This is a genomic window from Actinomyces gaoshouyii (assembly GCF_002076915.1).
Classification (GTDB): Bacteria; Actinomycetota; Actinomycetes; order Actinomycetales; family Actinomycetaceae; genus Actinomyces; species Actinomyces gaoshouyii.
On the sequence record NZ_CP020468.1, the window covers coordinates 2121703 to 2231057 of the forward strand.

125 protein-coding genes and 1 tRNA gene (2 of these 126 only partly in view) are annotated in these 109355 nt (G+C 70.7%); 71 read left to right on the plus strand and 55 right to left on the minus strand.

Going from position 1 to position 109355, the window contains the following annotated elements; translation table 11 throughout:
* Positions 1-661, minus strand: the 5' end (the start) of a protein-coding gene (locus B6G06_RS08845) for a hypothetical protein (RefSeq protein ID WP_125898910.1). It extends 704 nt beyond the left edge of the window; only the first 661 of its 1365 coding nucleotides appear in the window; it begins with the start codon at positions 659-661; its stop codon lies beyond the left edge, outside the window.
* A gap of 413 nt (positions 662-1074) precedes the next feature.
* The gene (locus B6G06_RS08850) at positions 1075-2088 is read right to left on the minus strand and encodes a phosphatase PAP2 family protein (protein WP_081171906.1); all 1014 of its coding nucleotides are present in this window, start codon (positions 2086-2088) and stop codon (positions 1075-1077) included.
* Positions 2089-2383: 295 nt separating this feature from the next.
* Here B6G06_RS08850 and B6G06_RS08855 point away from each other — a divergent pair, with 295 nt between their 5' ends.
* Both B6G06_RS08855 and ahpD read left to right on the plus strand, forming a co-directional pair.
* A complete protein-coding gene (locus tag B6G06_RS08855; protein WP_080462206.1) occupies positions 2384-2965 on the plus strand; it encodes a peroxiredoxin in 582 nt (193 codons plus the stop codon).
* 60 nt (positions 2966-3025) lie between these two features.
* Positions 3026-3556 (plus strand): alkylhydroperoxidase, AhpD family, encoded by a 531-nt coding sequence (gene ahpD / locus B6G06_RS08860; RefSeq protein WP_081171907.1) that lies wholly within the window; start codon positions 3026-3028, stop codon positions 3554-3556.
* 124 nt (positions 3557-3680) lie between these two features.
* Here the strand turns inward: ahpD and B6G06_RS08865 are convergent, their stop codons facing one another.
* The 6 genes from B6G06_RS08865 to B6G06_RS08890 all read right to left on the minus strand — a co-directional run bounded on the left by B6G06_RS08865 (position 3681) and on the right by B6G06_RS08890 (position 10303).
* Complete coding sequence (locus B6G06_RS08865; RefSeq protein ID WP_080462208.1) at positions 3681-4193, minus strand: PH domain-containing protein; 513 nt, start codon at positions 4191-4193, stop codon at positions 3681-3683.
* A 120-nt stretch (positions 4194-4313) separates the two neighbouring features.
* Entirely contained in the window at positions 4314-5057 is a 744-nt protein-coding gene (locus B6G06_RS08870; RefSeq protein WP_081171908.1) for an HAD family hydrolase, read from the minus strand.
* Between the two features lie 18 nt (positions 5058-5075).
* Complete coding sequence (locus B6G06_RS08875) at positions 5076-6350, minus strand: hypothetical protein (RefSeq protein ID WP_081171909.1); 1275 nt, start codon at positions 6348-6350, stop codon at positions 5076-5078.
* Positions 6347-7576 carry a TadA family conjugal transfer-associated ATPase gene (locus B6G06_RS08880; RefSeq protein WP_080462210.1) on the minus strand — a complete coding sequence of 410 codons (1230 nt, stop codon included), beginning with the start codon at positions 7574-7576 and terminating at the stop codon, positions 6347-6349. The genes B6G06_RS08875 and B6G06_RS08880 overlap by 4 nt, the downstream gene beginning before the upstream one ends.
* On the minus strand, positions 7573-8943 hold the full coding sequence (locus B6G06_RS08885) for a nucleotide-binding protein (RefSeq protein ID WP_080462211.1): 1371 nt from the start codon (positions 8941-8943) through the stop codon (positions 7573-7575). The genes B6G06_RS08880 and B6G06_RS08885 overlap by 4 nt, the downstream gene beginning before the upstream one ends.
* Before the next feature lie 208 nt (positions 8944-9151).
* Positions 9152-10303, minus strand: coding sequence for a Fic family protein (locus B6G06_RS08890; protein WP_081171910.1), 1152 nt, complete (start codon positions 10301-10303; stop codon positions 9152-9154).
* A gap of 39 nt (positions 10304-10342) precedes the next feature.
* Between B6G06_RS08890 and B6G06_RS08895 the strand changes: the two genes are divergently transcribed.
* The 4 genes from B6G06_RS08895 to B6G06_RS08910 all read left to right on the plus strand — a co-directional run bounded on the left by B6G06_RS08895 (position 10343) and on the right by B6G06_RS08910 (position 14143).
* Positions 10343-11338: a hypothetical protein gene (locus tag B6G06_RS08895; protein WP_125898911.1), complete on the plus strand. Its 996-nt coding sequence runs from the start codon at positions 10343-10345 to the stop codon at positions 11336-11338.
* 113 nt (positions 11339-11451) lie between these two features.
* The gene (locus B6G06_RS08900) at positions 11452-13008 is read left to right on the plus strand and encodes a US12 family protein (RefSeq protein WP_081171912.1); all 1557 of its coding nucleotides are present in this window, start codon (positions 11452-11454) and stop codon (positions 13006-13008) included.
* Entirely contained in the window at positions 13005-13820 is an 816-nt protein-coding gene (locus tag B6G06_RS08905; protein WP_240494055.1) for an AzlC family ABC transporter permease, read from the plus strand. The genes B6G06_RS08900 and B6G06_RS08905 overlap by 4 nt, the downstream gene beginning before the upstream one ends.
* On the plus strand, positions 13820-14143 hold the full coding sequence (locus B6G06_RS08910; protein WP_164505214.1) for a branched-chain amino acid transporter permease: 324 nt from the start codon (positions 13820-13822) through the stop codon (positions 14141-14143). Before B6G06_RS08905 ends, B6G06_RS08910 begins: the two co-directional genes overlap by 1 nt.
* 15 nt (positions 14144-14158) lie before the next feature.
* On the opposite strand, the gene B6G06_RS08915 is transcribed toward B6G06_RS08910, so the two are convergent.
* Both B6G06_RS08915 and nth read right to left on the minus strand, forming a co-directional pair.
* The gene (locus B6G06_RS08915; protein WP_080462216.1) at positions 14159-15055 is read right to left on the minus strand and encodes an alpha/beta fold hydrolase; all 897 of its coding nucleotides are present in this window, start codon (positions 15053-15055) and stop codon (positions 14159-14161) included.
* A gap of 164 nt (positions 15056-15219) precedes the next feature.
* Positions 15220-15861, minus strand: coding sequence for an endonuclease III (gene nth / locus B6G06_RS08920; RefSeq protein ID WP_081171913.1), 642 nt, complete (start codon positions 15859-15861; stop codon positions 15220-15222).
* A gap of 198 nt (positions 15862-16059) precedes the next feature.
* Here nth and B6G06_RS08925 point away from each other — a divergent pair, with 198 nt between their 5' ends.
* On the plus strand, positions 16060-16737 hold the full coding sequence (locus tag B6G06_RS08925) for a Crp/Fnr family transcriptional regulator (RefSeq protein WP_080462217.1): 678 nt from the start codon (positions 16060-16062) through the stop codon (positions 16735-16737).
* 183 nt (positions 16738-16920) lie between these two features.
* On the opposite strand, the gene B6G06_RS10110 is transcribed toward B6G06_RS08925, so the two are convergent.
* Together B6G06_RS10110 and B6G06_RS08930 are read right to left on the minus strand one after the other, a co-directional pair.
* A complete protein-coding gene (locus B6G06_RS10110; protein WP_095532457.1) occupies positions 16921-17079 on the minus strand; it encodes a Sp36 family protein in 159 nt (52 codons plus the stop codon).
* 55 nt (positions 17080-17134) lie between these two features.
* Positions 17135-17461, minus strand: coding sequence for a WhiB family transcriptional regulator (locus B6G06_RS08930; RefSeq protein WP_080462379.1), 327 nt, complete (start codon positions 17459-17461; stop codon positions 17135-17137).
* A gap of 270 nt (positions 17462-17731) precedes the next feature.
* On the opposite strand from B6G06_RS08930, the gene B6G06_RS08935 reads away from it, so the two are divergent.
* Together B6G06_RS08935 and B6G06_RS08940 are read left to right on the plus strand one after the other, a co-directional pair.
* A complete protein-coding gene (locus tag B6G06_RS08935) occupies positions 17732-20104 on the plus strand; it encodes a transglycosylase domain-containing protein (RefSeq protein ID WP_081171914.1) in 2373 nt (790 codons plus the stop codon).
* Positions 20105-20141: 37 nt separating this feature from the next.
* Entirely contained in the window at positions 20142-21170 is a 1029-nt protein-coding gene (locus tag B6G06_RS08940) for a metallophosphoesterase (RefSeq protein WP_420807193.1), read from the plus strand.
* A gap of 61 nt (positions 21171-21231) precedes the next feature.
* Here B6G06_RS08940 and B6G06_RS08945 read toward each other — a convergent pair whose 3' ends face one another.
* The gene (locus B6G06_RS08945) at positions 21232-22104 is read right to left on the minus strand and encodes an SDR family oxidoreductase (RefSeq protein WP_081171916.1); all 873 of its coding nucleotides are present in this window, start codon (positions 22102-22104) and stop codon (positions 21232-21234) included.
* Between the two features lie 160 nt (positions 22105-22264).
* Between B6G06_RS08945 and B6G06_RS08950 the strand changes: the two genes are divergently transcribed.
* Positions 22265-22341 (plus strand) — tRNA-Pro (locus B6G06_RS08950).
* 125 nt (positions 22342-22466) lie between these two features.
* Here the strand turns inward: B6G06_RS08950 and B6G06_RS08955 are convergent.
* The 12 genes from B6G06_RS08955 to B6G06_RS09015 form a co-directional block, all read right to left on the minus strand.
* A complete protein-coding gene (locus B6G06_RS08955; protein ID WP_164505215.1) occupies positions 22467-23606 on the minus strand; it encodes a tyrosine-type recombinase/integrase in 1140 nt (379 codons plus the stop codon).
* A 38-nt stretch (positions 23607-23644) separates the two neighbouring features.
* A complete protein-coding gene (locus tag B6G06_RS08960) occupies positions 23645-23836 on the minus strand; it encodes a hypothetical protein (RefSeq protein ID WP_081171918.1) in 192 nt (63 codons plus the stop codon).
* Between the two features lie 49 nt (positions 23837-23885).
* Positions 23886-24071, minus strand: coding sequence for a hypothetical protein (locus tag B6G06_RS08965; RefSeq protein ID WP_081171919.1), 186 nt, complete (start codon positions 24069-24071; stop codon positions 23886-23888).
* A 32-nt stretch (positions 24072-24103) separates the two neighbouring features.
* Positions 24104-24499: a hypothetical protein gene (locus B6G06_RS08970; protein ID WP_081171920.1), complete on the minus strand. Its 396-nt coding sequence runs from the start codon at positions 24497-24499 to the stop codon at positions 24104-24106.
* A 17-nt stretch (positions 24500-24516) separates the two neighbouring features.
* Positions 24517-25374 carry a tyrosine-type recombinase/integrase gene (locus B6G06_RS08975; RefSeq protein ID WP_081171921.1) on the minus strand — a complete coding sequence of 286 codons (858 nt, stop codon included), beginning with the start codon at positions 25372-25374 and terminating at the stop codon, positions 24517-24519.
* Positions 25371-25616, minus strand: coding sequence for a helix-turn-helix transcriptional regulator (locus tag B6G06_RS08980; RefSeq protein WP_081171922.1), 246 nt, complete (start codon positions 25614-25616; stop codon positions 25371-25373). Before B6G06_RS08980 ends, B6G06_RS08975 begins: the two co-directional genes overlap by 4 nt.
* Before the next feature lie 2 nt (positions 25617-25618).
* Positions 25619-25774, minus strand: a complete 156-nt coding sequence (locus tag B6G06_RS10270) for a hypothetical protein (RefSeq protein ID WP_164505216.1) — start codon at positions 25772-25774, stop codon at positions 25619-25621.
* An 89-nt stretch (positions 25775-25863) separates the two neighbouring features.
* Positions 25864-26742, minus strand: coding sequence for a DNA adenine methylase (locus B6G06_RS08990; protein WP_081171924.1), 879 nt, complete (start codon positions 26740-26742; stop codon positions 25864-25866).
* Positions 26739-27566 (minus strand): hypothetical protein, encoded by an 828-nt coding sequence (locus B6G06_RS08995; RefSeq protein ID WP_081171925.1) that lies wholly within the window; start codon positions 27564-27566, stop codon positions 26739-26741. Before B6G06_RS08995 ends, B6G06_RS08990 begins: the two co-directional genes overlap by 4 nt.
* A gap of 322 nt (positions 27567-27888) precedes the next feature.
* Positions 27889-28749, minus strand: coding sequence for a hypothetical protein (locus B6G06_RS09005; RefSeq protein ID WP_081171927.1), 861 nt, complete (start codon positions 28747-28749; stop codon positions 27889-27891).
* The gene (locus B6G06_RS09010) at positions 28746-30107 is read right to left on the minus strand and encodes a CpaE/TadZ family protein (RefSeq protein ID WP_081171928.1); all 1362 of its coding nucleotides are present in this window, start codon (positions 30105-30107) and stop codon (positions 28746-28748) included. Before B6G06_RS09010 ends, B6G06_RS09005 begins: the two co-directional genes overlap by 4 nt.
* Positions 30108-30214: 107 nt before the next feature.
* Positions 30215-30808 carry a hypothetical protein gene (locus B6G06_RS09015; RefSeq protein WP_240494056.1) on the minus strand — a complete coding sequence of 198 codons (594 nt, stop codon included), beginning with the start codon at positions 30806-30808 and terminating at the stop codon, positions 30215-30217.
* A gap of 52 nt (positions 30809-30860) precedes the next feature.
* Between B6G06_RS09015 and B6G06_RS09020 the strand changes: the two genes are divergently transcribed.
* Positions 30861-31199, plus strand: a complete 339-nt coding sequence (locus tag B6G06_RS09020) for a hypothetical protein (protein WP_081171930.1) — start codon at positions 30861-30863, stop codon at positions 31197-31199.
* Positions 31200-31284: 85 nt separating this feature from the next.
* A complete protein-coding gene (locus B6G06_RS09025; RefSeq protein WP_081171931.1) occupies positions 31285-31482 on the plus strand; it encodes a hypothetical protein in 198 nt (65 codons plus the stop codon).
* Between the two features lie 446 nt (positions 31483-31928).
* Here B6G06_RS09025 and B6G06_RS09035 read toward each other — a convergent pair whose 3' ends face one another.
* Positions 31929-32165, minus strand: a complete 237-nt coding sequence (locus B6G06_RS09035) for a hypothetical protein (RefSeq protein WP_081171933.1) — start codon at positions 32163-32165, stop codon at positions 31929-31931.
* Between the two features lie 164 nt (positions 32166-32329).
* Between B6G06_RS09035 and B6G06_RS09040 the strand changes: the two genes are divergently transcribed.
* The 8 genes from B6G06_RS09040 (at position 32330) to B6G06_RS09075 (ending at position 35389) form a co-directional block, all read left to right on the plus strand.
* Positions 32330-32554: a hypothetical protein gene (locus B6G06_RS09040; RefSeq protein WP_125898912.1), complete on the plus strand. Its 225-nt coding sequence runs from the start codon at positions 32330-32332 to the stop codon at positions 32552-32554.
* Between the two features lie 124 nt (positions 32555-32678).
* Entirely contained in the window at positions 32679-33026 is a 348-nt protein-coding gene (locus B6G06_RS10115; protein ID WP_205635455.1) for a WhiB family transcriptional regulator, read from the plus strand.
* Complete coding sequence (locus tag B6G06_RS09050) at positions 33023-33325, plus strand: hypothetical protein (protein WP_081171935.1); 303 nt, start codon at positions 33023-33025, stop codon at positions 33323-33325. The genes B6G06_RS10115 and B6G06_RS09050 overlap by 4 nt, the downstream gene beginning before the upstream one ends.
* A gap of 17 nt (positions 33326-33342) precedes the next feature.
* The gene (locus B6G06_RS10745; protein ID WP_081171936.1) at positions 33343-33729 is read left to right on the plus strand and encodes a DUF6248 family natural product biosynthesis protein; all 387 of its coding nucleotides are present in this window, start codon (positions 33343-33345) and stop codon (positions 33727-33729) included.
* Positions 33730-33751: 22 nt separating this feature from the next.
* Positions 33752-34018 (plus strand): hypothetical protein, encoded by a 267-nt coding sequence (locus B6G06_RS09060; RefSeq protein WP_081171937.1) that lies wholly within the window; start codon positions 33752-33754, stop codon positions 34016-34018.
* Positions 33976-34293 (plus strand): glutaredoxin family protein, encoded by a 318-nt coding sequence (locus B6G06_RS09065; protein WP_081171938.1) that lies wholly within the window; start codon positions 33976-33978, stop codon positions 34291-34293. The genes B6G06_RS09060 and B6G06_RS09065 overlap by 43 nt, the downstream gene beginning before the upstream one ends.
* Entirely contained in the window at positions 34290-34793 is a 504-nt protein-coding gene (locus B6G06_RS09070) for a hypothetical protein (RefSeq protein ID WP_081171939.1), read from the plus strand. The genes B6G06_RS09065 and B6G06_RS09070 overlap by 4 nt, the downstream gene beginning before the upstream one ends.
* Before the next feature lie 209 nt (positions 34794-35002).
* Positions 35003-35389: a hypothetical protein gene (locus tag B6G06_RS09075; protein ID WP_081171940.1), complete on the plus strand. Its 387-nt coding sequence runs from the start codon at positions 35003-35005 to the stop codon at positions 35387-35389.
* Between the two features lie 314 nt (positions 35390-35703).
* Here the strand turns inward: B6G06_RS09075 and B6G06_RS09080 are convergent, their stop codons facing one another.
* The 5 genes from B6G06_RS09080 to B6G06_RS09100 all read right to left on the minus strand — a co-directional run bounded on the left by B6G06_RS09080 (position 35704) and on the right by B6G06_RS09100 (position 39014).
* Complete coding sequence (locus B6G06_RS09080; protein ID WP_081171941.1) at positions 35704-36660, minus strand: AcrVA2 family anti-CRISPR protein; 957 nt, start codon at positions 36658-36660, stop codon at positions 35704-35706.
* A gap of 161 nt (positions 36661-36821) precedes the next feature.
* Entirely contained in the window at positions 36822-37259 is a 438-nt protein-coding gene (locus tag B6G06_RS09085) for a hypothetical protein (RefSeq protein WP_081171942.1), read from the minus strand.
* Between the two features lie 76 nt (positions 37260-37335).
* Positions 37336-38088, minus strand: a complete 753-nt coding sequence (locus B6G06_RS09090) for a helix-turn-helix domain-containing protein (protein WP_164505217.1) — start codon at positions 38086-38088, stop codon at positions 37336-37338.
* Between the two features lie 35 nt (positions 38089-38123).
* Positions 38124-38693, minus strand: coding sequence for a hypothetical protein (locus tag B6G06_RS09095; protein WP_081171944.1), 570 nt, complete (start codon positions 38691-38693; stop codon positions 38124-38126).
* Between the two features lie 45 nt (positions 38694-38738).
* Positions 38739-39014 carry a hypothetical protein gene (locus tag B6G06_RS09100; RefSeq protein ID WP_081171945.1) on the minus strand — a complete coding sequence of 92 codons (276 nt, stop codon included), beginning with the start codon at positions 39012-39014 and terminating at the stop codon, positions 38739-38741.
* 240 nt (positions 39015-39254) lie between these two features.
* Between B6G06_RS09100 and B6G06_RS09105 the strand changes: the two genes are divergently transcribed.
* Positions 39255-39848 (plus strand): recombinase family protein, encoded by a 594-nt coding sequence (locus B6G06_RS09105; protein WP_081171946.1) that lies wholly within the window; start codon positions 39255-39257, stop codon positions 39846-39848.
* Between the two features lie 110 nt (positions 39849-39958).
* On the opposite strand, the gene B6G06_RS09110 is transcribed toward B6G06_RS09105, so the two are convergent.
* The 7 genes from B6G06_RS09110 to B6G06_RS09140 all read right to left on the minus strand — a co-directional run bounded on the left by B6G06_RS09110 (position 39959) and on the right by B6G06_RS09140 (position 45502).
* On the minus strand, positions 39959-40264 hold the full coding sequence (locus B6G06_RS09110) for a helix-turn-helix domain-containing protein (RefSeq protein WP_081171947.1): 306 nt from the start codon (positions 40262-40264) through the stop codon (positions 39959-39961).
* Positions 40261-40614, minus strand: a complete 354-nt coding sequence (locus tag B6G06_RS09115) for a type II toxin-antitoxin system RelE/ParE family toxin (protein WP_081171948.1) — start codon at positions 40612-40614, stop codon at positions 40261-40263. Before B6G06_RS09115 ends, B6G06_RS09110 begins: the two co-directional genes overlap by 4 nt.
* A gap of 217 nt (positions 40615-40831) precedes the next feature.
* Positions 40832-41233, minus strand: coding sequence for a hypothetical protein (locus B6G06_RS09120; RefSeq protein ID WP_081171949.1), 402 nt, complete (start codon positions 41231-41233; stop codon positions 40832-40834).
* A 126-nt stretch (positions 41234-41359) separates the two neighbouring features.
* On the minus strand, positions 41360-42097 hold the full coding sequence (locus B6G06_RS09125) for a hypothetical protein (RefSeq protein WP_125898915.1): 738 nt from the start codon (positions 42095-42097) through the stop codon (positions 41360-41362).
* Positions 42094-43095 carry a hypothetical protein gene (locus tag B6G06_RS09130; protein WP_081171951.1) on the minus strand — a complete coding sequence of 334 codons (1002 nt, stop codon included), beginning with the start codon at positions 43093-43095 and terminating at the stop codon, positions 42094-42096. The genes B6G06_RS09125 and B6G06_RS09130 overlap by 4 nt, the downstream gene beginning before the upstream one ends.
* A 51-nt stretch (positions 43096-43146) precedes the next feature.
* Complete coding sequence (locus B6G06_RS09135) at positions 43147-43656, minus strand: hypothetical protein (protein WP_081171952.1); 510 nt, start codon at positions 43654-43656, stop codon at positions 43147-43149.
* A 121-nt stretch (positions 43657-43777) separates the two neighbouring features.
* Positions 43778-45502 carry a hypothetical protein gene (locus B6G06_RS09140; RefSeq protein WP_081171953.1) on the minus strand — a complete coding sequence of 575 codons (1725 nt, stop codon included), beginning with the start codon at positions 45500-45502 and terminating at the stop codon, positions 43778-43780.
* Between the two features lie 102 nt (positions 45503-45604).
* Between B6G06_RS09140 and B6G06_RS09145 the strand changes: the two genes are divergently transcribed.
* The 17 genes from B6G06_RS09145 to B6G06_RS10650 all read left to right on the plus strand — a co-directional run bounded on the left by B6G06_RS09145 (position 45605) and on the right by B6G06_RS10650 (position 55158).
* Positions 45605-45832, plus strand: a complete 228-nt coding sequence (locus B6G06_RS09145; protein WP_081171954.1) for a hypothetical protein — start codon at positions 45605-45607, stop codon at positions 45830-45832.
* Positions 45829-46284, plus strand: coding sequence for a hypothetical protein (locus B6G06_RS09150; RefSeq protein WP_081171955.1), 456 nt, complete (start codon positions 45829-45831; stop codon positions 46282-46284). Before B6G06_RS09145 ends, B6G06_RS09150 begins: the two co-directional genes overlap by 4 nt.
* Positions 46281-47753, plus strand: a complete 1473-nt coding sequence (locus B6G06_RS09155) for a DNA cytosine methyltransferase (protein ID WP_081171956.1) — start codon at positions 46281-46283, stop codon at positions 47751-47753. The genes B6G06_RS09150 and B6G06_RS09155 overlap by 4 nt, the downstream gene beginning before the upstream one ends.
* 318 nt (positions 47754-48071) lie before the next feature.
* Positions 48072-48527 carry a hypothetical protein gene (locus tag B6G06_RS09160; protein WP_081171957.1) on the plus strand — a complete coding sequence of 152 codons (456 nt, stop codon included), beginning with the start codon at positions 48072-48074 and terminating at the stop codon, positions 48525-48527.
* Positions 48524-49735 carry a DNA-methyltransferase gene (locus B6G06_RS09165; protein ID WP_081171958.1) on the plus strand — a complete coding sequence of 404 codons (1212 nt, stop codon included), beginning with the start codon at positions 48524-48526 and terminating at the stop codon, positions 49733-49735. The genes B6G06_RS09160 and B6G06_RS09165 overlap by 4 nt, the downstream gene beginning before the upstream one ends.
* Positions 49736-49770: 35 nt before the next feature.
* Positions 49771-50115: a hypothetical protein gene (locus B6G06_RS09170; protein ID WP_081171959.1), complete on the plus strand. Its 345-nt coding sequence runs from the start codon at positions 49771-49773 to the stop codon at positions 50113-50115.
* Complete coding sequence (locus tag B6G06_RS09175) at positions 50112-50873, plus strand: hypothetical protein (RefSeq protein WP_081171960.1); 762 nt, start codon at positions 50112-50114, stop codon at positions 50871-50873. The genes B6G06_RS09170 and B6G06_RS09175 overlap by 4 nt, the downstream gene beginning before the upstream one ends.
* Positions 50870-51091: a DUF4326 domain-containing protein gene (locus B6G06_RS09180; RefSeq protein WP_081171961.1), complete on the plus strand. Its 222-nt coding sequence runs from the start codon at positions 50870-50872 to the stop codon at positions 51089-51091. Before B6G06_RS09175 ends, B6G06_RS09180 begins: the two co-directional genes overlap by 4 nt.
* Positions 51088-51927 carry a hypothetical protein gene (locus B6G06_RS09185; protein WP_081171962.1) on the plus strand — a complete coding sequence of 280 codons (840 nt, stop codon included), beginning with the start codon at positions 51088-51090 and terminating at the stop codon, positions 51925-51927. Before B6G06_RS09180 ends, B6G06_RS09185 begins: the two co-directional genes overlap by 4 nt.
* Before the next feature lie 2 nt (positions 51928-51929).
* The gene (locus B6G06_RS09190; RefSeq protein ID WP_081171963.1) at positions 51930-52553 is read left to right on the plus strand and encodes a hypothetical protein; all 624 of its coding nucleotides are present in this window, start codon (positions 51930-51932) and stop codon (positions 52551-52553) included.
* 191 nt (positions 52554-52744) lie between these two features.
* Positions 52745-53071 carry a cupredoxin domain-containing protein gene (locus B6G06_RS09195; protein ID WP_081171964.1) on the plus strand — a complete coding sequence of 109 codons (327 nt, stop codon included), beginning with the start codon at positions 52745-52747 and terminating at the stop codon, positions 53069-53071.
* Positions 53072-53111: 40 nt separating this feature from the next.
* On the plus strand, positions 53112-53615 hold the full coding sequence (locus tag B6G06_RS09200) for a single-stranded DNA-binding protein (protein WP_081171965.1): 504 nt from the start codon (positions 53112-53114) through the stop codon (positions 53613-53615).
* 47 nt (positions 53616-53662) lie between these two features.
* On the plus strand, positions 53663-54151 hold the full coding sequence (locus B6G06_RS09205) for a hypothetical protein (protein WP_081171966.1): 489 nt from the start codon (positions 53663-53665) through the stop codon (positions 54149-54151).
* 149 nt (positions 54152-54300) lie between these two features.
* A complete protein-coding gene (locus B6G06_RS09210) occupies positions 54301-54552 on the plus strand; it encodes a hypothetical protein (protein WP_081171967.1) in 252 nt (83 codons plus the stop codon).
* Positions 54549-54860 (plus strand): hypothetical protein, encoded by a 312-nt coding sequence (locus B6G06_RS09215; RefSeq protein ID WP_125898916.1) that lies wholly within the window; start codon positions 54549-54551, stop codon positions 54858-54860. Before B6G06_RS09210 ends, B6G06_RS09215 begins: the two co-directional genes overlap by 4 nt.
* Positions 54861-54872: 12 nt before the next feature.
* Positions 54873-55040, plus strand: coding sequence for a hypothetical protein (locus tag B6G06_RS10275; protein WP_164505218.1), 168 nt, complete (start codon positions 54873-54875; stop codon positions 55038-55040).
* Complete coding sequence (locus B6G06_RS10650; RefSeq protein ID WP_276205792.1) at positions 55024-55158, plus strand: hypothetical protein; 135 nt, start codon at positions 55024-55026, stop codon at positions 55156-55158. The genes B6G06_RS10275 and B6G06_RS10650 overlap by 17 nt, the downstream gene beginning before the upstream one ends.
* 212 nt (positions 55159-55370) lie before the next feature.
* Here the strand turns inward: B6G06_RS10650 and B6G06_RS09220 are convergent, their stop codons facing one another.
* Positions 55371-56264 carry an RNase H family protein gene (locus B6G06_RS09220; protein WP_081171969.1) on the minus strand — a complete coding sequence of 298 codons (894 nt, stop codon included), beginning with the start codon at positions 56262-56264 and terminating at the stop codon, positions 55371-55373.
* A gap of 45 nt (positions 56265-56309) precedes the next feature.
* Between B6G06_RS09220 and B6G06_RS10120 the strand changes: the two genes are divergently transcribed.
* The 8 genes from B6G06_RS10120 (at position 56310) to B6G06_RS09255 (ending at position 61366) form a co-directional block, all read left to right on the plus strand.
* Positions 56310-56561, plus strand: coding sequence for a hypothetical protein (locus B6G06_RS10120; RefSeq protein WP_125898917.1), 252 nt, complete (start codon positions 56310-56312; stop codon positions 56559-56561).
* A gap of 92 nt (positions 56562-56653) precedes the next feature.
* Complete coding sequence (locus B6G06_RS09225; protein ID WP_125898918.1) at positions 56654-57892, plus strand: AAA family ATPase; 1239 nt, start codon at positions 56654-56656, stop codon at positions 57890-57892.
* An 87-nt stretch (positions 57893-57979) separates the two neighbouring features.
* Positions 57980-58900, plus strand: coding sequence for a PD-(D/E)XK nuclease-like domain-containing protein (locus tag B6G06_RS09230; RefSeq protein WP_081171971.1), 921 nt, complete (start codon positions 57980-57982; stop codon positions 58898-58900).
* Positions 58897-59706, plus strand: coding sequence for a hypothetical protein (locus tag B6G06_RS09235; protein ID WP_081171972.1), 810 nt, complete (start codon positions 58897-58899; stop codon positions 59704-59706). Before B6G06_RS09230 ends, B6G06_RS09235 begins: the two co-directional genes overlap by 4 nt.
* The gene (locus tag B6G06_RS09240; protein ID WP_081171973.1) at positions 59703-59930 is read left to right on the plus strand and encodes a hypothetical protein; all 228 of its coding nucleotides are present in this window, start codon (positions 59703-59705) and stop codon (positions 59928-59930) included. Before B6G06_RS09235 ends, B6G06_RS09240 begins: the two co-directional genes overlap by 4 nt.
* A complete protein-coding gene (locus B6G06_RS09245; RefSeq protein WP_081171974.1) occupies positions 59927-60133 on the plus strand; it encodes a hypothetical protein in 207 nt (68 codons plus the stop codon). The genes B6G06_RS09240 and B6G06_RS09245 overlap by 4 nt, the downstream gene beginning before the upstream one ends.
* A 305-nt stretch (positions 60134-60438) precedes the next feature.
* Positions 60439-60900, plus strand: a complete 462-nt coding sequence (locus tag B6G06_RS10280; protein WP_164505219.1) for a hypothetical protein — start codon at positions 60439-60441, stop codon at positions 60898-60900.
* 43 nt (positions 60901-60943) lie between these two features.
* Positions 60944-61366: an ImmA/IrrE family metallo-endopeptidase gene (locus tag B6G06_RS09255; RefSeq protein ID WP_081171975.1), complete on the plus strand. Its 423-nt coding sequence runs from the start codon at positions 60944-60946 to the stop codon at positions 61364-61366.
* 111 nt (positions 61367-61477) lie between these two features.
* Here B6G06_RS09255 and B6G06_RS09260 read toward each other — a convergent pair whose 3' ends face one another.
* Both B6G06_RS09260 and B6G06_RS09265 read right to left on the minus strand, forming a co-directional pair.
* The gene (locus B6G06_RS09260) at positions 61478-61843 is read right to left on the minus strand and encodes a hypothetical protein (protein WP_081171976.1); all 366 of its coding nucleotides are present in this window, start codon (positions 61841-61843) and stop codon (positions 61478-61480) included.
* A complete protein-coding gene (locus B6G06_RS09265; RefSeq protein ID WP_125898919.1) occupies positions 61840-62313 on the minus strand; it encodes a Panacea domain-containing protein in 474 nt (157 codons plus the stop codon). Before B6G06_RS09265 ends, B6G06_RS09260 begins: the two co-directional genes overlap by 4 nt.
* 528 nt (positions 62314-62841) lie before the next feature.
* On the opposite strand from B6G06_RS09265, the gene B6G06_RS09270 reads away from it, so the two are divergent.
* The 12 genes from B6G06_RS09270 to B6G06_RS09320 all read left to right on the plus strand — a co-directional run bounded on the left by B6G06_RS09270 (position 62842) and on the right by B6G06_RS09320 (position 78526).
* Positions 62842-63735: a DNA-processing protein DprA gene (locus B6G06_RS09270; protein ID WP_081171978.1), complete on the plus strand. Its 894-nt coding sequence runs from the start codon at positions 62842-62844 to the stop codon at positions 63733-63735.
* Positions 63732-64463, plus strand: a complete 732-nt coding sequence (locus B6G06_RS09275; RefSeq protein ID WP_081171979.1) for a phosphoribosyltransferase — start codon at positions 63732-63734, stop codon at positions 64461-64463. Before B6G06_RS09270 ends, B6G06_RS09275 begins: the two co-directional genes overlap by 4 nt.
* 1569 nt (positions 64464-66032) lie before the next feature.
* Positions 66033-67343 carry a type IV secretory system conjugative DNA transfer family protein gene (locus B6G06_RS09280; protein WP_125898920.1) on the plus strand — a complete coding sequence of 437 codons (1311 nt, stop codon included), beginning with the start codon at positions 66033-66035 and terminating at the stop codon, positions 67341-67343.
* 59 nt (positions 67344-67402) lie between these two features.
* Positions 67403-68629 carry a hypothetical protein gene (locus tag B6G06_RS09285; protein WP_081171981.1) on the plus strand — a complete coding sequence of 409 codons (1227 nt, stop codon included), beginning with the start codon at positions 67403-67405 and terminating at the stop codon, positions 68627-68629.
* An 81-nt stretch (positions 68630-68710) separates the two neighbouring features.
* Positions 68711-68842 (plus strand): hypothetical protein, encoded by a 132-nt coding sequence (locus B6G06_RS10655; RefSeq protein ID WP_276205793.1) that lies wholly within the window; start codon positions 68711-68713, stop codon positions 68840-68842.
* A complete protein-coding gene (locus B6G06_RS09290; protein ID WP_081171982.1) occupies positions 68839-69423 on the plus strand; it encodes a nuclease-related domain-containing protein in 585 nt (194 codons plus the stop codon). The genes B6G06_RS10655 and B6G06_RS09290 overlap by 4 nt, the downstream gene beginning before the upstream one ends.
* Positions 69424-70160: 737 nt before the next feature.
* Complete coding sequence (locus B6G06_RS09295; RefSeq protein ID WP_125898921.1) at positions 70161-72974, plus strand: FtsK/SpoIIIE domain-containing protein; 2814 nt, start codon at positions 70161-70163, stop codon at positions 72972-72974.
* Between the two features lie 96 nt (positions 72975-73070).
* Positions 73071-73907: a hypothetical protein gene (locus B6G06_RS09300; protein WP_081171984.1), complete on the plus strand. Its 837-nt coding sequence runs from the start codon at positions 73071-73073 to the stop codon at positions 73905-73907.
* 257 nt (positions 73908-74164) lie between these two features.
* Positions 74165-75100: a hypothetical protein gene (locus B6G06_RS09305; protein WP_125898922.1), complete on the plus strand. Its 936-nt coding sequence runs from the start codon at positions 74165-74167 to the stop codon at positions 75098-75100.
* A gap of 33 nt (positions 75101-75133) precedes the next feature.
* Positions 75134-77626, plus strand: coding sequence for an NlpC/P60 family protein (locus B6G06_RS09310; RefSeq protein WP_081171986.1), 2493 nt, complete (start codon positions 75134-75136; stop codon positions 77624-77626).
* A 15-nt stretch (positions 77627-77641) separates the two neighbouring features.
* On the plus strand, positions 77642-78253 hold the full coding sequence (locus B6G06_RS09315) for a hypothetical protein (RefSeq protein WP_081171987.1): 612 nt from the start codon (positions 77642-77644) through the stop codon (positions 78251-78253).
* Positions 78254-78343: 90 nt separating this feature from the next.
* Positions 78344-78526 (plus strand): hypothetical protein, encoded by a 183-nt coding sequence (locus B6G06_RS09320; protein WP_081171988.1) that lies wholly within the window; start codon positions 78344-78346, stop codon positions 78524-78526.
* 85 nt (positions 78527-78611) lie between these two features.
* Here the strand turns inward: B6G06_RS09320 and B6G06_RS09325 are convergent, their stop codons facing one another.
* The gene (locus B6G06_RS09325) at positions 78612-79565 is read right to left on the minus strand and encodes a hypothetical protein (protein ID WP_081171989.1); all 954 of its coding nucleotides are present in this window, start codon (positions 79563-79565) and stop codon (positions 78612-78614) included.
* 306 nt (positions 79566-79871) lie between these two features.
* Complete coding sequence (locus B6G06_RS09330) at positions 79872-80150, minus strand: hypothetical protein (RefSeq protein WP_081171990.1); 279 nt, start codon at positions 80148-80150, stop codon at positions 79872-79874.
* A 253-nt stretch (positions 80151-80403) separates the two neighbouring features.
* Here B6G06_RS09330 and B6G06_RS10285 point away from each other — a divergent pair, with 253 nt between their 5' ends.
* A complete protein-coding gene (locus tag B6G06_RS10285) occupies positions 80404-81030 on the plus strand; it encodes a hypothetical protein (RefSeq protein ID WP_164505220.1) in 627 nt (208 codons plus the stop codon).
* Positions 81017-82144, plus strand: coding sequence for an XRE family transcriptional regulator (locus B6G06_RS09335; RefSeq protein WP_164505221.1), 1128 nt, complete (start codon positions 81017-81019; stop codon positions 82142-82144). Before B6G06_RS10285 ends, B6G06_RS09335 begins: the two co-directional genes overlap by 14 nt.
* Positions 82145-82171: 27 nt before the next feature.
* Here B6G06_RS09335 and B6G06_RS10130 read toward each other — a convergent pair whose 3' ends face one another.
* The 4 genes from B6G06_RS10130 to B6G06_RS09350 all read right to left on the minus strand — a co-directional run bounded on the left by B6G06_RS10130 (position 82172) and on the right by B6G06_RS09350 (position 86269).
* Complete coding sequence (locus B6G06_RS10130) at positions 82172-82690, minus strand: hypothetical protein (protein WP_125898923.1); 519 nt, start codon at positions 82688-82690, stop codon at positions 82172-82174.
* Positions 82691-82767: 77 nt separating this feature from the next.
* Positions 82768-85572 (minus strand): hypothetical protein, encoded by a 2805-nt coding sequence (locus B6G06_RS09340; protein WP_081171992.1) that lies wholly within the window; start codon positions 85570-85572, stop codon positions 82768-82770.
* Complete coding sequence (locus B6G06_RS09345; RefSeq protein ID WP_081171993.1) at positions 85569-85937, minus strand: hypothetical protein; 369 nt, start codon at positions 85935-85937, stop codon at positions 85569-85571. The genes B6G06_RS09340 and B6G06_RS09345 overlap by 4 nt, the downstream gene beginning before the upstream one ends.
* 8 nt (positions 85938-85945) lie before the next feature.
* Positions 85946-86269, minus strand: a complete 324-nt coding sequence (locus B6G06_RS09350; RefSeq protein ID WP_081171994.1) for a hypothetical protein — start codon at positions 86267-86269, stop codon at positions 85946-85948.
* A gap of 297 nt (positions 86270-86566) precedes the next feature.
* Here B6G06_RS09350 and B6G06_RS09355 point away from each other — a divergent pair, with 297 nt between their 5' ends.
* Genes B6G06_RS09355 through B6G06_RS09365 form a run of 3 tightly spaced genes read left to right on the plus strand, consistent with a single transcriptional unit; the run spans position 86567 to position 89457 of the window.
* Complete coding sequence (locus tag B6G06_RS09355; protein WP_081171995.1) at positions 86567-87955, plus strand: hypothetical protein; 1389 nt, start codon at positions 86567-86569, stop codon at positions 87953-87955.
* Positions 87956-87988: 33 nt separating this feature from the next.
* The gene (locus tag B6G06_RS09360) at positions 87989-88603 is read left to right on the plus strand and encodes a hypothetical protein (RefSeq protein ID WP_081171996.1); all 615 of its coding nucleotides are present in this window, start codon (positions 87989-87991) and stop codon (positions 88601-88603) included.
* Positions 88600-89457: a hypothetical protein gene (locus B6G06_RS09365; protein WP_125898924.1), complete on the plus strand. Its 858-nt coding sequence runs from the start codon at positions 88600-88602 to the stop codon at positions 89455-89457. Before B6G06_RS09360 ends, B6G06_RS09365 begins: the two co-directional genes overlap by 4 nt.
* On the opposite strand, the gene B6G06_RS09370 is transcribed toward B6G06_RS09365, so the two are convergent.
* From B6G06_RS09370 to B6G06_RS09390, 5 genes are all read right to left on the minus strand, one after another.
* Complete coding sequence (locus B6G06_RS09370) at positions 89444-91993, minus strand: ATP-binding protein (RefSeq protein WP_081171998.1); 2550 nt, start codon at positions 91991-91993, stop codon at positions 89444-89446. The genes B6G06_RS09365 and B6G06_RS09370 overlap by 14 nt on opposite strands.
* A gap of 11 nt (positions 91994-92004) precedes the next feature.
* Positions 92005-93057, minus strand: a complete 1053-nt coding sequence (locus B6G06_RS09375; RefSeq protein ID WP_081171999.1) for a hypothetical protein — start codon at positions 93055-93057, stop codon at positions 92005-92007.
* A gap of 300 nt (positions 93058-93357) precedes the next feature.
* On the minus strand, positions 93358-93903 hold the full coding sequence (locus B6G06_RS10290) for a hypothetical protein (protein ID WP_081172000.1): 546 nt from the start codon (positions 93901-93903) through the stop codon (positions 93358-93360).
* 54 nt (positions 93904-93957) lie between these two features.
* Positions 93958-94698, minus strand: coding sequence for a metal-dependent hydrolase (locus B6G06_RS09385; protein ID WP_081172001.1), 741 nt, complete (start codon positions 94696-94698; stop codon positions 93958-93960).
* 9 nt (positions 94699-94707) lie between these two features.
* Complete coding sequence (locus B6G06_RS09390; protein WP_081172002.1) at positions 94708-95178, minus strand: hypothetical protein; 471 nt, start codon at positions 95176-95178, stop codon at positions 94708-94710.
* Between the two features lie 771 nt (positions 95179-95949).
* Here B6G06_RS09390 and B6G06_RS09395 point away from each other — a divergent pair.
* The 7 genes from B6G06_RS09395 (at position 95950) to B6G06_RS09425 (ending at position 103524) form a co-directional block, all read left to right on the plus strand.
* Positions 95950-97578 (plus strand): diacylglycerol/lipid kinase family protein, encoded by a 1629-nt coding sequence (locus B6G06_RS09395; protein WP_080462221.1) that lies wholly within the window; start codon positions 95950-95952, stop codon positions 97576-97578.
* Positions 97579-97628: 50 nt separating this feature from the next.
* Positions 97629-98957, plus strand: a complete 1329-nt coding sequence (locus B6G06_RS09400; protein ID WP_081172003.1) for a Mur ligase family protein — start codon at positions 97629-97631, stop codon at positions 98955-98957.
* Entirely contained in the window at positions 98954-99733 is a 780-nt protein-coding gene (locus tag B6G06_RS09405) for a type 1 glutamine amidotransferase (RefSeq protein ID WP_081172004.1), read from the plus strand. The genes B6G06_RS09400 and B6G06_RS09405 overlap by 4 nt, the downstream gene beginning before the upstream one ends.
* 159 nt (positions 99734-99892) lie before the next feature.
* Positions 99893-100252 carry a FeoA family protein gene (locus B6G06_RS09410; protein WP_229657832.1) on the plus strand — a complete coding sequence of 120 codons (360 nt, stop codon included), beginning with the start codon at positions 99893-99895 and terminating at the stop codon, positions 100250-100252.
* Positions 100249-102333, plus strand: coding sequence for a ferrous iron transporter B (feoB, locus tag B6G06_RS09415; protein ID WP_081172005.1), 2085 nt, complete (start codon positions 100249-100251; stop codon positions 102331-102333). The genes B6G06_RS09410 and feoB overlap by 4 nt, the downstream gene beginning before the upstream one ends.
* Before the next feature lie 26 nt (positions 102334-102359).
* Complete coding sequence (locus B6G06_RS09420; RefSeq protein ID WP_229657831.1) at positions 102360-102884, plus strand: NifU family protein; 525 nt, start codon at positions 102360-102362, stop codon at positions 102882-102884.
* Between the two features lie 151 nt (positions 102885-103035).
* Positions 103036-103524 carry an NUDIX hydrolase gene (locus B6G06_RS09425; protein WP_081172006.1) on the plus strand — a complete coding sequence of 163 codons (489 nt, stop codon included), beginning with the start codon at positions 103036-103038 and terminating at the stop codon, positions 103522-103524.
* A 108-nt stretch (positions 103525-103632) separates the two neighbouring features.
* On the opposite strand, the gene B6G06_RS09430 is transcribed toward B6G06_RS09425, so the two are convergent.
* Positions 103633-104952, minus strand: coding sequence for an alpha-amylase family protein (locus B6G06_RS09430; protein ID WP_081172309.1), 1320 nt, complete (start codon positions 104950-104952; stop codon positions 103633-103635).
* Positions 104953-105170: 218 nt separating this feature from the next.
* On the opposite strand from B6G06_RS09430, the gene B6G06_RS09435 reads away from it, so the two are divergent.
* Positions 105171-106745: a hypothetical protein gene (locus B6G06_RS09435; protein ID WP_081172007.1), complete on the plus strand. Its 1575-nt coding sequence runs from the start codon at positions 105171-105173 to the stop codon at positions 106743-106745.
* 138 nt (positions 106746-106883) lie between these two features.
* Here the strand turns inward: B6G06_RS09435 and B6G06_RS09440 are convergent, their stop codons facing one another.
* Both B6G06_RS09440 and eccCa read right to left on the minus strand, forming a co-directional pair.
* Positions 106884-107336 carry a hypothetical protein gene (locus B6G06_RS09440; RefSeq protein ID WP_229657830.1) on the minus strand — a complete coding sequence of 151 codons (453 nt, stop codon included), beginning with the start codon at positions 107334-107336 and terminating at the stop codon, positions 106884-106886.
* Between the two features lie 130 nt (positions 107337-107466).
* Positions 107467-109355, minus strand: the final stretch of a protein-coding gene (eccCa, locus tag B6G06_RS09445) for a type VII secretion protein EccCa (protein WP_081172008.1). Its footprint extends 2122 nt past the window's final position; 1889 of the gene's 4011 nt are visible here — the last part of the coding sequence; its start codon lies beyond the right edge, outside the window; it ends in the stop codon at positions 107467-107469.

Here is a 109355-nt window from a genome sequence, read left to right on the forward strand (position 1 = left end):
GCCGGAGCGTGCGGTCGACCAGGCCCACCGAGTCGGACTGATCGAGGCGCTTGCCGTCCCTGCGCATGAGCGGCTTCTTGTCGGAGCCGTATGTGCAGCTCACCACCGTTAGCTTCCAGCCGGATGCCGTAGGGGTGTAGGCGGGGGACACCGCGTTCTCCCGGATCTTCGCGGCGCCGTTGGGGGCGAGCAGCTCATAAGTCCTGGGATCAGTGGCGGCGCTCGCCTCGGCGGTGAAGCGGTCCTCCAGCGCGGCTGTGGCCCCGTCCGGGGTCGCCTTGCAGGTGGCATTGGCGGCGTTAGCGGCAAAGCCCCGCAAGCGCAGCATGTACCTGATCCCGGTACTCGGGTCCGTCCAGGACGTCATCGAGCGGTCGGAGGCGATCACCAGCTGATCGACAGAGCAGTCTCGGCCCTTCTTGTCGTGGACGTCCTTGCCTCTGACGAACGCCGGGCCGCCGAGGATGATCTCCCCCTCCTCATCAAACTGCATACAGCACCGGGAGTTCGAGGTGTCGATCTCCTTCCAGGGGAAGCTCACGCGAATCTGCCCCTGCGCCATGGAGACGGACAGGTCGCCGCAGTAGGTGATCCCAGGACAATCCGACCCCATGCCGCCGGGGCAGGGGGACGAGAAGAACAGCTGAGCGCCTCCGGGCATGGCGTGCCGCGTGGACGGATCTGGGGAGCATGAAGAACCGTTCTGCTGGAGGACCGGGCGCCGCCGGGGATACGGCACCGCGATGACGTGCTCGAATGAGCCTAGGCAGCCCTACTCGCCCCCAGCATCAGAGTTTGCTGTATCGATACATCACAATGTCATCTCGTCATAGTCTCAAAACTCGCCGATCAATGCGATTTACCGGCCTTTTTCCAACGATCCGTCCGATCATATTGTGCCATTCGTTGCAGCAACGGACCCCTCGTCGAGGTCTCCCCCGCCGACGCCGGACGCCGACGAGCCCGGGAGCGCCACCGTCCTCTCCCCGCCGGCACGCAGTCCGGATCACCGCCGTCGCCGCCCAACGTCGCCCAGGGCGCCCCGACGACGATCGACCGGCCGCGAGCCGAGACCTAAGGGGTCTCCGGGGGCAGCGAAGCCCGGGCGTCGTCGTCGGGCACGAGCGCCACGAGCCCCGCCATGGACAGGCAGCTCGCCGCCACGAGGGCGACCGATCCGGTGGCGTAGGAGGCGAAGTACTCCCCTCGCCCCAGGGGCGAGCCCATGCGGGTCAGCACCCACAGGCCCAGGGCGAGGGAGATACCGGCGCAGAGCGCGCCGACGATCCACAGCGCCGTCAGTCTGGGCGCGGAACCGCTCCCACGGCCGTAGGGGCCCCTGCGCGTCTGCCGCCTCGACTCTCCGTCGTCCCGCTCCTCATGCGCGAGGCTGGGGACGAAGCCGGGTCTGGCGGGATCGGCGATGTCGTCGGGGGACGCATGGGAGGGGGACTCCCCGTCACTCCACGCGCCACCGGCGACCGCGAGGGCGCCCCAGCCCACCGCCAGCAGCACGGCGGCCACGACATCTGCCGGTCGGTGCCACTGGCGCACCAGCGTCGAATAGCCCATGGCCACCGTCATCGCCGCGCCGAGCCAGGCGGCGGGAACCCGCCAGCGGGCATCCACGAGGAGGATGAGCGCCACCGCAGCCGACGCCGCCATCGTGGTGTGCCCCGAGGGGAGCGTGTTGGCGTTGTCCCAGCGCGCGGTGATGCCGTGGTCAGGGCGGAAGAGGATCCAGTGCTTGAGGATCTGCGCGCTGGCGCTCGCCCCGATGACGGCGATAATGGCCCAGCTGGCGCGCCGGTGACTGCGTCGCAGGAGGCCGACCAGCAGGATGACAACGACGAGGAGCACCGCCGCCGGCATTGAGATGGCCGAGAGGACCACGCGCGCGTGCCCGTCCACCCGGTGCGAGCCGATCTCCGAGCCCGCCAGAGCGGCGGCCTCGAGGAACTGGCCCGGCAAGGTGTCCACGAAGGCCCACCACAGCACGAGGAGACCGGTGAAGCACGCGACCGCCAGGGCGAGACCCTTGGCGCGCGGGTGCGCCGGGGCGCTCTGGGCCGGTCGGGGGGATCGCATCCAACGATGCTAAATCCCGGCCGCACCGCGGTGGCGCTCGGGTATCGCGATTCGCCGTGGCGCACACCACCCCGCGCCCCATCCCCCCTCGCCGAGACCGGTCGATATCAGGAGCGAGACCGGTCCGCGGACCGGTCTCGCTCCTGATATCGACCGGTCTCGGACATAGGGGTGACCGACTAATGATCCGACATACAGGAGTTGCACTTATCGATTTGGGACTCTACCCTAGTTCTCGACAGAGGGCGTCTCCTCTGGTCGAGCAGCGTTTCACCACCACTCAGGAGGTTCTCCCATGGCCGTTCTCACCATCGGCGACCAGTTCCCCGCCTACGAGCTCACCGCCGTCATCCCCGGCAACCTCAAGGACGTCGAAGCCAGCAAGCCCGAGGACTACTTCACCACCGTCTCCTCCGCCGTCCCCGCCGGCACCTGGCGCATCGTCTTCTTCTGGCCCAAGGACTTCACCTTCGTGTGCCCCACCGAGATCTCCGCCTTCGGCGACCTCTACCAGGACTTCGAGGACCGCGACTGCCAGATCGTGGGCGTCTCGGTCGACAACGAGTACACCCACTACGCCTGGCGCCGCAGCCACGAGAAGCTCCAGAACCTGCCCTTCCCCATGGCCTCCGACCTGAAGCGCGAGCTGGCCGCCGCCACGGGTGTCCTCAACGCCGACGGCGTCGCCGACCGCGCCACCTTCATCATCGACCCCAACAACGTCATCCAGTCGGTGTCCATCACCTCCGAGTCCGTGGGCCGCAACACCGATGAGACCCTCCGCCAGCTCGACGCCCTGCAGTCCGACGAGCTGTGCGCCTGCAACTGGCAGGCCGGCGCCGCCACCATCGACGCCCTGGGCGAGATGACCCACTGAGACCGCATCGCATCACCGCGCAGACGAGCAGCGAACCACCGACGAGAAGAGAAAGCAGATATGAGCATCGACAACCTCCGCTCCGCCCTGCCCGCGTGGGCCAAGGACCTCTCCCTCAACCTGTCCACCCTGTCCCGCTCCTCCACGCTCACCGAGCAGCAGCAGTGGGGCACCTTCGTGGCCGCCGCCGCGGCGACCCGCAACGAGTCCGTCCTCGTGCAGGTCCTCGAGGACGCCCGCGCCCACCTGAGAGAGGAGGCCATCAGCGCCGCCCTGGGCGCGGCCTCCATCATGGCGATGAACAACATCGCCTATCGCACCCGCCACTTCCTGGGCGACGCCTATGAGAACGAGCGCATGGGCCTGCGCATGAACATCATCGGCTCCTCCGGCGGCGTCGAGAAGGTCGACTTCGAGCTGTGGAGCCTCGCCGTATCCACGATCAACGGCTGCGAGCGCTGCATCACCTCGCACGAGGCCACCGTCCGCGGCGAGGGTCTGAGCACCGAACAGGTCTGGGAGGCCGTGCGCATCGCCTCCACCCTGACCGGCGTGGCCCAGGCCGTCGCCGTCGTCGAGACCATCGGCTGAAGGCCTCCCGCTGCGCACCGGCCAGCGCGCGACGGGGCCCCTCGCACCAACTGCGGTACGAGGGGCCCCGTCGCACTCGACGCCTCGAGAGCCGCGGCGCGGACCGCTCAACGGCCCCGGTGGCTCAGTGCTCAGGATCGACGTCGATCGCTCCCTGGACGTCGTTGAACAGCAGGTTGGAGAGCTCGACCTGCACGGCGGCCACCGACGGCACGTCCTCCAGGATGAGGGGATCACCCGCGCTCGTCTCCAGGCGCAGGGTGCCGGCGCCGAAGATCCGGTCGGTCAGAGCCCGGTCCTGCTGGACATCGCTGATGCGCGACAGCGGCAGGTCATGACCGCGCTTGTTGAGAATGCCCGAGCGCGTGATGACGCGCTTGGAGGTGATTGTGTAGGTCGTCGTCGCCCAGGCTAGCCAGGGCAGGAGGAACACGGGCACCGAGACCGCCAGGACGATGATCCAGACGGCGAGGTGGCTCCACGGGGACCAGTCGCCGGGCAGGAGGACCGACGCCGCGATACCGACGGCGATGAGAACGACCTGCGCCATGATCCGCCACAGGAGGACCTTGGGGTGGGTATGCATGTGCCGGACGATGACCTCGTCCTGGCTCAACTGCTTCTTCGACAATGCCATGGCCCCATCGTGCCAGCAATCACGTCCAGGGGCGAGACGGCCGCGAGTGGCGCCGGGACGGCGGCGGGCGCTGAGCGGCGAGGAGCCGTGGCCGGGCCCGGTAGGCGGCGAGCCAAGACCTCAGAACTCGATCTCATCGAGGCTCGCGACGGTGGGCACCGCGCGCGACGGCCCCTGATCACCCCGCCGCAGGTGGACCACCGGCATCCCCACGGCCAAAGCGCCGTCGACGTCGGAGCCGACGTCGTCGCCGATCATGAGAGCCTCGGCCGGTGCCACTCCGAAGCGCGCGCATGCGGCGGAGAAGATCGCGGGATCGGGCTTCGTGGCGCCCATCTGGGCCGAGGCCAGCATCTCCCAGCCGGCCACGCGGGCGCCGGCGGCGGCGAGCTTCTCCTCCTGGCTGGGGGCGTCACCATTGGTGAGGTAGGCGACCACCAGCGGCGCGGCGGGCCCACCGGCGGCCGCCGCCCGCCCGCGGGCGGCGCGCAGGGCCTCCAGTCGGGCCAGAAAGGAGGGGACGTCGTCGTAGGCGCGCCACAGACGGCGGTAGATGGCGCGGTAGGCGGCCATATGGGCATCGGCCTCGGCGTCACTGAGAGCGCTCCCGCCGGGCACGAATTCGCGCACCCGCTCGCGCAGCTGGCCGCGGAAGTCGAGCTCGCCGGCCTGGTAGCGGGCGAAGTGGCGCCGGTCGATGGCCTCCCACAGCTCGGCGGTCTCCTGCGGGCCGAGCTCCCAGCCCTCCAGGCCACAGGCCCACAGGTAGGAGGCGCGGTCGGAGGCGTAGCGGTGGTCGACGAGGACGCCATCGATATCAACGAGCACGGCGCGAGTGGGCGCCGGCAGGCGGAAGGGACTCATGCGCCCAGTCTGCCCTGCTCATCCGGCCAGGATGTCCAATCCGGCACCCGCGACCACGGGGACGATGCCCAGCAGCACGAAGGCGGGCAGATGACACAGCCCCAGGGGGATGACGAGGCGGACGGCGAGGCGCTCAGCGGCCTCCTCATCGGCGGCGCGCCGCCCCGCCCGGATCGATGCGGCCGTGCAGCTCAGCAGCGACGATGGCGATGCTCCGTCCTCCCAGCCGGGCCGCAGGCAGCGCTCGAGGCGATCGCGCGAGGCCCGCCAAACGGCGTCCTCGGGCGCGTCCCAAGCCTCCTGCCAGCTCGCGCCGATGAGGAGGGCGCGGGAGACAACGCCGAGCTGATCCTCGCCAAGCGCCCGGCCGAGGGCGCCCAGGACCCCGGGCAGGGAAGCGCCCGCCCCGAGGGCGGCCGTGGCGAGGTCGAGAACGAGAGCCTCGTCGACCGGCTCACACAGCGCCGGATCCCGCCGGCCGCCTCGCCTCCATCGGCCCGACGCCGCAGGGCCGTGGATCGCTGCGCGCACGAGTCGGCGGGTGAGGAGATGCCCGACGGCCATGAGGCCGATCCCGGCCGAACCGAGGGCGCTCCCCCAGGACCCTCCCAGGAGAAGGTCCTCGGGATGAGCCCCGACGAGCGCCCCCAGGGCGAGCGCCACCAGCGGCAGGGCGGCCAGGAGGCGCGCGGTGGTGCGGGGCCCGGAGAGGGCGGACTGCCGCGAGGCCCGGGCCCGGCCCGCCTCGGAGACGCCTTCGGCGACGGACTCCAGCACTCCGGCCAATGGCGAGCCCAGGGCGCGGGTGAGGCGGCAGGCGGCGACAGCTCCGGGCACGGCGGCGCGCATGGCCTGATCCGCCGCGACAGCTCCTCCGAAAGGCGGCCGCCACGCCCAGCGCCCCGCGTCGCGCCGCGGCAGCCAGGAGGGCGCCGGGCCACCTGCCAGGGCGGTCAGAGCGGGTGGGACGCCGTCATCGGCAGGGGTGAGGCCCGCGTCCTGCGGGACTCCCGACCGGCCCAGGGCCCGGGACCAGGCCCGATCAGGGGTGGCCCCGGCCCGCAGCAGGGCCGCCACCTCGGTGAGGGTGAGCCCGATATCCGCTCCCCCAGCGCGGCCCCGGCGCTCTCGCGCACTGGCCCGGCCTCCTACCTCGCCGCCTGCGTCCCCCTCGCGCGAGCCCCCTGGCGGCGGGCGCATCCCGCGGCGGGCGGGCAGGAGCAGAACGGCCACCGACGTGGCGGCGAGGAGGGCCGTGAGGAGGGGTATCGAGCCGCCGACCGCGCCGCTCATGACTGCGCCCCCGCTCCACGCGCGCCACCCGCCAGGGCGGCCGCTCCCCCGGTGAGCGCGACTAGCCCCTCGTGGGCCGCTCCCGCCTCCATGGCGCCATCGGGTCGGACGCGCAGGCCCTCGCGGCAGACCAGCCGGCCATCCCGTTCACGGCAGAGCAGACCCAGGGAGGAGATGCGACGACGCACCCCGGATGAGCGGGCCTCGCGCCGCAGGTGGATGACGGCGTCGAGGGCGCTGCCGGCCTGCGCGGCCACCGCGATCTCATCGAGGCCCGCGAGCGCTCCCAGCGCGGTGAGGCGGGCGGGGACATCGGCCGGGGAGTTGGCGTGGAGGGTGGCCCACCCGCCCTCGTGGCCGGTGTTGAGAGCGGTGAGGACATCACGGACCTCGGAGCCGCGGCACTCCCCCAGGACGATGCGGTCGGGCCTCATGCGCAGGGCGGTGCGCACAAGGGCGGTCATGGGGACGGAGCCGACGCCCTGGACGTTGTCCCCGCGCTCCTGGAGATGGATGACATGGGGGTGGTCCGGGGCGAGCTCGCTGGCCTCCTCGATGCACACGATCCTCTCATCGGCGGGCACGAGCCCGAGGAGCGCGGCGAGGAGAGTGGTCTTGCCGGTCCCGGTTGCGCCGGTGATGAGGCAGGAGGCGCGCCGCTCCACGAGGGCGGCGAGGATCCGATCGAGACCGGGGGCGATCGTGCCGGCGTCGACGAGCTCGGGCAGGGTGAAGGCACGGCGGCGCTTCGTGCGCAGGCAGATGAGGGTGCCGTCGGCGCTGAGCGGTGGGAGGACGGCGTTGAGACGGGTGCCATCGGACAGAGTGGCGTCGACGATCGGGGCGGCGTCGTCGAGTCGGCGCCCGGCCGAGGCGGCCATGCGCACCGCCAGTGCCCGGGCCTCGGGCTCGTCCAGGCGCGCCTGCGGGACGGGCTCGAGGCCGCTGCCGCGGTCGATCCAGGTCATCCCGCCGCCGACGAGCACGTCGGTGACGCCCTCCGCCTCGAGGAGGGGCGTGAGGGCCGCCCCGGCGCCATCGACGTCGGCGTGGACGAGACGGGTGAGGGAGGCGATGCCCGTGGCGCCGGTGGTGGAGCCGGCCCCCTCGCTGAGCGCCCGCCCGAGACCCGCGCCCCGGGCGAGGGCGCCGCGAATGCGGACGAGGTCCGGGGCGATGCCGTGATCGGGGAGCTGGGCGCCGCGCGGGGCGGGCTCCGGGCTCATGACCGTCCCTCCTCCGGCTCGGCCTCCCAGGGGGCTCGCGAGAGGACGGCATCGTCGCCCTCCAGGAGCTGGGCGGCGAGCGAGCGGATGGCTCGGCGCAGGGGGCCGCGGCTGCGGGCGGGGTCGTCGCCCCGGGCGATGCGGGAGGCGATCGAGTGATCCGACGGCGCCCGCCCGAGTACCTTCGCACCGGTGAGCCCGGTGATCTCCTCGGGGGAGAGGTCCTCCCCGATCCGGCGCAGGACCAGGCCGAGGCATCGCGGCCCCTCAGCGCGCTCCTGTCCCAGGATCTCCGCCGCCGGGCGGTCGCCATCCTCCCGGCCCTGCCTGCCCCTGCCCAGACGGGCGACGATGGACTCGGCGGCCTCGGCGGAGCGGACATCGCATCCCATGACGATGACGACCTCGGCCCCCGGCGGCGGCTCGGCGCCCCGGGGGAGGTCCACCAGGACGACGTCGTGGCAGGCCCCGACCGCCGCGAGCGCGGCGGCGACCTGCGGGGCGCTCACCGGGCCGCCGCGGGGGTCGCCGGTCAGGAAGCGGATCCCCGACCATCGCGGCAGGGCCTCGGCAAGGCGCTCGGGGTGGTAGGCGCTCTCCTGCTCGGGCAGGTCCCTCCAGCGCAGTCCGGGCCGGGCCCCCTCACCCATCATGAGGTCGATGCCGCCTGCGGGGTCGAGGTCGACGATGGCTACACCGCGCCCCGCCGCGGCCATGGCGCGGGCCAGGAGCAGCAGGATCGTCGTGGTCCCCAGCCCTCCCCTGGCCCCTGTCAGGGCGATGACGCGGGCGCGCCCCGGGTGGCCGGTCGCGATGATGAGGGAGGCGAGCGCCCCGGACTGCGGGGCGTCGAGCGCCTCGTGGAGCGTGGCGGCGGAGATGTCCGGGCGGAGCGACAGGCTCTCCGCCAGGGCGGGGAGGTCGTCGGGCACGAGGATGAGGGCGTGGGTGGCGCCTGTGCGACGGCGCAGGGTTCTCGCGCGCTGGACGAGGTCGGAGGCCGCTCGGGGCGCCTCGGGATACGAGCAGACCAGCGCCTGGGGCTCCAGGCCCGTGCAGGCCAGGACGATATCGGCGGCCCATCCGGGCAGGGGTTCCTCAGGAGCCCCGTCCTGGTGGCCGGGGCGGAGCAGAACGGCGACGACGACGTCATCGGCGAGGGCATCCCCCGCGGATTCACCCGGCGCCCCGGATCCCCACTGCTCGCGCTCCCCCGGAGGCCAGTCACCGGGATCCTCCTCGCGGGGCCGCCCGCTCTCAAGGCCTCCCGCCCCTGCGGCGCTGCGGGCGCCGAGGGCGGGCGCTTCCGGACGTCCGCGCAGCGCTGGGAGGCCTGGATGGGTGGAGCGGGGTGCGGCATGTCGCATGGTGGACTCCTTCGCGGACGGATCGGCGGGGCGCGGTACCGCTCCAGGGTTGCCCACCCGGGATCACCCGGGGTGATGGCCTCCACATGAGGGGCCGGAGGCGGCGCGTCCGAGCGCATGTGGTTCCCGGCCGCCGCGGCCCGGCGCGACCCGCCGCGACCACGACCGGGCGCGGCGGGGCAGCGTCGGGCGCTTCGCCGTCGCCCGCTCACTCCGCCCGCCCCGCCTGGATCGCGCGGCACAGCTCGACGCCCTGGGTGATGCCCACGAGGATCGCCTCGGCCTGCCAGATCGTCCAGGCGATGACGCCCTCGGCGTCGCCTCGCGCATAGGCGGCCGCCGCGTCGCTGTAGGCCCCGGGGGCGCGGCGCGCGTAGGCGTCGGGGACGGCCACGCCCGTGGGCTCCAGTCCGTCGCGGGCGATGAGATGGCGCACGAGGAGGCGGCCGAGCGCCGCGTTAGCGGCCGTGAAGGGGCGCGCGGCGATCATCTCCCCATGGACGACGGCGGCGCGCACCAGCGCCGGGACACCGGGGGCGGCGATGATCGCCAGGAGCGCGTCGAGCCGCTCGGCCAGGGCCCGCCCCCGGGGGGCCGTGCCGGGCCCTCCCTCGCGCGGCACCGCCCCCAGTGCCACGGAGCCGACGGTCCCCCCGCTGCTCCGCGCGCCCGCGACGCCGTCGCCGCCCTTTGCCCCCTCGGTGCCGCCCCCGATGCCGCTCCCGCCCGGCGGGAGCGCGGTACGCGGCACGGCCACCTCGTCGAGCCCGATGGCCCCCGATGCCGCCAGGGGGCCCGCGAGATCGCGGTGCAGGCCGGCCAGGAGCGATCGTGGGGAGGGCTCGGCGGGCCGGGCCTGCCCGCGCAGGTCCGGCATGAATCCGGTCAATCGCACGCCCGCGCGCCAGATCCCGGCGACGGCGTCGAGCGAGGGGTCCCCACTCAGCGGCCGCTCCAGGCGGCCCGCAACCACATGCTCGCGCAGCGCGGACGCGCTCACCAGCGCCCCCTCGATCGCTCCCGAGGCGATGGCCCCCCGGATTACGGCCTCCGCCCGAGCCTCGCGCCAGCGCCGCCGCAGCGCCTCGTGCCAGCGCAGTTGCGCGCTGGCCTCGCGCACCGCCTCCTGTGCCTGGGAGACGCGAGCGTCCTGGGCGATGGCCGCCAGGGCGCTGACGAGAGCGCGATCGGCGCCTCCCGCCCCGGCACCGCTCACGCCGGCTCCTGGCGCGATTCGGGCGGGCGCGCCAGTGCCACCGGCGAGCCGCGCTCCACCGATCCCACCGGGAACCGCGGAGCCACCCGGGCGCCCACCCGAGGCGCCCGACGACCGACCGATACTCGCTCCCATGGTGATCACGGCGCCACTCTACGGGCCCGCTGGAACTACGCTGAGCACGTGACCTCCTCGGAATCCCTTCCCCAAGGCGCCCGTCCCAGCGCGGTGCCGCCACCAGGCAGTGGAACAGCCACCGGCGCTCCCCAGCCCAGTCCCGCCGGTGGCCCCGCACCGCGCGGGCGCCGCCACGACCACATCGCCGCAGCGGTACTGGGCGCCGCGGTGACGCCCCTCACCCTGACGTTGACCGGGCTCGCCGGCCAGGCCTCCTCGCAGGGCCACCTGCTCGTGGGGGCGGGGCTCCTCGTGGTGCTCGTCATCGCGAGCACGGTGGTGCAGGCGGCCTTCGGCCGGCGCTCCTCCCTGGGCGGTCTCATCGGCGGCCTCGTGGCGCTCGCCGCGCAAGCGGCGATCCTCGCCTCCAGCGAGTGCGCCGCCTCCGCGCCGCAGGCCTGGGCCCGCCAGCTCATCCCCACCGGCGCCGTGCTCATCCTGGCGGGCCTGCTCATCGGCGGTTCCCTCGGCCTGCGCCGGGCGCGTCGCGCCGGGCGCGCGTGGGCGCGCCTGTCCGCGCTCCTGGGGCGCTCCGACCAGGAGCAGGGCAGTACTCCAGCCGCCCCGCCGTCGCGCCGCAATGATCACCTCTTCTCCCTGGCGTGGGTGACCGTCTGCTCGCTCATCTCGGTCGCCCTGGCGGACCGCGCCTACTCCGCGATCGTCGCCAGCGGAGACGCGCCCGTCTCCCCGTGGGCGCTGGCCGGAATCCTCCTCACCTCGATCGGGGCGGGCGCCGGCGTCACGCGCTCCTCCCTGGGCGCCAGGGTGGCGGGCCCGATCGTGTTCATCGGGGCGCTCCCGGCCTTCCTGTCCGCGTCAGCCTCAGACCGGAGCGCGATGGTGCCCCATCTGACAACCGACCCCACGGCCAGCGCCGTCCTCATGCTGGGCGCAGTCGTGAGCGCGATCGGCTGGGGGGCTCATGTGGCGCGCCGCCAGGGCATCGCCGATGAGAAGGACTCCTGGGCCGATCAGCGCGCCGTCGCCCTGGAGACCTAGCCGGGCTCCGAGGAGGGGCTCACTCCCGCAAGCGCGCGAGGCACGGGCCACCGGCACGCCTCCCGGGCCCGGCGCCCGCCCGCCACTACGGTGGTCCCGAAGAAGGAGGCCCCGTGACCACCAATCGTCCTGACCAGCCCGATGAGCTCGGTAGCGCCAGCACTCCCGAGCAGACCATCGAGTCCCTCGATTCGGCCGGCGAGCCCGTTCCTTCCCTGGAAGCGCCGGCGCCCATCGTCGGCGACGACGGCGAGAGCATCACCACTGGCAGCTCCGCCCTTCCCGACGGGCTGCCCGGATCGATCCCCCCGGGTACCGGCGTGGTCCTCGCCGCACGGCGCGGCCAGGAGGCGCGGGACGCCGAGGGGGCTTCTCGCGACGGGGGCATCCAGGACGATCGGGGTGACGGTGGGAGCGACGGCGGCGCCGAGCCGACCGCTGCCGTGGCCCCGCCGGACGAGCCCGTCATGACAGGGCCCGAGGCCACCGCCGTCGCGCAAACGGTCGCGGCCCCTCCTCCGCTTCCCGGCGCCCCCATCCGGCGCCGCAGCCGCCCCCGCGACCCGGATGAGGAACGTGAGTCGACGGCGGTGCGGCGCCGCTCGCTGTTCTCGCCGATGGTCCCCGTCGGGGACGCCGCGGAGGACGGCTCCCAGGCCCTGGACGACGGTGGGACCGCCACACCCTCCGATGATGCCGGGATCTCGGGCGCCGCCGTGAGCCCCACCAGCGCCGGCAGTGCGAGCAGCCCCTCCAGCACCACCAGTGCCACCAGTGCGCTCACCGGCGGCTCCGCACCCACACCCGGCGCCGGCACCCCCTCCCTGCGCGTCGAGGCGGCCAGCGCCCCGGACGGGCCGGAGTCCTCCGGCCCGCACTGGACGAGCAAGTCCAGCTGGACGCCGGACCCCTCCTCCAGTCCCCTTCCCCCCGCGCCGCCGCTGCCCTCCTCGACGGTCGCGCCGGTGGCCTCGTCCGAGGAGGCCGCCCCGGAATGGTCCTCCGTCATCGCCCCGGGCGCGTCCGACGACGAGGCCGACAGCGCCTCCGCCTCGCCTGCCGCACCCCCCACCCGGCGCCGTCGTCGCGCGGAGGCCCGCAAGCCGGCTCCCGTCGATGAGGAGACCGGCGTCGACGACGACGTGCTGCTGGACGGCTCGACCGTCGTCGGCAAGCCCGCCTCTCGCTTCGGTGCGCACTGGGCGGGGATCCTCATCGCCGTCGTCCTGCTGCCGCTGTCCTGGTTCTTCGGGCACACGGCGCGCCACTCCTTCGGGACCACCGCCGCCCGCAACCCCGAGGGCACGATGAGCGTCAACGGGGTCATCGTCATCGCCCTGAGCGCCCTCTGCCTGGGCATCGGGCTGTGGATGGCGCGCCGCTCCTCCCTGGGCACGATCCTCATGGGCGCTCTCACGGCGCTGGCGGGCATTCCCGGCCTCATCTCCCCCGCCGCCACCCATCGGGTCCTCGAGCAGGCCCTCGGCGCGGCGGCCGACCGCACCTCCCTGGGTAAGGACCTCCTGGAGTTCCTGTGGCTCGACCTGTCCCGCGGCACCTTCCTCCTGGTCGGCATCGTGGTGCTCATGGTCGGGATCGTCTCCCACTCCGCGCGCCGTGCCGGGCGCCGTGAGCAGGAGGTCATCGACCGCGTGCGCAAGGTCTCATGACGGCGCCCGCGCCCGCCGCCATGGCGAGCGCCAGGGACGCCGCCCGCGATGCGACTCCGATCGTCGTCGGCTATGTGACGCTGGGATTGGCCGCGGGGATGCTGCTGGCGGCCCAGGGCCTGGCCTGGTGGTGGGCGCCGGTGTGGAGCGTCGTCATCTACTCGGGCACGATGCAGATGCTGCTCGTGCCGCTGGCCGGGGCGGGCGAGCCCCTGGGGGCGATCGCCGCCTCGACGCTGTTCGTCTCCGGGCGGCATGCCTTCTACGGGCTGGGCTTCCCCCTGGATCGCGTGCGGGGCCGGGCACTGGTGCGCCTGTACGCCGTCCACGCGATCACCGATGAGGTCTACGCACTGCTGTCCGCCAAGGACCGCCACGCGATGACGAGCCGGTACGTGCTCACCGTGGAGGTCATCAGCCACTCCGCCTGGGTCTCGGGCGCGACGGCGGGGGCGCTGGCCGGGCAATGGCTGGCGGACGCTTTCGGCGAGAGGATCAGCCTGCTGGGCTTCGTGCTCACCGCGCTGTTCGTCGTGCTCGCCATCGAGAACTGGCGCGCCCACCCCGATACCGCGGCCCTGTGCGTCGGGATCATGGCGGGGGCGGTGGGCCTGACCATGGGCGGTTCGGCGGCACTGCTGAGCGCACTGGGAGCACTGGCCCTCGGGCTCATCGGGTTGTACGCCGTGCGTCACCGTCGCGCGCCTGGCGCCGAGGGCGCCGGCGACCGGGGCCTCGGGCGCGTCGGCGCGGGCCGGGCCGGCCTGGAGGCGGCCGATCGGGACGCGGCGGGCCCGGAAGGAGGCGCGTGATGCCGCTGTCGAATCCCGGGATCGCGTTCGCCGTCGTCGTGGTGGCCGTGATCACCCTGGCCTGCCGCCTCGCTCCCTTCGCGCTGCTGCGCGGGAGGCGCTCGCCACTGCTGGCCTTCCTCGCCGACGCCATGCCGCTGGGCGTCATGATCGTCCTGGCGGCCTACACGCTCGACGGCGTGAGCTTGGCCCCGGCGTCCTGGCTTCCCGCCGTCGCCGGCATCGCGGCGACGGCCGGGCTGCACCTGTGGCGCCGCTCGATCGGGCTGTCGCTCATCGGCGGAACGGCCGTGTACGTGGCGGCGAGCCTGGCCATGGCGTAGGGCGGGCGCGCTCCCTCAGGCGGCCGGGGCGATCTCCGCCAGGAAGGGCAGGATCGCCTCGACGAGCTCGTCAGGGGCCTCCTCGGCCGGGAAGTGGCCGACGCCGCGCAGCACCGCTTTGCGCATGAGCCCCGAGACGTGGTGGGTGTCCCGGGCGTGGGCCTGGGCGGGTTGGACCGGGTCGCTCTCCCCCTGGATGGACAGCACGGGCACGGCGATCGGGGCGGCCAGGGCGCTCATCTCGGCGCGGTGCAGCCGACTGCGCTTGACGGTCTCGATGGGGCCGCGCGCGGCCCCGGGCCGGGCGAGCAGATCGGCGTAGTAGTCGCAGGAGGCCAGGACGCGGTCCACCCGGCCATGGCCGACCAAGGAGCGCAGGACCCGCTCCATGCCCCGGTGCGTCGTGAGGGTGCGCTCGGGCAGCGCGGGGATGCGCAGGGACAGGTGCTGCAGGGCGGTGCCGGAGAAGAAGGCCCGGCCGCGCAGGGAGCGCACCGCCACCGGGTGCGGCGCGGCGACGGGCACGATCCCGGCGACGAGGTCGGGGCGCATCCCGGCCATGACCCAGGCGACCTGCCCGCCCAGGCCGGCGCCGACGACGACGGCCCGCTCGTGGCCGAGGGCCGCGACGACGCGCACGGCGTCGTCGGCGAGGGTGTGCAGATCGTAGCCGGAGGGAGGGCGGTCCGAGCCTCCGAATCCGCGCAGGTCCAGGGCGGCGACGCGGTGCCCGGCCTCGGCGAGGCGCGGGATGACGTGGCGCCAGGCCCACCAGCACTCCGGGAAGGGGTGAAGGAGGAGGACGAGCGAGTCGGAGCCCTCCGGCCCGGCCAGAGCGGCGTGGAAGCGGGTCCCGCCGGCGGTGAGGTCGCGGTGGGCCCACGGACCGGGGCGAGTGATGGCGACTGGCATGCCCCCACTCTATCGGCGCCCCGCCACCCCTCCCATCGCCTCCCCCTATAAGCGAGACCGGTCGAAAATAGGAGCGAGACCGGTTCTCGGACCGGTCTCGCTCCTATTTTCGACCGGTCTCGGCAATAGGTATGAGTGATGGAAGATCATGGAGCAGCGCGCCGCTACACCCCGATGCGGGGGCAGAGGGCCTCAGCCACCAGTGCGCAGTCCCCGCAGCGCGGCGAGCGGGCGCGGCACACGGCCCGGCCGTGCTCGATGAGCCGGTGGCAGCCATCGGTCCAGCGCTCCGGCTCCCACAGCGCCGCGATGTCGCGCTCGACCCGCAACGGGTCGGCCCACTCGGTCCACCCCAGGCGCCGCGCCAGCCGACCCACATGGGTGTCCACCGTAATCGCGGGGATGCCGAAGGCGTTGCCGAGCACCACGTGCGCGGTCTTGCGGCCCACCCCCGGCAACGAGGTGAGCGCCTTGCGATCAGGCGGGACGACGCCGTCGAAGCGCTCCATCAGCCCCTGCCCCAGGCCGATGAGCCGTGCTGCCCGGGTTCGCTGCATCCCCAGGGGGCGGATGATCTCCTCCAGCGCCTCCGGATCAGCGCCCGCCAGCGCGACGGCGTCGGGGAAGCGCGCGAAGAGCTCCGGGGTCACCGTATTGACCCGCGCATCCGTGGTCTGCGCCGACAGGACCGTGGCCACCAGCAGTTGATAGGGCCCATCATGGTCCAGCGCACAATGCGCGCCCGGGTAGAGCACCGCGAGCTCGTCATCAACGGCCCGAGCCCGCACCGCAAGCGATTCCCTCATCCATCCCTCCGCATCGAGCGCCGTTGCATCGGTCGCCAACTGTTGCGAGACTACAACCCGCGACCGCGTGCCTCATATCACAAGGCATGGCAGGATAGGCGCCAGCGCTCGCCCAGTTGCCTCCGGGAGCCCCCGGCAGCGATTCGGACGCCGTTGCGAGCCCGAGTACCACCGCACCGATAGCACCGGAGGAGCTTCGTGGAAGACAGCATGATTTCCAGGATCCCACTTTTCGAGGGCATCAACCAGGAGGAGCAGGAGGAACTGCGGGCCATGATGGCGCAGACCACTCTGCGCCGCGGCGAGACCCTCTTCAACGAGGGCGACCCCGGTGACCGGCTCTACATCCTGCTCAGCGGGAAGATCAAGCTCGGCCACGCCTCAATGGACGGGCGCGAGAACCTCCTGGCCGTCCTCGGCCCCGGCGAAGTCGTCGGCGAGCTCACCCTGTTCGACCCGGGCCCTCGCTCCACCACGGCCACCGCCGTTGCCCCCACCGAGCTGCTGGCCCTGGAGCACAACCAGCTCATGAGCTTCATCGAGACCCACCCGGCCCTGGCCAAGGACATGCTGCGGGCGCTCGCCCAGCGCCTGCGCCGCACGAACGTCGCCCTGGCGGACCTCGTCTTCTCCGATGTGCCCGGGCGCGTGGCCAAGGCCCTCCTCGACCTCGCCGACCGCTTCGGCTCGGCCACCGACGACGGCGTGCACGTCCCGCACGACCTCACCCAGGAGGAGCTCGCCCAGTTGGTCGGCGCCTCCCGCGAGACCGTCAACAAGTCGTTGGCCGAGTTCGTCTCGCGCGGCTGGATCCGCCTGGAGGGCCGGGCCGTCACGCTGCTCGACGTCGACCGCCTGCGCCGCCGCGCCCGCTGAGGCCCCGCCGCGCCCACTCGTGCGGGCCCGCACATTCGCGCGCATCAACCACGACGAACGGCCGAGGGGCCGGCTCTCCACGAGTCGGCCCCTCGGCCGCGAATCCGTCCGGCGTCGGCGCGCGCCCGGTGACTCGGGCGTCAACTCCCCTGGCGCTGTCGGGCACCGAGGCTCCTCGTCGGTTCAGGCGCGGGGGCGCTTCATGTAGGCGACCAGGTTCTCCGAGCCGGTGGGGCCGGGGATGACCTGCACGAGCTCCCAGCCGTCAGCGCCCCACTGGTCGAGGATCGCCTTGGTGGCATGGGTGAGCAGGGGGACGGTGGCGTATTCCCAAGTAGTCATACCGCCAAGCCTACGAGCTGGCGAGACGGCCGGGAAGCGGCGGCCGACGGGGCGCTCAGCGCACTCGCGCCAGGATCCTGGGGGCACGACGGGCGTGGATCTCAGCGACGAGCTCGTCGTCCTCCCGGCGCAGCCACTCGCCCCAGTCCTCGACCTCGGGGAAGCGCCGCAGCAGGGCGCGCCTCTCACGCTCGGTCAGACCGCCCCACACCCCGAAAGACGACTCGGAGTCGAGGGCCTCAGCCAGGCACTCCATCCTCACAGGGCAGGTGAAGCACAGGGTCCGCGCGTCACGCTGCTCCGCGCCCTTGCCGAAGAGCTGGTCAGGCTCCGCATCCGCGCAGGCCGCGCGCGCCGCCCAGGTCTGGTCGATCATCCTCATCCCATCTCCAGCGGTCAGGTCCAGCATCGTTGTCAGACCCGTCACATACCCCGACGGTAAGGCAGTCGAGCCCATTCCACCAAATCCTCTCCGACTCGCGCCGTCGTGCAAGCCCGGCTGGAAAACGGCCGATAGCCGCCTGGGTGCGACCTGGACAGGAGGCGCCGTCGCGGAGCCGGTCATCCAACACTCGGACAGGAGCCGGGGCGCCGGGTGCGACCCGTACCACCCACCCCTGCATCGAGTCCGCCGACCACGTAGTCTGGGGGCATGTCGAAGACCTCTGCGCGTACCCTCGACTCACAGCAGCTCCTGTCTGCGCTCCTCGCCTTCATCGTCATGTCCACCGTCGGCGGCCTGCTCGCCGCGGGCTTCGCCGTGCCCTTCGTGGGGGCGGCGAGCGTGATCTCGAAGGCGTCCCTGGAGTTCTTCGAGGACCTGCCCGATGACTTCAAGGTGCTCGAACCGAGCCAGGTCTCGGTCCTGCGCTCCTCCGACGGCACTGAGATCGCCCAGTTCTACGCCGAGAACAGGATCGTCGTGCCGCTGAGCGATATCAGCAAGAACGTGCAGAACGCCGTCATCGCCGTCGAGGACCAGCGCTTCTACCAGCACAAGGGCGTCGACCCCACCGGAATGCTGCGCGCGCTGGCCTCCAACGCGGCAGGCGCCGATCGCCAGGGCGCCTCCACCCTCACCCAGCAGTACGTGCGCAACGTCCTCGTGGAGGCCGGTATCCGCAGCGGCGATCCCACGAAGATCCGCGCGGCCACCGAGACGACGACGGCGCGCAAGCTCCGGGAGATCAAGTACGCCCTGACCCTGGAGAAAACCCTGCCCGACGCCAAGAACCAGATCCTGGAGGGGTACCTCAACATCGCCGCCTTCAGCCCCTCCACCTATGGGGTGGAGGCCAGCGCGCAGCACTACTTCAGTCATTCGGCCAAGGAGATGAGCATCCCCGAGGCGGCACTGCTGGCCGGCCTGACCAACGCGCCGGGCGCCTATGACCCGGTGACCTATCCCGATCTGGCCAAGGACCGCATGGACTGGGTCCTCCAGAAGATGCTGGAGAACGAGTTCATCGACCAGGCCCAGTACGACCAGGCAGTGGCGACCCAGATCAGCGACATCCTCCACGTCACCAACCAGGTCGGCGGATGCGCCTCGGCGGGGTCCGCGGCCTACTTCTGCGACTACGTCGTCGGCGAGATCCAGAACTCCGAGCTCTTCGGCAAGACGGCCACCGAGCGCAACCAGCTGCTGCTGCGCGGGGGCCTGCAGATCACCACCACCCTGGATATGAACAAGCAGAAGGCCGCGGACGACACGATCGCCAACTACGTCCCCGTCGGCGATCCCTCGAACGTCAAGGGAGCCATCGTCGCCGTCGAGCCCGGAACGGGCAAGATCCAGGCGATGGCCCAGAACACCACCTATGGGACGGACAGCAACGACTCCTCGGTCACCCAGATCTCCTTCTCCGCTGATTCCAAGCACGGCGGCATCGAGAACAACGGCTTCCAGCCGGGATCCTCGTTCAAGCCGTTCGTACTCGCCCAGTGGTACCAGATGGGCCGATCCGGGTACGAGACGATGAACACCGATCCCACCACCTTCCCGGCCGGCAACTGGAACATCTCCTGCAGCGATGACTCCTACGTGGAGCAGTGGAAGGTCGGCAACGCCAACCCGGGCGAGGGGGGCTCGCACTCAGTGCTGCAGTCCACGGCCATGTCGATCAACGTCGCCTACGCCAAGATGATCCAGCAGATGGACATCTGCGCGGTGACGGACCTGGCCGCCAAGATGGGCGTGACCAAGGCCGATGGCAACCCGATCGACCCCCGGCCCTCGATCACTCTGGGCACCATGAACGTCCCCCCGCTCAACATGGCCAACGCCTACGCGACCTTCGCGGCGCATGGCGTCTACTGCAAGCCGATCGCCATCAACAAGGTGACGGACCACAGCGGAACCGAGATGGCCGTGCCGAGCGCGGACTGCTCGCAGGTGATGGACCAGACCGCTGCGGACAGGGTCGCCCTGACCCTCACGCATGTCCTCGGAGGCCAGGGAACCGCGAAGAACTACGCCCTGGCGGGGCGGCAGGCCGCGGGGAAGACGGGCACCACGGAGGAGATGGACAACGCCTGGTTCGTGGGCTTCACCCCGCAGCTGTCCTCCGCCGTGTGGATGGGCCACTCCGAGGGCACCAAGGCGATGAATGGCCAGTACATCGGCGGGCGCTACTACGCCACCATGTACGGTTCGGACGCTCCCGCGCCCATGTGGAAGCAGTTCATGGACACCTCGCTGTCGGGGACGGGGGCGGAGCCCTTCACCCAGGTGAGCCTGGGCGCGGCTCAGCCCGCGCAGCCGTCGGGCGGCAACGCGAGGCGGGCGTCCGGCCAGGTCCCCGCCCTTCCGGGCGACGCCGGGGTCCAGGCGGGCGCGCAGGCGGCTCAGGCAGCACCGGCGGACCAGTCCGGGGCAGTCGCGCAGGCTGACGCCGTGCTCCCGGCCGGGCAGGTCCCGGGCTCCGCGCCCACGGCGGCCGGCCGCCAGGAGTTCACGTCCAACCTGAGCTCCTCCGGCTCCGGAGGCGCCGCGGCGACCGGCCCGGCCGGCGGCAACGGCTGACCACTGGCGAGCACTCACGATCCTGGGGCCCTTCGACATGACGACTGCTATGACCGCGCTCCCGCGCACATCCTCCTCCCGCGCACGGCGCCTTGGCGCCGCCCGCGCTCTGGGTTCCCTCGCCGCTCTTGGCGCAGGCGCCCTGGGCTACGCGCTCCTCGAGGCGCGCCTGCCGGTGCTGCGGCGCTTCTCCGTGCCCGTCCTGGCCGACGGCGAGGAGCCGATCACGATCCTCCACCTGGCCGATCTGCACCTGACCGACAGCACGGAGACGCGCGTGGCCTGGGTGCGGGGCCTGGCCGCCGAGCACCCCGACGTCGTCATCTCTACGGGCGACCACCTGTCCTTCGCCTCGGGCCTGGAACCGCTCCAGCGGGCGCTGGAGCCCTTCGTGGGACTGCCGGGGGCCTTCGTCCTGGGGGACCACGACTACTACTCCTCCGTATTCAAACTGCCGACCCGCTACCTGCGCCGCGACCCGCGAACGGCGGACGCCGAGGACGCGCGCGAGCACCTCGTGGAGCTGCCCTGGCGGGAGGTCATCGAGCTGCAAGCCTCCGGCGGCTGGGCGGACCTGACGAACGCGCGGGGGACCCTCACGGTGCGCGGGCGGAGAGTGGACCTGGTCGGCGTCGATGATCCTCACGCCGAGCGGGACTCCTACCCCGTTCCGGACGACGGCTCCGACGGCGCGGCTTCAGCCGCCCTCCTCCCGCCGATCCTCGACCGCTCGGGGCGGGCGCTGCGCCTGGGGCTCGCTCACGCCCCCTACCAGCGAGTGCTGGACGCGATGGCGGGTGACGGCGTCGCCCTCGCCCTGGCGGGCCACACTCATGGCGGCCAGCTCTGCCTGCCCGGTTTCGGCGCGCTCGTGACGAACTGCGACCTGGATCGGCGGAGAGTCACGCAGCGCCTATCGCAGTGGCCGGGGCGCATCGGGGATCCGAGCGCAGCGGGGGACATGTACCTGCATATCAGCGCGGGGCTGGGCACGAGCCCTTACACGCCCGTGCGCGTGGCCTGCCGCCCGGAGGCGACGCTGCTCACCCTCGTCCCGGCGCGCTGAGGGCCACCTTGAGGGCCGCACTGGGAGCTCGGCGGAGCTCGCCCAGCTCTAGGTGGAGCGCCTAGGAGCGCCAGCGGGCGAAGCCCCCCTCGGAGTTGATGACCTGACCGGTGATCCAGCGGGCGTCGTCGGCCAGCAGCCAGGTGATGAGTCGGGCGGCGTCGTCGGGCTCCCCGAATCGTCCGAAGGGGAGCATGCCGCGGAGGGAGTCGAGGGCCTCGGCGGTGAGGTACCCGGTGTCGATCGGGCCGGGGTTGACGGTGTTGACGCGGATACCGTGATCGGCGAGCTCGTCGGCGATGGTCAGCGTGATGCCGGCGATGGCGGCCTTGGCCGCGCCGTAGGCGATCTCGCCGGGCAAGGGCCCCTGCGCCTGGCCGGAGGTCAGGAAGATGATGGCGCGGGTCGGGTCGGAGGACGGGACGGCGGGTCCCTCATCCGCTTCCCCGGCCCGTTCCCCGACGACGGCGCTGGCGAAGGCCTGGGCGAGAAGGATCGAGGCGCGGGCGTCGACGGCCCAGTGCCGGTCGAGGACGTCCTCGGTGATGTCGAGCAGGAGGGCGTCGGGCTCGCTCATGGCCTGGTTGCACACGAGAGCGGTCAGCGGGTGGCCGGCATCGGCGGCGGCTTCGACCGCGGCGGCGACGACGCGGGCGGGCTGGCCGGAGGTTGCGAGGTCGGCGCCGATGGGGGTGAGGCGGGCGCCGTCGGTGAGATGGGAGGCGATGGAGGCCATGACGGCGTCGATGTCGTCAGCGCCCCAGGCCTGAGCGGCGTCATGGGGCGAGTAGTGGTGGGCGACGATGCTGGCCCCCTGGGCGGCGGCGCGGCATGCGATGGCATGGCCGATGCCGGCGCGGCGGCTGACCCCGGTGACGAGGACCGTTCGGCCTGCGAGTGGCAGGGGATCAGGGGACAGGTCTGCGCTGGTCATGGGGGAAGTCAAGCGCGCCGCGCGGACGCGGGCAAGGGACGGCCGTCCCCGATGGCACCCTCCCCCGCAGGACTCCCAGTGATGGACGACACCTGACGGGCGACCGATGGTGATTTCCCTCGGCGCAGGCGGCCCGGCTATAGTTGCCGCTGCACACACACGGGGTGTGGCGCAGTTTGGTAGCGCGCTTCGTTCGGGACGAAGAGGTCGTGGGTTCAAATCCCGCCACCCCGACCAGCATGTGGCCACCATCACACGATGGTGGCCACTTTTCATTGGAACCACGTGGAGGGTGGTGCCGCCCAGGACTTGACCCACACAAGATGTGACTACTTTGCGACTACTTTGTGACCACCTTCAGCCTAGGTGCCTTCGATGAAGATGTTGATGGCAGCCCTGGCGTCCGGCCCGCGGTGCTCCGGCGCGATGTAGTGCGACAAGGTGACTGCCGGGTCCGTGTGCCCCAGCTGGTCAGCGGCCTGCCTGGTTCCGAGCTCGCGGGCCAGAAACGTCGCCAGCGTGCGCCTGAGGGTGTGGGGAGTGACCTTGAAGTCCAGTCCTGCTTCCGCGACTGCAGCACGCAGCGAGCGACGCAGGTTCGCCGGCGACATGCAGGCACCTGTACGAGTCACCAGAACAGGGCCGGTCTCCCTGGGACCGTGCTCGACGAGGGAGACGACTACGAAGTCGGGGAGATAGAGCGTCCGACGACTGCGATCCGTCTTCGGTGCCTGCTGCACTCCTCGCTTGCCCGAGGGGCCGTCAACGTAGGTCGCCTCCACCCGCAAGATGCCAGCCTCGAGGTCAATCCGGTCCCAGGTCAGGGCGCAGGTCTCGCCGACGCGGATGCCGGTGCCGAGCATGAGGTCGACAGCGCAGGCCAGCGTGGTGGTCGCTCGAGGGCCGTAGCGTCGGGTGCTGCCCCAGGAGCGTACGGCCTCGCGAAGGCGGTTGACCTGGTCGGCAGTCAGTGCGTCAGGTTCATGCCGCTCAGCCGGGGCGGGCACGACGGTGTCTGACACCGGGTCGCTGGCGATGGCGCCGTCCAGGCGGGCGTAGGAGAATGCCTGCCCCAGGATCGTGCGGACCGTGTGCCGCTGGCCAGGCGTAGCGTCCAGGATGAGCGCCTGGACAGCCGCGGCCGTAACCTCCCCGATCAACCAAGCCCCGAGTGCTGGGGACACAATCGAGTCCGCGACCCTGGCGTAGCCGTCGATGGTCTGGGGACGGACCCTGCCCAAGGCGCGCACATGCTCCAACCATGCGGACAGGAGCTGGTCTACGGTCGTGGACGGTCCCATGAGGCCCGTGGGCGGGCGGGTTCGCCCTGACAGAGCCCGCGCCAGGGCTTGGCGGGCGGCGGCCTTCGTGGCGGCTTGGGCACGTACCTGGCGGCGGACCCCGTCGGCGTCACGCACATAGGTCCTCGCCTGCCACGCGTTTCCCCTCTTCGAGACGGTGACCTTCCCCCAGGAGCCAACGGGCAGTCGATGCTGTGGCATGCGCTCCATGGTGCCACGCACCGGCTCCAGGGTCTGCCTTATCGTGGGTTGTTGTCGGGGACGGACAGCGTCTGATGGCAGCGGCGGCACATATATCCCCTCCAGGTCATGCGCTCAACAGGCCACGCGGTCCAGTGCTCGACGAAGACTGGGCTGTGTCGGCCCCGGAGGGCGCAGATAGCGCCGCCGATGGCGATGCGCAGGTGGACGATGGGGTCAGTCGGATTCATGCTCAGCTCCTGCTGGTGATGGGGTGGCAGGGGTCGGTCGCCAGAGGTACTACATCGCGTCGCGCTGGCGAAGCAGGTCACGGATGTAGCCGGACGCCTCGGCCCTCGTCATACCTCCCTTCTTTTCCCGCTGGGTGAGGGGGAGGTCTGTCTGCGACAGGTACTTCGCAGATGCTCCGTTGACCTGGTTCCACAGGTCGATGATGTAGTCGACCTGCTTGTCGGTGGCCTCCATGGGTCCTCCTACTGGTGTCCGTGGTCTGTCATTCAGAACTGCTCGCCGCACTCTGCGCAGTAGCTGCCGCGGATCGGCAGGCCGCACCAGTGACAGGTCCGCCGACTGGGCATGGGCGGGGCGGCGAGGATGAAGGCCTCGGCGGCCTTCCGGGCGGTCTTCTCGTCAGCGTGCTCGGTGATGACACCGGCGCCGTTGAACTTGTAGCAGCGGGTTCGCCAGCCGCTGCCCTCGGCGGGGTGCTCGGGCGGGAGCAGCTGTGCCATCCAACCGTTCCGGTAGACGAAGGGGATGCCGCTGATGGCATCCGTCTTCCATGTCCCCACCACCTGGTTGTCGTGGTCTGGGGGTAGCTGGGTGGCGGGCGGTCCTGCGGGTCTGGTAGTGAAACGCCCCCGCTGGTCACGGGCGAAGTCATCCGTCATCATGCCAACTCCTCTGCCGTCTAGGGACGGGGTGCGGATAGCCACTGGGCGAGCGCTGGGCCGACTGCCCTCTCGACCTGGTCGCGCAGGCGGTCGTAGCGCGCGGTCTGAGCCGACGAGATGTGGCGGGCGCTGATCATGACGAGTCGCTCGTCGATGCCGGCGGCCAAGGCGTGTGTGATGAACCCGGTCCTGAGTCCGTAGGGGGTGACGGTCGGCAGGCCGGCGTCGTCCAGAAGACGGTGGAGGCGGGCCCGCTCGGAGGCCGCGGTCCATGGCCGGCCGGTGCGGGGGTGGAGCAGGAGAGGCCCTCGACGTCTCCCACCGGCAGCCTCCCTCAGGAGGCGAGCCGTGACGTCAGGCAAGGTGAGGCGCTCGCGGCCCGGGCTCTTGGTGGCCGGCACGCCCAGCGTGGAGCGCCCATCGCTGCTACCCAGATCCTCGACGCGCAGGCCCCTGGGCTCGCCTGGGCGCAACCCGGACAGGGCCCACAGGTGGACGTGGGCGGCCAACTCACCGCCCGACCAGGTGCGGGACGCGTCGAGCAGACGTCTGGTGTCCCCTCGTCCCAGCCAGGCCCTCTCGGAGCGGCCGTAGCAGGGCGAGTCGACCAGGGAGGTCGGGTCGTCGGGACGGATGCCCTCCCGGAGCATCCACCGGTACAGGCCTCGCAGGTGCGACAAGTTGGTGGCGGCCGTGCGGGCACTGACGCCGCCCTCGCGCCGCTCGGCCAGCCACTCCTCAACGTCCTGGCGACTGGCGGCGATCAGGTCAGTGCCTCGCTTGACCAACCACCGGTCCCACAGGGCCAGGTCGTCGGCGTAGTTGCGGCGGGTCCGGCCCGACAGGCGGGCTAAGAATCGGGGGAGCATGGTCATGGCCGGCGCCTTCCGCTCAACGACTCGAGGGTCTGCACCTGCTGACCCTCGAGCCACGCCACCACATCGCTCATCCGGTACCGGACCGTGCCCTCGATCCGGAAGTAGGCCGGCCCACGGCTTGCGGACCGCCAGTTGTCGAGCGTGCGCGGCGACACCGACAGGGCATCAGCCAGGTCACACGTGGTGAGCATGGTCTCCAGCCCGTCAGATGAGGGTCGGGCGGTGACGGTGATGGTCATGCTCACCGCCTCCGCCCAGCGGACGCCACCATGTACAGGCCGACTGCGATGCCGACCGTGTACACGGGGTGCTGGAGCACCCACCCTTGAGTGCTGCGGGCCAGGGCCTGCAGCAGGTCGAGGAGTGCAGCTGTGGTGGTAGCGAGTAGGTCGCGCATGCACCAGTAGTGGGCGGACAGGACCTCTGTTGCTGCACGCCCGTGCCCGGAACCGACAGCGTCTGCGGATACCGTCGCCCTGATGGCGTTCACGGCGCGCTCGGTTCGGGTAGCGGTACCGCCCAGGGCGCGATGAGGTACTCCGAGCCGACTCGGTTGTTGGCCGCGGTGTGGCGCATGCTGATCTCGACCACGTGCTGGTCCGGGTACAGGGCCTGCACGGCCGGGCTGGCGTCGTAGCTGGCCACCCACGGTGACGGGCACGCCCTCAGCGCAGTCGCCAGTCGGGAGTGCTGCTCCTCGCTCATCCCGTGCGCGTAGAGGCGGTTGCCGACGTCGGTGTAGGGAGGGTCGGCGTAGACGAAGACCTCGTCCTCGATGCCGGACCCGGCCAGTGCCTCGATCGTCTCGACGCCGTCGGCCTCGTCGAACCTCAGCCTCCCTGCCTCTGCGAGGTCGCAGATGAGCCTGAGGCGCTCGGCCAGGCCCGTTGGGTTCCAACGGCTCAGGAGCGTCCAGGGTCCCGCCTGGGCCTTACCCCCTATGGGACCGACCGTGGGGGTGAGCATGCCTGAGCGTGAGCAGCGGTTGACGACGAGCGTGGCCAGCGCGAGCTCCGCCTCATCCTCTGCCCCCGTGCCGGCCAGCGCGTCGGCCACCGTCTTCCGGGCGGTGTAGAAGCCGTCGAGTGACGGACGGGTGCGCTCAACACGGTCCGCAAAACTGGTCCCGTCGGTCAGAGTCTGCTTCCAGAATGCTGCCAAGGCCGGGTTGAGGTCAGTCAGCCATGCCTCGGGCACGTCGTGGCGCACGAGCGCCTCCAGGGCTGCCCCGGCACCTCCGGCGAAGGGCTCGATCCAGACCTCGATCGGCTCGGGCAGCGCCCAGAACGCGGTGGCGAGATGCTCCCCGAGGAGCGCCTTGCCACCGGGGTAGCGCAATGGCGATAGCCACCGTGGCCCTCTCACGTCTCCTCCCCCGGCAGGGTGCCCGACGTCTGGCCAACGTGTACACCCATACGCGACAGGCGCGTCGCCGCGAGTCGTCGCCCGAGGGCCAGCGCCGTCTCAACCCGACCGCGGGAGATCCCGAGCTTGCGTGCGAGCGACGCGACAGTCGTGGCCTCATCACCGATCCACACGGTCTCCAGCCACGACTGGACTACCTGCGCAGCCCGGGAGTCGACGTCGGCGACGTCGGCGACGACGGCCTCGACAAAAGCGCGTCCCTCGAAGGGGGCCACCACGTAGCCGGCCTCAGGTCCCATCATGAGCTCAGCGAGCTCCCCCGGGTCGAGAGGGCCTGGTACCTGCAGCGCCTCGTCGTCGATGTCTCTCGTCGTCACCTCGATCTGGAGGTCGGTGACGCTGTAGACGCCATCCTTGTGTCGGGATCCAGTGAGGATCTCCACCGCCTCCGTAGGGGTCAGGCCGTGGTTGGTCATGCGCTGGATGGCCCGGCGCCGGCGCAGTACTGAGCTCATGCCCGCTGCGGGGGCGTGGCCGGCCTCGCTGTCCGTCCAGAGCCGGACAGCATTGCGTAGGCGCATCACCAGGTGCGCGTCGAACTTGTAGACGGCCCGGGAGGCGCCCGAGCGCTCATCGTCGATCATCCTGGCGACCTCGGTCCAGGCGAGAGCGACGACCTCGTCGAGCTCGTGGGGCCGGTTGACTCCGACACGACGGGCCTCTGCTATCGCGACGGCCCTCACGTCCGGCGCCCATGACGACAGCAGGGCGTCCAGGTCCTCCTCGCCCGCGAGCGCGGCGCGCAGCCGCTCGGTCTTGTTCACCGGTGCCACCCCTTTGGGGCGGGCGTGAACGGGAAACCCGGCCAGGTGCATGTTGGCTCGAGGGCGTCCGCGTAGGCGGCCAGGCGTCGGCCGTGGCTGCGAGGGTCGGTGACCCATCTCAGCGTCGGGTCGAAGATGCCGCCGTGCGTGTGCCTAGCGCGCTTCATAACCGCGATCGGAGTGCGGTGTCCTGCGGCTCGCAGCAACTGGGAGATGTGCAGATCTCCTGCTGCTTCCTGGGTTGGTGCCGAGCGCAGGACGTCCGCGATGCTCAGGAGTCCGGCGTCGACCGCGGCCAGGAGCCTGGCCTGCTCGAGCCGGCTCATACTTCGGCTCCGAGGTAGGTGTCTTCTGCGCTCTGCGCGCAGGCCAGGTGCTTGAGCCGGTACTCAGGCTGCTGTGTCGGCGAGGCGGTGCCGGCCAGCAGCGCGCGGGCCGCTCGAGAAGGACCGATCCGGTTGGTCCGGGAAGCGCCCCGGTTGTACAGGTCGATGAGCCGCTGGAGGTCCAGCGGCTCATCGCGGTGCATCGCGAGCAGACGCCGGATCTGCGGGCCGGGGAGGACGTCGCCGATGGCCCGTCCGACGGCCTGGTCAGCCTCCCGGCGCAGCATGGTGCGGATCCACAGCTCCGGGTCCGCCCGGTCAAAGCACGACGGGCGCACGACCAGCGTGAGCATCCGCTCGAAGAACCCGCGTGGGGCGAGCATGAGCTCGCCCTCAACTGCCTCCAGTGCCGGTCCGTCCAGCAGCGGGGTGTCGTCGCGCTGCATGTTCCGAGCGATCTCCGCACTGCGGACGGAGTGCGCAGCAGCTACCGCCCCGGGCGCCCAGCGGCTGAGTTCGGTGAACAAGCACCACCGGGCATCCCGGGCCTCGCTGCGTAGCTGAGCTACGGTCACGGGCTCGGGCTCTGCGCGCACGTCCAGGGTGACGCCGGGGCCAACGACCTGACCTGTGCGCTCCTCGGGGCTGTCCGCCAGGACGTCCCAGTGGACGCGGTACGGCATGAGCCGCCTGCTCCCCTTGCGCCCATGGCTGGTCGTGCCCGGCGCCCACGTGAACGCCGCGACCCTCCACACGCGCGCGTCATCTGGCGTGTCAGGGGCGAGCTCGGAGGCGGCGACGAGCGAGTCCAGTGCAGGGATGAACCTCCCCAGCCAGGGGTGCCTGGGGAGCGTCATGAGATGCCCAGGTGGGTCAGGACCTTGTCGGCCGCCAGAGCTGTCAAGCGACCGATAGGCCTCGCCCGGGCCGCAGCGACGGCGACCGACTCGCTGTAGGTGACCGCTCCGAGGCACGGAGCCGGGGAGAACAGCGTCGACGCCTCCGTCGGACCGAGGACGGCAGCGGACGGCGGGACTTTGTTCAGCAGGCCGGACACTCGCCCTGGCGCCAGGCGGGTGGCCCAGGACACGAGACGCCGTGCGCCTGCCACGCCCTCCAGGGACGGGTCGGTGACGACGAGGATGCTCGCGCCTGCCTGCAGCCCGGGAGTGATAAGCCCGTCTGTGATGCCGGTCGGATCGCTCTGCCAAGCAACACAGGTGTCGACGACGACTAGGTCGGATACGGGTGTGAGCTCGTCGATCACCTGCCGGTAGCGGTCCGGGGAGCAGGCGGCGGCTGTCGCCTGGTCGGGGTCAGGCGCCAGCACGCAGGCGAAGCCAATACGTACCCCGCCCGCGCGACGCAGGTCGTCGGGGCCAGTTACGACCTGCTGGACGCTTGCGCCCGTACGCAGGTCCGCGATCGTCGGCAGCCGGGAGGCCCCGGTGTCGCCGATCGCCCGCAGGTTCGTGGCGAGGCCTGCCTGTCCGACGTTGGCGTCGACGAGCACGACATTGCGTCCCAGGTGGCTGGCCGCCCGTTCGGCAATCGCGACGCTCATCGTGGAGCGGCCGACGCCACCTCGCCCTGAGACGAGGAAGAGGACGCCGGACCAGTCATGCTCGTGGGGACGGGACGCGCCCCACGGAGCGGATCTCTTCGGCTGTTCGAGAGCGGGCGTGGAGGAAGCCGGCGGACGTGGGCGGATACGACCGCGGGCTCCCCACGGAGCAGGACTGCCCGTCTCGGGCTGGGCCTCCCGCACGTCCGGGGCGGGCGGTTCTGCGCGCCCTTCTCCGGCGGCGGCCGATGTCTGGTCTGGGGCACTGTCTGCCGTGGCCCCGTCCAGGGTCCCGTCGGCTCTCACCGTGACGGTGTCGTCACCGGCCTCGGGCTCGAGGCCGAGCTCGGTCAGCAGGTCGGTGAGACTGCATCCCGCCTCGAGGCTGGTGACAGCCGGGCCCCACTTCCCGATGCCGACGAACCGTGCGGGCGCGAACTCGGCTAGCGAGCGCGCCCAGACATCCACCAGGTCCGTTTCCCGGCCACCGGCATGCACGAGCAGGACGGCGTCGACGTCACCGCCGTGCAGCAGCGGGGAGATGGCAGCGACGGCGGTTCTGACGTCGTCGCCGGTTGTCAGGCGGGCACCTCGGTCGGTGAGGACCTTGACCAGGGCGTCTGGCGCTAGAGGCAGAGCGATTCGTCTCATGCCCACTACTGGCAGCAGCAGGCAGAAGTCAGCCTCCAGTCCCGGGCCTGAGGCCGCATGCGCGGGTCATCCCACGGTTCGACCGCTCCGCGTTCTCCGCGTTCGGGTCAGTCCCACCACAGCCAGGTCCCCAGCTCGCCGTGGGACCACTGCCGCCGTCGCACGGACATCTCGTCCGGAAGGGCCTGGGCGTCGAGGTCGTAGCGCTCGCGCACGGCGTCCCACAGCTCACGGCAGCGGCAGGCGTCGTCGTGACGGTCGTGGACCTCCATCTCAAGCAGGTCGGGGTCGGCGACCCACATGGCCTCGACGCTCACCCGCTCGTCCACGCGCTGGGGCCCGATCCCGTACCCGGACAGCCTCACCCGCCCCTCAGCCCTCACGCAGGCGCGCAGCAGCGCCCCCAGGGTCGGTGAGAGGTTCTGACGGTCCTCGAGCTGCTCGGCGGGCAGGACCTGGAGCAGGCACCTGGCCGCGCGCGGCCCCATGTCGTGGAAGGGCGTGTAGTCATCGACCGGCTCACCGTGCTCGATCAGGCCGGTCGGCTCCAGGCCGTGGGCGGCGGGCACGGCCTGCGAGCGCATCTCGTCGTAGCAGTCGGCCAGGACGTCCCACACGCCCGCACTCACCGTCCACCCCCGTGGACCGTACAGACCGAGCCCTGGGACGACGGGTGTGGAAGAGGGTGTCTCAGTGCTCATGCCCCAGTAGTGGGCGGACACACGAGACCAGGCTGCCGCCCACTACTGGTGCATGGACATCACCATCCAGATCGTCATTGACCTCACTTGCGGTATCAGCTCCGCCCGAAACCTTGGCGCCCCCGAACGCGACCACGCCCGCCGGGGCGTCCTACGAGACCTCGTGCGAGCGGCCCGCGCCGGGCTGAGGCTGCCCCCTGACGTCGTATTGGTCCGCGGGGACCTCGACGTGCCGACCGAGCTGAAGGAGTTGGAGACCGCTGTCTACGAGCGGGTCGTTCAGCTCGCGGCGCTCCGAGACCCCGGCGGTGCCGACGGGCCGCGGGCTCGCTACCTGCTGTACGACCTCGTCGCGTACGAGATCTCCCCCGTTTTGGAGGAGGCCCGATGAAGATCCGACTGTTGGCGCTCCAGCGCGTCAACAACTATCCCGGCGAGTTCGCACCTGAGGTGCTCGCCGTCGCCGACGAACGATCATGTCCGAGGACCCCGACCTGTGGGAGGCCCAGATCTCCGGTATCAAGCATGATGTCGGAGACGAGGCGGCCGCCTGGGCTGAGATCGAGGTGGAACTCAACGACCAGGACCTGGCGGCGACGCGGGCGCCCACGACCGTGCGCGCCCGCTTCCTCGGCGCGGCGAGCCGTGATGTTACGGGCAAGCGTCCACGCTGAGGTAGGTCTGGCCGTCGATCTGGTCGCGGCCGGTCGTCTGGGCCTAGGCCTCCAGGTCCACCCGTCCTCGCCGATCATGCGCCAGCCCCTCCAGTGCCCGCGCTCGCGGCCTCCTCTGGTGGGGAGGCGGCGTGACGGGGTGGCCGCCATCGACCAGCGTGGGTCCTCACTGACCGTTGAGTCGGCGGAGCGTCTTGATTTGGCTGCTCATCTGTGCCGGTCGGGGCGCGCACTTCGGGGTGTTCCGAGGGCCAGCGCGCTGGCGGAGGGCCGGGAGGCTAGGCCTGAGCCCGCGTTGAGCATCATGAACCAGCACCGCACGTCGCTGCGTGCCGACTTGGACAAGCAGCTCCGTGAAGCGGTCGCGGACGGTGGCGCCCGTGGCCGTTGCGTCGAGGGTGACGAGGTCGTGGAGGTGCGTGATGGTCGCGTTCGCATCTACTGAGTCAATGTGCTTCGTCGAGCCCGAGCTCGTGGCGCCCGGCGTCGTCGACGGGGTCGTCGAACTCGACGTGGACTGGCACGCCGGGCGTCACGACGAAGGCAACATCGCCGTCGTCGGTGCCGCAAGCGAGCATGAGTGTCTCGCCGGTATCGAGCTTGCGGCGGTACATGGCGAGAAACGTCCGTGCCTCAGCGTCGTCCCAGCTGAAGTTGTAGTTCCCATAGTGGATGGTCGCCATGACTCCTCCTCGGTAGGCGGTGACGACGCCGCGTGTGGCTGTGCGGCGTCGTCGGGTAGTAGTGCCTCGGAGCCTACCGAGGAGGATCCCTCGGGCCTCGGTGAGGGGGTGGCGTGATGCGGCGGGGTGAGGTGCCTGGTACTGCGCCTGGCGCTGCTGCTGGGGTGGAGCGCATGCGTTTGTGGGGGCTGGTGCTGCTGGCGGCGGCGTTGCTGTGCGCGGTGCTTCAGGCGGCTTCTGCGTTGTCGGGTTTGGGCCCGGCGCTGTCAGGGGTGGGGGTGCTCGCTCTGGTGCTGGGTTTCACCGGGTCGGTGATGGTCGTGGGGGCGCCGGGTCTGTGGGCGGCTGGAAGTGTCGATGTTGAGGGGGAGATGGCTGATGAGGACTGAGCTTGATTGGAGTGTGTGTCAGCGTTGCCGTGATTGCGGGCGCGAGATGGTGCCGCAGCGCAGGAGGCGCGTGCGCTCGGGCAGGGCGGTTCACGCGGGTGGTGGGCGCTGTGAGGCGTGCGCGGTGCGCCGTCACCGGCGGCGCGCTGCGCTGGGCCTGCCGGTGGGGGCGAAGCCGTTCATCTCCGATGAGGAGGTCGCTGACTGGCGGTGGACGGCCTCGGCCGCGTGCGCCGGCATGGAGCGGCTCTTCGCGCAGGAGGGGCAGGCGGTGGCTCGGACGCGTGAGGTGTGCGGCCGGTGCCCGGTGCGTTCCCGCTGCTTGGAGACGGCTCTCGCCCTGGAGTTGGGCACCCGCAAGGACGGGCGCTTCGGCATGTGGGGAGGCAAGACCCCGCAGGAGCGCACGGAGTTGGCCAGGTCGCGCGTCAGGGCGGTCCGTGACGGTTTGGGGATCGGTGAGGCGGCATGAGCGTGTTCGTCGAGGTCGTCGTGGACCTGCCCAAGCCGGTGCTGGTCCCGTTGCGGGGCAGTGCTGCCAGGTGGGCCGATATGCGCAGGGCGTGCGTGGTCGTCGAGGACGGCGAGACCCGCATGTCGTTGATGGGCGTGGCTCTGCACCAGGACGGCTCGGAGGGCGTGTACCAGAACGTGCCGTGCGATGGGGCGATGCTGGCGGGCCTGGGGGTATCGGAGGAGGACAGGCGGGCTGTCGAGGTGGCGCGCCGAGCCGCCGTCGAGGCAGGCCGTTGCGCGGAGGCTCTGCTGTGAGCGGGCGGCCTGCGCCGATGAGTGAGCGGGACGCGGCGTGGATCCGGGCGCACGTGTGGACGCCGAGGATGCGCAAGACCTACAGGAAGAGCCCCGTGTTCAGGACCTCGTGCCCCTGTTACGACGGGCCGTGCTTCCACTGCCGGCGCGGCGCGCATCGTGAGTGCACCTTCGAGTGCGATGACCAGCGCTGGCACAAGCATGTGGCGGACATGAGCATCGGCTGGATCGTGAGCTCAAGGGGGTATGCCCTCGATCCGGAGATATGGGAGGCGGGTGTGACGCACCGGGGCAGGTGCTCGTGCCACGACCGGGGGCATCGGCTGCCGGGCCGGGAGTACGAGGCGGATCTGTACGCGCCCGGTGCGCAGGGCACTGGTTCATTGTTCGAGCTTCTGGGATGACTGGGAAAGGGGATGAGGCCGTATGAGCGCCCGGGTGACGGTGACGATGACCGCGATGGGCCCGAACATGGGGCGGGTCTCCTATACGCGCGAGGCCCTGCTTGCCGACGGCGCGGACCCGGTCGGCATGGATGACGCGGTCGCCAGGGTCGCCGACGAGGCGCGGAGGGCCCGCTGGATGCTGCTCGGCTGCCAGGCGGGGTTGGACCGCCACCTGGCGAGGATGAGCGGCGAGGCGTTGGGGTTGTGGGACGCCTCGTCGGCCCCGAGCGGGGGTGGGGCGGCATGAGGATCGTCGTCTACTCGCGCCCGGGCTGCACCGCCTGCGCCCAGACCATGCGGGCGCTGACGCGAGCCGGCGTCGGCTTCACCGAGCTGAGCGCCGATGAGCATCGTGATCGCCTGACCGCGGATCTGGGTGCGACGGGCCTGCCGGTCGTCCTCGTGCTGGACGGGCAGGAGCCCGTGGCCCAGTGGCAGGGCCTGCGCCCGGATCTGATCCGCTCGTGGTCCAGGCGCTGGCGGGCCGCGTCGGCGGCGGGGCCCGAGGGGAGGATCGCATGAGCTCGGTGGGCCGCCCTGCCGGGCCGGTGTGGTCGAGGGACTTCACGATGCTCGCCACTGAGGCGTTGAGCCTGAACGACCGCCGGCCCCGCATGCGGGTGGCGGCGCGGGCCCGTGAGCTGCGCACGCTGGGGTACTTCGAGGCCCGCCGCAGCGGGGACCCGGCGCCGCGCCTTGAGCGGGCCCTGATCGTCGTCACGGTGCTGTTCTCGACCAGGGGCAGGCGGGACCCGCACAACTTCGCGCCCACGGTCAAGCCGATCGTTGACGGCCTGGTGGCCTCCGGGCTCTTGCCGGATGACGACTCGCGTCACCTCGATCTGCGTATCGAGGGGCGCCCGGAGGAGCTGAGCGAGCGGGTGGCCGGCCGGGCCGCGACCACGTTCCGATTCGACGTCTACGACCTGGGAGGAGGACAGGCGATGAGTGACGCCCGCGAGACGGCGCCCACTGGGTCGGCGGTGAGGCGCCGGCCGCGTCGATCTCCTGTGGCAGGGTGATGATCAGCGCGAGATCGAGCAGCGGACCACCCTGCCCACCGTCCCCGCCCGGACCATCAGCCGGCTCACGCCCCGCCCCGCCCGCCACCACGCCACCACCGAAGACAACCAAGGACCAACCATGACCACCACCCACGCCCCCACCCGCCACGCCCCACGCCACCGCACCTGACGACCCCACCGGGCGCGACAGCGCCCTGCGCGCCACCATGCTCACCGAGCCAACCGCCCACGAGCGCGCCAAACGCGGCCTGCGCGGCCGCCTCAACCGCCTCGGCCTGACCCTGCCACCATCAGCATGGGAGCTCGCCGAATCCGCCCGCCTCCTCCTAGCCGAGCTCACCGCCCTCAACACCCACACCGCCCGCCTGGCCCAACAAGCCACCGTCATCGTCTCCAGGGCCTCCAAAGACGAACCCGACCCACACGACCTCGTCGAGCGCTTCAACACCATGACCCGCTCCGCCGTCGCCATCCCCTACGACCCCGCCATGGCCAGCAGGCCCCTGCTCTGGAACAACCTCGCCCCCACCACACGCCGCGCCTGGCTCACCGCCACCGCACGCGCCGTCGAACCCCTCAACACCCACCACTGACCCCGCTCCCGCACAGCGCCGGGACCCGCCGCTCTCGTATGGTGGTCAGCCCGTGCCGCCGCGTAGGGCGAAACCAGGCAGCGGCACCGGGCTGTCCACGGCCCCGGTGCGGGTCCCGCTGTCCACCTGTGCGTCGCCGCCGGCCCGGCGATAGCCGGCGGCGTCCACAGGTGGGCAGGGGGCTCCACCGCGCCCAACACTCCCAAGTGTCGCCCGCCGGCGCGTGAGCGCCACCGGCCAGCGGCCGCCACCGGCGCCCCCCCCGGGGGCCGCCACCCCGCCACAGCCCGACCTGCCCGTTTTGGTTTTGGGGGTTAGTGGCGCCAGGCCCATACGTGGGTGCGGGTGGTGATGGGGGCGTCGGCGGGGCCGCGTAGGTAGTCGTCGATCCATTGCAGGCGCCGGTGCTGGTGGCCGGGGCCGTGGGGCTGGTGGGTCCAGTGGCCGCGCACGACGTGGCGGGTGGTCAGGCGCCTGCCCGACGGGGTCGCGGTGTCGTGGGGCTCCAGGCGGGCTCGGCGGGCGGGGCGGACATCGATGACGCTCACGTCGCACGGGCCTGGCCGGCGCGCGGGCCCGTGGGCGCGTGGGGCGGGCGCCGCGGGGGCGGTGGTGGCCACTGACGGGGTGCTCATCAGGACCCAGGCGGCCTGCAGCAGGGCGAGCACTCCGACGTGCTCGGCGGCGGTGGCCACGCCGGCGGGGGCCAGGACCGTGCCGCCGGCGTCCAGGGCCGCCGGGATCGGCTGGGTGATGGTGGTGAAAGGCACCAGGAACGGGCACTGGTGCTCCATCAGGGGTAGGGGCAGGCGGGCGGGGCGGGTGTGCAGCTCGACGCGGATCACGGCCCCGGCCTGGGCGTGGGCGCGGTGGTGCGGCGCGGTGATCGCCCATGACAGGGCATCGACGGGCACGGGGTCGTGATAGGGCACGTCGGTGCGCGCCCCGTCGCGCAGGGCCAGGCCGTCGGTGCCGGTGGTGTCCCAGGCTGGCAGGGGCTCGGCGAAAACCATGAGCCCGTGGGCGGCGGGAGCATCAGTGGTCAGGATCGCGGGCACGTCCTGACTGGCGTCCATCGCGAGTCGGGCCATGGGCCCGGCGACCCAGTACAGCTCGGCGGCCTCGACTGTGGCGGCACCGCGCTGAAGGGCCCGCGCGGAGTCGTCTAGCTGGGCGGCCAGGTCGGCCCGCCCGATGGCCCTGGCCCGCTGGGCCACGCCGGCCAGGCGCACGGCCTCGGCGCGGCCCGCGCGCACCAGGGAGCGGGCCATGACCGGCACGGTCGTGGCCGACCACGGCGCCGGCCTGGAACGCCGGCTCACAGCGCCCACTCCCGATCGCTCATCGTGCTGCCTCCCTGGTGGTGATGTGTCGCGCCCGGGCGGGGAGTCGAACCCCGCCTGCGACCATCCGGGCTGCCATTAGCGTGCGGCTAGTCGATCAGACCGCGCTCGGCGGCCAGGACCTCGCGCAGGACCTCGGCGTTGGCGCGGTCCAGGGCGGCGCGGTACTGGCGCGAGACCTCGCCCATGGCTCGCACCGGGGTGTGCAGGCCCTCCTGCTGCATGGCGCGCAGGGCGCGCGCGGTCGCAGCGGCCTCGATGATCAGGGGCAGGTCGATGGTCTCGATGGCGCTCTGCTCGCCGTCGTAGCCGATGACGGTATGCGTCCAGGTGCCATCCTCATCCACCAGGGGGCGGGCGGCCCGGATGGCGCCATCGAGCAGGTCGCCCCACTCATCGCCGCCGGCGGCGTGAAGCGCGCTCAGCTCCTCAGCGGTCCGAAACTCCTTGTAGTAGAGGAAGTGCGACGCGACCTCACCGACGATCGCGTCGCGGCGGGTGATCTCGTCCAGGATGCTGATGCTCATGGTGTCCTCCTTCTGAGGTGGGGGGCAGCTTCTCCGTCCCCTGTTGAGATAATAATATCTCAGTAGGGGGCGGGGGTCAAGCCTTTTCCCGCGTCTCGTCCGTCGTGTGGCCGGGGATGATGCGGGCGTAGGAGCCCTGGTTGCGCAGGTCGTGCCAGGCGCGGGCCGCGGCCATGCGTCGCATGGCCGGTGAGGCTCCGCGCTCGACCTCGTCGGGGCGAGCTGCGCGGTAGGCCTCGGGGGCGTCCCATACGGGTACGACCCCGGTGGTGGTGCCGTCGTCGACGGCCTGGTCGCGCAGGTCATTAGCCAGGGCCTCCAGGGCCTCGATGGCGGCCAGCACGCCGTCGGGGTCGCGGGGGGCGCGCCGTCCGGACTCCCACTGGGAGATCACGCTCTGACCGACGTCCAGGATGCGGGCCAGGTCGGCCTGGGTGGCGCCGGTGGCCGCGCGCCGGGCGGCCAGCTCGACGCCGGTGATCGCCGGGGTCCGGTCCAGGCAGGATGCCCAGTCGGCGGCGGCGCTGACCGCGGCGGGCGGCGAGCCGTGGCCGATGATGGCCGAGGCGTCGGCGCGCTGCCCCCTCCATGCCGCCCCGGTCAGGGCCCCGGTGTCATCCAGGCGAGGGGTGATGCTCAACGCGGCACCCCAGGGGCCGGAGATCACCATCTTGTCGACGCCGTCCACGACGGCGGGCCACTGCTCGTCGACGCCGTCGGGCACCGAGTCGATGACCTCGTCCCAGACGCGCTGGTAGAGGTCGGCCACGCCCTCGGGCACCGGACGGGATATCCCGTCCTGGTCCTGGGCGGCGCGGATGCTGACCATCGGGTCGTGATGGTCGCGTGTCCCGCTCCCGCCCATCACTGGCCCTCCTCGGCGGTGCCGGCGCCCTCGACGAGCAGGTCCTGGGGGACAGCGGCGTCCGGATCGAGACCGAGCCACCCGGGCAGCTCGTAGACCCAGGGGTCCCCCACGACCGGGAGCCCGTTACGGGTGAGACACTCGTCATAGGCCTCCACGTGCAGGATGTCGCGGCCGGTGACAATCCGGGCGTGCCGGGTCCCGGCGTCGATGGTCACCTCGAGACCATCGGCCAGGGCGGGACCGCGCAACGTGAGGCCGGCGGCAGCCCCGCCCTCACGGGCGGCAGCGACCAGGGCGCGCACGGCTGCGCTCTGAGTCCGGCACGCCCGGGCCACCTCGCCGGCGGCGGCGCGGACCGCCCCCAGGGCCTCGGGAGAGTCGATGTCCTCCCAGAAGGCCCCGGGGGTCCCCTCGTCCCTGTCGCGCTTGACTCGCTCGTAGCGATCAAGCACCTCCCTGGCCCCGACGGTCGTGGCGTAGGCGTCATGCGCCCGCCTCAACACCTCGTCGAGGGTGGCACCAACAAGGGTGGCACCAACAGCGGGGGCTGTAGTCGCAGTTGCCATTGTCTCCTCCTATGTGTCATGACCATGTTCAGCGGCCAGGGTTCTTCAAGCTTCGCGGCGCGCCTTGAGGAAGTTCTCGGCACACTCCTTGCGGGTGCGCCCCCAGGCCACGGCATACTGCATACGGTCGTGCTGATTCGCCATCGCGTCGGCGTGCGACGGCGAGCGGATCGCCATCCAGTTGCTGTCCGAGGTAATCCCAGGCCACCAGATGTCGTTTCGCTCCAGAGTGGCGACACAGTCGCGCTTGCCGTCGACGATGACGGCCAGCGATGCCAGGCCGGAGGAGATCGTGGAGATCACGTAGTCGAGGGTGGTCATGGTGTCCTCCTTCTGAGGTGGGGGCAGCGTTCTCCGCCCCTTGTTGAGATAATATTATCCCAACAAGAGGGGTGGCGTCAAGCCCTTTTCGTGCCGACCCCACCGAGTGGTATGTGATGGCGCTCACATGTGATGGTTCGCTGGGGTGCACCCCAGCGCGACATTCCGGTGACGCCGCCGGCCCGTCGCGATAGGGCCGGATATGGCTGTTGTGCGACGGATGTGTGCGAGGCTCTAGACATGCAGCACCACACTCGGCCGGCGCCCGCCGGCCAGCGCATCGGCTACGCCCGGGTCTCCACGATCGATCAGAACCTCGACCGCCAGATCGCCGCCCTCGGCGACGTGGACCGGCTGTTCACCGATGAGGCCTCCGGCTCATCGCGCGACCGGCCGGGCCTGGCGGCCGCCCTGGCTTACGTGCGCGCCGGGGACGAGCTCGTCGTGACCTCCATGGACCGCCTGGCCCGCTCCGTGCGCGACCTGGCCGACCTGGTCGACGAGCTCACCGGCCGCGGCGTGGCCGTGACCTTCCTGCGCGAGGCGCAGACCTACGGCGCCGGCCAGGCCGACCCGATGAGCCGGCTCCTGCTCGGCGTGCTCGGGGCCGTGGCCGAGTTCGAGCGGGCCATCATCCGTGAGAGGCAGGCCGAGGGCATCGCCGCCGCCAAGAGGCGCGGCGCCTACACCGGGCGCGCCCGCGCCCTGAGCGAGGCGGATATCCCCCGGGCCAGGGCGCGCGTGGCCGCGGGCATGCCCAAAGCGGTCGTGGCCCGCGATCTGGGCGTGCACCGCTCCACCCTCCACAGAGCACTCAACCAGCAGACCGAGTAAAAGGCCAGGGCGTCCAACGGCTGGGCGCAGCCCGCCTGCCGCATCCCCTGGGCGGCATCGTGGCCACGACGCGGCCGTCACGCTCCCGAAGGACTCTGTGAGCCCGTTGGTCAGCTCGCCGCGGCCATGTCGATGGTCAGGTCGAGGTTGAGCGCATGGGCGATGCGCCACAGCGTCGAGACCGAGGGGACCTGGCCGCCGTTCTCAACGGCGGAGATCACGGACTGGGTGGAGCCCATGCGGTCAGCGAGCTCGGCCTGGGTCAGCCCGGCGCGCGTGCGGGCGGTGTAGACGAGCTCAGCCAGGCGCAGGCGGGTCTCCTCCTCGGCCTGGGCGGCGTCGAAGCGGGCCCGCTCGCTGGGGGTCATGGCGGCCAGGGCCTGGGCCTCGGCCTGCCTGAACGGCGTGGTGGTCATGGTCGCTTTGCCTTCCTGTGGGTGGCTGCTCGTTCGGCCTCGTGGGCCGCCTGGGCTCTGCGGGCCCGCAGGATCTGGGCCCGCTCGTTGTCGCGCTGCTTACGGAATGTGGTCAGGGTCACGGCGCGGCGGTCGGGGTCGAGCACGTAGGTGATTCTTCGGGCGACGCCCTCGCAGGTGAACCGCAGCTCGCGCAGGCCGCCGCCGAGCTGGCGCGACAGCGGCATGCCGAGCATGTGGCCCGCTTCCTCCAGGCGGGCCAGTACGCGCCCGACCGCCGCCTTGCCCTCGGGGCTCAGGCCCTGGTACCAGGCCAGCACCTCGTCGGAGAGCTCAACCGTCCATCGCATGAACAAATTATATCATGAAAGCGATATCGGTGGCGGGGGATATTCTGGGGGCTGGCCCCACCACTGGGTGGGACCAGCCCCCGTTCGTCCTAGAGCTGCTCGCCGCAGTAGTTGCGGCGGCCTTGACGCCCTCCTGTTGGTCGGTGTCACCTGGCCATCTCCCCCTCGTGCCCGCTGGACGGGGGGGGCTGCGCCCCGTCCAGCGGCCTGTGAGCGCTCACGCCCGGGGGGTGGGGCCCTGGCACACCTCGGAGTAGCGGCAGTAGGCGACCGGCTGGCCTACCGCGCGGCGGATAGCGGCCAGCGCCATATCCCAGACCGTCGGGGAGGTCTCGCCGGTCAGCCGCTCCAGGTCGGCGGACTCCACGTGATCGACCGTGAGCTCACCACTGCCATAGCGGCGGGTCTCGGCCAGCACGGTGCCGTCCTGGGCCACGAACACCCCGCGGTAGCGGAAGCGGCTGCGGGTGGGCCTGCCGGACTCGTCGCGAGCGGCGTGCCAGGCGATCTGCGCCCACCGGGCCAGGCCACCGGCATCGGCGGGATCACCGCCCGCGCGACGCATCCACTCAGCGGCCTTGATGATGAAATAGGGGTGAACGGCGTCAACATCGCTCATGATAATTCTCCTTCTAAGAATCGGGGGCGGGGCTGTGGTATTCGCAAATGCTTGAGAACTGCGGTAGTGCTGCTGCGGGAGGTAATGCCGTGGCTGGCGCCCACCTGCCGTCGGATCCGCGAAGGTTCAGGTTCTCGTTGAAGCTGCTCGCTGCCGATCTCCTGAGTACTGGGGTTCGAGGTCGTAGACGCCAGTCTCGGCGTTGAGGCGGTGCCGCTCGAAGATGTCCTCTTCGACCAGTCGGGCTGCTTGCCGTCCGATCGGAGAGTCGACGCCGTCACCGATGTACGTCCCCGGGGCGGTGTCGAGCGTGACCCGCGGGCCCATGATCCACACCGTCGCCCCGGCGTCTGCGTGGACCGTGCCGGCCCAGGCGTAGACCGTGGTGCCAGGACGCGCCCTGACCGAGCCGTCGGCTCCGTACAGGTGGGCTGTCGTCCCCTCGTGCAGGTCAGCCCCTGCCTGGTCGTGGACGTCCACGGTGGAGGCGTAGGCGTGCACGCTCGCCCGGCCACGTGCGATCAGACGCGCCCCGTCTCGAACCTCGAAACGCCCTTGGGAGCGATCCGAGGTACGGCACACGCTCCCTCCCCTGACAGTCACGACCGCCGCGGTGTCCGGCAGGTAGACGTTGTAGGCGGGATGCTCGACCTCGACCACGTCGTCGGGGCCGAAATCACGCCCACCGGTATGCATGGCATAGTCGATCGCTGCCTGGGGTATCGCGCGCGCCCCTTCAGGGTGGGCGATCCGCAGGGTCACGGCCTCCAGGCCTGTCAGGTTCGCCGCCGGCGCGGCGGGTGCGTGGGTGGTCCAGCGCCCGTCAGCGCCGCGGGGATGGGCTCGCTCGTCGAACACGCTCACGCCTCCTCCTCCCCAGTGGCGGGCTGAGTTTCGCGCCCACGGGTGGAGGCGGTCAGTGCCGCCGCCCACAGGTCGTCCGCACTTGTCGGGTGGGAGGCCAGAAGGTCGCACACCGCATCCCGTCCCTCCTCGTCAGCGGCGTCGAAGGGCGCGAACAGGGCAGTCGTGCCGTCGTCCTCGACGGCCTGCCCCCACCGGTCTACTGCTCCCAGCACCCCTCCTGGGTAGTCATCCATCGTGCGGCGCGCCCATGCGGCCGCACGCGGAGAGTGCGTCCGTGCCCGGACTCGGGGGACTCGGCCACCGCCATCGGCCTCACGCAGCTCGGCCAGTGCGTCCCACGCGTCGCGGCGCGCGCTGCTACGGCCGGGCCCGTTCAGCGCTGCCTCGACCCTGCCTGTCGCCGTCGCCGGGTCTGCTGCCGGCGCTCCCTCAGTCCCGGCCCACAGGCCGGTCCCCTCGACAAGGGCGCCGTCGTCGCGGTGGATACTGCTCGGACGTGCCATCCGCGCCTTCCTCAGCAGGTCGCGTGACGGGCGGTGCCGTGCGTCTGGCCACTCCTGGCGCACCCTGTCTGCGAGAGCCTCCTCCTCACGCCAGGTCAGGCCCCGCCCCAACTCCTCCTCCCGGGCGCGCCTCAGGCCAGCGAGGGCCGACAGGGCTCGGCGGTCGGTCGAGCCCAGGCTGGTGTGGCCCTGGGAGCGTGCCAGGGTCCTGGAGACGACCTGGCGGATCGGGGCCAAGGGGATGCGTCCCCACCCGTAGGTCTTGCCGATCTCCAGGCAGGCGTTCTGAACGACCTCGTCGACATCGGATGTGTCCCCTACCCGGTGTTGCTGTTTCAGCACCATCGAGGCGACGACCCGAGAGAGGTTCTGCCCGTCGATCATGCGCGCCGACTCCGGCTCCTCGAGGGATGCCGTAGGCGGCCCAGGCGACCTGACATCAAACCGTCCCGCGCTGTCGCGGCTGACCAGGCTCTCGTCGAAGGTGCTCATACACGGTCCTGTACGGCGCCGTGCCCGCCCTTCTCAGGGCCGCGTGCTGGGCTACTCGCCTCCTCCATCCCAGGTCTGTCCGGCCTCGACGTGCCAGGCATCCAGGAGCCCGGCGTCGGCCAGAGATGTCACCAGGCTGACCTCCGTGTAAGGGTCGATCGGGTGGACTTCCTCCCCCTGCGGTAGTGGCACATCCGTGTACGGCGCGTGACATGCCGCCAGCACGTACAGAGGCAGGTCACTGGTCCACTCGGTCACCTCGGTGACCGGCCGCCTGCCGCGCGCGGAGAGGGCGAACCTCTCCGAGTCGCTCATGGCGGCGACCCGGTGGGGGTCTAGCCGGTCGTGGCCGGCAGCGATGAACGCCAGGGCCAGGTGTCGGCGTGCGGCGAAGGCCGCGTGGTCACCGGCCGCACCCTCGGACAGGTAGGCCGGGTCGAGTGTCCCTACCGCCTCCTGGGGCGTGTCGAACAGGACCAGACTGTCGTCCTGGTTGTTGCGCAGAGCGATGAAGTAGTGGGTGTCGGGGATGTTCTCCCCGACCTGGATCGTGGCGGCCATATGGGCGCTCCTCTCTGGAGAGTTGTGTTGCTCCCAGTGGTGCGCGGCAGGTGCAGACGCCGGCACGTCATGCGCTGCTCTGCACCCCGCAGAGCGTGGTGGCACACCTGCCATGGGGTTGTCACAGGTCCAGGTTCTGCACCGTGTTGGAAGAAGAGGACCTCCGGTGGTTTCTCGCCTGGCTGACGGCGAACTCGTGGGCGGCTCGGGCCGCTCCCCTGAGCTCGATCACTTCCCCTCCTGGGTCACCGAAGCCTCCTTCGTTCTCCAGTCGCGAGGGAACTTCGTCATCGGTCCCGACGGCGTCATCGAGGCTCGGGGTGTGGGCGGCGATCTGAGCGGCGGTGGGCTCGGGACGCGAGCAGCGCGGCACGCCAGCGGAGAGCAGGTGCTCACGCAGCTGCTCGGTGGTGGCGAAGTATCCCTTGAGCACCGCCGGGGCCCTGCCCTCGAACTCGGCGACGCCGGTGCCACGGGCCGCAGTCTCGTCGGCGCGGATCCACTCGGGCACGCGGGGTACGTCTCTCGGGTTGCTCAGTGCGAAGCCTCGGGCGGACTCGGAGGGGTTGGCTCCCCACAGGACCCGGTGGGAGAGGTTGGCCTTGAGCGGGCCGTCGAAACCGGTCTTGGCCTGAGCCATCTGGGTGGAGATGACCACTCGAAGACCTGCGAAACGCATCTCGGCCGGGATGGTGGCCACGCGCTTGATGAGGGTCTGGGTGACCAGATTCTTGTTCAGCGCGTCGATGACCAGCGGGTGGTCCTTGGGGATGCCCTTGGGAACCGGCTCTAGCATGAACAGGGCCGTGGCCTCGTCAATGACGATGAGCACCGGGGCGGGTCGCAGGTGCACAGGCAGATCGGCGACCTTCTGCGCGTGGTGCTCCTTGAGCAGGCGGGCAATGGCTTGGCCATGCTCGTAGACCAGGTCGAGGGCGGTTAGTGCCTGCTCCTTCGAGTCGCACCCCCACCCACCAGGTCGGCAGAAGTCCTTGCACCACAGGAAGTCCACTGCCTTGTGTGGGGCATCGATGACCACGAGCTCCCAGCCGCGCAGCAGGGCGCCGGTGATGATGGCGTTGACTCCCACGGACTTGCCGCTGCCGGCGGTACCGGTGGACAGCATGCCCGGGACGTCATCGAAGCCGATCGCGAGCTCGCGGTTCGGGGTGCCCCCGGAGCCGAGGGCGAGGCCGAGAGGGATCGACCAGGTGTCGTTTGTGGGGGCGCCCCACGGGTAGAGGGCCCGGTCAGGGAAGGTGGGTAGGGCGCCGGCACGCACCTGCATGGTCAGGGCCTGGGCGTTAATCGTGAAGTACCAGCCCGGTCTGCCGATCGCCATCGTGACCGCCTCGTTGATGCGGAGGTCGTGTCGGGAGGCCGAGTAGGAGGCTGGCAGGTGCACGTCGAAGCCGCCGTCGACCTTGTGGACCTGGACCTGCCAAGGCTTGACACCGAGTGCCGTGGCGAGCGCTTCACGGGCTCGTAGCTCATCGGAGTCGAGACGTTCCATGATGGCCTGACGCAGGTAGGGGTCGAACTCGGTCATGACCCACCCCTCGCCGGGGTAGCGCAGGTCGAAGGCCTCGGCGAGCAGGGTGGCCTGCCTGTCGCCGTCGCCGGGGCGTACGTCGGCGGGTAGCTGCGCGCCCTTGCGACCGTCACGCTCGACGATGGTGGTCACCATATCAGCGGTGACGAAGTAGGCCTTTCCTGCCTCGACGTCGATACTGGCGAGACTCCACTGCTGTCCCTTGAGCTCGCGTACCCGCGCCTCCAGTCTGGCCTGGTCACGGGCAGGGTCAAAGCCTCCGGGCAGGGCGACGGGGAGCATCTTTCCGGTCATGACGGTTCCTGGGAGCGCCGCGGACGAGTCAGGGCCGATGTGCTCACGAGGCGCTGCCGTCCACCACTGAGGTCGAGCGCACTCGACCTCAAGGAGACGCACATGGCTGACATGGCTGAACCGGATACCCCCGCCCCCGCTCCCACGTCGGTGCGACGCCGACACGTCGTGCTCATCGCCCTGGCGGGCGCGACCGTGGCGTTCGACATCGCCGAGCTCGCCGTCGCGCTGCGGGTCGGGCACATGACGGGGCTGGCCCTTTGGGCGTTGGCCCTGACGATCGCCACCGTCGTCACGGCCTACGCCCCGGTCGAAGGAGGGGTCCGGTGACGGCCATCGACTGGCGTGACGGGCCCGTCGAGTGCGTTGGAGGCTATGGGCGCCAACTGCGCCCCAAAGGCGCCAAGGAAACGGGCAAGTGGGCAGGCACCGTCGCCCACAAGGCACGTCGCCTGTGCGCCACGTGCTACGAGCGCCAGCGCGAGCTCACCTGCGAGCCGCAGCCGTACCGGATGGTGTGGCGCTGGCAGATGCTCGCCGACGCGCCCGTGCTCCACCAGGAGTACGAGGCGATCGCCGACCTCATGGACGTCCTGCGCGAGATGGGGTGCGTGCTGGCCGCCAGGCCGGCACGGCGCCGTGTGGTGCACGGGGCGACCCCGTTCATGGAGCTCGACTACCGCATCCGCGACTGTACGCCGGCCGAGCGGACGGTGCTGGCACCCCCTCAGCCAGACACGCCGGCGGGTGGGACCGACGTGGCAACGGTGGTGACGGCATGAGCCTGACCATCACCGACCTGTTCTGCGGGGCGGGAGGATCGTCGTCCGGCGCCGTCCAGGTGCCCAGCACGCAGGTTGTCATGGCCGCCAACCACTGGCGGCTGGCCGTGGACACCCACCAGGCCAACCACCCGGGCACAGACCACGACTGCGCCGACCTGTCCCAGGTGGACCCACGCCGCTACCCGGCCACGGACGTGCTGTGGGCCTCCCCGGAGTGCACCAACCACTCCCTGGCGCAAGGCGTCAGCCGTCTGCGTCAGGCCGAGGCCCGCCGCACCGACCTGCTGGGGCTGCTCGAGGCCGGCGCCGTCCTCCCCGACGACGCGGCGATGCGCAGTCGGGCCACCATGTGGGACGTCGTCCGTTTCACCGAGCACCACCGCTACCGGGCGGTCATCGTGGAGAACGTCGTGGAGGCGGCCTCCTGGGTGCTGTTCCCGGCCTGGCGCGCCGCCCTGGGCGCGCTCGGCTACGAGTTGCGGCTCGTGTGCCTCAACTCGATGCACGCCCACCAGCATGGTCTGCCGGCCCCGCAGTCGCGCGATCGGCTCTACGTGGTCGCGTGGAGGCGCGGCGAGCGGGCGCCCGACCTGGAGCAAGTGGTCCGCCCCTGGGCCTGGTGCCCGGACCACGGGTGGGTGCGCGCTATGCAGGCCTTCAAGCGCCCCGACCAGCACGTGGGCCGCTACCGCTCCCAGTACGTCTACCGGTGCCCCCAGGTGGAGTGCCGTAACCGGGTCATCGAGCCGCCGACGGTACCTGCTGCCAGCATCATTGACTGGACCGACCCGGGCGTGCGGATCGGCGACCGGAAGCGGCCTCTGGCGGACAAGACACTCCGGCGCATCCGTGTCGGGATCGAGCGGTACTGGTGCGGGCAGTGGGCGCCGGCCCTGGCCGTCCCGGTCGAGGGCCGCGGCGGGAAGACCCCGGACACGGTCGCCCAGGTGCTGCGTACCCAGACCACGCGGCGCGAGACCGCCCTGGCCATGGCCCCCCAGCACGCCTCGCCCTCTAAGGGATGGGCGCTGCACCCTTTCATCGCCGAGCTGCGTGGGGGCGGCTCGTGCGTGCGTGCCGTATCGGACCCGCTGGCGACGGTGACGGCCTCGGGCAACCACCACGGCCTCGTGACCTCCTACTACGGGACCTCCTCGTCGGCCGCGCCCACCTCGGACCCGCCGGCCACAGTCACGACCCGTGACCGCCACGGGCTCGTCACCGCGCCTGCTCGGACCATCACCACGGCCGGGCACCAGTCGCTCCTGACGGGTCAGACCATCGAGGTTGACGACGTGCACTTCCGAATGCTCACCCCCGGTGAGATCACCGCCGCGATGGCTTTTCCTTCCGGTTACCGGATTCTCGGCACCAAGAAGGAGCAGGTGAGGCAGGCCGGCAACGCCGTCACCCCACCCGCTGCCAGAGACCTTATCGCGGCGGTCGTCGAGGCGGTGACGTCATGAGATTCCGACCGAAACGAACGGCAGCAGTTCCTTCCACCTGTCTTACTCCCGAGGAGGACCACTGATGGCATTCGATATCACCAGGACCCGCACCAGCCGGGGTGCGGTCAAGTGCGACACCTGCCTGCGCCCCCGACCACGGCGGCGCGCAGACCGACCCGTGGGGCGCCCGCACCGCCGAGCCCCCGTTCTGAGCCAGCAACCCATAAGCCATACGCAACCCTTATAGGAGCGCCCCCGTGAGCACCACCTCCACCCCCACCGCCGCGGCCGTGGTCGCCGCCGCACACGCCAGCACAACCGGACGGTGAAGCAGCCATGACACGCCACGTCACCACCCGCCAGCGCACCAGCAGAGGCAAGGTCCGCTGCAACCACTGCGGACGCACCATCGCCAAGGGCACCTCCTACGACGAGGAGCACCTCGTAGACATGGGCACCATCTACACCCTGCGCTGCTGCCCCGCCTGCGTCGCCGCCTTCCTATGGGCGCAAGACCCCCACATCGAGGAGGACATCGACCTCCACGAGTGGTCTGGCGACCTCCTCAGCCTCGACAGCTACTACACCCCGTACACCCTCTTCCACGAGCTCAGCGCCCCCGCCGTACGCGACAGGCACGACTACATCGCCAGCCTCTACCGGCAGCTGGGCGAGGCCGCCACCCAGGCCGAGGAGTGGGACCGCACGGACCCCGACCCGGAGACCGTCGCCGCCTTCATCTGGCGCATGCGCACCAGCCCCGCCATGCACCCTCAGGGGGTGAAGGAATGAGCCGCTACTACGAGGACGAATGGGCGACGGTGTGGGCCGGTGACTGCCTGGATGTCATGCGGGCCCTACCCGCCGGGTCGGTGGACGCGGTGGTGACCGACCCACCCTACGCCCTGTCCTTCATGGGTAAGAACTGGGACCACCCGGCCACACTTGGCCGAGGAAACGAACGTCGGGGTGTGGAAGACGCGGGCCTCCAAACCTTCCAGGAGTGGTGTACCGCGTGGGCGTCCGAGTGCCTGCGGCTCCTGAGGCCTGGCGGGTACCTGACGGCTTTCGGCGCGCCCAGGACCTGGCACCGCCTCGCCGTGGGCGTGGAGGACGCCGGCTTCGAGATCCGCGACTCGATCGCCTGGCTCTACGGGCAGGGGTTCCCCAAGTCGCTCGACGTCGCCAGGGCCATGACCACCTCCGGTGAGAACAAGGGACTGGCCAGCCACGGCGTGGAGCTCGCTGGCCAAGCGCGCCCCTGGCAGGGGTGGGGAACGGCTCTGAAGCCCGCACATGAGCCGATCCTGGTGGCCCGCCGCCCCCTGGACGGTACGGTCGCCGACAACGTTCTGGAGCACGGGGTCGGGGCGCTGAACATCGACGCCTGCCGGGTGTCCATGAGCCAGACCGGCGCCAAGCAGGCCGGAATGGACCCAGAATCCTATGAGCGGCGCCCGGGGGTGAGTCTACGACTGTCGACCGATCCGCTGCCCCTGAGGCCCGTCCTGGCTCACGAGGCAGGACGGTGGCCGACCAACGTCGTCCTCGACGACACCGCGGCCACCGAGTTGGACGCGCAGTCCGGCGAATCGGCCTCGCGGCGGGGCCGTCCCCGCACGGCGGCACCCGGGGCAGGCTGGGGCATGCGCTCAACGGGCGCCGAGTACGACGACGCCGGCGGTGCGTCCAGGTTCTTCCCCACCTTCCGGTGGGAGCCCAAGGCACCCTCCTCGGAGCGCCCTAGCTCAGGCGGCGTGCAGCATCCCACCGTCAAGCCCCTGGCCCTCATGCGCTGGCTCATCCGCCTGGTGACTCCGCACGGCGGGCTGATCCTCGACCCGTTCGCCGGCTCCGGCACCACCATCGAGGCGGCCCTGCTCGAGGGGATGCACTGCGTCGCCGTCGAGCGCGAGGCCCAGTACCTGCCGCTGATCCGCCAGCGCATCGACCGCGCGCGAGAGGTGCCCATGGACCTGTGGGGAGGCGACGGCTCGTGAGACGCGTCGTACTCGACGTGCCCAGGAGCTTGTGGATGAGCGCGAACCGTCCGGTGACCAATCATGCCCACCGTGCCCGGATCGTGCGCGACCTGCACACGCTGGCCGCCTTGGTCGCCCGCCGGTCGGCCCTCGGGGTGGTGGGTGAGCCCTGCTCAATCATCTGGGAGATCGCCTACCCCAAGGGCACCGGGGTCAAGGCGGACCCGCCCAACGCCGCGCCCACGATCAAGGCCGTCCTGGACGGGCTCGTAGCCGCGGGGTGCCTGTCGGACGACAACCCGGATGTCGTCGTGGCTCAGACCTTCGTCCGTGCTCCCAACACGAGGGTGCGCGGCCTTCACCGGATCACCATCACCTTCATCGAGGAGACACCATGAGCCCTACTTTCCCGACGCTCCTCTACGAGGACGACGACCTGACCGTCTGCGGCGTCCTGCTCGCCCCCGACACCGACGCCGCCCAGAACGACGTCATCACCGCCGACATCCCGAGCTACCTCGACCAGTGGGAGGACGACCGCATCGATCCCGACCAGGCGCCGGTACCCACGACCTGGTTCATCCGGCGCGGCCTGTGGGTCTGGGAGGACGACCTCAACGTGCCCGGCATCAGAGGCCGGCAGATCCTGGTACCGGCTGACCCCGAGCAGGACAGCGCGTTCCCTGCTGTCCTGCTCGACCGGTACGACCCGTGGCACAAGGTCTGCGCGCACCACCCCGGTCTGCAGGCCGATACCGGCATCCTCAACCCCACGACCCCGAACGGCTATCCCTACACCTACCTGTGTCGGGACTGCGCCAGCAGGCACCGGGCACAGCGCGACGCCTGGAACGAGACGTTCCTGCGGCCGCTGGGCGCTGGTCTGCCCTATGGCGTCATCACCGGTCTCCTTGAGGCCGGCCCTACCGGGCGCCTCGTGCCAGACGAGGCTGACGGCCTGAGCACCGAGGATCTTAACGCCCTGCCCATCGGGGCCCATATCTCCTGCCGGGGCAGTACCTGGGAGCGCGTGCCCTACGACGTCAGGATTCCAGGGGGCATGTGGGACGACGCCCAGGGATGTGTCACTGGGCAGCAGTTGGCCCAGGACGGCCCGGTCCACCTGCTCGTCACCTACCGGGAGGGCGCGTCATGACTCCCAGGAGGGCCCAACGCCGACGCGTCCACACCCGCGCCCAGGCGCAGGCGCGTGCGACCGAGCTGTTCCGCCAGAAGCCCACCAACGACCTCCTCGGCCAGGTGATGGCCGAGGTGGAACTGCGCGGCCACGACCTCATGTGCTGGTGCCCGCCCGACGCCCCGTGCCACGCCGACGTCCTCCTTGAGGTCGCGAACAGGGAGCCCGTGTCATGAGAATCCGCACCATCAAGCCAGACTTCTGGCGCAGCGATGACATCGCCGCTCTCAGCATCGAGGACCGTCTGCTGTTCATCGGCCTGTGGTCCTACGTGGACGACAACGGCGTCGGTCGGGACGAGCCACAGCTCATCCAGTGCGACCTGTTCCCCCTCGACCCACTCAATGAGGGCTCACTGAGGGTTCACGGAGGCCTCACACGGCTCTCAGAACGAGGCCTCATCACCCGGTATGCGGGCCCCGACGGGCGCCGCTACCTCCAGATCAACTCCTGGGACAGGCACCAGCGGATAAACCGGCCGTCCAGGCCACGATTTCCCCGTTATGACACCGAAACCTGCACCCTCAGTGAGGGCTCACTGAGTCCTCACGACAGCCTCGATGAAGGCTCATCCCCGGAACAGGGAACAGGGAACAGGGAACTAGGGAACAGGGAGACCCCCCATACCCCCCGAGGGGGCGAGGGTGATGACGCGACCAACCTCGCGGTCGCCTCCGCTGCCCGCGGCGGGCCGCGGACAAGGACCGAGCGTGAACCGGAGGGCTTCGCCGAGTTCTACGACATCTACCCCCGCCACGTCGCACGTCGCACCGCCGCCAAGGCGTACGCCAAAGCCCTCTCCCGGGCCACACCCGAGACCATCCTCGCCGGGGCCAGGCGCTTGGCGGCCGACCCGAACCTGCCCGAGAGCAGGTACATCCGTTACCCCGCCACCTGGCTCAACGCCGACGGCTGGAGAGATGACCCCATGCCACCGAGGAATGATCACCGCCGTGACGGCGGCCAGGCGTACTTCGACCTCGCCGCCAGACTCGCCCAGGAAGGAACCTGACCGTGCCTACCGCACCGGCCGTCGCCCTGGCCCTCGGGGTCCTCACCGACGCAGGAATGCTCAGCCCGCTCGATGGCGACCACGCCGAGGCCCGCACGCGTTCATGGCACACGCTCCTGTCCGAGGACATGACCGACAAGGTCCTCGCTACGGCCGTCCGGTTGTTGGCCGCGGGCGACATCGAGATCTACGGGCAGGTCAAGGTCTCGGACGTCAACCGGGCCGCCAGACGTGTCCGTTCCGAGCGGGTGCGGGACTGGCGCCAGAGGCACTCACTGCCAACCGGGCGCAGGACGCCGTTCCAGCAAGCTGCCTACCTACGCGGATTCCTGCGGGCAGTGGGTGACGGCCTTGACGAGGTGCAGGCCGACCGTCACGGCCGAGCAGCGATGGCACAGGCCGAGCAGGTCGCTTCCGCAGAACCTGGCACTCCGCTGTCCGAGGTTCTGGCCCGCATGGACACGGCCCTCAATGCCGGCCGGTTGCCGTGGGCCCGGACGCTACCGCCAGCGAGGCCCGTGGCTGAGATCGGCTGCGAGCCCGAGGCTGCTACCGGAACTGAGACCGGCGCCGCCAGAGCACGGGCGGTGCTCGCCGCGTTGACGAGCACCGCAGAGCCACCGTGATCCCCTCTCAGGCGCCCTCAAACGCCCCCACAGGCTCTCTCTGGCCCCCTCCTGGCCCGGGGACGCTGAGAGGCCGTCAGATCGGCGTATACGCGTTCAGCCATCCGGCTGGCGCGGTGTCCTGGGCCGTGCGTCAGCGACCGTCTCGTCCACCCACTACTGGAAGTAGCAACCCAGCCTGAGGAGACACCATGCGGCTCATCAACAGCACCCCCCACGCTCTCACCATCGTTGATGGTCAGGACCACCCCGTCCTGACCATCGCCCCGTCGGGCGACATCGCCCGGGTCGTCTTCAAGGACCTGGGGCAGACCCAGGTCGAGGTCGACGGCCTGGAGGTCGCCATCAACCTCGGTAAGCAGGCCACCGACGTCATCGGTGTGCCCGAACCCCACGACGGCGTCCTCGTCGTCGTGAGCCGTGTCGTGAAGGCGGCTCTGCCTCATCGGGGCGACATAGTCGTACCCGACGACCTCGTCCGTAACAGGTGGGCCGCGTCATCGGCTGCCGCCGCCTGAGCCTCTGACCACCGACCCTAGCCACCGATAGGAGACACACATGGCTGGCGACACCGTCATCACGATCATTGGCAACCTCACGGCCAAGCCGGAGATCCGTTACACCAGCAGCGGGGCGCCGGTGGCGTCCTTCACGATCGCCTCGACGCCGCGGACCTTCAACCGCCAGGCCGGCGAGTGGCAGGACGGCGAGACGCTGTTCATGCGCTGCTCGGTGTGGCGTGACGCGGCGGAGAACGTCGCTGACAGCCTCGACAAGGGCATGCGCGTCATCGCCCAGGGCCGCCTCACGCAGCGCTCGTACACCGACCGTGAGGGCACCCAGCGCACCGTCGTGGAGATGCAGGTCGACGAGATCGGCCCGTCCCTGCGCTACGCCACCGCCCAGGTCGCGCGCCGCACCCCGGGCTCCTCCTCGGGTGGTGCCGCCACCGCCGGCGGCGGGCAGGGCGCACCTGCGACGCCGTCGGGCTACCAGCCGCCCGCGCCCGAGAGCACCGGCGGATGGGGTGGCAGCGGGTTCGGAGACGAGCCGCCGTTCTGACCCACCCACGCACCCAGACACCTTCCGCACTACCGATTGGGAAGCCCATGACCACCGACACCCTCACGCAGGCCCTTGGCGATCTTGCCGCCGCCGTCGAGGCGCTCAAGACCCAGCTCACCGCCGCCCGGAGCGACGCCGCCCCCGCCCCCGTCCCTGAGGGCCGGTCGTGGCCGGCCGAGGACGTCATCCTCATCACCGCCCTCGCCCCTGGCGCCGTCGACGTCCCACTGCCGGCCTACGCGGTGCGCACCGGGGCCGACTCCTACCAGCTGGTCGACGGCAACGTCCTGTGGCAGGAGGACGGCGCGATCACCTCGTGGGAGCCGCTGTACCGCCGCAGCGACCTCCTGCGCTTTCACACGCTCGCGGACCTGCCTGCCGGGGCTCAGGTGCGCGACCGCGACGGACGAGCCTGGACCCAGATGACGGTCGCGTGGCAGGCCACCGACACCCTGGACCAGCTAGACGACCAGGAGCTGATGCTCAACCGCGGGCCCCTGACCCTCGTCCACGACCCGCGAGCGCAGCAGTGAGCGCCCTGCTGCCGGGAGCGCACCCATTCGCCTCGGCGCCGATGAACGCGCAGCTCCCGCGGATCACGTTCCGTGCCGTGGGCCAGCTTCCCCGTACACCCCACACCAACCTGGAGGCCTGGCAGGCCTCGCTCCCGGAGGCATGAGCCATGACAGCAGTCACCGTCACCAACCAGGCCGAGCTCGACGCCGCGCTGGCCGACCCGGACGTGCTCAGCACGCTCCGCACGATCGAGATCCGCTCGTCGGGCGACACGCGCCTGGAGATCAGAAACGGCCGCGGGCTGACCGTCCGCGCCTACGGCCACGCGAGCGTCCACGCGTACGACTACGCGAGCGTCCACGCGGAGGACGCCGAACTCTCGGGTCGCGTCCTGCCCGCTGAGGGGGTGGCGACATGAGTGCGCCTGTGCTTGCCGTGCTGCCTGGCGTGCTCGTGCCGGTGGACCACATCGCGGTGGTGGAGCCGCCGCCTCCGGGGGGCTCCTACTGGGTGGTGACCCGCCTGTGCCGCCCAGAGGACCCCGTCCCGTGGGACCCGCTGACGTTGCCGGTGACCGCCCCCGTTGAGCTGGAGGCGGCGTCGACGGCGCCTAGCACGTGCCGGGTCTGCGCCGACCGCTACCAGCGGCCCGACCGCTCACCTGTCGCCGTCAGCACTACTGACTCCGACGACCTCAGTACCCCGTCCCTCCTGTCCCTGCTGTGAAAGGAATCCAACGTGTCTAGTAGGAAGGCGCCCGCGAGGGGCGTGAGCGTCCACGCCACCTACGCCACCCACGAAGGAGCCCCGATGAGCTGGTTCGTCGTCGATGACCAGACGTTCCAGAACCGCAAGGTCCAGGCGCGACAGCGCCTGGACCTTGCAGGTGATGCGGCGGCTGCGTGAGGCCCTCCGTCGGGTCCTGGACGCCCTCGACCGCCCCGAGGGGGCCTCATGGTCGGACTCCATCGACCAGGCCACCACCATCGCCGAGACCGCCCTCGGCCTGAGGAAGGACGCGTGATGAACCGCTGATCGCAACCCGCTCCACCGCGCGCTCGCGTCCTCCCCGTCCGACCTCGACGACGGGGAAGTGAGCGAGGTTGGGCCACGGGTGATACGACGTCGTGCAGCGACAAGCCCTCATTCTGAGATCACCCCTGATCCCGGCGCCTGGCCGGTGACGATCTCATCCGCCTGTCCCGGCAGGATCGCCTCCTGCCGGGACAGGCGTGTCTAGGTCGTGAGGATCTCTCTGCGGATGTTGCGCCGGACCCGCTCTGCGGAGCGAAAGGTGGCGCTACCCTCACTCTCCCTGCGCACCGCCCGCACAAGGCGGTCCGCCGCCTCGTTGAGCACCTGACCGGAGTGCCCAGGCACCCACCGGATCTCGACTCGACCCCGGTGCCCGGCCACTGCTTTCCGCACGGGTGCGCGCAACCGGTAGGGCACATTCTCCAACGCCCGGGTCGGACACGACGGGTGCGCTTCCGTGGTGTCCAGCGCCTGCCGAATGATCCGGCGCGCAGCCTGGGAGTCGGTCAGCACCACAAGGTCGTGCGTCGGGAAGGCGCGCAGGACCATGCAGATCGCCGTCGTCTCGGCGTCAACAATCCTGCCCGACGGGCACGGGCACTCGCGGGCGTAGGCGTAGCCGGCGTCGGTGACGAAGCCCGCGGACGCAGCCCGGGTAGCAGGGTTGAGGCTCCCGTCCGTCGCCACGGTGATGGTGCGCGACGGAAGCACGATCGTGTCCGAGCGAGCCAGTACCCTCGCCGGGTCCGTGCTGATCCTCCGCATCGTGCTGTAGGGAAACCCGCGCTCGACCTCGACGTCGACGCCGGCAAGCCAGTCCCGGGCACGGCCGAGCGGCATGCCCGCGCGGCCGACGAACAGGCGCCGACGCCCGGGACACCGGGAGACCAGATCCTTCCCCAGCCGCTGTAGTGCTACTGCTCTCTCCTCCAGGGTGAACCGCTCGAGGTTCACCACCACGTACGCAGTGTCCGCACCAGGGGCAGCGACGGCCATGAGGTAGGCGACCACCACCCGGTCTGGACCTCGTACCGCGACAACCGCCGCGACAGTCTCCTGACCCGGGTGAGAGACGAGGGTTTCGGTGGTGCTCATGGCCCAGTAGTGGGCGGGCGCCTCCCCGGATCACTCCCACCCCAGATGCCCGCCCGGGAGTACCGGCATCCCGCCTCCGCCCACTACTGGGGCATGAACGTCATCGCAGGAGTCATCGGCGGTGTCGTCGGGGCGGTCCTTGCCCTGACGGTCCGCCTCGTCATCACCCACCCGCTGGCCTGTCTCACGGCCCTGGCGGCACTCGTCGCCTTGGCCGAGGGCGTACCGGCCTCGGTCGTCATCGCCGCCCTCGTGACCGTGGCTCTGGTCGGCGACCTGCGAAGGAAAGCGCCGTGATCTCCAACGGGGCGGGGTGCGCGCTCGCGGCCCCCTGCCACCCACCACTGAAGCACAAGACCACTCCACCCCGCCATGAAAGGAAGGCAGCCTTGAAGATCGTCAAGCTCGAGGCAGAGAACATCAAGCGGCTCAAGGCCGTCGAGATCACCCCCGATTCCACGGTCCAGGTGGTCGGGGGCCGTAACGCCCAGGGCAAGTCCAGCGTGCTGGACGCTATCTGGCTCGCCCTGGGAGGCGGCAAGGCCGCCAAGGCCGTCCCGCGGCCTGTGCGTGACGGCGCCAACCACGCCACCGTCAGCCTGGACCTGGGTGACCTGAAGGTCACCCGCACCTGGGATGCAGCTGGAAAGTCCACGCTTCGGGTGGAGGCCGCCGACGGCGCCCGCTACACCAGCCCGCAGGCGATGCTCGATCGCCTCGTCGGCGGCCTGTCCTTCGATCCTCTGGCGTTCACGCGTTTGTCGGCACGCGAGCAGCGTGAGGCGCTGCTCGACCTCGTGGACCTGGACGTCGACCTCGACGCCCTCGACCGCGAGCGCGCCGACCTGTACGCCCAGCGCACCGACGTCGGCCGGCGCGGCAAGGCCCTGGGCGACGTCATCGTCGACGAGTCCCTGCCCGTTGAGGAGACGTCAGCCGGCCAGGTGCTCGCCGAGCTGCGACGGGCGCAGGAGCACAACCAGCGCCTGGATGTCCTGGCTCTCAAGGCGTCCCGTGCCGAGGGCGCCGTCGCCGACGCGATGAAGGCTGTCGAGGCGGCTGAAGCCGCCCTGGCTGCCGCCAGGAGCAGGCTGGAGTCCGCCCAGGCGGACAGCCGGGCTGCTGCCCAGCAGGTCGCAGACGCGGGCGACCGGGTGGGCACGGACGAGATCGCCTCGCGCCTGGAGCGCCTGGAGGCGGACAACGCGCGCGTGCGCGCCAACAACGAGGCACGCACTCGCGCCGCCCAGCGTGACGCCCTCCGCCACGACTATGAGGCCTTGACGGCCCAGATCGCGACGATCGATGAGAACAAGGCGAAGGCACTGGCCTCCGCCGTCTTCCCTGTCGAGGGCCTTGGCTTCGACGACCAGGGCGTCACCTACCAGGGCGTGCCCTTCTCTCAGGCCTCCTCCGCTGAGCAGATCCGCGTCTCGGTGGCCATGGCGATGGCCCTGAACCCCGAGCTGCGGGTCCTGCGGATCATGGACGGCTCTCTCCTCGACGACGAGGCGATGGACGCGATCCGCACCCAGGTCGCCGACGGCGACTTCCAGCTGTGGATCGAGCGCGTCGGCGACGCCGACGCCGGCGCCGTCGTCATCGAGGACGGCCAAGTCGCCCGGTAACCGCACCAACCCGCACCCCCGGCCTGCACTGTCGCCGGCCGGGGTGCGGGCCCCAACCGTAACCCCACCAACACCTGAGGAGACGCCATGGTGGCGACTACCGAGACCCGCCCAACCACCGACGACGCCGACAGCGTCGTGCCCAAGGAGCCCATCGTCCTGGGGCTCACCGACACCGCGTACCACGCGGACACAAGCACCCTGTCGTCCACCGGGGCGAAGCGACTGCTGGACTGCCCCGCACGCTTCCGGTGGGAGCAGGACCACCCCCGCCCCTACACGCCCGCCTTCGAACTCGGGCACGCCGCCCACACCCTCACCCTGGGCACGGGCACGGGCCTGCACGTCGTGCAGGCCGACTCGTGGAGGACCAAGGCCGCCCGCACCGAGCGCGACGACGCCCTCACCGCGGGCCTGACCCCGCTGCTGGAAGTAGAGTTCGAGCAGGTGCAGGCCATGCACGACACGCTCACCTCGCACCCCATCGCCGGCCCCCTGTTCGAGCGCGCCGACCGGGTCTGCGAGGCCTCCCTGTACTGGACCGACCCGGCCACCGAGGTTGCGTGCCGGGCACGCCCCGACTGGTGGAGCCAGGACCGCACCCTCGTCGTCGACCTGAAGACCACGAGCAAGTCGGCGGACCCCGCGGACTTCGGACGCCTGGCAGCCCAGTACGGATACCACCTTCAAGCCGCCTGGTACCTGGAGGCCGTCCGTGCCGTCACCGGCGTGGAGGCGTCGTTCGTGCACGTCGTGCAGGAGACCACGCCCCCGTACCTGGTGTCCGTCGTCCAGCTCAACGCCGAGGCACTCCAGGTCGGTGCCGAGCAGGCCGACCGCGCCCGCCGTCTGTACGCCAACTGCCAGGCCACCGGGCAGTGGCCCGGCTACACGCCAGCCGTCCACCCCGCCCACCTGCCGGGCTGGTACCTCGCCCAGCACGACGCTCTGGCCGAGCAGTGGGCCGCCGAAGTCGAGACCGAAAACCTCAAGGAAGGAACATCATGAGCCAGACCATCACCCCCGCCGCCCTGACCGGGCACGCCACGGGCAGCGAAGCCACCGTCGTCGAGCAGACCCGCGCCGTCGCCGAGGTCCAGGCGGCTATCACCGTGGCCCGCGCCTGTCCCAGGGACCTGGATCGGGCCCGTGCCGAGATGCGGCGTGCCTGCGCCGAGCGGGCGCTCGCGGACCGGGCCTTCTACTCCGTTCAGGGCCGAGGCCAGGGTCCGTCGGTGCACTTGGCGCGCGAGCTCGCCCGTATCTGGGGCAACATCGACTACGGCGTCCGCGAGTTGCGCCGTGACGACGTCGAGGGCGTGAGCGAGGTCCAGGCCTACGCCTGGGACCAGGAGACCAACGCCCGCACGATCCGCTCCTTCCTCGTTCCCCACGCCCGCACCACCCGCAAGGGTCGTCAGCGCCTGACGGACTTGGGCGACATCTACCTCAACAACCAGAATCAGGGGGCGAAGGCGGTGCGCGAGTGCATCTTCGCGGTCCTGCCGACCTGGCTGGTCCAGGAGGCACAGAACCTGTGCCATGCCACGGTGCGCGGAGAGGTCGTGGCCGACGGCCTGGACAAGGCTGTCGAGAAGTCGACGGCGGCGTTCGCCTCGCTGGGCGTGACCGCCGCGATGCTCGAGCAGCGGGTCGGCCGCCCCAGGAGCGCGTGGACTGCTGACGACGTCGCTCGCCTGCGCACCGACTACACGTCGCTGACCCGCGATGGCTTCACCATTGACGAGCTCTTCGAGGCCACCACGGTCGAGGTCGCCACCCTTACCGGCAGTCCGGACGGGGCTACCGCGTGAACGCCACGACACAGTCGCTCGCCGACGGGCGCCCTCTCACCGAGGCTGAGCTAGACGCCCTGCCGGTGGGCTCCCTCGTCATCGCTGGCGGCCAGACCTGGGAGCGCATTCCGACGTCGGACGGCCACCCTTGGGCGGGAGTCTGGGCCACGCAGGACCGTGAGACCTATGGGTGGCGGCTGGCTCGCTACCATGGCCCGGTCATCCTCAAGGAGCGCTCATGACCATGCAGATCCACGAGGGCCCCGTCCCTGGCACCTGCGCCCGCTGTGGCATCGACGGACAACTGCGCATCGAGTACCGCATGGAGGCCAAGCCTCTGGGCACGTTCTCGCTGGCGGGTGCCCAGATGAAGGTCGCCGCGACCCGTTGGCCGTGGATGGTGTGCGGCGCGTGCGGGGCCACCTGCCGCGGCGAGCCCGCCTGACGTCACGACCGGGGCTCTCTCAAGGTCTTGAAAGCGAATCTCAGAACCGGTCGCCCGTACTTCATCACTACCGTTCCCGCTACGGAAACGACGCTCGCGGCGAACTTGGCGTTCTTCTCCCGGTGCTTGCCCCGGTGGTAGGCGCACATGGTCTCACCGGTCTCGATGTCCCTGCCGCACTGGCTGCACGTCGGCACGGGCCCGCGAGCAGGCCCTTCCTCACTGGACGCACCGGTATCAACGCCACCGGGAGACGGCATGAGCACTGCCAGCGGCTCCGCCCCGCAGATCTCGAGCGCGCGGTCATGGGACGAGAGGACCTGCGCGAGGATCGGCTTCTGGTCCTCGCGGGCGAACGAGCTGATCACCGTGACGACGGCGTCGTCCTGACCGTCTACCGCAGCGGCCAGGGGTGGCTCGTCTCCGACGAGGGCTCCACCATCGCCCACCTCGCCGACGGCGGCGCAGCTACCGAGGCTCCCGCCTTCGCCGACGCGTGGCAGAGTCTTGCTCGGCCCAACGGCTTCACCCCAGGCGACGACGCCGATACCTGGACCATCGCAGCCTGGTGCGACGATGCTGCCCTCGGGCAGACCCTCCACGACGTCGCAACCGCAGCCGTGCGCGCCGAGGGGCTCATCCACCTGCGCGAGGCTGCCGAGGTCTCCGTGCTCGTCCCCGTCAACGACGTCCGCGAGCTCGACGGCGCCCTTGCAGAGCGCATCGAGAGGTACCCGCTCGCCGCCACGACCCTGCCGGCCGGCTGACCGCCTCCTCATTCTCGTCAGTGGTCGTACGTAACCTCCCCGCGTGCCCCGCCCCACCCTTGACGCGCTGCTGTCCCACTGTGAGGCGCAGGGCGTTGCCGTCACCTGGGCGCCTCTGCCCGCAGGCTGGGAGGGTGCCTGGCACCGCCGCCGGCGCACCATCTACCTCGACCCCTGCCTGGCCGACTGGCAGGCCGTGCCCGTCCTGCTGCACGAGATGACCCACGCCCACCTCGACCACGACGGACACCAGGGCCCCGCCGTCGAGCGCAGGATCGACGAGGCCGTCGCACGCACCCTGCTCGACCACCACCAGGTCGCCCGGGCCGAGGCCGCCGTCGGCCACCACCTCGGTGCCCTGGCCGCAGAGCTCGACGTGCCCGTGTGGGTCATCGAAGCCTGGCACCGCACCCTGCGCGCCGGGCGGCACATGGAAGGCCTGCGGCAGGTCCCTCCTCCGGCGTAGCATCGCGACGCACTGCCCGCCACGAGAGGCCCCCGTGAATCCCGCCACCGCCGCGAGACGGTCGACGACGTCTGATGGTTTGGGTTGCACTGTGGGGACCGCTGCTTGTGGCTAGCTCTTGCTCGTTGACCGGCCGAAGACGAAGCCGAGGGCGGTCGTGACAACCATCTTCAAGGTGTCCATCGCGCTACCGATCAGCGATCCGTCACGCGGAGCGAAGTGCTGACACAGAGCCATGACGAACAGGACGAGGACGCACCAGCCGATCAGTTGCTGAGCGAACGTCAGTCGCGACAGCGACATCTTCTCCTCCAGCGTCCTCGGCTCCCACGCCGGGGCGCCGGTCGCCTCGCCGGCGGGCTCGACCGCGTCGGGCTCGGGTATGAGCTCCCCGTAGATGTCGCCGGTCTCTGACAGGCGGAGGTCGTCGTCGCCGGTGACCCTCGGGACCGGCTTCTCATCGGCCGGAGAGGTCACCGGAGCCTCAGGGCGGCGCGATAGGTCCTGTCTGCCATGATGTCCTGGTGATCGAGGGTGTCGCGGTTCTCCTGGTACGCCTTGAACCACGCCGAGTCGCGGGTGTGGGTGATCTCAGACAGCCGTACGGCCGTCATCTTCTTGGCTGCCTCCCACACCTCGTCCAGGCAGTCACGCAGGTCGGGGTCAGAGTCCTCGTCGATGATGAGAGCCTGACCGGAGGCGTCTCGTGCGAACTTCTTGATGCCCTTCTTGGCGAAGGGGCGGAACTCGTCGTACACCGCGTAGGAGACGGGGCCGAACCTCCAGGTCTGGAACCGCTCGTCCAGCAGGACGTGCCCGGTCCTCTTGGCGTACTCGCTGGCGACGAAGTAGAGGATCTTCTGCAACTTCATCGGCGTGATGTAGCGCCGCTCCCTGAAGGAGCGCATCAGGACGTTGTTGGCGACCACCGTAGGGCTGTAGCCCATGACACCCTCCTTCCGCACGCGTTGCCTGACGGGCATCTCGAGGGTACGACGGCTGTCAACCCGTAAGCCTGCCGCCTCGCACGGTCGAGCTCGGCGATGAGCCCAGCGGCCCCGCGCACGGGGGTCCTCAGTGCTCGTCACTGACGCCCTCAGCTTCTCCACTGACCACCACTGACAAGGAGGCTCGCACAAGATGGCCGACCAGATGGCCGACCAGAGCGGGGGCGTGCGTCCCGTTCTGGCGCGATCACGCCAGTAGACACTCTCCGCACCGGCTTCCTTGTAAACAACGGCCGATCACCCCGCAGACCACCCCATGCGGCAGTAGCCGCCAGCCCCTCCCTCAAGAGGGGGAACCCGAAGGGGCTCCACCCCTCCGCAGAAGACTCCCCCACACGCCCAGCACCCACCCTACCCACCAACCTCCAAGGCCTCACCGGCCCCGCCCTCGCCCGAGCCGTCCTCGCATCCCTCCGACACAGATAACACCCTCCCAACACCTACCCCCACCCGACTACCATCAGAACCATGGAGACCACGGAGACACTCGCCCAGGTCCTCGCCATCACCCGCATCAAGAAGCGCGGCCTGTCCCAGCCCGACCGCGTCCAGGCCCTCCTGGACAGCGGAGACCCCGCCACAGTCCTCGCCGACCTCACCGGCCCCGCCCTGCTGGACGACCCGCTACTTGTCCAAGCCCGTCAGGACATCAACAACTGGACCCGCCAGGGCATGGGCATCGTCTCCGTCCTGTCCGACGAGTACCCCACCCGACTGCGCGACGTCCGCGAAGCCCCTGCCCTCCTCTACCACCAGGGCACCCTGACCCCCGACGACCAGGGCGTGTGCGTCGTCGGCTCACGCGACGCCGACGACGACGCCCTGAACGTCGCCACCCACGTCTCCACCGCACTCGTCCACGAAGGACTCACCGTCATCTCCGGCCTGGCCGCCGGCATCGACACCGCTGCCCACACCGCCGCCCTCAACGCCGGCGGACGCACCGTCGCCGTCATGGGAACCGGCCTGGAGCGCACCTACCCGGCCACCAACAAGCACCTACGCGAGCGCATCATCACCAACGGCGGCCTCGTCATGACCCAGTTCGAGCCCGGCGCCACAGTCACCCGCGCAAACTTCCCCATGCGCAACGCCGTCATGAGCGGCTACGGCATCACCACCTTCGTCGTCACCGCCACCGAGCACTCGGGCACCCGCACCCAGGCCGCCAACGCCGTCAAACACGGACGCGGCGTCATCCTCGCCCGCCGCGTCGCCCAGACCACCTCCTGGGGCCAGGAGCTCGCCCACACCGGCCAAGCCCGCGTCGCGGCCTCCACCAACGACGTCCTGGACCACGTGCACACCCTCCAGGCCGAGCGCACCCACGCCGAGGACCTGCTGCGCGAGCTCGTCGCATGACAGCACGGCTACCCGACTACTACTGGGCGACGACGGTCCCCGAGCAGATGCGCGCCCGGCAGTGCACCCTGTGCCGCACGCCGGTCGACGAGGGGTACCGCTTCTGCTTCAGGTGCCATGAGCAGGCCACGGCCCACCCCGACCTGGCGGGGTTCGTCACCTACGCCGTCCGAGGCCGTCAGCCCGGCGCCGAGATGTACCGCTACAAGAACCAGCCGCCCTCCCACCAGGCTATCGGTAACGTCCTGCTGCTCCTAGAACACGGCCTATCCCACATGAGCTGCGCGGAACACCTGGTGGGATCGCCCGTTAGTGCGGTCGCCGTCGTCCCCAGCCGCAGCCGCTACCAGGCCGGTGTACCAAGCATGCTCCAACGCATGTGCACCCGCACACTGCACGACAACATGCCGCTGGTAGACATCCGTCCTACACCGGGCTCGACGTCCGACCGGTGCGTGCACGGCGACGCCTTCGACGTCATCACCCCGCCGCACGCGTCACACGTCATGCTCATCGACGACACCTGGGTCAGCGGCGCCACCACCCTGTCAGCCGTCGCCGCGCTGCGAGCATCTGACGCCCACCACGTCTCCACGCTCGTGCTCGCCCGCTGGCTCGACCCCGGCTACGGACCCACGAACAGCTTCCTGACGACCATGCAACAGTACGCATGGCACAACCCCCAGGACGTCTGCCCATTCACCCCCGACGGAACCTGCCCTCGCTGACCAACCCGGCGCCGAACCCGCACGCCACGACCACGCCGCCGCTGGGATGACGACCAGCGCGCGCCGGGGACGGGAGCGCTGCAATACGGTGCGCTAGCCCCACACCACGGCAACGACGAGGTCGTTGCCCTGCAAAGAACACCCGGACGTCCGTCACCTGCCGCAAGAGCAGTCACGACTCTCCCGTGCACACTCCCGCTACCGCCGGTCTCTTCCCCACCATCTCGCGAAGCGCGCACAGCGCAGCGTCATGCTGCGAAGCAGCAGCGCCTGCGCCCCACGCACGAAGCCCCTGCCCCGCAACACCAACCGGACACACCGCAGAGGAACACCTCTGAGCCCGGCTCTCTGATAGCCATCCCTGACGACACCACTCCCCGGACGCTCGGATCCGTCCAACGACCTCACGAGCCCTCATCGGCCCCGCCAGCCTCTTCTCCAAGCGAAGCCTCTGTGAAGTTCCTGAATCTGTGTTCCTTGGGATTCTGCCGTTTCGTGGGTGTCGAGATCGGTGGGCTGAGCATCTTTCGTTTCTGCCGTACAGGAGGGGGTATGAGGATGTTTAGACCTGCTGGCGCTTGGCGCCTGTCTCGGACCGGTTCGATCGCAGAGTTCCCTGACTATGCGGCTCAGGCGGAGTCGTTCGCTGCAGCGTTGAAGGGGCCGTGTGCGCTTGTGGTGCGGCGTGAGGGTGATGAGCTCATCGATGTCCTGCTGACTCGTCATCGTGATGGGTTCGTGGCTGATGCGCTTGCGGTGGCGACGGGTGCGGAGGCTGTGCCTGTTGATGTGCCGGTGCCGTTGGCGGGGGTGCGTGCGGTGGCAGTTGTCTGTGGTGATGGGGTGACGGGTAGGTCGAGTCTGGCTGGTGTGGATCCGGCGAATGCGTCGCGTGTGCTGGATCGTGTGCTTGGTGACGGCGAGGAGGTGATGGTGGTGCTTGCGCGGATGAGTTCGCGTCAGCGTCGGCGGTGGGCGGAATATGCGCGGACGTTGGAGGGCAGCACGGAGCATCATTCGGTGAAGAGTCATGTGCCGTTGTGGGCGACGGTGGTGACGACGGCGGCTGACGCGGGGCGGGCGGCGGATCTGAGGGCTCGGGTGGTGGATGCACTTCCGGGGTGGGATACGGCGACGCGTGCGGATACTGGTGACCGGCGGTGGGCGGCACTGCTGCTTGCGGCGTGTTCGGTCGCGGCTGTGGTGGCTGCTGCTGCTGTGCCTGGTTCTTGGCCGGGGGTGTTGGCGGGTGTGCTGCGTCTGGTGGCCGGTGGTTTCGCGTTGGCGGCTGGGTTGCGGTGGCTGGTGCCGAGTGGGCCGATGCGGGTGGCTCGTGCATGTGCGCGGGGGCTGGTGGCGGTGCCGAGTCCGCGTAGGAGGTTGGTTGATCGTTCGGGGTGGCCGGTGGGGCGTTTGGTGATTCCGATGAGTGCGCCGGTGGTGTGCTCGTTGGTGGCGCCGCAGGCGGGGGCGGCGACGGGGGCGACGTCGACGAGGGCTCGTACGGTGCCGCCGCCGCTTCTGGGTGTGCGGGGCCCGTGGGTGGGGACGGACTCGGCGGGTCGTCTGGTGCGTCTGGATGTGCGTCACCTGTGGGGTGGGGTGGCGGCTGTGGGTGCGCCGGGTACGGGTAAGTCGGAGTTGCTGCGCGCGTTGTTCGGGTGGCTGATGGTTGACCGGGAGGAGCGTCCGCAGACGGCTGCTTTGGTGGTGGAGACGAAGCCGGACGGGTTGGCCGGGTATGAGCGGGTGGCGCGTGCGGCCGGGCATGCCGAGGAGGTGCTGGTGGCGGAGGTTGCTGACCCGGGGTCGGTGGCGGTGGACATGTTCGCGCGTGCTGGTGATGACCCGTTGACGAGGGCCGCGTTCGTGGCGGACACGTGGGCGGCGGCGTTCGGTGATGGGGCGATCATGGGGCGTTCTCGGGAGGTGATTTCGGCGGTCGTGGCGGCTGGCCTGGTTCTTGACGAGCAGGCTTTTGATGCGTACGACGCGGCTCGCGCTGAGGGTGAGGGTGTCGAGCCGTTGCCTGAGCGGTCGTGGTTCTGGGCCGGTGCGGTGCTGACCGGGCGCATGGGTGAGGACAGCGGGCGGGCGCTGGCGTCGTGTCTGCACGATCAGGCTGTGCGCGAGGGTGAGGAGTCGTGGGCGGCGCGCGCCTATGCGGGTCTGGGCATCATCTGGGGGCCGCAGGTGACGCCGGCGGCGCGGCGCACTTTGACGGAGGCGGCCCGGAACAAGTTCGACCAGCTGCGTGAGGCCGCAGACTTCCTGGCGCCGGTTGGGCGTGATGCGGTGACGTGGGATGAGTCGATCGCAGGCTTCCACGTGACGGTGCTGGGGACGGGGCCCGCTCGTGACGGTAGCCGGCAGATGACGGGGACGATGACGCGCTGGCTGACGGCGATGGCGGGGTACACGATGCAGTCGGCGGTGGAGCGCACCTGCTACGGGTGGGATGAGGCCGGCCGTCGGGTGGTGGTGATGTGTGACGAGTTCAAGTCCTTCGCGGGGTGGGCGCCGGACGTGGCCAGGTGGTGGAAGGACGATGGGCGGTCCTACGGGGTGGTTCCGTGGTTCGCGACCCAGTACCTGGAGCAGCTTCGTGCGGTCGACCCGGCGTTGTTGACGAGCTTCCTGTCGTATCAGACGTTCGTATCGCTGCGGCAGGATGATCTGGGGGCGGCCGAGGCGGTGGCTCGTCAGATGGGGCGTGACGGCACGGTGTGGGAGCCCAGTGAGATCGCGACGCTGCCGCAGTGGGTCGCGGTCGTGTCGACGCAGAGTGGGGGGCGGACTCTGCCGGCGTTCACGATGTCGACGTTGGACGTGACGGGTGACCCTGTGGGGTTCGTGGCCGGCGTGCGGGGTGCTGTATGACGGCGTTCGCACAGTTGGAGGCGCCTGCGGGGGTCGTGTCTCCTGCGGAGCGGGCAGACATGTTCTTCGAGGGCATGTGGCGGGCGAGTGCGACCACGGACTGGTTGACGACGCCGTCGATCCGCGGGGCGGTGCGGGCGGGGGTGGTGCGCCTTCCGGTGGATATGACGCCGTCGGATGAGCGGCCGTTGCGCAACGCGGGGTCGGCGCAGCGTCGGTGTGCGCTGTTGGCGGCGGCTCGGATGTGGGGGTCGTTGACGTTGGAGCAGGCTGCCACTGTCACCGGGTACCCGCTGGCGGCGTTGACTCGGGACGCGAAGTGCCTGCTGCGTGCGGGTCTGGTAGACGTCGGCGCCCCTGAGGTTGCGTCGTTGCGAGGCTGGTCCTGGAGGCCGACGACGTTGGTGGCTGCGGGGCGGGAGTCGGAGGTGCGGTCGCACCTGGCTGAACTGACGTGGCCGCTGCGCCTGGCGGTGACTGCAGGGCGCGCGTGGGAGAAGGCTTCGGCGTCGGCTAGGCACAACGCGTTGACGACGGAGCTGTGCCTGCGGGCAGCCACGTGGTTGGGGGTGCCGTTCGTGGCCGGGGAGATGCTGTCGGGGGCTGATGACCTGTTCGGTACGGGTGCTGGTGGTAGTCCGGTGTCGTGGTCGAAGCGTGCGGACGCGACGATCATGCGGGCTGATGGGGTGCGGGTCGCGGTCGAGGTGACCGCTTCAGCGGGGCCTTCGTTGGACCGGAAGGCTGAGGGGTGGGCGAGGTTGCTGGCTGCTCACCCTGCTGCGGGTGTGATCGTGCTGTTCCTGGTGGCGGACCCGGTGGATGCCTCGCGTACTGACCTGTCGTTGCGTACGCGGGGGTCGGTGTCGTCGGCGGTGCGGGCTCACCCGGGGCCGGTCTCCTCCCCGGTGGCTGACCGTATGGCGGTTGCCCGGTGGGTTGACTGGTTTCCGCGGCATGGTGAGGTGTCCGACGGCTTTCGGGGCCTGAGCGCCCTGTGCCGGCGGGGTGGGTCCTGGGAGTCGGTGGATCTGCTGAGCGTGGAGTGTCGTGGCGGGTCGACGGCGGCCGTAGACGCGTCGGGGCTGTTGGCTGGGGTGCCGTGGTGGTTGCGGCATGACGAGCTCGATCCCATGGCGCCGCTGATGGCGCCCTACGGTGTGGGCTTGGAGCGGGCAACGACGAGGTTCGGGGTGGTGGACTACCCCGAGCTGCTACGGACCCCGGCCAGTGCCTTCGCGCACCGTCGCCTGTCACGTGCTGAGCAGCGCGCTGGCTGCCGTTGAACTAAGGCTCGTGCGAGCGGGCGCGCTCCCGGCTGGCGGTGGCCTGCCCCTGACTCGTGTCGGCTGCTGCCAGTAGCCGGTATGACCGACACAGATCTGCTGGAGAGCATCCGTACCTTCCTCGAGTCCCGCACTGGCGCATTGGTTGCGGGAGCGGTGATGGCCGCCACTGTCGTGGCCGGTGGCGGCCTGGTGATCGGTGACCTGCTGTGAGCGGGGCCGTCTACGGCAGGGCCGGGGAGAACCTGTCCTCGTTCTCGGGTGATGCCGGGCGTGGTGGGCAGGAGCGTGGGCGAAGGGCGGAGGGGGACACGGCCGAGCTGCTGGACGCCTGGGCTGAGCGTGGCCTGACCGTGTTCCACTCCGTGAGGGTGCGGGGCGGGGCGGCGGATATCGACCACGTGCTCGTCGGCGCCCGAGGCGTGGTCCTGGTTGACACCAAGGCGTGGAAGCCTGGGGTGTACCTGACGGTGGGGTCGAGGACCTACCGGTGGGTGCACGGGCGAGCCCTGCCTGAGCGTTTCCCCCCGGGGGAGTCGACGTCGCTGGAACGCTCAGCGAGGCAGATGCGTCAGGCCGGCATTCCTGTGGTTGGGGCGGTTGTCGCGGTCTGGTCGACGGGCTCGGACCGGGCCGTCCTGGGGCTGGCCCGTTACCCGGGGGCGCGACGGATCACGGCGGCACACAGGGCGGTACGGGTCGCGGGACGCCTGGCTGGCGGAGGCGCCGCTGACCCCACCCTGGTGGCGCAGGTGACCGAGTGGGTGCGGGCCAATGAGGGGACGCGGACGTGACCGTGAGGAGGCGACAGGAGCAGCCGAGTCGTCTGCCGTTCGTCCTGTCAGTCCTGGCCGCGGCTGGGGGCGTGGCACTGCTGTGGGTGCGTCTGCCGGGCCTGACGTTGACTCTCGTCGGCCTCGCTGTGGCTGGTGCCGTGCACCCTGCGCCAGTGCTGACGGGGAGACAAGGTACGGGGGTAGGGCGCAGGCCCGTCCCGGCTACGCCTGCTGAGAAGCGGGCGCTGGCCCGCCACGCTCGCCTCAGGAAGCTGCGGACGCTACCTCTGCCGCTGGGACTGTGGCCAGTGCAGACGTCTGGGGTCGCCGGCGTGGGAGCTGCCCTCATCGCGGGCTCGCTCCAGGTGATCCCCACGGGATGGGCACCCTGGTTGGAGTCGTGGGGTCCGTGGGCGAACGGGGTGGCGGCATTCCTCCTGGTGTCGGGGCTCGAGCGGGTGTGGCGGCTCACCCGCAGCGGAAGCGAGCCAGGCCCGGGAACGCCGATCGTGCTGCTGGCCGACGCGTCCCTCTGCCGGCTCGTGGTGGTGCTGGTGTCGATGATCGTCGGCGTGGGGTGCGGTGTCGCCGCGTGTGCGCCACTGCGATGGTGGGTGTCCTCCCCCGGTCTCACCTGCGCGGGAGCATGCCTCGTGGGTGCTGCATGCGGCGTGTGGGCGACCTGCAGGAGGAGATCGTGGCGGCCGTGGCGGCTGCGGGAGACCGCCCGACGTCAGTGGGAGCCACGGTGGGCGATGGTCCCCAAGGAGGATCAGCCCCCGGAGCTGGTTGATCGAGTGGTCGACGGGCCGCTGACGGTTGACACGTTCAGGGCCCGGCCGGGGCGAGACCTGTCCTACTACGTCAAGGCCAGCTCCCAGCTGGCGGCCGCAGTCGGCGGCGGAGCGAATGTGCGCGTGATACCTGCTCCGGCGGTCAACGGGGCGGGAGATCCCGAGCCGGGCACGGTTGACCCCGTGCTGTTCCGGGCCGCGGTCCTGGCCGCGGGTGCCGAGGTGGCGCAGGTGGAGGACCAGGGGCTGGTGGCGGCTTTCCAGTGGGCGGGCCGGTGGGCCGGTGTGCCCAGGGTCGAGCCGGCACCTGTGTTCGTCAGCCGCGAGGTCGTGGGCCCTTACACGGTGGACATGTTCGACAGTCCGGGCAGGTCCTCAGCCGAGATGCTCAGGGCAAGTGACCGCCTCGCCGTCGGCGTGGGCGCCGGCCTGTCCGCAGTGGTCATTCCCGTGCAGGAGGAAGGGGCCCCGGGATCGATCCACCCGACCCGTTTCCGTGTCGCCGTATGCGACCCCGGCACGCAGGTCGACGTCGCCGAGGCCGACGAGGACGTGGTACGGGTGCGGTTGGAGTGCTTCCTGACTCAGGCTGCCGACTACCTGCACCAGGACGTGGTTGCCCTGGCTGGGCTCGAGCTGCTCACCGTGGACGGGCCCCGGGTGTGGCTGATCGAGCTCGGAGACTCCTCGTCGGCGAGCCGCCTGGCTGGTCTGATGAGGCAGGTCGCCCCCACGCTCGTGGACGGCACGGCGATCATCCTCGGCAGCACCGAGGGTGGGGTGCGGTGGCGCGATCCGGGTATGGCCGATCACGTGGAGGATCTTCGAGTCGCAGCCGAGTGGACATCGCACTTCAGCGAGGTCATAAAGGCGGGTGACACGCCGCCGGTCGCGCAGGCGGGATGGTTGGAGGAACTTGACGCGGGTGGAGTCGCCCTTCACCGGTTGCCCTTCGCCTCCCCGCAGGGCAAGGACATCGCACGCGACTACCTGCGGCTCGGCCAGCGCCTGCGCACCACGATGCCGCAAGCACCGTTCCTCCTGGTCACCGCGATCCCGCCGACAGAAGGGGCAAGTGCTCCCGGCGCCCGTAGCGACAAGTTCTTCGAGGTGGTCTGGTCGACGCATCCGGTCGCCTCCAGCCCTGCTGATCTGGCGCCGAGCTCGCCCTCATTCAGCCGTATCGATCCGCGAGATGGTGCGACTCTCGTCCTGGCAGGCATGGTCGATGCTGCGTTCAGGTCGGTGTTCAAGGACGACCAGGCGCCCCAGACAGTGGACGCCGAGTGTCTGACCACCGGGGCGCCGTGGATCTGGCGTGTGAGCCTCCGGCTCTACGGCGGACTGGGCCTGGCGGACCTGCGTAGGAGGGTAGACAGGATCGCGGCCCTCATGAGGGCCGACTGGGTCCGTGTGCGGGCCGACGGGGACCTGGTGGATCTGTTCGTGGGAGCGCGCCCCGTGGCGTGCGAGGTCGCGGCCGGGTACGAGCGCACGGTCGCCGAGCTCGACTTCGAGCAGGCCTGGGTTGCCGCCAAGGTGTTCACGGCTGCGGGTGAGGTGCCGCGCATGGAGTCCATGGTCCCGCTCGACGGCAACGCGGCCGTAACCGTCTACACGTTCCGCCTGCCGGCCGGTATCAGCGGCACTGATGTCAGGGATGGCCTGGGCAAGGTGGCCTCGACAACGGGCGCCGGGTTCCTCCAGGTGGCTGCCCAGGACGACCCGTCCAAGGTCGTGCTCATGTCCGCGGCACGCAACCCGATCCCGGTTCGCGCCCGGTACGACTTCGAGTGCGCCGACGCGCTGGTCGGGCGGGCTGACCGCGCCGGTTCCGCCCTGTCCATTCCGTGGGGTACGGGGGTGGATGGGCGGCCTGTGACGTGGAGGGTCAAGGACACTCCGCACGCTCTCGTTCTGGGCATCACAGGTACCGGCAAGTCCGTGGCCTTGCTGGCGGCGGTGTATGCCGCGCTGCGGGCCGGCTGGGACGGGCTCGTGATCGACCCGGTCAAGGGTGGGGCCGACTTCGCCGGGCTCCGCCCGTGGCTGCGTGGAATGGGCGGCGGCAGTGTCGCGGAGGCGGACGCGATGATGAGAGCCGTCTGGGCAGAGGTGACTCGCCGCAAGAGGCTCGTGGCGTCTCACGGGGCTCCCGACGTCGATCACCTCCCCGACGAGCTGCGGCCACCGCATGTCCTGGTCGCCGTCGACGAGTTCACTTCTCTGATGCTTCACGAGCCCGTGCGGCGGACCAGGACGACGGACCCAGAGGTGCTCGCCGAGTATGAGCGGGCGGAGCGTGAGAACGCCCAGAGGGCGTCGATCGGGTCGCTGGCGGGTCGAGTGGCCCGGGAGGCGCGCTCCTCCGGCGTCCACCTGCTGCTGGGCACCCAGGTGCTCAAGGCGGACACGATCGCGGCGATCCCCGGCGGCGACCTGAAGAACAACCTCGGTCGTCTCCTGCTGGGCACCCCGACACAGGGTGAGCGGCTGAGTGGTCTGCGCCAGCCCGAGGCGGCCCCGCTCCTGACTGAGGCGCCGATCGGCCGCGGCGTGTGGGAGGCCACGACCGACCCGGCCGTGGAGGTGCAGACCTGGTACGCCACGGCGGAGGAGTACGCCCAGGCGCTGAGCCGGCGCGGGGTCGGCACCAAGGACGACTGGGACGTGGCGGCGTTCATGCCTGCTCAGGAGGCGTCGGCCTACACGGAGATCGACCTCGCCGGTAACGACGTCGAGGTCCTCGACGAGCTCATCCTGGACGACCTCTGACCGGCACGGCCCCAGTGGCGCCCGGAAGAACATCTCGTATGCATCTGCACCGGTGAGAGGGCCCGGATCGCGGGCCCGGTCTTACCGGAGGTGCCCATGGAGCACACAATTGCCCTGGACCCTTCGCCGGGTGTCGGGCTGTTCATGCCCGACCTGTGGGCCGCGGTGGGTGGGCAGGACACGGAGGTCCTCGGCAACGCCCAGTGCCACCAGCGTCTCATGGCGGCGACTGGTCTGCCCGCACGCGCGGTCGCCTGCCCCCTGTGGGCGTCGTGCGCTGTCCCCGTCCTGTCCCCTGAGTACGCACGGGTGGTACCCGTGGACAACCACATCCTCGGTCACCCCTTCCTGTGGATGCCGAAGCGCCTCCTCAACCGGTTCGAGCTCATCTCTCCCGACGGGACGTCCCAGACCGAGGGACGCGACGTGTGGGTGGCACGGGTCCTGCTCGAGGCCATCGCGGCCGGCTGGTACCAGCGCGCAACCGGCAGGTGGATCGACGTGCTCGCCGACATCGACAGGGATGCCGGCCACGTGCGCTCCTGGATGGTCGGCGCGGTCCAGGACCCGGTCCTGGACGAGCTCGAGGCTCCGCTCTCGCCTGACCCGCAGTGGGCGATCGAGGCAGCGCAGGGCCTCGTCGGCCATCTGCGTGCCGCGTCCGACGCGCTCGCAGCGGCGAAGGTGGCGGCGGCCCTCCGGGACAAGAACCTGGAGACCGTGCGCGCCGGCGCCCTCGCCGCGGGCGTCATCGGAGCCGTCGACGGACAGGGCAAGCCATCCGCGGTGTGGGAGCAGCTCGCCATCACACCGTCCGACGCCGGGCTGATCGCGCAGGCCCTGGCTCACCTCGATCAGCTCAGAGAGGCCGGCAGTGACTCTCTGGACGAGCTGACAGAGGTCTTCCTCAGCCCGGGCGGCATCGACGCATGAGCCCGCTTGCGAGGGTGCCGCGCACTACCGGTCGTGTGAGTCATCCCCGCTCGTTTCCCGGGACCCCCGTGTCCGTACAGGACAAGGTCGACCTCCAGGCGACCGAGACGTGCGCGGACCCGGGGGTCCCTGACATCTGCCTCACCGACCGTCTCACACCTCTGCTCATCGCGTCAGGGCTAACGGAGGCCCTGGCCGCCTGGTGGCTACGCACGCACCCTTCGAGCAGGGCCGAGCGCGAGGACTTCGCCTCAACGATGTTCCTTCATCTCGCCGGCCACCTGGACACCGTGGACCGACGGCGCATCGCTGACGGTGCCTCCTTCTGCGGGTGGCTCCGATCCTGGGGCAGGACGGTGGCGCACCAGGTCGAGCGTGAGATCACCGCGACCACGAGCCGCTCGGTGATCCCCGCGGACAAGCTCGTCAGCCTCGACGCGTTGACCGACCCGACGAACGGCATCCCCATGGACCGGCTGCCCTACATCACTCCACCGGAGGCCAACTGCGACCCGGATCTGGTGGATCCCGCAGCCGTGCGGGCGTCACTGGCGCGCAGACGGGGAGCCGGACGCATGGAGGTGATCGCTCGCGTCGTGCATGACGCGCTCGGGACGGTCCCCCCGCTGCTGCGCCCGGAGGACCCCGCGGAGACCCAGATGGTGCGCCGTCTGATCATGCAGTGCCCGCGGCTGGCTCGCATTTCCCTGGACGAGTTCTGTGACCGCGTCGACAACGACGGGCCGGGCGGCCCGCATGTCGCCCCTGAGGCGATGGTCGCCATGTGGGACGCCACCACCGTCACCGACCGGCAACGGCTTGCAGCGATGCCGGATCGCCTGCTCGCCCTACTCGTGGAGGACGTTGTCCGGCTGGCGCCGCGACCGCGGGCCGCGGTGCGTCACGCGGTCAGGCGAGCGCTGGCCTCAGCGGCACGGCAGGCTCCGGCGCGTCTACTCGATGAGCTGGCTGACGTCTTCTGGGACGAGGCGACCGAGCCGGTCTCCGACCACCGGACCGACATCACCGACGCCGAGCGCCAACGCGTGCGTGAGGAGGCGGATCGAAACGCGCGCCGCCTGCCCGCTCTCGTGGCCGAACTCGTGCTGGTACCTGGGCAGACGGTGGGTGGGTCTGTCGGCGAGGTACGGGCATTCCTGCGGCAGGCGTGGGCGGCTCGTGAGGCGTCCTGACCTCGGCTGCAGTCGCGCCGTACAGGAGATGGTATGAGGGACGACAACGAGAACTCGCGCCAGGAGCCTGGGGCAGCCCGGGAGATCATCAAGGGTGGGGTCACGGGAGGCGTCAAGGGCGCGGCCGTGGCCGGTGTGAAGGCGCTGGTGAGGAACCGCAGGGCGGTCGGGGTGGCCGGTCTGGCTGCCCTGATAGTCGCGCTGGCCGTGTTCGGCACGATCGGTGGTTCGACCGTCACCAGTGGCGTCTCCCACGTCAACAACGTCGCCCTGAACGGGTCGGCGACCAGCGGCTTCGAGGGTGCCGCTCAGGAGTCCGGCCTGGGTGACGACGCCGTCGCGATCGCCGAGTACGCCGAGTCGGTAGGTGTGCCAGCCGAGCTGGTACTCGCGCTCGTGGACACGACCAGGGGACCGTGGAGGGCCGCTGACGGTGATGTGGTGGGAAACGCGCGCACGGTTGCTGACGCGCTCGAGGCGGCCAAGGACGCCACGTCGGCGGACGCCGGCTGGGACATGCTGGCGGGAACGATGGCGTGCAGCGGCGACGTGCTCGTCATCGAGGGGCAGGCCTGCCCCGACGGCTTCCAGACGGACGAGGGGGACGGCGCACGCCAGGCTCGGCTCGTGCGCGAGGCCTGGGTGGCTGCCCTCATGGCGATGGGTGAGGGGCTGGGCGCACCACAGGCCGGGGCGGGATCCGCGGGCGGGAACGCGGACGCTCTCGCAGCTCCCGACGAGCTGGGAGGGGAGCCCTCGGAGATGATCACCACGCTGGCGACCTCCACCTACGGCCTCGACGCCTCCGCGGTGAGCGTCGACGGCGACCAGGTGGTGGTCTCGACGGAGCAGCCGCTTCCGCTGGCCACGACCATCGTGTCCCGTCACAAGGAGATCAGGGTCTCGTACCTGGAGGCTGACGGCCAGTCATGGGATCCGGTCTCAGGCTGGCAGCCGATCCAGCCGGAGGCCGGCCCAGACGTCGAGGACCCGACGGCGGCCTCTCACGTGCGCGTGTGGACCTGCTCGTCCAGCACCGGCTCTGACTGCTCCGACGAGCCCACAGCGGAACCGGTCGGCCTGACTCGTGAGCAGGCGGATGAGGTCTACAGCCGGGCGCTGGCATGGCGCCTGGGCTCCACGACCGGCACGTGCACCACCCGGTCCACCGCGTCCGCTTCCTCGTCCGTGTCGTCCGTAGCCTCCTCAACCACGGGGGAAACGATCGAGATCACCCCCGCCCGGGCCGGGTACGTCTCGGCGGTGATCGACGCTGGCCGACGGGCGGGCGCCAGCGACGACGGGATCGTCGTCGCCCTCATGGTCGTGCTCCAGGAGTCCCGGCTGAACATGTACGCCAACTCGGCCAACCCGGAGTCCCTGGCACTGCCTCACGACGCTGTCGGCTCCGACCACGACTCCGTAGGGCTGTTCCAGCAGCGGGACTCATGGGGGTCGACAGCGGAGCGCATGGACGCCTCGACCAGTGCCGACCTGTTCTTCGCCCGCCTCGTGGCATGGATGGACTCTCACCCAGGTGCCGGTCTCGGTCAGATGGCGCAGGCTGTGCAGGCCAGCGCGTTCCCCGACGCCTACGCCCAGTGGGAGGAGGCTGCCCGCCAGCTCGCCGGAGGGGTCGTCGGTGGCGCGGCAACACCCGGGTGCACCCAGGCGGTTACCGGAGCCGGTTGGCTGTACCCGATCGTGTCGGTGGGGACCATCACCTCCGACTGGGACCCGGCCCGTATGCACCCCGTCCTGGGCTACACGCGCCCCCACTGGGGCACCGACATCGCAGGACTGCCCATCGGCACCGACCTCGTCGCTGTCGCCGACGGGACGGTCACCCACGCAGGCTGCGACTCCTCGGGACTGTGCCAGATCAACTACGACACCACCAACGGGTGGCGCATCCGCTACCTGCACATTGTCGCCGGGTCCTGGACCGCGAACGAGGGAGAGGGGGTCACCGCAGGGCAGGTGATCGCCAAGCTCGGCAACACCGGCATCGGTACAGGTGCCCACCTGCACGTCGAGACCAGTCCCCTGAACAAGATCGGTGAGAACCAGTGGTGTGCCTTCGACGCCTCGTGGGCGGACCGGTGCACCAACCCCGTCGAGACGTTCGCCGCCCACGGGGTGGACCTGGCCACCGGCGCCGTCAGCTCCGGCGCGTCGGGGGGCTCGAGCTCGGGCGCACTCGACTTCGCCCGGACGAAGGTGGGCGGACCCTACGTGTGGGGCGGTAACGGGCCGACGGGCTACGACTGCTCCGGCCTGGTCCAGGCGTCCTTCGCGTCGGTGGGTGTGTCCCTGCCGCGAACGGCTCAGGAGCAGTGCCGGGCGGGCACGCCTGTGGACGCCTCTCAGGCACAGGCCGGCGACATCGTCTGCTGGGGATCTCCCGCCCACCACGTTGCCATCTACGACGGCAACGGCGGCATCGTCGGCGCCCAGAGCTACTCCGACGGGATCGCCGCCGTCCCCCTGTACGGGGACTACTACTTCCGCCGGCTCACGAACTGAAGGAAGGGATCGATCATGACCACACTGGTAGGCCGACGCGGTCTCCTGAACACCGTATCGCTCACGGCCGTCGCACTCGTGCTCGCAGGATGCGGTGAGGACACGCAGCCCTCTCAGGTGCCCGGAGGCCGCGCTGCTGGCACCGAGCCCACTACGGCGATGACACCGACGGTATCCGCCAGTGCGACGTCGCCGACGGTCGTCGAGACCAACGTCGACATGGCCCCGGCACGCACTGTTGCTGTCGCCCTGGCCACGGGCAACCAGTCGGAGGTGGACGTCGCCCAGTACCTGACCGGTGAGGCGGTCACGCAGGCCGAGCAGATCATCGCCGCTGGCCGGGAGGCGAACGACCGGACTCTGGCTCGCTTCGGTACCGTCCACCACGCTGTCACCCTCGACGAGCTTGAGAGGTCCGAGCGCTCCGAGGTCAACGGCGTCACGATGCTGACCGTGGTCACGTTCGGGTGGGACGCCCCACCCGACGACAGTGAGGTCACGCAAGCGGCCCGAGTGCACATGACAGCCGGTGGACCGGGCACACTCGCCTGGTACCTCACCCTCGACGAGAGCACGGGGCTGATCGACGGGATCTGGACCAGTGAGGAGCTCGGCAGCTTCGACTGACACGCCGCTGAAGCATCGGTCCGCGCGTCCGCCCACCACTGGAGGTGAACCGGGGGAAGTCGTCCCCTCGAAGGCAGAAAGACCTCCACCATGACCACCGTCGCCTCGCCCGCACCCAACACGGCCGGCGGCTATGTCGACCCCGACTCCCAGTGGGACAACGGGGCGTCCTGGGTAGCCGCGCGGGTGCTGGGGCGCATCGACCTGAAGGAGATGCCCGACTGGGAGGCCGAGCTCCTCGGCCTCGGGAGTACGAGTGACGGCGAGTCCTGAGAGGTCAAGGGAGTGGGGGCGTCACATCAACCCGGTGTGGGACGCCCCCACTCCCCCGTGTCCGTCAGCCGTCGAGGTCGCGGAGCTAGCCCATGAGCCGTGTCGCGGCCTCGGTGACCGCCGTGGTCACTGCCTGGTCGACGCCCTTGTCGGCGGCCTTCAGAGCCAGACGGTACAGACCTGACAGGGCGCGCGCTATGCGGGACTTGCTCTCCTGGTCCTCCGCCTCGTCGAGCTGCTCGAGCAGCTCCTCGATCTTGTCCTGCAAGTCCTCCTGCCCCTCCAGGGCCGCGTACAGGTCGTTGACGGCGATACGCAGGCCGGCCATGGCCTGGTCCACGTTGATGGTCGTGACCTCCTGGTAGACGTCGCCCTGGGAGGCGACGGCGACGTTCTGCGCCTGGACCCCACCGTTGATGGTCGTGTTGAACACCGAGGGCGCCCAAGCACGACTCTCTTCGGGAACCAGGATCGGGTCTCCCTTGCGAAGGACGGCTCGCCCCTTGGAGGTGACGCGGGACGGGATGACGAGCCCTCCTTGATGCCCCTTCGTGCCGTCGATCAGATCCAGGTCATACAGCTCCTTGAGCGCTTCCTCGACGCAGCGGTCGGGCAGGGGCATGCCGAAGACGGTGATCCCGGCGTCCCGGAGAGACTCCGTCGTCATTGAGCTCGCCCGGTCCTTGTGGGAGTGCATGTAGTACAGGACCATGGCTGCCACCACGGCGGTGAGCGCGTGCTGGTTGCTGTCGACCGATGTCTTGAGGCGCTCGGCCAGCTCGCGCCCAGGATTCAGCACGGTCACGTTCCTGGTTCCAGCGATGCTCAGGTCGCGGGTGATCAACTTTTCCTCGTGCAGTGCGGTGATGTCCTCGTCCAGGCAGGTCGGTAGTCCGCTGAACACGGGTTCGAGAGCCTTCGCGGCCGCGTCGGGATCGACATCCTCCCCCGCGCTACTGGTTCGTGCGAGCTCGGCGAGTAGGGACAGGCGTCGCAGGTCCGCCATCGGCGCGGAGAGGGGGTCGCGGTTGATCGGCATGGGGGCCTTTCTGGGAGACGTGCTCGCTCGACACGGCCATGCTCCTGCTGGCCCTTGACGTTCGCCGACGAACCGAGCCCTTCGAGATCATCTCGCAACACGACGTGACCGTCTCCTACGCGCCCCGGGATACGCCCTGAACACGGGTGGGGCTGACCGACGTATCTGTCGGTCAGCCCCACCTGGGCGGTCGTGGTCGCCCATATCCGGACTGTCACCCAGCGAGCGGCCTGACCTTCTCGATGTCGTCGTCGAGGGGTAGACGGCCGTCAGCGCCGGGCCGGGATCGCCATCGTGGCGGCCGGCTCACGGGCGGGCGTGTGCGGGGGTCAGAGCGAACAGGTCCGCGCAGTTCAGGCAACCTGTGCGGCCGGCTGCGAGCCGAAGTACCTCGGCGTGCTCCTGGTCGCCGAGGTTGTAGGCGGTCCACAGGGGGTCGAAGTACCCCTGGGCGTTGTCGCACAGGCGGCGCCCCTCGCAGATACTCGTCTGCTGGCCGGTTGAGCCGACCATCGGGAGCCGTTCGACCTGGTAGATGTGGCCATCCTTGGCGCGGTAGCGGGTCGGTGGGACGTACGCGGTCATGGGCTGGTCCTTCCTGGCTATGAGACCCCAGCGGCTAGGCCTCACAGCCAGTAGTGGACGGAGGATGAGCAGCGTGTTGCTCGGTGGCCTGTGAGACGGTGGAGCGGCTCCTGACACGGGCCCTTCATGTGGAGGCGCTAGCGGATCGAGCGGCTCTGAGGGCGGAGCAACCTGCACCTCAAGGGCCAGGTCCTCGGCGCAGCTGGGGGCACACTTGCCATGTGTCACAACCGGGCATACTATTCCAGGTGTGATGACGATGAATATTATGCCTGCCCATCACATGGTTGAGAGGGTGTGTCAGGCCGCAGCCGACCTCACACCCGCCCTGTGGGAGGCGCAGTCCAACGCCATCGTCGAGGCCCATACACGCTGCGCCGGTCTCACCGGCAACAACGCCACCGTCGCCAACGCGTTCATTACCAGGTCCCTGTTCGTCGCCGGCCTGCGCGACATCGGCCTGCCAAATGGCTGGACCGTCACCGAGACCGGCACGAAGGTTACCCTCGAGCACCCGAGCTTCCTGCTGCGATACCTCAAGGAGAAGCCAGGCGCACGACGCGCACCAGCAGCTGGTCACAACCAGGCTCGCCGCACTCAATGGGCGGCACCGCTGTTCGACGTTGACAGGCAGAGCGAGCTTCTACTTCTTTGGTCACCAAGCCTCATCACCGAAGCGGGCCTTGATGGCTTCGCTATGCGGGTCGCTCACCCTAAGTCAGCAGGGGACAACGGCCCTACCGTTGATGTGGATCTGTCTATCAGGCTTCAGCCCGAAGCGGGTCTCGATGACTACCGACACTTCGTCGGAGACCCGTCCGAGGAAGATCTCTACGCCCGTATCGACGCTATCGACGCTATTCGCGATGGCATCTTCTGAGGTGTTTCTTGGCCATCGCCTCCGAGCCCTCGCCGACATCGAGTGTCTTACTGTCACGAGGCTCGCCGAGGAGCTCGGGGTATCTCAAGGATACTTGTCCAAGCTCATTAAGGGCACCGTCCCCGTTCCGGCGCGGGTTGTGGAGAGAGCTATGCGCCGATACCAGCTCCCACTGTCATTTTTCTCGGTTGAGCCAAGGCTCCAGGATTTTGCCGCTGCGACCTTCCGTAAGCGCTCAACGAGCAGAGTGCGTGAGGATCGGCGTGTCAGCGCGCTTCTGACCGAGGCGAGTCGGTTGTGGCACTCGGCATCTGAGCGCTCTGGCTACTTCACGCGCGACCTACCGGATCCGGACGCCTACGACGGGGATATCGAGCTGACCGCACAGGCGCTTCGGGACAGTGAGGGCCTGGGAAGTGAGGATCCCGTCCTCAACCTCACGCGACTGGCGGAGCGGCACGGAGTCGCAGTCGTCAACGGCCTCGACCCTGATGCTGGCGATGACGACACCCACTCTGGCGTGAGTCGCCCTTCGCGGCACGAAGACCGCCCCCTGATCGCGACGGTCGCCGCCCAGCCGGGTGCAGTCGCTCGCATGACTTTGGCACATGAACTCGGGCACATCGTCTTCGACGACGACCTGGCCACACCGCCCAGTGCGCGCGACATGGAGGAGCGCAGAGCGTTCCGGTTCGCTGGAGCGCTCCTGCTGCCTGAAGACGGGATACGTCGCCACATCACACCGGAGACCACTCTGCAGCAGTACCTACGCGTCAAGGCACTCTACGGTGTGTCCGTCGGCGCGATTCTTCATCGGGCCAAGGAGCTCGGCGTCATCGGGTCCGACCGGTATCGTTCCCTCACGGTCCAACTGAATTCACGGGGGTGGCGCTCCAACGAGCCGGTAGACGTCCCGATGGAGAAGCCCGTCCTGTTGACACAGTCGTTACAGCGAGCCTGGCCCGTGAACACGAGCCGTGCTGCCAGCGAGGACACAGGAGTTGCCTACTTTCTGGTCACCAAGTGGGCCCACCTCAAAGAAGCGCCCCCTCCGAGTACGTCTTTCAGCAACGTCGTGACACTGCACAGCAGACGACCCTCGAACCGGTACTGAGCCCTCGCAACCTCCCCAGGGAGCAGGTCAGCCGTGGGCAATCCACCAACTGCCACCGATCTGAGTCATACCGAAGCCGCAACCTGTGTCGAAACCACGGTCGGCGGCTGCATCAGCGACGTAGGCATTAACGAGGAGTCTACCCTCGGGAATCGAGTTTCCCTCATGGTCAACGATGCCGTTTTCTCGAACCTGCTGAGAAGTTGTCCCAGAACATTCCTCACCACTCAAGTAGTCCCCATAGACATAATCGCAAGTAACATTATCGCTGGAGCACAAGATACTTGCGTCAACCTCGGTCAGATCCTGGGTGTCATTCCAATCACGATAGGCATCATTGCTGATGAAGTAGCGGGCGGCGTCCTCGGGCCGGCCTTCCTCGCGCAGGCGGATGAGCTCAAGGATGAGCGACTCGGGTGACGCCTGCACGTCCGTGGCCTCCACCGGACCCGTCGCATCCGCCGCCGGCGACTCACCACCAGCGCAGGCCGTAACCAACCCCACCGCCAGTAGCGCAGCAGCGAAAACAGCAGCAGCACACCTCATGACAACCTCCCCAGCGACAAGCAGGACGACTACGAGTGTAGCCCGTCCTACGCACCCCTGGGGAGGGCCCGCCCAGGTCAGGGCTGCTGGTTCCTAGCTGCCATGGCCTTCATGCGCTCAAGCACCTGGAGCGCGAGCTCATCACCAGCCTCAGGCGTCGGCGTGAGGGGCGGTGTGCCGACGGGGGTGCCAAGCCGGGCGACGAGCTCGTCGACGCGCTCCATCCGCACGGCCCCGGCCCCGGGCTGGACCGGCGCCTCGACCGAGACGGGCGGGAGCGCCTCCTCCAGCCCGACCGCCTCGACGGCCTCAGCCGACCCCGGTGCCGGTGCGGCGAGGGCGCTGCGACGCACCCACCCAGCGCCGGCACCGGCCGCGAGGATCCCCGCCGCCACCGGCACCGCCCCGGCCGCGAGCGCCGCAGCAGCACCGGCTGCGACAGCCTTCTTCGCGGGCATGGCGCGCAGCGCCCCCGCTCCCGAGGCCGCAGCCCTGGCGCCGGCGGCGGCGGTGCGCCAGCCCGCGACCCCGGTCGCTGCCGCGGCGCGCGCCGGGTGGTGGGTGGCCCAGCCAGCCAGCGCGCCCGCGGCGTCCAGTCCCTGGCCCGCACGCGCGGCGGTCTGCGCCGCCCCTCGGCCGACGGCACGCACCCCCCTGCCGGGTAGTCCCAGGACGTCACGGCCCGCGGAGGCGAAGGAGGCCTTGAGCTCGTCGCTGCTGGCCCGACGCAGTCTGGCCCGGGCCTTGCCGGTGTAGTCCTTCCAGGCGTCGGGCTCTCCCAGGTGACCGTCCGCGCGGGCGAGACGGCGGGCCTCGTCCTCCACCTTCTGCCTGCGGTCCTCACGCTCGGTTCGGGCCTCGTCGAGCAGGCGCTTGCGCTCCTCACCCTGCCTGAGGCGCTCGGTGGCAGAGCGGGCGGTGAACAGGGAGCGGTTGGTACCGCCCCGGGTGGCCTTGTCCGGGTCGATCTCGCCGGGCTTGCGTCGCCCGTCGCCCGGGCGGGGCCGCATGTCGTGGCGTCCGGTGGCCCTCCTGGCGGTCTCACGTGCGTTGGAGGCGAGGCCCACGACCCCGGCGCCGACGGCTCCGCCGATGACGCCGCTGGTGATGCCCTGCCCCCAGGCCATGGCGCCCTTGATGGAGAACGGGGAGGGCACGTGCATGACGGACTTGAACAGCCAGTGCAGGAGCAGCACCCCGGCGGCGGGGCCCATGCAGGTCGCCAGGACCGCGCCGGTGGTGCCCGGGGAGAAGAACTCGGCGCCGGCCCGGGACACAGCGCCGGCGACCATCATGATCACGGCGATCATGAGACCCGCGCAGGAGGATACGAAGGCGGCTCCGACCAGCTGCAGACCGGTGCGGCGGAACAGGAGCCCGTCGTCGCCGGGGGTCAAGGAGCGGACGAGGGCGAAGAAGAGTCCCACGACCATGAAGGCGACGACGAGCTTGGAGGCAAGCTGGAGGACCGACAGGAGCAGCAGGATGCCGCCGGAGACGAGGGAGCCGATGAGGTAGGCGAACATGACGCCGCCGACCTGGGTGCCGCCCTTGCCGTGCACGGAGGCGACGTAGTTGTAGACACCGGCGCTGCCGGCGGCTTTCTTGGACACGGACTTCTCGTCCCAGTCGAGGCTGGTGCCGTTGAGGTTCGCCCCGCGCTCCCCACCGACCCACCACGTCTTGCAATGCTCGGAGTTTGTTTTTTCAGCGATGGTGTTGACCCAGTCGCCGCGCGGTGTCGCCCCCTCAGCGCTAGGAATGCAGGCAGCCCAGCCGAGCAGGGACTGGTCCTCACCGTTACCGCCCTGGCTGATCTGGGACTTCGACGCCGCACCCCAGTGGTCCTGCATCTCGACCGTCATCCCCAGACGCTCACCCAGGTAGGACTGGAGGTCCTCGTTCGAGGCCGTCGTCGCGTGCGACCTGGCCTCCAGGAAGAAGCAGTACACGTGGTCCGTGTAGGGGTTGTCCGACCCGAACTGGGAGGCGGCCCACACCGGCAGCACACCCGCTTCCCACATGGTGGACACCATCTCGGGCAGGGCGGAGGCCCGAGCGTCAGCGGACCCGTCCTGCGCGTAGGAGGCGTTGTACTGCTTGTGCAGCCAGTCCACGTACCCGGTGGCCTCCCCCGTGGTGGTGCAGGTGACCGGCCAGTCGGAGGCCGTGCCCTCCTCCGGGTACAGGGGCTGGTATCCCAGAGGACTGCTCGTGCTGTTGATCGCGGCGGACGCCAGCTTGCTGGACACGGAGTTGACGACCGTGTTGGCCTGCTGCACCCACCACCAGGGACTACCTTTCCCGGGGGCGGCATCGGTGGAGCTGGCGGCGCCGAGGACCATCGTGCTCATCAGGCCCAGGACGGCGCCGGTCTTGAGGGTCTCGGCCAGGACGTGCCCGGCCGCGTCACCACGGCGCACCCCGACCAGGGCCGTACCGACGGTGACGACCACGAGTGCGGCGACCACGCCGCTTGCGCTCAGGGCCTTGCCGACAGTTCCGACGAGGGAGTCCAGCGGGCGGCCCAGGATCTGGAGGGGGCAGAAGGTGGAGGACGCGTACAGGGCGTCCGCGCCCAACCGCCAGGAGGCGTTGCCGATCTGCATGAACGCCGCGTCGCGGCCGTTGCGGTTGATCTTCTCCGCCAGGTCGTTCCACCCGTCGGCGTCGAGCCGGTAGTGGAAGCTGGTGGTGGCCTCCGACCACCGCTCGACGGGCAGCCACTGGGTGGGGCGGGCGGTGGTAGAGGTGCCGCAGACGCTGACGGCCTGGCCGCCGCCGCTCGACGGGGCGGTGGGCGCGGCCCAGGCGGTGGCGCTGGTGAACAGCAGGAGGACCACGGCCAGGCCGAGGAAGACCTTGGTGACCTTTCGGGTCACGCCCGCTCACCCCCGTCGACAGCGGTCGCGGAGGGCACCGTCCGGTAGAAGGAGGTCGGCCTCATCTCCAGAGGCCTGCCGCAGAACATGAAGGTCCGGTCGCAGGAGCGGACCTTGTGAGCGGCTCTGCGCCAGGGCGCCTCGTCGGCGCCGACGGTCAGGGCGACTGCTACCGGTGCTCCGAGGAAGGTGCCGAGCAGGGCCATGGGCCCGAGGAGCGGCACGAGGGGCAGGGACAGGAGCATGCCCGCGATGAGCCCCCACAAGCCCGGCCAGGTCCAGGAGGCGGGTACCTGCCAGATGCCGATGATCGCGGCGCGGTTGCGGTCGGCGTGGATGCCGGTGAGCTCGGTCAGGTCGAACATGGCGGCCATCAGATGCCCACCCCGCTATTGCGCAGGACCTGGATGACAGCGTTGCCGACGAGGTCGATGACCCACAGGGCGGCGGGAATGACGACTTTGGGTGCGACCAGCAGCGCCCCGGCAATCACGGCACCGGTGATCTTGCTGTTGTCGTGGCCGCCGAAGACCTGCCCGCCGCGGCGCTTAGCGATCAGGGTCGCCATGACAGCGGTGATCACGATGACGGTTCCTGCCACCGACAGGACGGTGAACAGGGCCTTGGAGCCAGTTGCGGCCTCGATGGCGCTGAGGATGGTGTTCCATCCTCCCTTGAGGTTGAGGTCTCCGCCCATGGTCATTCTCCTTCTCGTGCGAGAGCCCCGGACTGGGCTCTACCTGTTCCTGTACGGCGACCTTCGGCGGATTGCGCGGGCCGGGTACCGGGTGCTGGCGTCGTGTCCTGTGCAGGGGCTCTCAGGGCGCGTACGAGCGCGATGACCTGTGGATCGGTGCTGGCCTGGTCGGGGTGCTCGTGGGCCAGGCGCAGGGCGTTGAGGGCGATGCGCAGGAGGCCTCGGGCAGGTTCGGAGGCCGTCCGTGGTGGGAAAGTGCTCATACACGGTCCTGTACGGCGCCGTACAGGACCGTGTATGAGCACCTTCGACGAGAGCCTCATCATCCGCGACGACGCGGGCCGATTCGCTGGCAGACGACCCGCACCCCCAGCAGCAGAGCTGGCCGACCGCCTCAGGGAGCTGCAGGAAACTGGGGCCGTAGCGGCCAGGTCGATCCTGCGGCACCAGGCCGGGACCGCCCGCACCTTCTGGCGTGATGCCCGCGCCACCGCACCGATCGACCTGAGGCACCCGGCCCCGAAGATCAGCCCCGCTCCTGGAGGGATCCGCTACCGGGTGCGCACCTACCAGGGCACTGGGGGCAACGTCCTGCGGATGCCGTCCGTGGCGGCCCTCAACCGCATGGCCGAGGCTGGAACCAGCTCGTTCGATGTCCCGGTCCAGGCAGGGGACGGGGACGGCCACGTCTCCGGGTGGGTGAGGGTCACACGTTCACGGCACGGCGTGTGGACAGCTCGCGCCCACTCGATGGACCCCGAGCACGCCCGGTACGCCGAGCGGCAGGTCTCCTGGGTGCTCGGCGCCGACCACCCCAGCTTCGCGATGAACGAGGCCGGCACGTTCAACCAGTTGCTCGCTGAGCAGGAGCGACGCCGTGGGGTCGCCCCCGTGCCCGTGAGCTCGAGCGCCGTCAGCGAGATCGCCTACGACGAGCACACCGGCGCCTTGTTCGTAACGACGAAGGAGGCCGGCGGCGGACCGGGGTCGACCTATGCCTGGCAGGCACCCCGAGACACCTACGAGCGGATGCTGACCGGCAGCGCCGGGCGCATCATGTCCACCGAGCTCGTGCGCCGACGCCCCAAGGTCGACGCCGAGCAGTGCCCCCGCTGCGGCCGCTTCTGGGCGGTCACCGGTGGACGCGACCACGACTGCCCGGCCCTGGAGGCCCGCGGAGACGCGCCCGTGGCCCGTGGTGATGATCGGGCCCTGGCCGCCGCACTGGTCGCCGCCGGTCACCGTGGGCCGCGCACGAACCTGGTCGAGGCGCTCGGGGACCACGTCGTGGCCCCACCGGTGTCCCGGTTCTCCTCCATCGAGATCGACCCGTCCCGCCTGGGCGGTGCCACCCGCTTCAAGGACCTGACGGGAGAGGCGTCTACCAGGGTGATCGGCGCCCTCGGGGGCCAGGCGTACCACCGGTTCCCCGCGCCCGCGGAGGTACTGGCCGCCAGTGAGCACGACGACCGGGTCCACGTCGCCGGCCGCCTCGACTACGACGGGGTGTCCATCGAGGAGATCACCTGGGAGTGCGACGCGGACAACGCCGAGGAGGCCTGGGTCCAGCTCAAGGCCGTGCACCCACTGCCCACGACCGACGGCTACGACGTCGGCCGCCGCGACCGACAGGGCCGGTGGCGCTTCTACTTCGCCTCCACCGCCCTGGTCAAACGGACGGCCTGACCTGCCCCGCCCCTAGACGGCAGAGGAGTTGGCATGATGACGGATGACTTCGCCCGTGACCAGCGGGGGCGTTTCACTACCAGACCCGCAGGACCGCCCGCCACCCAGCTACCCCCAGACCACGACAACCAGGTGGTGGCCGCCGGTGCCATGGGAGTCGACGACCTGCGACGCCTGCGCGCCTGGGTGCGCGACGGGGGTGGGACCACGCCTCAGGGCGGTACGGTCACGGTCAGCCGCTCGCCTGACGGGTGGACCTACGTCGAGGTCACCGACCCCCACGGCTGGGTCTGGGACGCCGACTGCCCTGCGGCCGTGTCCCTGGACGGGGACGGCCGGGTTCGCCTCGTCGAGTGGCGCCAACAACCACCCGAGGAGATGGTCGAGGTCAGCGACGGAAGCCCCGACGGGCTCTACGCGGTGCCCGTGCGCGAGACAGGTCCGGCGCTGACGAGCTTCGACGCGCAGGGTCACCTGCTGGAGCAGGTCACCACCGACCCCGACAGCGGCGCCGTCACCCGTGCGACGCTCCGGGGCCGGCTCGTAGACCTCGGCGATCACAGCCACGACGGCGACCTGGCCAGCCCGTACAACGCCCTCCTGAGGGCCGCACGCACCGGCGACGACGGTCGGGCGGCAAGAGCATGAGCAAGTTCGATGAGCTCGAGGTTAACCGCGACCCCCGAGGTCGTTTCGCCCCACGAGCAGCAGGACAGCCCGTGGTGTCCCTGAGCATGGGCGCCCTCGGGGAGCCCTCGACGTCAAAGGTGCCCACTCCCCCACGACGCCCGTCCACCAGGCGTCTTACTCGTATCGGCGTGGTCAAGCAGTCGCCAGGAGGGTGGAAGGCATCGACCGAGCTCGAGGCCATGGACAGGGCCCTCACCCGTCTGGGAGCCAGCCAGGCGAGGCTTCGTCGTGCCTTGGCCGGGCGTGAGCTGGCCCGGGCCGGTGTCGCCTCGGCCACCATCGAGACCGACGGCCGTGGCGGGCTCGAGGTCACCCGGGTCGAAGCCGGCGGCCACGACCCGGTCGACCTCGACGCCCTGCAGGCCGCCCTGACCCGCACTGTACTGGCTGACCTACCCGGACAGGCCGGCAGCACCGGCGCAGCACGGGACGACGTCGAGCTAGTCTTCGGCGGCCCCAGAGGAACCAAGATCCACGGGCAAGACGAGACAGGCAGGGCCCGAGCCGCCTATGAGCGCTGCGTGGAACGCGTACGCCAGCAGGCGCACCGAACCGTCACCGCGCTGTGTGTCGAGGCCGAGTACCAGCACACCTGGCGCCTGGACATCATCGATGGCGACGTCTACACGCCGGACGGGCGGCCTCTGCACGACGAGACCGGTCAGCGCGCCAGTCTCGGCGACCTGACAGTCGAGCACCTCACGGGCATACCCGGTACCAGCCACGACGACGACGGCATGCACATCGAGGTCAGCACCCACCTGGAGGCCGCTGACATCCAGGTGCCAGGGCAGACCTTCATTCGCCTGTGACGGCCTCCCGGGCGGCAGCTCGGCGTGCCAGGAGCACGCCCGCGTTCGTCGTCGTCATCTCGAGGAACCTCGGGGGCAGGACGATCTCGACCGGCACACAATGCCCGTCGAGATCCGCGTAGTAGGCGACTGCGCCGCGCGCGACCTGCTCCGACCCGTCAGAGGTTCTGACCGCCCGCCCTTCGCCGTCCCTCGCCACAAGGTGGTGCATCGACGCCCAGTTGGGGACGACCGACCTGCGCTCACCCTTCGTGGCCTTCGCCCGAAGTCGCTCCAGGCGTGCGGGGGTCACCAGGTCAGGACCTGCGATGCGAAGCGCGACCTCGGCCTCGGCCCGGTCCCTCAGCGGCAGGATGAGCGAGCGTGAGAAGTAGCCTTCCAGGCCCGCATCACGCATCTCGCTGACCTTCTGGTTGAACATGACCATGCTGACCCCGTACTCGCGCATGAGCCGACCCGCCTGGTCAAGCTCGCTGCGGCCTGCCAGGAGGAAGACCCACGCCTCGTCGAGGTAGATCGACCCGCCCCTCTCCCTGAGCGCGTACACATAGGTGTTGATCAGGGCGCGCACGAGGGTGACATCCACCCGCTGCGATAGGGTCGCGTCCCCCTGGGCGAGGGCATGCTCGTCAGGCAGGTTTAGGGGGCTGGAGCCAACCTGGATATGAGTCCAACCGCGCAGCGTCTGGTGTCCTGCACCGTCACCTGAGCCGACGAACGCGCGGAACTGGGGGTAGGCGTCCGCCAGGTCGAGGATGGCGCTCACCATGTCGGCAGGCGCCTTCCCCGCTTCCTCGGCGACCTTGAGGGCTCGCCCGGTGGTGCGGGCGCCGGCCACAGCACCGTAGCGCAGGGCCTGGACCAGGATGGACTCCCACCGGCTGCGCTCTGCCACCGTGCCCCAGGGGTTGACGGACAGGATGTTGGCCGTCGCCCGCGCAACCGCGTCGGAGACGTCATCGGAGTAGCCCAGCGGGTCCAGGATCCCGTCGACGCTGGTCAGGTCAGACAGGGTGACGGTGCGAGCACGCACCTGGGTGCCGTCGGTGCCGACCTGCCCGTTGATGTTGCCCACCAGCAGGTCGGCGCTGGACATCGCCTTGGGGCTGACGGTGACCACGTCACGGCCCGCCAGCGCCTCCTGGCTCGCCATCCACAGCAGGAGCTGGGTCTTGCCGGTGCCGGTGTCGCCAGCGACGAACGTCGCGGGGGCCGTGTCCTCGTTGCCGGCGCGGGTGGGTTCGTACCCGGCGGTCTCCTGGTCGTGCTCCGCAAAACCGATCACGACCGTCGAGGACGGACCGTCCCCCACGACGGAGGTGTCGCCGATACCGGAGGCGCCCAGCACCTGCACCGGCCAGTCCCTGACGTGCGGGTTCTCGCGCACCGCCGAGCACAGAGCCATCTCGCTGCGCAGCTCCTCCTGACGTCCAGGTCGCGGTACCAGGACGCTGCCCGTTCCCGCGGCGATGAGAGACGAGTCGGTGAACACCCCATCGAGAGCAACCGTCACGCGGACGTCCGTCAGGGTCGGAGGAGGCGTGCGGGCGTAGGCCCTCTCGGTGGCAGCGAGGTTGGCAGCAGCGGCCTCGGATTCGGCTTTGTCCATGCGTCCCTGCTGCTGGGCCCTGCGCATGTCGGCCTCGTACTCGCGCCGGTGTCTGCGCATCTCCCCTCGTGTGACCTCCGGGGGCTCGACGAGGGCGCGCACGGAGATCGCCCGCGCGCCACCGTCGCGGTGCAGACGCGAGGCCCACGCTGCCTGAGGGTCGGTGGAATCGATGTCCCACCCGCCCTGGATCGACTCCAGGCACCCGATGGTCAGGACCGAGTGGCCCTGAATGTCCCAGTGGGTGCATTCCACGTCGTTGGTCACGGCGCGGTGCGCCATCTGCGCGGCCGACCACGACTCGAAGGTGTGCAGGTGGTCCCCGTGCGGGTAGTGGATGACGTCAGGCACGCAACCATGGTTGAACCATGCCAGCGCCCGCTCGACAGTGCGCACGGACGGGACCGTGTACCCGTTGCGGTCAAACACAGCCCGCATGGCGCTGACGTCAGCCAGCCAGTCCTCCAGGGCGGCTCCTCCCTGGATCATGGACTCGGTGAAGTCGTCGATGGCCTGCCGCAGGGTGTTGCGGCGCATGGTGGTGCGTAGCCTGATGCCCAGGAGGAGACTGCGGCGAAGGAGTGGCATCGTCGAGAAGTAGTCGTTGAGGACTGTGGCGTTGGGGTGCTGCGGCGGGGCCGCCCACGTCCCGGACGCGACGGTGGACAGCAGGTGGATCTCCCGGTACCCCTTCTTGTGGAGGCTCCGCCTCTTCAGCAGGGTCCCGGTCTGGCTCGCCAGCTCCGAGACGAGGCCGTTGATCGGGGCGGACGCGATGTCTCGGTCCTCCAGAGTGCGCGCGTCCGTGACGGGTGCCAGCGGGACCTCTCGGTAGAGCCAGGCCGACCCGTCAACTCCGATGAGGAAGCCCGGGTCCTCGCGCAGCGGGGCACGAAGGACCGAGGTCGGGCTGTCGATCGGCTCCATATCGTTCTCCTCTACCTCTGCGTCGGTGTGCTCGTCGGCTTCGTCGGTGTGCCGCCAGTAGGGACGGCCTCGCCGCTAGCGGAGGGTGTCGGTGCGGCGGGTGACGGTGAGCTGTCTCCCGTGGCGCCGGCAGACACCGCGTTGCCGTATGGCAGCAGGGTCGGGCCGGACCCCGAGGCTCCCCACGCGGTCACACGGGCGGCCCCGGTGGTCGGGTCCGTCACGAGCAGGTCGAAGGACATGGGCACAGGCCGGGACATCCCGTCACGCTCCACCGAGAGAGTCACGGCCACCATCATCTGGCTGGTGTCGGGGTCGTCGCCCCTGGCGTAGGCCCGCCACGCGGCGCCGTCAACAGTCGGGGTCACGGACGTGAACCCGCTGACTGGCAGGTATGAGTGGGTGGTATCCGGGTCTGCGACCACCGTGGTCAGCGCCGCCGCGTCACCGGAGATGTACGCCTGCGCCCAGGCGCGCACCGCGCGGACCACCGTGTCTGAGGCCGGCGCTGAGCTCGTCCCCGGCCAGCGGGCGCCGCCGCTCGCGGACGGGCCTCCGGCGGCGGAGGGCACTACCTCCAGGCTGGGAGCACCGGTGGCCGCAGCCCCGTCCGCGCCTACCACGACCTGCACTCCCGCCACGTAGACGCCGGCGTCGGAGGACACGAGCACGCGCGCCACCCACGCCTCCCAGGTGCGGTCCTCCTCCTCGGTGAACTCGGGCCACTCCAGCCTCTCGGCACCGTCCCAGCCGGCCACCTCGGCGTTGGCCAGAGGCGGGTCGTCAGAGCCGAGCCACTCGCCTACAGCGCTGAGCGCCTCAGCCCGCACGACGGTCGGCACGCCGTCTCCGCCGGTCGTCCCTGCACCTCCGGACTGGGACGTGACGAGCTGAGAGACCACGATGATCAGGGCGAGCACGGCGACGGGGAAGGCCACGAAGTTGGCCCTGACCAGCCTCCTCCAGCGCTTGGCCCGTACGGCATGCGCTCCAGCCTCCCACCCGGCGGGCGTGGGGGCCATGGCCTCCCTCGCCCAGAACTGCTTGGTCCTGCCTCGTCGCATGTCACGCTCCTCGGAAGCTGGTGGACGCCGGTGCAGGTGCCAGCCCCGAATGCAGGTCGCGGACCAGGTCCTTTCCGCTGACCGGTGGCATGGTGAGGTCCTCGAGCCAGCCGACGACCCGCAGGTCACCGGAGGCCTCGGCTGCCTGCTCACAGTCGGCGCACCAGTCTCGGCCCGGTGCCGGCTCGTGCCGGCACGCCGCCCAGCATCGCCTGCAGGCACGCGGTTCGTGCACCGGGTTGTGGTGGCCATCGCGCAGCCGGTACATGCGGCAACGGTGCCTGTTCATCCTGATCACCATCACCCGAGCAGGACGCGTGCGGTGGACAGCACGTCCTCGACGTCGACGGCGGCGCCGGCGAGCTGGCGGGCCGCCTGGACCGGGTTGGTGTCCAGAGTGTCGGCACCGTCGGACAGGGCCTGGGCCAGGTCCCAGGCGGCGCGCAGCCGCTTAATGCCCGCCGGGCCGACAGCGAGGGTGAGTGCCGCCATGTCCCGGTCGGCGTTATCCCTGCCGGCAACGTCGAGCAGGTCCTCCATGGCCTGGGCGTGCTTGACGCCGGCCCCGGCGACCACCGTCACGGTCAGGGTGCGGACGTCGTGCTCGGTCGAGCCGAGCACGGCGGCCACAGCACTCAGCTCGTCGGCGGTGGCCGCCGAGAGGGCCTCGTAGCGGTCCAGGACGGTCTCCGCCTGGCCACTGGTGACCAGCGTGCGGCTGCGCCGTCGCCCACGGGCGCGTGTACCGCTGCTGCGGCGCGCAGCCTTGACAGGCTCGGGCTGGGTATCGGTACCGGAGTCCGCGTCGTCCCACTGAGGCTCCGTGTCCGTGTAGTAGTCGCTCATGATGGCCTCCTAAGGTTGGTCGTTACTGGTGAAGATGCATACGAATCAGTCTGGTCAGCCCCACACGGCCACAGCCGCCGCTCCTAGTGCGGTGTACAGGCCCAGGGCAGCGCCGAGCAGGTCCTCACGTCGGCTGCCCGCGTCACCCAGCAGAGGCAGTCGGAGCCGAGGGCGGCGCACCAGCGGCCACAGCGGGTGTTCCACGCCCCTGGTCGTCAGGGCGTCACCAGCCCGGTGCACCCACATGCCCAGGGCCACGGCCGCGGGCATGAACCACAGGGCGGTTGCAGGCAGCGTGGCCCCCCACACCAGCCCGATGCCTCCGGCGCCCCACAGGAGTCGCGGGCTCGATGCTCCCAGCGTGCGGGCGGCCAGAGCTGCCAGGAGTGCGAGCAGCAGCCCGTTGCCCGGGCGGACCGGTAGCCCGTACAGCACCACGGTCGGGGCAGACACCGCCGCCGACATGACGCAGGCGAGGAGGATCCCGGCCAGCGAGTGCGTCAGCGTGCGGTGCCCCGGACGAGCCAGCAGGCGGCTGATCACTCCAGTCAGGGGAGGCAGGCACGTTGAGACGTAGGAGGACGGGGTGTCCCAGTCAGGCAGCAGTGCTGCGACGGCCATGGTCAGGCACATGAGCGCCGTGTACACGCCGTCCATCTGTCCGAGCCCCAGTGCGAGGGGCAGCGTGTCGGGCAGGTCGTACCCTGCGATCGTCAGGTCGGGTAGCGGTACCGACAGGGTGGAGAACAGTGCGACGCCGGCAGCAGCCCCGCTGACGGCGTGGTTCCTGGCCATCACGGCCGTTCACCTGCTCTCGTCCGCCACGGTCAGGTCGACCTGCCTGGCGGCACTGGCTGTCACCTGGATCGTGCCGGTGCCTACCACCTGCATGCGCGTGCTCGTAGGGTCCGTGGCCAGCAGGCGGGCGTGGGTGAGGGGGCCGTCGACCGTCAGTTCGACATCGGCGTCACCGGCGGCGGTGAGCACGAGCGTGCACTCGCTCTTGCACTGCACGCTCAGGGAGCGGGAGGCCGCAGCGGATCCGCTGGCGTCCACCGTGGGCGACGCCGTTTGGTCCGTCACGACGACGTCCGCCGGAGTCGCCGTCGTGACGGTGGGCTCGTCGGGTGACGGGGTGCGAGCTCCGCCCACCCGGGAGGCCACGATCAGTACGACCATGAGCGCGATGGCCGCGACAACGGCACCGAGGATGGCCGGGGCATGCCGCCTGGCCTCGCGTCCGGGTGTGCGAAGCAGCGGGTTCGTCTTGTCCATGGTCTCTCCTCCGTCGTCGCCGAGGCGGTGGGGCCGGGGTGGCCCGCACTCGCCTATTACTGGCGATGCCGGGTGAGAGTCAGGCCCACGTCGTGGACCTGTGCCGGGTGCTTCAGCCCATGCGTCCTGTTGCTCAGTCGGCGGCCGCGGGTGTGACCACGTTGCGACCACCATCGGTGTGGTACGGAGTGAAAAATCGTGAAGCGTTCGCCCCAAAGTAGTCACATGTCGAGCTCGTCAGGACGGTGACGCACCCCCTCATAGTCACCAAGTTCCCACGTTTCCGTGGACGTTCCCTTTGGTTTCGCCCAGTAGAAGAGGTCGTGGGTTCAAATCCCGCCACCCCGACCAGCATGTGGCCACCATCACACAATGGTGGCCACTTTTCGTTGGAAACATACACGGGGCAGCGTCGACCAAGACTCCACACGAGATTGCGACTACCGGGCAACCACCTTTTCGTCGCGGTCGCCCGTTGCCTTGTTGGTGGTCGCCGGCGAAGGAGTGCCGACGGCTAGGCCAGCGGTGGTCGGCATGATGTCTCGCCCCTGTCTTTCCAATGATCGGCCTCGCGGATCCAGCGGAAGGGATTGTGGGCCGCAGGCCGAGCGGCACCGGGCCATCAGGCTCCTCAATTCGCGGGACACGGGCACCCCGGCACGGCCCCCGGACTCCACCGCCTGTCCCCGGAGCATCGCCCGGCGTCTCGGGGGCAGGGCCGGACGGCGCGCGCCGCCGGGCGAGAGCTAGCCTTGCCCTGGAAGGAGCCCGATGAGCACGACGAGCAGCACCCGCGCCGCGACACCGGAGGCCTCCCGGCCGGCCGATGCCCGCGCCCGCCGGGAGATCGCCGGGCGGGCGATGGAACGCGTGCTCGCCGTCGTGCTGATGCTCGCCTTCGCCATCTGGACCCTGCTGGTGGTCACGGGCCGCACGGCTCATCTCGACACGGCCTTCGCACGGACCTCCCCCCTTCTCCCCCGCTCGGCGGGAGCCCAGATCGCCGAGGCCTACGCTTTCCTCACCCATCCCGCCCTCATCACGGCGGCCATCGTCGGCCTCGCGATGTGGTCCTTCAAGGAGCGGATGCGGCGCCTCGCACTGGCCCTCCTCATGGCCGCGGCGGGGATGCCGGTCCACTGGCTCATCTCGAGCGCCTTGGACATCAGCCACCCGCATTCGCATCTGCTCGATTCTCTGTCCGTCGTGGGCGGCACGTACCCGAACGCCCAGATCTCGGCCGTCACCATCGTCTCCTCGATGCTGCTCGTGCTCACGCGCGCCCACCGGCGGCCCACCTCGGATATGGCAGCGTGGTGGCTGGCCGGCATCGCCGCGATCATCGCCGCCTGCTACAGCCAGTGGGCGATGGGCCTGGCGCACGCCTCCGACCAGATCGGCGCCATCCTGTGGGGCGCGGCCGTGACCAATGCGAGTCTCGCCCTGGGCGGCATCGACACGATCCTGTCCTCCTGGGCGCGCCTGGGCCTTCCCACGCGCAGCGTCGACAAGCGCGCCGCCGTCATCTACAACCCCGCGAAGTTCTTCGACCTATCCCTCCTGCGCCGCCGCATCGAGGCCGAGGTCCTGGCCGCGGGATGGCGTCCCACCCAGTGGCTGGAGACGACGCCGGAGGATCCCGGCCGCTCGATGGCCCGCCAGGCCCTCGCCGGCGGCGCCGACCTCGTCCTCGTCGCGGGAGGGGACGGAACCGTGCGGGCGGTGGCCGGCGAGCTCGCCGGGACCGGCCTGCCGATGGCGCTCATCCCATCGGGCACCGGCAACCTGCTCGCCCGCAACCTCTCCATCCCCCTGGACACCGACGCCGCCCTGCGCCTGGCCCTGTCCGGCGATCCCACCGCCATCGACCTGGTGCGCGCCGCATGGGACGACGGCGAGGAGACCTTCGCCGTCATGGCGGGCCTGGGCCTGGACGCCCAGATCATGGCGGACACGAAGGACGAGCTCAAGAGGGTCATCCGCGCCGGGGCCTACGCCGTCGCCGCCGTGCAGCACGCCAGCCCGCGCCCCTTCCGGGCCACCGTCGCCCTCGACGGCGCCGCCCCCGAGGAGCACGACATGGTCATGGCTCTGCTGGGCAACGTCGGCACGATCACCGGCGGCATGACGATCTTCCCACGCGCCACCCCCGCCGACGGCAGGGTGGACCTCCTGCTGGCCCGCCCGGACCGGGCCATCGACTGGGCGCGCATGGGCGCGATGATCCTCGCCGGCCGGGTCCCGTCCGGGCTCACACTCGCGCAGGCATCGCGCGTGTCCATCCGCACCGATGAGCCCGTGCCCATCGAGCTCGACGGCGATATCGCCGGCACCACCCGCACCCTCGACATCGAGGTCATTCCCGGGGCGCTCTCGGTCATCGCCCCGCCCCGCCCCTGAGCCGGAGGAGCGGTCGGGCACGGCCCTGGGCGCTGGATAGACTCGCGCCCATGACCTCCTCACCATCCCTGCGCTCCGGCCTCACGGTCGCCCTGGGCCGCGCGGCCCGCGTCGCCGCCCGCCTGCGCGGTGGCGGCAGCGGCGGAACGGCCTTCCCCGGGCTCGTCATGGAGAAGGCCGATCCCGGCTTCCTCGCCCGCGCGCTCGGCCAGCTGCCCATGGGCGTCGTCGTCGTGACCGGGACCAACGGCAAGACGACGACGACGAAGATGGTCGTCCAACTCCTCGCCGAGCAGGGGCTGAGGGTCGTCACCAACCGCACCGGCTCGAACTTCGTGCGCGGGGTGCTCGCCTCCCTCCTCCACGACGTTGACGCCGTCGGCCGCCTGCGCGCCGATGTGGCCGTGCTCGAGCTCGACGAGGCCCACGCCGTCCGCTTCGTCCAACTCGTCAAGCCGCGCGCCTGCCTGCTGCTCAATGTCATGCGCGACCAGCTCGACCGCTTCGGGGAGATCGACTACACCGCCTCCCTCCTGCGCAAGGTCGCCCTGGCGACCACGGGCGCCGTCGTCACCAACGCCGACGACCCGCGCCTGGGCGCGCCCGCTTTCACCGAGGGCCTGGCCGCCCCCGTGACCGCCTTCGGCGCCTCCCCCGAGCTGCGCTCCCTCTTCCTGTCCGACGATGAGCTGCGCACCGGCGCCGCTGACGCCACCGCCGCCCGCCATGTGAGCCCTCGCGTGGTCCTGGAGTCACTGAGCGGCCAGGACGCCACCGTCCGCGTGGACGGGGTCGCCCACGAGGTGCGCTTCGCGATCCCCGGCATCCACAACCAGCTCAACGCCTGCGCCGCCCTGGCCGTCGCCCTCGAGGCCCTGGGAGATCGCGCCGACACCGCCCTACCGGGCCTGCTGGGCACGCTCGGGCGGGTGCGGGCCGCTTTCGGCCGCGGCGAGGTCCTGCGCCTCGATGGCCGGGAGGTCCAGCTCTGCCTGGTGAAGAACCCGGCGGGCTTCCGCATGGGCCTGCTCACCGCCGCCACGGCGCCCGGCCCTGAGTCGATCATGGTGGCGATCAATGACGAGTACGCCGACGGCCGGGACATGTCCTGGCTGTGGGACGTGGACTTCTCCGGACTGCGGCAGACGGGCGCAGCCGTGGTCACGGGCGTGCGCGCCTGGGACATGGCCCTGCGACTGCGCTACGACGAGGTGGATGCGGGGGCCGTGGAGCCGGACCTGGCCCGGGCCCTGGACGCCTTGCGCGAGGACTCGCGCCGCACGGGCCGGCCCATGCGCGTCTTCACCACCTACACGGCGATGCTCGCGCTGCGCGCCCGCCTGGGGGAGCTGACCGAGGTCGAGGAGGTCATGAGATGAGCGCCCAGTTCTACGAGCACTCCGGCGAGGCGGGCGGCGCGAGCGCCGGCGCCCTGCGCGTCTTGCAGCTCTACCCCCGGGACATGAACATCTACGGGGACTGGGGCAACACCCTCGTACTGGCCCGCAGGGCCCAGTGGCGCGGCTACGACGTCGAAGTCCTCTCCTACGACCCCGGCGACGAGCTGCCCGACGGCGTCCACCTCGTGGTGGGCGGCGGCGGCCAGGACTCCGGCCAGGAGCGCATCACCGCGGATCTCCAGGCGCGGGCCGCCGAGCTGCGCGCCTGGGCCGCCGATGGAGTGCCCATGCTCGTCATCTGCGGCCTCTACCAGCTCTTCGGCCACCGCTTCCTGACCGCTCGGGGAAGCGAGATCCCCGGCATCTCCGTATTCGACGCCGAGACCGTCGCCGGTGATGGGCGCCTGATCGGCAATATCACCACCACCAGTGAGGTCTTCGGCGGCATCGTCGGCTACGAGAACCACTCCGGGCTGACCACCCTGGCCCCCAACCAGGCGCCCTTCGGCCGAGTGCGCTCGGGCGATGGCAACAACGGCCAGGACGGCACTGAGGGGGCGCTGGCCCACCACGTCATCGGCACCTATCTGCACGGCTCGCTGCTGCCGAAGAACCCGGCCGTGGCCGATTGGCTCCTGGAGCGGGCCGCGAGGGCCGCCGGCCTGGAGTGGGTCGGCGACGCCGTGGCGCACCCCGGCCTCGACGGCACCTGGGCGGACAGGGCCCGTGCAGTGGCCATGTCCCGCCCGCGCTGAGCCCTCGGCCCGGCCCGCAGGCGGCGCGGGGAACCACAGGGATTCGCAGGGCAGGGCCGCCTTCCGAGTTGCTTGATCGCCAGGATAGGCTACCCTGATAACCTCTGATCATCGGCGGCCCGAGCGGGCCCCCACGAGGACACCACCCAGAGATTCACTGTGAGCACTTCAGCCTTGACTCGCCGCGCCGCGGACGCCCGATCCGCCGAGACCGCCGATACTCCGCTCAGTGACCTGCTTCCCGGGGCACGAGCCATCATCACCGCCGTCGGCGCCGATGCCGCGTGCCTGGACCCCGGTGCGCCGCATGGCCGACTGGCCCGCCGCCTCCATGACCTCGGCCTCATCCCCGGCCGCGCCATCACCGCGCGCAGACGGGCGCCGCTGGGGGACCCGACTGTCTTCCAGGTGGCCGACTACGAGCTGTGCCTGCGCCGCCACGACGCCGCCCTCGTGACCGTCCGCGTCATCGACGATGCCCCGGACCCCGCCGCGCGGGCGGCAGGAGCGGCCTCGTGAGCGCCGACCACTGCGGGGACTCGGCCTCCTGCCACTGCGGGGGCTCGAGCACCGCCGTCGCCGTCGGGGATCGCCGGGTCGCGCTGGCCGGCGCACCCAACGCCGGCAAGACGAGCATCTACAACGCCCTGACCGGCCTGCGCGCCAAAACCGGCAACTACCCGGGCGTCACCGTCGCCCGCTCGCAGGGGCGCTGCGTCATCGATGGCACGGGCCTGACCATCGAGGACCTGCCCGGCGCCTACTCCCTGGAGCCCATCAGCCCCGATGAGCAGGTCGTGCGCGATGTCCTCACCGGTGGCCTCCGGGAGGTGAGCACCCCGGACGCGCTCGTCGTCGTCGTCGACGCTACGACGCTGCGTCGCGGCATGACCTTCGTGGCCGAGGCCCTCGCCCTGGGGCTGCCCACCTGCCTGGCCGTCACCATGACCGACGAGCTCGCGCGGCGCGAGGGCAGGCTCGACGTCGCCGCCCTCGGCGAGGCCCTGGGCATCCCGACCGTGCGCGTCCTCGGGCACCGCGGCATGGGCATCCCCGAGCTGCGCGAGCGGCTGGCCGAGGTCGCCACCTGGCCGCGCACGCCGATCACCCCTCCGAGCGATCCCGCCGAGCTCGCCTCCTGGACCGACTCGATCCTGGCCGCGGCCGACTACGCCTCCCCGGCCTCGGACCGCACGACCGCCGCGATCGACCGCGTCCTGCTGCACCCGGTGGCCGGGACCATCGTGTTCCTGTCGGTCATGTACTTCTTCTTCCAGTCGATCTTCACCTGGGCCGCGCCCTTCCAGGACGCGATCGAGAGCGGCATCGGCTCCCTGGGCGAGTTCGTGCACGGCCGACTGGACGAGTCCCACCCGCTCCTGGGCGGTCTTCTCGCCGACGGCCTCATCGGCGGCGTGGGGGCGGTTCTCGTCTTCCTGCCGCAGATCGTCATCATGTTCCTCATCATCGCGATCCTGGAGGGCGTGGGGTACATGTCCCGGGCCGCCTTCCTCATGGACCGGGTGATGGGCAAGGCCGGGCTGGAGGGGCGCGCCTTCGTGGCGCTGCTGTCCTCCTTCGCCTGCGCGATCCCCGGCATCATGGCCACGCGCACCCTGCCCAGCGCCAAGGACCGCCTGGCCACGATGCTCGCCGCGCCCCTCATGACCTGCTCGGCCCGCCTGCCCGTCTACGTCATCATGATCTCCCTGCTGGTGGACTCCGAGGCCCGCATCGGGCCCTTCGGCGCGCGCGGCACGATCATGTTCGGCCTGTACCTGCTGGGGGCCCTCTCAGCGATGGCGGTGGCCTGGGTGGCCAAACGCCTGACCGACCGCGACGGCATTCTCCTGCCCTTCTACATGGAGATGCCGCCCTACCGCCTGCCCCGACCGCGCACGGTGGTCCTCATGGTCTGGGACGCCTGCAAGGGCTTCCTCAAGAAGGCCGGCACGATCATCACTCTGACCACCGTGGTGCTATGGGCGCTGCTCAACGTGCCCATGCGCTCCGAGGCCGACTTCGAGGCGGCCTGCGCGCGCAGCGCCGAGTGCTCCGCCATCACGGCTGCGCTCGACAACCCGGCCGCCTCCACCGTGCTGGGCGACGACGGCGAGCCCATCACCGACGCCGACGAGCTCGACGCGCTGCTGGAGGCGCAGAGGACCTCCCACACGATGAACAACTCCTGGGCCGCGAGCATCGGGAGGGCGGTGGAACCGGTCTTCGAGCCCCTGGGCTTCGACTGGCGCGTCAACGTGTCCGTCCTGTCCTCCTTGGCGGCGCGCGAGACCTTCGTAGCCACGCTCGGCCAGATCTCCGCCGCCGAGGACCCCGAGGCGCCCAGCGCCCACCTGGCCACGATGACCTACCAGGAGGACACCCTCACCAACAGGGCCGGCGATCCCCTCTTCAACCCCGCGACGCTGGCGGCGATCCTCGTGTTCTTCGTCTACGCCCTGCAGTGCATGGCGACGGCCGGCGCCATGCGCCGGGAGACGGGGACCTGGAAGTGGCCGCTTGTCGCCTACGGCTACATGTTCGCCACCGCCTGGGTGATGGCCGCCCTGGCGCGCACGATCGTCGCGACCCTCCTATGAGGCTCGCGCGGCGGGGGCGCGGGCCGGTGCCCACCCATCCGCTGGCCACGCCCGATCCGGCAACCCTGCGCTGGGTGATCCCCGATGGGCTGCTGCCCTTCGCCGGGCCCCTCGCCGCCGCCCCTGCCGCGCTGCAGGCCCTCCTGGACGACGGCACCCTGGCTGCCGTGCAGGTGGCGCCCGGGGCCGTGCTCACACTGCTGGCGGATGGCCGCGCCTGGGCGGATGAGGGAGCCCGGGTGCGCGCCGCGCTCGTCGAGGCGCTGGGCTCGCCGCAGGCCTGGCGGCCGGCGGAGCGGGCCAGGGCCGTCGGGCCGGATGAGGCCCTGAGGACCGCCGCCCAGGAGATCGCCGCAGGACGCGTGGGCGCCTTCGCCCGCAGCCATGGCGGGTCTCTCGAGGTGCGCGCGGTGCGCGACGGCGTCGTCGAGGTGGCGATGGAGGGGGCCTGCCATGACTGCGCGGCGGCGGCCATCACCATGCATGCGCGCTTCGAGCACCTACTGCGGGTGCGCTGCCCTTGGCTCGTGGAGGTGCGGGAGGCCTCCTGAGCGCCGACCGGCCGGCGCGCCGCTGGGCGCGCCGGAGCGCTCGATCTTGCCTCGCCGGGCCCGCCTGGGCGCGCAGCGCCGTGGGCCGCCGTCCCAGATCACCGCCGGGGCCCACCGGGGCGAAGGGGCGACCCACTCGTAGACTCGCCCCATGGCGACTCCGGAATTCATCCTGGCCCTGCGTGAGAGAATCGGCCACGATCAGTTGTGGCTGCCGGGGGTCAGCGTGGTCGTCGTCGCCGGGGATGGGCGACTGCTGCTCGGGCGGCGCGCCGACAACGGCCAGTGGGCGGTGGTCTCGGGGATTCCCGAGCCGGGCGAGCAGCCGGGCGCGGCGGCGGTCCGCGAGTGCCTGGAGGAAACCGGGGTGGCGATCGAGCTGCTGGGCCTGACGCATGTGGGAGCGGGTGAGCCGAAGACCTTCCCCAACGGCGACCGCTGCGTCTTCATGGACATCGACTTCGTGGCGCGGCCCGCGGCCGGGGCGGGGCTCGCGAGGGTGGCCGATGACGAGTCGACGCAGGTCGGCTGGTTCGCGCCGGACGCGCTGCCCGAGCCCCTCATGGGCTCGGCGCTCCGCCGCATCCGCGCCGCCCAGGCCTGGTTGGCCAGTCCCGCCGCCCCCACCGCCTTCGACTGACCCCTCCCCCCTATCAGCGAGACCGGTCGAAAATAGGATCGAGACCGGTCCGCCCCGGGGGCGATCACGACGGCGCGCCCCGCGACGGCCGAGCCCGCGCACCCGGCCTCACCGCGGAGGCTCGATCACCAGCGGCGCCTCACCGGGGGCGATCACGACGGCGCGCGGCGCGGGAACCAGATCGAGCTCGACGCGCAGGCGCTCCCCCTGCTCACCGACGGCGTCATAGCGCAGGTGCTCATCGGTCAGCCCCGCGATCTCCGTGCGGGCGCGCACGAGCCAGGGGTGACGGCGCCGCAGCCCGATGAGGTCCTGGTGCAGGCGGAGCATCGGCGCTCCCAATGGCGAGAGGCCCTCCGGGGCGGTGGGCAGCGGCGGGCGGATCTCGTCGTCGCCGCCGATCTCATCGCGCTTGACGCCGGTGAAGGCCTGCTCGTCCCCGTAGTAGATGGAGGGGACGCCGCCCACGGTCATGAGGATGACGACGGCGAGGGCCGCCTTGGACGGCCCCACGCGGCTGGCGATGCGGGTGACGTCGTGGTTGCCCACGAAGGTGGCGGGCAGGAAGGCGTCCATGAATTCGTTGTGGCGCTTGAGGCACCAGTCGAGCTCGAAGAAGTTGGCGTCGTTGAGCGAGCTCCAGACGGCCTTCCACAGCTCGTACTGGGTGAGGCTGTCCACACCGGAGGCCTCGACGATTCCCGCGTAGTCGCCGTGGATGACCTCGGCCATGAACCAGGCGCTGGGGTGGCGCTCGCGCACCGCGGGCAGGACGCGGGCCCAGAAGGCGGGCGGGACGGCGTAGGCGGCGTCCAGCCTCCAGGCGGTGGCGCCGCGGTCGAGCCAATGGTTCATGACGTCGCCCACGAGCCGGGCGGTCTCGGGGCTGTCGTGGTTGAGGATGGGCAGCGAGCCGTGCCCCTCGAAGACCGCATAGGAGTCGTCCGCCCCGGCTGACTCAGCGAAGTGGAAGAGCTCGCGCTCCGCGCCGCCGGCCAGCGCCGCCTGGAACAGGGGGTGGTCGTAGCCGACGTGGTTGAAGACGCCGTCGAGCATGAGGGCCAGGCCCCTCCTCCGGCAGGCCTCGGCGAGGCGGTCGAAGGCGGCGTCGTCGCCCAGGCGCGGGTCGATGGCGAAGTGGTCGGTGGTGTCGTAGCCGTGGGTGGCCGAGCGGAAGATCGGCCCGAGGGACAGGCCGTTGACGCCGAGCTCGACGGCGTAGTCGAGCCAGGGCTCCAGGCGGTCGAGGCGGGCGGGGGCTTCGGGATCGGGCGCGGAGGGCGCCTCCCCCGGGGAGGCTCCCTCTCCTGCGGCGGGCCGTATCGGCGCCCCGGTGGCCCCCAGCGGGTAGATCTGCCACCAGATCGCGTGATCCACCCATGCGGGGCCTCGGCTCGATGGGCTCGTTCCAAGCTGATCGGGACTCATGCGGTGAGCGTACCCATCGATCGGGGCCGGGGATGAGGAACCGCGGAGCACCGCGAGCACGGTCCCGCCCGACGCCAGGGCGCCCCTGGACCGGTGCGCCCGAGGCCCGGCGGACCGCGCGGCCAGGGGCGGGAGCGGGGCCTTGAAGACCAAGGCGTGAGAACTGTCCCTGCTCGAGGGGGTGCGCCGAAGGATACGATCGGGCAACAATAGTGAGCATGCTCGCCACCGTTGCCCTGCCAGCCCTGCAGATCGTCCTGATCCTCGTCGTCGGATTCCTCGCGTGGCGCGCCGTCCAAGTGGCGGCCCAGGCACGATCGGAGGCTCAGGCGGCCAGGTCGGAGGCCTCCGCAGCCCGCGCAGCAGCGTCCGGCTCGGGTGGGGGCGTGCCGCCGGAGGCTCTGTCCCGGATCGAGGAGCAGTTGCGCCGATTGGGCGCCACACGGGCAGCGGACGCGGGCGAGCAGCATCACGCGGCTCCCAGCGAGCGCTTGATGAGCGAGAAGGCGGACGCCTACCGCGGCTTCCTGCGGGAGATCGCCTCCGAGAACACGTATATCGGTACCGGCCTGCCCGTGCGGATCTCCGATGCTGCCGAGGAGGCGCTGAGCCGTCTGCGCTCGGTGACCGTGCTCATGGGCTCGGAGGAGATCCTGCGCTCGCTGCGGAACTTTTCGATCATCCGCGGCCAGCGGCCCCGCACGCGGTGGACTGAGCCGGCGATCATGGCCTACGCGCGCCTCCAGGTATGCCTCGTGCAGGCGATCCGCCGTGACCTGGACACCGCCAGCGAGCCCTTGAGCCCGGAGGAGACCTGGGCCTCGATGAGCGCGGGGACGGCCGATCCCGCCTTCCGCCTGGCCATGCTCACCCCGATCTCGGAGGTGCTGCACCATGCGGGTCAGGACCTGTCCCTCTACGATCTGCGCGAGGAGCCGACGGCGCACGCGTGGCGCTCGGCGGCCAGCGCGCGGTCGGCGGCCAGCGCCTCATCGGCGCAGCGGGCGCAGACCGGCCCGATCACCCCGATCGAGCAGCCCATCGCAGTCGAGCCCACCGCGCGGTCGGCCTCCGGGTCGGCGTCCGCTCCCGTGGCCGAGCGCGCCGCTGAGCCCATCGCCACCGCGCTCCAGGCCGAGCCCACCGCCTACCAGCAGCGCATCAACCGGTCCGAGCCAACCGATTACGGGACGCACGGGCGCGCGTCAGCCGGCAGCGCCCCCTCCGCCGCGGCCCCAGAGGCGGCCGCCCCCGTCGCGGCGGACCCGGGTCCGGCCAGCGCCTCGTCGCGCAGCAGCAGCGCCCAGATCCCGCCCACCGAGGCGACGATTCCCGACACCGTGTCCTCGCCGACGGCACCGGGAGCCGCCTCGCGGCGCCCCGTCCATGCCCCGGGGCGCGCAACGCACAGGTCGGCGGCCTCCTCGCCCACGGTGAGGTTGTCAGCCTCCTCCGCCTCGTCCATGACCGTGTCGGTGTCCTCGGCCGCCTCGGCGGCCTCCTCGCCCACCGCCTCCGGCCCGGCGGCCGGAGCCGATGAGCCCTCCGCCCCGGCCAGGCGCGGCCCGAGCCGGCCCGGCGCCCGCGGGCAGGCCGCCGCGGGACGAGCGAGGGCGGCTGCGGGGGCCGGATCCGCCTCCTCCTGGTCCCAGGTCGACGGCGCCCGCCCCCAGTGGGGCCTGCGTCAGTTCGCGCAGGAGAGCCAGTCGGGCCGAGGCAGGTCCGGCTCTTCCGGCTCCCAGGACCGTTCGGGCCGCCCGCGGCCGGGGCGGGTCACCGCTCCCAGGAAGTAGGGCCCCGGCTCATCGCATCACGTCCCGGCGAACCGCGAGAGGCAGGCCGACGGCGCCCGCCGCCCCATCCACGGGGCGGCGGGCGCCGTCGTCGAGGTGCTCGCGGCCACCGCTCAGCCGGTGACGCCGCGCCGTCAGTTACTGCGCCGGGCGCATCCAATCGGGGATGGTGCCGGGGTCCCGGGGGAAGTGGGAGAGCTCGTCAGCGCAATCCTTGGCGCTCACAGGCGGGTCGAGATCGGGCTTGCGGTCGTAGTCGACGTTGACGCTCAAACGGTAGCTTGGGGCGGTCATGGTCAAGTGCGCCCAGGTCCATGTTCCGCCGCGGGGGTGGGCCATGGCCACGCGCAGCTGCACGGCCTCGTGGACGATCTCGCCGGGGATGACATTGTCCTGCTGGGCCCCGTTGATGAGGGCGGTGGTCCGAGCGGACGCGCGCAGGCCGACGGCCTCGATCTCGATGCCGGCCTCGGTGGCGCCGACCTGCTCCATGAACGCGGCGAGGTTGCCCTGGAGGCCGCCGATCGCCTGCGACTGGGCCTCAAGGCCTCCGCCCATGGGCCCCATGCCGCCCATCATGTCCATGCCCATCTTCGGTCTCCATTCGTAGGTGTCATGAGTTCAAGTGCTGTGACTCGTCTACGGTATCCGCAATCGCACCATGGCACCATCAGTATCGGGAATCTGGCGCATGCATGGGCGGGGCAGGAGGCCGACATCGTCACGCCTCCGGCGAGAAGCAAGCGGCCTGCGCGATGCGCGGGCGCCTGCCGCGCTGGACCCAGCTCCCCCGACCGGGGGGCATGCGGGCCGGACGGGTTCCTCCCAGGAGGGCGCCCTCATGGCGGTCGCCATCCATGAGGAATCCGGTTCCGCCATTGTCTCGCAGCGCCAGGAGGACGGGATCGTACATGGCATGCGAGGCGCCGGCGGTGGGGCGGGCGAGGACGACGTTGAGTCGCAGGTCCCTGGCTGAGGGCAGGTGGGGGACGATGGGAGACAGGATGTTGGTCCCTCCGGAGGAGAGGATGTCGTAGTCATCGATGACAAGGACGATGCGCGGTCCATCAGCCTCTTCGCCCTCAGCTATCAGGGAGGCACGGCGGTCGAGCTCAGAGGCGATGGCGGTGGAGAGGCTGCCCGCGGTGGTCGACGAGGTCGCGTGGCCCCCGAGGTAGGGCTCAGGGCAGGCGCGGGCGACGTCGCGTCGCACGTCGTAGATGCCCAGCACGAGCTCCTCGGGGGTGGAGCGCGCCACGAGCCCCTCGACGATGCCGCGCAGGACGGTGGACTTCCCGCAGCGGGCATCGCCGAACACGAGCAGGTGGGGGTCGGTGCCGCCCAGGTCCAGCTGCAGGGGCGACATGGTGTCCTGGAAGATCCCCAAGGGGACCTGGTCGGGGCACTCAACGTCATCGGGCAGGGTGGCGGGGTCGATGATGTCCGGGAGCTGGCGCACCGCCATGGGACGGGAGCCGGTCCAGGAGGCGTTCATCTCCTCGGCGAGTTCGTCGAGAGCGGCGCCGACGCCCCGGTCCTGCTCAATGCGCTCGACGGGCAGGGCCAGGTGGCCGAAGAGCTTGTCGGGGCGCAGCACTCTGCCGGGGGCATCGGGGGCGAGAGTCTGGGAGAGCTTGCGCGCGATGAGGGAGTCAGCGGGGTCGTTGAGCCGCAGTTCGAGTCGGGTGCCGAAGAGCGGCTGCTGGGCCATCTTGAGATCATTGGCGCGGGCGAGGGTGGTCACGATGTGGACTCCTAGGCCTCCGCCGCGCCTGATCAGCTCGTCGATGCCGTCCTCCAGCTCGGGGAAGTCGGCGCGGATGAGGCCGATGCCATCGATGAGCAGGACGACGTCGGCGCTGGCCAGGCCGTCGATCCGCCCCTCTCGGTGCTCCGACCGCATCATCTCCAGGGAGTCGATGCGGTTGGCCGCGATGATCCGCTCGCGTTGGTCGAGCATGGCGACGGTCTCGTCGAGCACGCGTCGCATCCGCTCGCGATCACCGCGGGTGGCGATGCCCCCGACGTTGGGCAGGTGACTCAGACGGCTCAACCCGCCACCGGTGGCATCGATGCCGTAGAAGGAGAGGCGCGAGGAGGGCAGCGCGAGGGCGGCCGACGTCGCCAGGGTCATGAGGAAGGTCGTTCGGCCGCTCTGGGGCGCGCCCATGAGGGCGATGTGTCCGCCGCCGACAGTCAGGTCGAGGTCCCAGATGTCCTGGCGCTGGTGGGCGGGGTCATCGACGAGGCCGATGGGCACGGTCAGGCCCGGAGGGTCCCACAGCGCGTCGGGGGCGCGGGGCGGCTGCCCCGGCTTGCGGCTCAGCTCGCCACGGTACATGCCGGTCAGGGAGAGCTGACGGGGCAGTGGTTCGAGCCAGACCGGCGTATTGGCCGGTGCGGCCCGGGAGAGCTGAGTGACGATCGAGTCCACCACAGTGGCGCGGATGGTGCGGGTCTCCGGGAGGGGCTCGCCGGCATCGGCTCCGGCCTCGCCCTCGCTGCCGGCCTCCAGCTCGTTGTACACCGGCAGGAGGAGCGGGCGGCGATCGGTGATCTCCTCCGGTTCTGGGATGTCGTCGAGCTCGTCGAGCGGGCCGGAGACGAAGC

Coding starts and splice junctions, on each gene's coding strand:
- B6G06_RS08850 (WP_081171906.1), bottom strand. CDS start 2,088: ATGCGATCCCCCCGACCGGCCCAGAGCGCCCCGGCGCACCCGCGCGCC.
- B6G06_RS08855 (WP_080462206.1), top strand. CDS start 2,384: ATGGCCGTTCTCACCATCGGCGACCAGTTCCCCGCCTACGAGCTCACC.
- ahpD (WP_081171907.1), top strand. CDS start 3,026: ATGAGCATCGACAACCTCCGCTCCGCCCTGCCCGCGTGGGCCAAGGAC.
- B6G06_RS08865 (WP_080462208.1), bottom strand. CDS start 4,193: ATGGCATTGTCGAAGAAGCAGTTGAGCCAGGACGAGGTCATCGTCCGG.
- B6G06_RS08870 (WP_081171908.1), bottom strand. CDS start 5,057: ATGAGTCCCTTCCGCCTGCCGGCGCCCACTCGCGCCGTGCTCGTTGAT.
- B6G06_RS08875 (WP_081171909.1), bottom strand. CDS start 6,350: ATGAGCGGCGCGGTCGGCGGCTCGATACCCCTCCTCACGGCCCTCCTC.
- B6G06_RS08880 (WP_080462210.1), bottom strand. CDS start 7,576: ATGAGCCCGGAGCCCGCCCCGCGCGGCGCCCAGCTCCCCGATCACGGC.
- B6G06_RS08885 (WP_080462211.1), bottom strand. CDS start 8,943: ATGCGACATGCCGCACCCCGCTCCACCCATCCAGGCCTCCCAGCGCTG.
- B6G06_RS08905 (WP_240494055.1), top strand. CDS start 13,005: ATGACGGCGCCCGCGCCCGCCGCCATGGCGAGCGCCAGGGACGCCGCC.
- B6G06_RS08910 (WP_164505214.1), top strand. CDS start 13,820: ATGCCGCTGTCGAATCCCGGGATCGCGTTCGCCGTCGTCGTGGTGGCC.
- B6G06_RS08915 (WP_080462216.1), bottom strand. CDS start 15,055: ATGCCAGTCGCCATCACTCGCCCCGGTCCGTGGGCCCACCGCGACCTC.
- nth (WP_081171913.1), bottom strand. CDS start 15,861: ATGAGGGAATCGCTTGCGGTGCGGGCTCGGGCCGTTGATGACGAGCTC.
- B6G06_RS10110 (WP_095532457.1), bottom strand. CDS start 17,079: ATGACTACTTGGGAATACGCCACCGTCCCCCTGCTCACCCATGCCACC.
- B6G06_RS08930 (WP_080462379.1), bottom strand. CDS start 17,461: ATGAGGATGATCGACCAGACCTGGGCGGCGCGCGCGGCCTGCGCGGAT.
- B6G06_RS08935 (WP_081171914.1), top strand. CDS start 17,732: ATGTCGAAGACCTCTGCGCGTACCCTCGACTCACAGCAGCTCCTGTCT.
- B6G06_RS08940 (WP_420807193.1), top strand. CDS start 20,142: ATGACGACTGCTATGACCGCGCTCCCGCGCACATCCTCCTCCCGCGCA.
- B6G06_RS08945 (WP_081171916.1), bottom strand. CDS start 22,104: ATGACCAGCGCAGACCTGTCCCCTGATCCCCTGCCACTCGCAGGCCGA.
- B6G06_RS08955 (WP_164505215.1), bottom strand. CDS start 23,606: ATGCCACAGCATCGACTGCCCGTTGGCTCCTGGGGGAAGGTCACCGTC.
- B6G06_RS08960 (WP_081171918.1), bottom strand. CDS start 23,836: ATGAATCCGACTGACCCCATCGTCCACCTGCGCATCGCCATCGGCGGC.
- B6G06_RS08965 (WP_081171919.1), bottom strand. CDS start 24,071: ATGGAGGCCACCGACAAGCAGGTCGACTACATCATCGACCTGTGGAAC.
- B6G06_RS08970 (WP_081171920.1), bottom strand. CDS start 24,499: ATGATGACGGATGACTTCGCCCGTGACCAGCGGGGGCGTTTCACTACC.
- B6G06_RS08975 (WP_081171921.1), bottom strand. CDS start 25,374: ATGACCATGCTCCCCCGATTCTTAGCCCGCCTGTCGGGCCGGACCCGC.
- B6G06_RS08980 (WP_081171922.1), bottom strand. CDS start 25,616: ATGACCATCACCGTCACCGCCCGACCCTCATCTGACGGGCTGGAGACC.
- B6G06_RS10270 (WP_164505216.1), bottom strand. CDS start 25,774: ATGCGCGACCTACTCGCTACCACCACAGCTGCACTCCTCGACCTGCTG.
- B6G06_RS09005 (WP_081171927.1), bottom strand. CDS start 28,749: ATGACGCTCCCCAGGCACCCCTGGCTGGGGAGGTTCATCCCTGCACTG.
- B6G06_RS09010 (WP_081171928.1), bottom strand. CDS start 30,107: ATGAGACGAATCGCTCTGCCTCTAGCGCCAGACGCCCTGGTCAAGGTC.
- B6G06_RS09015 (WP_240494056.1), bottom strand. CDS start 30,808: ATGAGCACTGAGACACCCTCTTCCACACCCGTCGTCCCAGGGCTCGGT.
- B6G06_RS09020 (WP_081171930.1), top strand. CDS start 30,861: ATGGACATCACCATCCAGATCGTCATTGACCTCACTTGCGGTATCAGC.
- B6G06_RS09025 (WP_081171931.1), top strand. CDS start 31,285: ATGTCCGAGGACCCCGACCTGTGGGAGGCCCAGATCTCCGGTATCAAG.
- B6G06_RS09035 (WP_081171933.1), bottom strand. CDS start 32,165: ATGGCGACCATCCACTATGGGAACTACAACTTCAGCTGGGACGACGCT.
- B6G06_RS09050 (WP_081171935.1), top strand. CDS start 33,023: ATGAGCGTGTTCGTCGAGGTCGTCGTGGACCTGCCCAAGCCGGTGCTG.
- B6G06_RS10745 (WP_081171936.1), top strand. CDS start 33,343: ATGAGTGAGCGGGACGCGGCGTGGATCCGGGCGCACGTGTGGACGCCG.
- B6G06_RS09060 (WP_081171937.1), top strand. CDS start 33,752: ATGAGCGCCCGGGTGACGGTGACGATGACCGCGATGGGCCCGAACATG.
- B6G06_RS09070 (WP_081171939.1), top strand. CDS start 34,290: ATGAGCTCGGTGGGCCGCCCTGCCGGGCCGGTGTGGTCGAGGGACTTC.
- B6G06_RS09075 (WP_081171940.1), top strand. CDS start 35,003: ATGCTCACCGAGCCAACCGCCCACGAGCGCGCCAAACGCGGCCTGCGC.
- B6G06_RS09080 (WP_081171941.1), bottom strand. CDS start 36,660: ATGGCCCGCTCCCTGGTGCGCGCGGGCCGCGCCGAGGCCGTGCGCCTG.
- B6G06_RS09085 (WP_081171942.1), bottom strand. CDS start 37,259: ATGAGCATCAGCATCCTGGACGAGATCACCCGCCGCGACGCGATCGTC.
- B6G06_RS09090 (WP_164505217.1), bottom strand. CDS start 38,088: ATGGTCAGCATCCGCGCCGCCCAGGACCAGGACGGGATATCCCGTCCG.
- B6G06_RS09095 (WP_081171944.1), bottom strand. CDS start 38,693: ATGGCAACTGCGACTACAGCCCCCGCTGTTGGTGCCACCCTTGTTGGT.
- B6G06_RS09100 (WP_081171945.1), bottom strand. CDS start 39,014: ATGACCACCCTCGACTACGTGATCTCCACGATCTCCTCCGGCCTGGCA.
- B6G06_RS09105 (WP_081171946.1), top strand. CDS start 39,255: ATGCAGCACCACACTCGGCCGGCGCCCGCCGGCCAGCGCATCGGCTAC.
- B6G06_RS09110 (WP_081171947.1), bottom strand. CDS start 40,264: ATGACCACCACGCCGTTCAGGCAGGCCGAGGCCCAGGCCCTGGCCGCC.
- B6G06_RS09115 (WP_081171948.1), bottom strand. CDS start 40,614: ATGCGATGGACGGTTGAGCTCTCCGACGAGGTGCTGGCCTGGTACCAG.
- B6G06_RS09120 (WP_081171949.1), bottom strand. CDS start 41,233: ATGAGCGATGTTGACGCCGTTCACCCCTATTTCATCATCAAGGCCGCT.
- B6G06_RS09130 (WP_081171951.1), bottom strand. CDS start 43,095: ATGAGCACCTTCGACGAGAGCCTGGTCAGCCGCGACAGCGCGGGACGG.
- B6G06_RS09135 (WP_081171952.1), bottom strand. CDS start 43,656: ATGGCCGCCACGATCCAGGTCGGGGAGAACATCCCCGACACCCACTAC.
- B6G06_RS09140 (WP_081171953.1), bottom strand. CDS start 45,502: ATGACCGGAAAGATGCTCCCCGTCGCCCTGCCCGGAGGCTTTGACCCT.
- B6G06_RS09145 (WP_081171954.1), top strand. CDS start 45,605: ATGGCTGACATGGCTGAACCGGATACCCCCGCCCCCGCTCCCACGTCG.
- B6G06_RS09155 (WP_081171956.1), top strand. CDS start 46,281: ATGAGCCTGACCATCACCGACCTGTTCTGCGGGGCGGGAGGATCGTCG.
- B6G06_RS09160 (WP_081171957.1), top strand. CDS start 48,072: ATGACACGCCACGTCACCACCCGCCAGCGCACCAGCAGAGGCAAGGTC.
- B6G06_RS09165 (WP_081171958.1), top strand. CDS start 48,524: ATGAGCCGCTACTACGAGGACGAATGGGCGACGGTGTGGGCCGGTGAC.
- B6G06_RS09170 (WP_081171959.1), top strand. CDS start 49,771: ATGAGCGCGAACCGTCCGGTGACCAATCATGCCCACCGTGCCCGGATC.
- B6G06_RS09175 (WP_081171960.1), top strand. CDS start 50,112: ATGAGCCCTACTTTCCCGACGCTCCTCTACGAGGACGACGACCTGACC.
- B6G06_RS09180 (WP_081171961.1), top strand. CDS start 50,870: ATGACTCCCAGGAGGGCCCAACGCCGACGCGTCCACACCCGCGCCCAG.
- B6G06_RS09185 (WP_081171962.1), top strand. CDS start 51,088: ATGAGAATCCGCACCATCAAGCCAGACTTCTGGCGCAGCGATGACATC.
- B6G06_RS09195 (WP_081171964.1), top strand. CDS start 52,745: ATGCGGCTCATCAACAGCACCCCCCACGCTCTCACCATCGTTGATGGT.
- B6G06_RS09200 (WP_081171965.1), top strand. CDS start 53,112: ATGGCTGGCGACACCGTCATCACGATCATTGGCAACCTCACGGCCAAG.
- B6G06_RS09205 (WP_081171966.1), top strand. CDS start 53,663: ATGACCACCGACACCCTCACGCAGGCCCTTGGCGATCTTGCCGCCGCC.
- B6G06_RS09210 (WP_081171967.1), top strand. CDS start 54,301: ATGACAGCAGTCACCGTCACCAACCAGGCCGAGCTCGACGCCGCGCTG.
- B6G06_RS09215 (WP_125898916.1), top strand. CDS start 54,549: ATGAGTGCGCCTGTGCTTGCCGTGCTGCCTGGCGTGCTCGTGCCGGTG.
- B6G06_RS10650 (WP_276205792.1), top strand. CDS start 55,024: ATGCGGCGGCTGCGTGAGGCCCTCCGTCGGGTCCTGGACGCCCTCGAC.
- B6G06_RS09220 (WP_081171969.1), bottom strand. CDS start 56,264: ATGAGCACCACCGAAACCCTCGTCTCTCACCCGGGTCAGGAGACTGTC.
- B6G06_RS10120 (WP_125898917.1), top strand. CDS start 56,310: ATGCCCGCCCGGGAGTACCGGCATCCCGCCTCCGCCCACTACTGGGGC.
- B6G06_RS09230 (WP_081171971.1), top strand. CDS start 57,980: ATGGTGGCGACTACCGAGACCCGCCCAACCACCGACGACGCCGACAGC.
- B6G06_RS09235 (WP_081171972.1), top strand. CDS start 58,897: ATGAGCCAGACCATCACCCCCGCCGCCCTGACCGGGCACGCCACGGGC.
- B6G06_RS09245 (WP_081171974.1), top strand. CDS start 59,927: ATGACCATGCAGATCCACGAGGGCCCCGTCCCTGGCACCTGCGCCCGC.
- B6G06_RS10280 (WP_164505219.1), top strand. CDS start 60,439: ATGGGACGAGAGGACCTGCGCGAGGATCGGCTTCTGGTCCTCGCGGGC.
- B6G06_RS09265 (WP_125898919.1), bottom strand. CDS start 62,313: ATGGGCTACAGCCCTACGGTGGTCGCCAACAACGTCCTGATGCGCTCC.
- B6G06_RS09270 (WP_081171978.1), top strand. CDS start 62,842: ATGGAGACCACGGAGACACTCGCCCAGGTCCTCGCCATCACCCGCATC.
- B6G06_RS09275 (WP_081171979.1), top strand. CDS start 63,732: ATGACAGCACGGCTACCCGACTACTACTGGGCGACGACGGTCCCCGAG.
- B6G06_RS09285 (WP_081171981.1), top strand. CDS start 67,403: ATGTTCTTCGAGGGCATGTGGCGGGCGAGTGCGACCACGGACTGGTTG.
- B6G06_RS10655 (WP_276205793.1), top strand. CDS start 68,711: ATGACCGACACAGATCTGCTGGAGAGCATCCGTACCTTCCTCGAGTCC.
- B6G06_RS09295 (WP_125898921.1), top strand. CDS start 70,161: ATGGTCCCCAAGGAGGATCAGCCCCCGGAGCTGGTTGATCGAGTGGTC.
- B6G06_RS09300 (WP_081171984.1), top strand. CDS start 73,071: ATGGAGCACACAATTGCCCTGGACCCTTCGCCGGGTGTCGGGCTGTTC.
- B6G06_RS09305 (WP_125898922.1), top strand. CDS start 74,165: ATGTTCCTTCATCTCGCCGGCCACCTGGACACCGTGGACCGACGGCGC.
- B6G06_RS09310 (WP_081171986.1), top strand. CDS start 75,134: ATGAGGGACGACAACGAGAACTCGCGCCAGGAGCCTGGGGCAGCCCGG.
- B6G06_RS09315 (WP_081171987.1), top strand. CDS start 77,642: ATGACCACACTGGTAGGCCGACGCGGTCTCCTGAACACCGTATCGCTC.
- B6G06_RS09320 (WP_081171988.1), top strand. CDS start 78,344: ATGACCACCGTCGCCTCGCCCGCACCCAACACGGCCGGCGGCTATGTC.
- B6G06_RS09325 (WP_081171989.1), bottom strand. CDS start 79,565: ATGCCGATCAACCGCGACCCCCTCTCCGCGCCGATGGCGGACCTGCGA.
- B6G06_RS09330 (WP_081171990.1), bottom strand. CDS start 80,150: ATGACCGCGTACGTCCCACCGACCCGCTACCGCGCCAAGGATGGCCAC.
- B6G06_RS10285 (WP_164505220.1), top strand. CDS start 80,404: ATGACGATGAATATTATGCCTGCCCATCACATGGTTGAGAGGGTGTGT.
- B6G06_RS09335 (WP_164505221.1), top strand. CDS start 81,017: ATGGCATCTTCTGAGGTGTTTCTTGGCCATCGCCTCCGAGCCCTCGCC.
- B6G06_RS10130 (WP_125898923.1), bottom strand. CDS start 82,690: ATGAGGTGTGCTGCTGCTGTTTTCGCTGCTGCGCTACTGGCGGTGGGG.
- B6G06_RS09345 (WP_081171993.1), bottom strand. CDS start 85,937: ATGTTCGACCTGACCGAGCTCACCGGCATCCACGCCGACCGCAACCGC.
- B6G06_RS09350 (WP_081171994.1), bottom strand. CDS start 86,269: ATGGGCGGAGACCTCAACCTCAAGGGAGGATGGAACACCATCCTCAGC.
- B6G06_RS09355 (WP_081171995.1), top strand. CDS start 86,567: ATGAGCACCTTCGACGAGAGCCTCATCATCCGCGACGACGCGGGCCGA.
- B6G06_RS09360 (WP_081171996.1), top strand. CDS start 87,989: ATGATGACGGATGACTTCGCCCGTGACCAGCGGGGGCGTTTCACTACC.
- B6G06_RS09365 (WP_125898924.1), top strand. CDS start 88,600: ATGAGCAAGTTCGATGAGCTCGAGGTTAACCGCGACCCCCGAGGTCGT.
- B6G06_RS09370 (WP_081171998.1), bottom strand. CDS start 91,993: ATGGAGCCGATCGACAGCCCGACCTCGGTCCTTCGTGCCCCGCTGCGC.
- B6G06_RS09375 (WP_081171999.1), bottom strand. CDS start 93,057: ATGCGACGAGGCAGGACCAAGCAGTTCTGGGCGAGGGAGGCCATGGCC.
- B6G06_RS10290 (WP_081172000.1), bottom strand. CDS start 93,903: ATGAGCGACTACTACACGGACACGGAGCCTCAGTGGGACGACGCGGAC.
- B6G06_RS09385 (WP_081172001.1), bottom strand. CDS start 94,698: ATGGCCAGGAACCACGCCGTCAGCGGGGCTGCTGCCGGCGTCGCACTG.
- B6G06_RS09390 (WP_081172002.1), bottom strand. CDS start 95,178: ATGGACAAGACGAACCCGCTGCTTCGCACACCCGGACGCGAGGCCAGG.
- B6G06_RS09395 (WP_080462221.1), top strand. CDS start 95,950: ATGAGCACGACGAGCAGCACCCGCGCCGCGACACCGGAGGCCTCCCGG.
- B6G06_RS09400 (WP_081172003.1), top strand. CDS start 97,629: ATGACCTCCTCACCATCCCTGCGCTCCGGCCTCACGGTCGCCCTGGGC.
- B6G06_RS09405 (WP_081172004.1), top strand. CDS start 98,954: ATGAGCGCCCAGTTCTACGAGCACTCCGGCGAGGCGGGCGGCGCGAGC.
- B6G06_RS09425 (WP_081172006.1), top strand. CDS start 103,036: ATGGCGACTCCGGAATTCATCCTGGCCCTGCGTGAGAGAATCGGCCAC.
- B6G06_RS09430 (WP_081172309.1), bottom strand. CDS start 104,952: ATGAGTCCCGATCAGCTTGGAACGAGCCCATCGAGCCGAGGCCCCGCA.
- B6G06_RS09435 (WP_081172007.1), top strand. CDS start 105,171: ATGCTCGCCACCGTTGCCCTGCCAGCCCTGCAGATCGTCCTGATCCTC.
- B6G06_RS09440 (WP_229657830.1), bottom strand. CDS start 107,336: ATGGGCATGGACATGATGGGCGGCATGGGGCCCATGGGCGGAGGCCTT.